The sequence below is a fragment of the Nakamurella lactea DSM 19367 genome (assembly GCF_000426645.1).
GTDB classification, from domain to species: Bacteria; Actinomycetota; Actinomycetes; order Mycobacteriales; family Nakamurellaceae; genus Nakamurella; species Nakamurella lactea.
Genome location: NZ_KE384550.1, coordinates 22,733 through 138,075, shown reverse-complemented (window position 1 = coordinate 138,075; position 115,343 = coordinate 22,733). Strand labels below are relative to the sequence as shown.

General features: G+C 69.3%; 98 protein-coding genes, 1 pseudogene and 1 riboswitch (1 of these 100 cut by a window edge). Of the genes and pseudogenes, 57 read left to right on the top strand and 42 right to left on the bottom strand.

The annotated features are described in order from the left end of the window. The 6 genes from K340_RS0124250 to K340_RS0124225 form a co-directional block, all read left to right on the top strand. Window positions 1-222 carry the 3' end of a UbiX family flavin prenyltransferase gene (locus K340_RS0124250; RefSeq protein ID WP_245599712.1) on the top strand. Its footprint begins 345 nt before the window's first position, so only the last 222 of its 567 coding nucleotides appear in the window; the start codon falls outside the window, past its left edge; the stop codon is at window positions 220-222. After that, on the top strand, window positions 219-1,748 hold the full coding sequence (locus K340_RS33030; RefSeq protein ID WP_051267518.1) for a UbiD family decarboxylase: 1,530 nt from the start codon (window positions 219-221) through the stop codon (window positions 1,746-1,748). Before K340_RS0124250 ends, K340_RS33030 begins: the two co-directional genes overlap by 4 nt. Before the next feature lie 47 nt (window positions 1,749-1,795). Next, a complete protein-coding gene (gene mshB / locus K340_RS0124240; protein ID WP_211229628.1) occupies window positions 1,796-2,761 on the top strand; it encodes an N-acetyl-1-D-myo-inositol-2-amino-2-deoxy-alpha-D-glucopyranoside deacetylase in 966 nt (321 codons plus the stop codon). Between the two features lie 87 nt (window positions 2,762-2,848). Next, a complete protein-coding gene (locus K340_RS0124235) occupies window positions 2,849-5,815 on the top strand; it encodes a helix-turn-helix transcriptional regulator (protein ID WP_051267516.1) in 2,967 nt (988 codons plus the stop codon). Between the two features lie 101 nt (window positions 5,816-5,916). Beyond that, a complete protein-coding gene (locus K340_RS0124230; RefSeq protein WP_029138588.1) occupies window positions 5,917-6,099 on the top strand; it encodes a hypothetical protein in 183 nt (60 codons plus the stop codon). Window positions 6,100-6,170: 71 nt separating this feature from the next. Beyond that, window positions 6,171-10,262 (top strand): S8 family serine peptidase, encoded by a 4,092-nt coding sequence (locus K340_RS0124225; RefSeq protein ID WP_051267513.1) that lies wholly within the window; start codon window positions 6,171-6,173, stop codon window positions 10,260-10,262. Between the two features lie 172 nt (window positions 10,263-10,434). Here K340_RS0124225 and K340_RS36480 read toward each other — a convergent pair whose 3' ends face one another. Beyond that, complete coding sequence (locus tag K340_RS36480) at window positions 10,435-10,656, bottom strand: hypothetical protein (protein WP_037366609.1); 222 nt, start codon at window positions 10,654-10,656, stop codon at window positions 10,435-10,437. A 440-nt stretch (window positions 10,657-11,096) separates the two neighbouring features. On the opposite strand from K340_RS36480, the gene dnaK reads away from it, so the two are divergent. The 7 genes from dnaK to K340_RS33015 all read left to right on the top strand — a co-directional run bounded on the left by dnaK (window position 11,097) and on the right by K340_RS33015 (window position 18,371). After that, entirely contained in the window at window positions 11,097-12,983 is a 1,887-nt protein-coding gene (gene dnaK / locus K340_RS0124215; protein ID WP_029138586.1) for a molecular chaperone DnaK, read from the top strand. After that, the gene (gene grpE / locus K340_RS34780) at window positions 12,980-13,729 is read left to right on the top strand and encodes a nucleotide exchange factor GrpE (RefSeq protein WP_051267509.1); all 750 of its coding nucleotides are present in this window, start codon (window positions 12,980-12,982) and stop codon (window positions 13,727-13,729) included. Before dnaK ends, grpE begins: the two co-directional genes overlap by 4 nt. A gap of 24 nt (window positions 13,730-13,753) precedes the next feature. Further along, a complete protein-coding gene (gene dnaJ, locus K340_RS0124205) occupies window positions 13,754-14,938 on the top strand; it encodes a molecular chaperone DnaJ (RefSeq protein ID WP_029138585.1) in 1,185 nt (394 codons plus the stop codon). Between the two features lie 88 nt (window positions 14,939-15,026). Continuing rightward, window positions 15,027-15,467: a heat shock protein transcriptional repressor HspR gene (locus K340_RS0124200; protein WP_051267507.1), complete on the top strand. Its 441-nt coding sequence runs from the start codon at window positions 15,027-15,029 to the stop codon at window positions 15,465-15,467. A 110-nt stretch (window positions 15,468-15,577) separates the two neighbouring features. Further along, window positions 15,578-16,324 (top strand): DUF998 domain-containing protein, encoded by a 747-nt coding sequence (locus tag K340_RS0124195; protein ID WP_029138583.1) that lies wholly within the window; start codon window positions 15,578-15,580, stop codon window positions 16,322-16,324. A 46-nt stretch (window positions 16,325-16,370) separates the two neighbouring features. Beyond that, window positions 16,371-16,742, top strand: coding sequence for a YciI family protein (locus K340_RS0124190; RefSeq protein WP_029138582.1), 372 nt, complete (start codon window positions 16,371-16,373; stop codon window positions 16,740-16,742). A gap of 324 nt (window positions 16,743-17,066) precedes the next feature. Continuing rightward, window positions 17,067-18,371 carry an RNA polymerase sigma factor gene (locus tag K340_RS33015; RefSeq protein WP_211229627.1) on the top strand — a complete coding sequence of 435 codons (1,305 nt, stop codon included), beginning with the start codon at window positions 17,067-17,069 and terminating at the stop codon, window positions 18,369-18,371. A gap of 13 nt (window positions 18,372-18,384) precedes the next feature. On the opposite strand, the gene K340_RS33010 is transcribed toward K340_RS33015, so the two are convergent. The 7 genes from K340_RS33010 to K340_RS33000 form a co-directional block, all read right to left on the bottom strand. Then, window positions 18,385-19,488: an intradiol ring-cleavage dioxygenase gene (locus K340_RS33010; protein WP_037366606.1), complete on the bottom strand. Its 1,104-nt coding sequence runs from the start codon at window positions 19,486-19,488 to the stop codon at window positions 18,385-18,387. A gap of 182 nt (window positions 19,489-19,670) precedes the next feature. Further along, window positions 19,671-20,867, bottom strand: a complete 1,197-nt coding sequence (locus K340_RS0124175) for an ROK family protein (RefSeq protein WP_051267504.1) — start codon at window positions 20,865-20,867, stop codon at window positions 19,671-19,673. Window positions 20,868-20,892: 25 nt separating this feature from the next. Next, entirely contained in the window at window positions 20,893-22,341 is a 1,449-nt protein-coding gene (locus K340_RS0124170) for a sugar ABC transporter permease (protein WP_029138580.1), read from the bottom strand. Continuing rightward, a complete protein-coding gene (locus tag K340_RS0124165; RefSeq protein ID WP_037366605.1) occupies window positions 22,341-23,141 on the bottom strand; it encodes an ATP-binding cassette domain-containing protein in 801 nt (266 codons plus the stop codon). Before K340_RS0124165 ends, K340_RS0124170 begins: the two co-directional genes overlap by 1 nt. Beyond that, window positions 23,117-24,424, bottom strand: a complete 1,308-nt coding sequence (locus tag K340_RS0124160) for a sugar ABC transporter substrate-binding protein (protein WP_245599711.1) — start codon at window positions 24,422-24,424, stop codon at window positions 23,117-23,119. The genes K340_RS0124165 and K340_RS0124160 overlap by 25 nt, the downstream gene beginning before the upstream one ends. A gap of 349 nt (window positions 24,425-24,773) precedes the next feature. Continuing rightward, window positions 24,774-26,303 carry a CYTH and CHAD domain-containing protein gene (locus K340_RS33005; protein ID WP_051267502.1) on the bottom strand — a complete coding sequence of 510 codons (1,530 nt, stop codon included), beginning with the start codon at window positions 26,301-26,303 and terminating at the stop codon, window positions 24,774-24,776. A 1-nt stretch (window position 26,304) separates the two neighbouring features. Then, a complete protein-coding gene (locus K340_RS33000; protein WP_051267500.1) occupies window positions 26,305-27,525 on the bottom strand; it encodes an AI-2E family transporter in 1,221 nt (406 codons plus the stop codon). A 507-nt stretch (window positions 27,526-28,032) separates the two neighbouring features. Between K340_RS33000 and K340_RS0124145 the strand changes: the two genes are divergently transcribed. The 3 genes from K340_RS0124145 to epsC all read left to right on the top strand — a co-directional run bounded on the left by K340_RS0124145 (window position 28,033) and on the right by epsC (window position 32,368). Further along, window positions 28,033-30,687 carry a M14 family zinc carboxypeptidase gene (locus K340_RS0124145; protein WP_029138577.1) on the top strand — a complete coding sequence of 885 codons (2,655 nt, stop codon included), beginning with the start codon at window positions 28,033-28,035 and terminating at the stop codon, window positions 30,685-30,687. Window positions 30,688-30,828: 141 nt separating this feature from the next. Continuing rightward, window positions 30,829-31,764, top strand: a complete 936-nt coding sequence (gene cysK / locus K340_RS0124140) for a cysteine synthase A (RefSeq protein ID WP_029138576.1) — start codon at window positions 30,829-30,831, stop codon at window positions 31,762-31,764. 1 nt (window position 31,765) lies between these two features. Next, a complete protein-coding gene (gene epsC / locus K340_RS0124135) occupies window positions 31,766-32,368 on the top strand; it encodes a serine O-acetyltransferase EpsC (protein WP_051267498.1) in 603 nt (200 codons plus the stop codon). A gap of 98 nt (window positions 32,369-32,466) precedes the next feature. Here epsC and K340_RS32995 read toward each other — a convergent pair whose 3' ends face one another. The 4 genes from K340_RS32995 to K340_RS0124115 form a co-directional block, all read right to left on the bottom strand. Then, window positions 32,467-33,273: an IclR family transcriptional regulator gene (locus K340_RS32995; RefSeq protein WP_051267496.1), complete on the bottom strand. Its 807-nt coding sequence runs from the start codon at window positions 33,271-33,273 to the stop codon at window positions 32,467-32,469. 60 nt (window positions 33,274-33,333) lie between these two features. Beyond that, a complete protein-coding gene (locus K340_RS0124125; protein ID WP_029138574.1) occupies window positions 33,334-34,377 on the bottom strand; it encodes a zinc-dependent alcohol dehydrogenase in 1,044 nt (347 codons plus the stop codon). A gap of 178 nt (window positions 34,378-34,555) precedes the next feature. Beyond that, entirely contained in the window at window positions 34,556-35,806 is a 1,251-nt protein-coding gene (locus K340_RS35475) for an alkylhydroperoxidase domain protein (RefSeq protein ID WP_029138573.1), read from the bottom strand. Between the two features lie 283 nt (window positions 35,807-36,089). Then, window positions 36,090-36,926: a lysozyme gene (locus K340_RS0124115; RefSeq protein ID WP_029138572.1), complete on the bottom strand. Its 837-nt coding sequence runs from the start codon at window positions 36,924-36,926 to the stop codon at window positions 36,090-36,092. 446 nt (window positions 36,927-37,372) lie between these two features. Between K340_RS0124115 and K340_RS34770 the strand changes: the two genes are divergently transcribed. Continuing rightward, window positions 37,373-38,119 carry a hypothetical protein gene (locus K340_RS34770; RefSeq protein WP_029138571.1) on the top strand — a complete coding sequence of 249 codons (747 nt, stop codon included), beginning with the start codon at window positions 37,373-37,375 and terminating at the stop codon, window positions 38,117-38,119. A gap of 206 nt (window positions 38,120-38,325) precedes the next feature. Next, window positions 38,326-40,980, top strand: coding sequence for an ATP-dependent chaperone ClpB (gene clpB, locus K340_RS32985; RefSeq protein WP_051267494.1), 2,655 nt, complete (start codon window positions 38,326-38,328; stop codon window positions 40,978-40,980). On the opposite strand, the gene aqpZ is transcribed toward clpB, so the two are convergent. After that, complete coding sequence (gene aqpZ, locus K340_RS0124100) at window positions 40,920-41,684, bottom strand: aquaporin Z (protein ID WP_029138570.1); 765 nt, start codon at window positions 41,682-41,684, stop codon at window positions 40,920-40,922. The two genes, clpB and aqpZ, sit on opposite strands and share 61 nt — an antisense overlap. 127 nt (window positions 41,685-41,811) lie before the next feature. Here aqpZ and K340_RS0124095 point away from each other — a divergent pair, with 127 nt between their 5' ends. From K340_RS0124095 to K340_RS0124085, 3 genes are all read left to right on the top strand, one after another. Continuing rightward, window positions 41,812-42,588 carry an SDR family NAD(P)-dependent oxidoreductase gene (locus K340_RS0124095; protein WP_029138569.1) on the top strand — a complete coding sequence of 259 codons (777 nt, stop codon included), beginning with the start codon at window positions 41,812-41,814 and terminating at the stop codon, window positions 42,586-42,588. Between the two features lie 143 nt (window positions 42,589-42,731). Further along, complete coding sequence (pyrE, locus tag K340_RS32980) at window positions 42,732-43,238, top strand: orotate phosphoribosyltransferase (protein WP_051267634.1); 507 nt, start codon at window positions 42,732-42,734, stop codon at window positions 43,236-43,238. A gap of 7 nt (window positions 43,239-43,245) precedes the next feature. Then, window positions 43,246-43,932 carry a TrmH family RNA methyltransferase gene (locus K340_RS0124085; protein ID WP_029138568.1) on the top strand — a complete coding sequence of 229 codons (687 nt, stop codon included), beginning with the start codon at window positions 43,246-43,248 and terminating at the stop codon, window positions 43,930-43,932. Between the two features lie 24 nt (window positions 43,933-43,956). On the opposite strand, the gene K340_RS36475 is transcribed toward K340_RS0124085, so the two are convergent. Then, entirely contained in the window at window positions 43,957-44,229 is a 273-nt protein-coding gene (locus K340_RS36475; protein ID WP_037366604.1) for a hypothetical protein, read from the bottom strand. Between the two features lie 239 nt (window positions 44,230-44,468). Here K340_RS36475 and K340_RS0124075 point away from each other — a divergent pair, with 239 nt between their 5' ends. Both K340_RS0124075 and K340_RS32970 read left to right on the top strand, forming a co-directional pair. Next, entirely contained in the window at window positions 44,469-44,735 is a 267-nt protein-coding gene (locus tag K340_RS0124075) for a hypothetical protein (RefSeq protein WP_029138567.1), read from the top strand. Between the two features lie 31 nt (window positions 44,736-44,766). After that, window positions 44,767-47,046, top strand: a complete 2,280-nt coding sequence (locus tag K340_RS32970; protein WP_245599710.1) for an MMPL family transporter — start codon at window positions 44,767-44,769, stop codon at window positions 47,044-47,046. Here K340_RS32970 and K340_RS32965 read toward each other — a convergent pair. Then, a complete protein-coding gene (locus tag K340_RS32965; protein WP_037366603.1) occupies window positions 46,990-47,832 on the bottom strand; it encodes an alpha/beta fold hydrolase in 843 nt (280 codons plus the stop codon). The two genes, K340_RS32970 and K340_RS32965, sit on opposite strands and share 57 nt — an antisense overlap. A gap of 123 nt (window positions 47,833-47,955) precedes the next feature. Between K340_RS32965 and K340_RS0124060 the strand changes: the two genes are divergently transcribed. After that, window positions 47,956-49,290 (top strand): TIGR01777 family oxidoreductase, encoded by a 1,335-nt coding sequence (locus K340_RS0124060; RefSeq protein WP_029138566.1) that lies wholly within the window; start codon window positions 47,956-47,958, stop codon window positions 49,288-49,290. A 217-nt stretch (window positions 49,291-49,507) separates the two neighbouring features. After that, window positions 49,508-50,044 carry a phosphoribosyltransferase family protein gene (locus tag K340_RS35470; RefSeq protein ID WP_211229626.1) on the top strand — a complete coding sequence of 179 codons (537 nt, stop codon included), beginning with the start codon at window positions 49,508-49,510 and terminating at the stop codon, window positions 50,042-50,044. Between the two features lie 31 nt (window positions 50,045-50,075). On the opposite strand, the gene K340_RS32960 is transcribed toward K340_RS35470, so the two are convergent. The 7 genes from K340_RS32960 to K340_RS0124025 form a co-directional block, all read right to left on the bottom strand. After that, window positions 50,076-52,214: an RHS repeat-associated core domain-containing protein gene (locus tag K340_RS32960; protein WP_029138565.1), complete on the bottom strand. Its 2,139-nt coding sequence runs from the start codon at window positions 52,212-52,214 to the stop codon at window positions 50,076-50,078. Further along, window positions 52,211-53,470, bottom strand: coding sequence for a hypothetical protein (locus tag K340_RS37365; RefSeq protein ID WP_154674464.1), 1,260 nt, complete (start codon window positions 53,468-53,470; stop codon window positions 52,211-52,213). The genes K340_RS32960 and K340_RS37365 overlap by 4 nt, the downstream gene beginning before the upstream one ends. A gap of 33 nt (window positions 53,471-53,503) precedes the next feature. Further along, window positions 53,504-54,847: an IS256 family transposase gene (locus K340_RS0124045; protein WP_029138563.1), complete on the bottom strand. Its 1,344-nt coding sequence runs from the start codon at window positions 54,845-54,847 to the stop codon at window positions 53,504-53,506. Further along, on the bottom strand, window positions 54,813-56,831 hold the full coding sequence (locus K340_RS0124040; RefSeq protein ID WP_154674463.1) for a hypothetical protein: 2,019 nt from the start codon (window positions 56,829-56,831) through the stop codon (window positions 54,813-54,815). The genes K340_RS0124045 and K340_RS0124040 overlap by 35 nt, the downstream gene beginning before the upstream one ends. 323 nt (window positions 56,832-57,154) lie before the next feature. Continuing rightward, entirely contained in the window at window positions 57,155-57,823 is a 669-nt protein-coding gene (locus K340_RS0124035; protein WP_245599709.1) for a DedA family protein, read from the bottom strand. A gap of 27 nt (window positions 57,824-57,850) precedes the next feature. Further along, a complete protein-coding gene (locus K340_RS0124030; protein WP_037366600.1) occupies window positions 57,851-58,099 on the bottom strand; it encodes a hypothetical protein in 249 nt (82 codons plus the stop codon). Window position 58,100: 1 nt separating this feature from the next. Further along, window positions 58,101-58,697: a SigE family RNA polymerase sigma factor gene (locus K340_RS0124025; RefSeq protein ID WP_029138559.1), complete on the bottom strand. Its 597-nt coding sequence runs from the start codon at window positions 58,695-58,697 to the stop codon at window positions 58,101-58,103. A 136-nt stretch (window positions 58,698-58,833) separates the two neighbouring features. Between K340_RS0124025 and fbaA the strand changes: the two genes are divergently transcribed. The 6 genes from fbaA (at window position 58,834) to K340_RS32955 (ending at window position 64,524) form a co-directional block, all read left to right on the top strand. Beyond that, window positions 58,834-59,862 (top strand): class II fructose-bisphosphate aldolase, encoded by a 1,029-nt coding sequence (fbaA, locus tag K340_RS0124020; RefSeq protein ID WP_029138558.1) that lies wholly within the window; start codon window positions 58,834-58,836, stop codon window positions 59,860-59,862. An 831-nt stretch (window positions 59,863-60,693) separates the two neighbouring features. Then, window positions 60,694-61,146 (top strand): hypothetical protein, encoded by a 453-nt coding sequence (locus K340_RS36155; RefSeq protein ID WP_154674462.1) that lies wholly within the window; start codon window positions 60,694-60,696, stop codon window positions 61,144-61,146. Window positions 61,147-61,255: 109 nt separating this feature from the next. Then, complete coding sequence (locus K340_RS37660; protein WP_084614900.1) at window positions 61,256-61,888, top strand: matrixin family metalloprotease; 633 nt, start codon at window positions 61,256-61,258, stop codon at window positions 61,886-61,888. 84 nt (window positions 61,889-61,972) lie between these two features. Further along, window positions 61,973-62,845 carry an LLM class F420-dependent oxidoreductase gene (locus K340_RS0124015; protein WP_029138557.1) on the top strand — a complete coding sequence of 291 codons (873 nt, stop codon included), beginning with the start codon at window positions 61,973-61,975 and terminating at the stop codon, window positions 62,843-62,845. Between the two features lie 60 nt (window positions 62,846-62,905). Continuing rightward, complete coding sequence (locus K340_RS37655) at window positions 62,906-63,154, top strand: helix-turn-helix domain-containing protein (RefSeq protein WP_211229625.1); 249 nt, start codon at window positions 62,906-62,908, stop codon at window positions 63,152-63,154. Next, the gene (locus tag K340_RS32955) at window positions 63,151-64,524 is read left to right on the top strand and encodes a type II toxin-antitoxin system HipA family toxin (protein ID WP_051267490.1); all 1,374 of its coding nucleotides are present in this window, start codon (window positions 63,151-63,153) and stop codon (window positions 64,522-64,524) included. Before K340_RS37655 ends, K340_RS32955 begins: the two co-directional genes overlap by 4 nt. A gap of 33 nt (window positions 64,525-64,557) precedes the next feature. Here the strand turns inward: K340_RS32955 and K340_RS37650 are convergent, their stop codons facing one another. Further along, window positions 64,558-65,007 carry a VOC family protein gene (locus K340_RS37650; protein ID WP_029138556.1) on the bottom strand — a complete coding sequence of 150 codons (450 nt, stop codon included), beginning with the start codon at window positions 65,005-65,007 and terminating at the stop codon, window positions 64,558-64,560. 81 nt (window positions 65,008-65,088) lie between these two features. Beyond that, window positions 65,089-65,496 (bottom strand): annotated as a pseudogene (locus tag K340_RS37645) (GNAT family N-acetyltransferase); the annotation flags it as partial. Between the two features lie 231 nt (window positions 65,497-65,727). On the opposite strand from K340_RS37645, the gene K340_RS0123995 reads away from it, so the two are divergent. Next, window positions 65,728-66,603, top strand: coding sequence for an LLM class F420-dependent oxidoreductase (locus tag K340_RS0123995; RefSeq protein ID WP_029138555.1), 876 nt, complete (start codon window positions 65,728-65,730; stop codon window positions 66,601-66,603). Between the two features lie 126 nt (window positions 66,604-66,729). Beyond that, window positions 66,730-68,067, top strand: a complete 1,338-nt coding sequence (locus K340_RS32950) for an APC family permease (protein WP_051267488.1) — start codon at window positions 66,730-66,732, stop codon at window positions 68,065-68,067. Here K340_RS32950 and pdxR read toward each other — a convergent pair. Beyond that, window positions 67,983-69,470, bottom strand: coding sequence for a MocR-like pyridoxine biosynthesis transcription factor PdxR (pdxR, locus tag K340_RS0123985; RefSeq protein WP_029138554.1), 1,488 nt, complete (start codon window positions 69,468-69,470; stop codon window positions 67,983-67,985). The two genes, K340_RS32950 and pdxR, sit on opposite strands and share 85 nt — an antisense overlap. Window positions 69,471-69,475: 5 nt before the next feature. Next, the gene (locus tag K340_RS32945; protein ID WP_154674461.1) at window positions 69,476-70,360 is read right to left on the bottom strand and encodes an AraC family transcriptional regulator; all 885 of its coding nucleotides are present in this window, start codon (window positions 70,358-70,360) and stop codon (window positions 69,476-69,478) included. A gap of 27 nt (window positions 70,361-70,387) precedes the next feature. On the opposite strand from K340_RS32945, the gene K340_RS0123975 reads away from it, so the two are divergent. Further along, a complete protein-coding gene (locus K340_RS0123975; protein WP_029138553.1) occupies window positions 70,388-70,909 on the top strand; it encodes a VOC family protein in 522 nt (173 codons plus the stop codon). Between the two features lie 77 nt (window positions 70,910-70,986). Here the strand turns inward: K340_RS0123975 and K340_RS0123970 are convergent, their stop codons facing one another. Next, window positions 70,987-71,895 (bottom strand): DMT family transporter, encoded by a 909-nt coding sequence (locus tag K340_RS0123970; RefSeq protein ID WP_051267631.1) that lies wholly within the window; start codon window positions 71,893-71,895, stop codon window positions 70,987-70,989. Between the two features lie 412 nt (window positions 71,896-72,307). Between K340_RS0123970 and K340_RS35450 the strand changes: the two genes are divergently transcribed. From K340_RS35450 to K340_RS0123945, 5 genes are all read left to right on the top strand, one after another. Then, complete coding sequence (locus K340_RS35450) at window positions 72,308-73,531, top strand: peptidoglycan-binding protein (RefSeq protein ID WP_084614892.1); 1,224 nt, start codon at window positions 72,308-72,310, stop codon at window positions 73,529-73,531. Window positions 73,532-73,705: 174 nt separating this feature from the next. Then, window positions 73,706-74,059: a hypothetical protein gene (locus K340_RS32930; protein WP_051267484.1), complete on the top strand. Its 354-nt coding sequence runs from the start codon at window positions 73,706-73,708 to the stop codon at window positions 74,057-74,059. A gap of 11 nt (window positions 74,060-74,070) precedes the next feature. Further along, on the top strand, window positions 74,071-74,775 hold the full coding sequence (locus tag K340_RS0123955; protein WP_211229624.1) for a GNAT family N-acetyltransferase: 705 nt from the start codon (window positions 74,071-74,073) through the stop codon (window positions 74,773-74,775). 202 nt (window positions 74,776-74,977) lie between these two features. After that, complete coding sequence (locus K340_RS0123950; protein WP_029138550.1) at window positions 74,978-76,942, top strand: N-acetylmuramoyl-L-alanine amidase; 1,965 nt, start codon at window positions 74,978-74,980, stop codon at window positions 76,940-76,942. A 121-nt stretch (window positions 76,943-77,063) separates the two neighbouring features. After that, entirely contained in the window at window positions 77,064-77,468 is a 405-nt protein-coding gene (locus K340_RS0123945) for a DUF5655 domain-containing protein (protein ID WP_051267482.1), read from the top strand. A gap of 57 nt (window positions 77,469-77,525) precedes the next feature. Here K340_RS0123945 and K340_RS32925 read toward each other — a convergent pair whose 3' ends face one another. The 3 genes from K340_RS32925 to K340_RS0123930 are packed head-to-tail and all read right to left on the bottom strand — an operon-like array spanning window position 77,526 to window position 78,686. Continuing rightward, window positions 77,526-77,915, bottom strand: a complete 390-nt coding sequence (locus K340_RS32925; protein ID WP_037366594.1) for a VOC family protein — start codon at window positions 77,913-77,915, stop codon at window positions 77,526-77,528. Beyond that, window positions 77,912-78,265, bottom strand: coding sequence for a metalloregulator ArsR/SmtB family transcription factor (locus K340_RS32920; RefSeq protein WP_051267480.1), 354 nt, complete (start codon window positions 78,263-78,265; stop codon window positions 77,912-77,914). The genes K340_RS32925 and K340_RS32920 overlap by 4 nt, the downstream gene beginning before the upstream one ends. After that, window positions 78,258-78,686: an SRPBCC family protein gene (locus K340_RS0123930; RefSeq protein ID WP_029138548.1), complete on the bottom strand. Its 429-nt coding sequence runs from the start codon at window positions 78,684-78,686 to the stop codon at window positions 78,258-78,260. The genes K340_RS32920 and K340_RS0123930 overlap by 8 nt, the downstream gene beginning before the upstream one ends. A gap of 150 nt (window positions 78,687-78,836) precedes the next feature. Here K340_RS0123930 and K340_RS0123925 point away from each other — a divergent pair, with 150 nt between their 5' ends. After that, window positions 78,837-80,255 carry a M18 family aminopeptidase gene (locus K340_RS0123925; protein WP_037366680.1) on the top strand — a complete coding sequence of 473 codons (1,419 nt, stop codon included), beginning with the start codon at window positions 78,837-78,839 and terminating at the stop codon, window positions 80,253-80,255. Window positions 80,256-80,348: 93 nt separating this feature from the next. On the opposite strand, the gene K340_RS0123920 is transcribed toward K340_RS0123925, so the two are convergent. Then, the gene (locus K340_RS0123920) at window positions 80,349-80,996 is read right to left on the bottom strand and encodes a hypothetical protein (protein ID WP_029138546.1); all 648 of its coding nucleotides are present in this window, start codon (window positions 80,994-80,996) and stop codon (window positions 80,349-80,351) included. Continuing rightward, window positions 80,990-81,829 carry an ATP-binding cassette domain-containing protein gene (locus K340_RS0123915; RefSeq protein WP_029138545.1) on the bottom strand — a complete coding sequence of 280 codons (840 nt, stop codon included), beginning with the start codon at window positions 81,827-81,829 and terminating at the stop codon, window positions 80,990-80,992. Before K340_RS0123915 ends, K340_RS0123920 begins: the two co-directional genes overlap by 7 nt. Before the next feature lie 198 nt (window positions 81,830-82,027). On the opposite strand from K340_RS0123915, the gene K340_RS36150 reads away from it, so the two are divergent. The 3 genes from K340_RS36150 to K340_RS0123900 are packed head-to-tail and all read left to right on the top strand — an operon-like array spanning window position 82,028 to window position 83,042. Further along, entirely contained in the window at window positions 82,028-82,327 is a 300-nt protein-coding gene (locus K340_RS36150; protein ID WP_029138544.1) for a WXG100 family type VII secretion target, read from the top strand. Then, window positions 82,327-82,611, top strand: a complete 285-nt coding sequence (locus tag K340_RS36145; protein ID WP_029138543.1) for a WXG100 family type VII secretion target — start codon at window positions 82,327-82,329, stop codon at window positions 82,609-82,611. Before K340_RS36150 ends, K340_RS36145 begins: the two co-directional genes overlap by 1 nt. Before the next feature lie 26 nt (window positions 82,612-82,637). After that, complete coding sequence (locus K340_RS0123900; protein ID WP_029138542.1) at window positions 82,638-83,042, top strand: DUF3151 domain-containing protein; 405 nt, start codon at window positions 82,638-82,640, stop codon at window positions 83,040-83,042. Window positions 83,043-83,155: 113 nt separating this feature from the next. Here K340_RS0123900 and K340_RS0123895 read toward each other — a convergent pair whose 3' ends face one another. Beyond that, the gene (locus K340_RS0123895; protein ID WP_051267478.1) at window positions 83,156-83,854 is read right to left on the bottom strand and encodes a hypothetical protein; all 699 of its coding nucleotides are present in this window, start codon (window positions 83,852-83,854) and stop codon (window positions 83,156-83,158) included. 63 nt (window positions 83,855-83,917) lie between these two features. Between K340_RS0123895 and K340_RS0123890 the strand changes: the two genes are divergently transcribed. From K340_RS0123890 to K340_RS0123875, 4 genes are all read left to right on the top strand, one after another. After that, window positions 83,918-85,216 (top strand): adenylosuccinate synthase, encoded by a 1,299-nt coding sequence (locus tag K340_RS0123890; protein ID WP_029138540.1) that lies wholly within the window; start codon window positions 83,918-83,920, stop codon window positions 85,214-85,216. Between the two features lie 20 nt (window positions 85,217-85,236). Further along, window positions 85,237-85,731, top strand: a complete 495-nt coding sequence (locus K340_RS37640) for a helix-turn-helix domain-containing protein (RefSeq protein ID WP_407662256.1) — start codon at window positions 85,237-85,239, stop codon at window positions 85,729-85,731. Next, window positions 85,622-86,155, top strand: a complete 534-nt coding sequence (locus K340_RS0123880) for a DinB family protein (protein ID WP_029138539.1) — start codon at window positions 85,622-85,624, stop codon at window positions 86,153-86,155. Before K340_RS37640 ends, K340_RS0123880 begins: the two co-directional genes overlap by 110 nt. A 125-nt stretch (window positions 86,156-86,280) precedes the next feature. Next, window positions 86,281-86,562 (top strand): DUF2277 domain-containing protein, encoded by a 282-nt coding sequence (locus K340_RS0123875; protein ID WP_029138538.1) that lies wholly within the window; start codon window positions 86,281-86,283, stop codon window positions 86,560-86,562. A gap of 97 nt (window positions 86,563-86,659) precedes the next feature. Here the strand turns inward: K340_RS0123875 and K340_RS0123870 are convergent, their stop codons facing one another. The 3 genes from K340_RS0123870 to K340_RS0123860 form a co-directional block, all read right to left on the bottom strand. Further along, entirely contained in the window at window positions 86,660-87,982 is a 1,323-nt protein-coding gene (locus tag K340_RS0123870) for an MATE family efflux transporter (RefSeq protein WP_245599708.1), read from the bottom strand. A 320-nt stretch (window positions 87,983-88,302) separates the two neighbouring features. After that, window positions 88,303-90,801, bottom strand: coding sequence for an ABC transporter permease (locus K340_RS0123865; protein ID WP_084614881.1), 2,499 nt, complete (start codon window positions 90,799-90,801; stop codon window positions 88,303-88,305). After that, entirely contained in the window at window positions 90,798-91,586 is a 789-nt protein-coding gene (locus K340_RS0123860; protein WP_029138535.1) for an ABC transporter ATP-binding protein, read from the bottom strand. The genes K340_RS0123865 and K340_RS0123860 overlap by 4 nt, the downstream gene beginning before the upstream one ends. 216 nt (window positions 91,587-91,802) lie before the next feature. Here K340_RS0123860 and K340_RS0123855 point away from each other — a divergent pair, with 216 nt between their 5' ends. After that, window positions 91,803-93,212 carry a GH1 family beta-glucosidase gene (locus K340_RS0123855; RefSeq protein WP_029138534.1) on the top strand — a complete coding sequence of 470 codons (1,410 nt, stop codon included), beginning with the start codon at window positions 91,803-91,805 and terminating at the stop codon, window positions 93,210-93,212. A 44-nt stretch (window positions 93,213-93,256) separates the two neighbouring features. On the opposite strand, the gene K340_RS0123850 is transcribed toward K340_RS0123855, so the two are convergent. Then, window positions 93,257-93,973: a response regulator gene (locus tag K340_RS0123850; RefSeq protein ID WP_029138533.1), complete on the bottom strand. Its 717-nt coding sequence runs from the start codon at window positions 93,971-93,973 to the stop codon at window positions 93,257-93,259. Next, the gene (locus K340_RS32910) at window positions 93,970-95,178 is read right to left on the bottom strand and encodes a sensor histidine kinase (RefSeq protein ID WP_051267476.1); all 1,209 of its coding nucleotides are present in this window, start codon (window positions 95,176-95,178) and stop codon (window positions 93,970-93,972) included. Before K340_RS32910 ends, K340_RS0123850 begins: the two co-directional genes overlap by 4 nt. A 156-nt stretch (window positions 95,179-95,334) precedes the next feature. After that, window positions 95,335-95,445, top strand: a riboswitch (SAM riboswitch). Window positions 95,446-95,683: 238 nt separating this feature from the next. Between K340_RS32910 and K340_RS0123840 the strand changes: the two genes are divergently transcribed. The 6 genes from K340_RS0123840 (at window position 95,684) to K340_RS0123815 (ending at window position 102,479) form a co-directional block, all read left to right on the top strand. Beyond that, window positions 95,684-96,829, top strand: a complete 1,146-nt coding sequence (locus tag K340_RS0123840) for an ABC transporter substrate-binding protein (protein WP_051267474.1) — start codon at window positions 95,684-95,686, stop codon at window positions 96,827-96,829. Continuing rightward, window positions 96,829-98,763: an ABC transporter permease gene (locus tag K340_RS32905; protein WP_084614877.1), complete on the top strand. Its 1,935-nt coding sequence runs from the start codon at window positions 96,829-96,831 to the stop codon at window positions 98,761-98,763. The genes K340_RS0123840 and K340_RS32905 overlap by 1 nt, the downstream gene beginning before the upstream one ends. Continuing rightward, a complete protein-coding gene (locus K340_RS32900) occupies window positions 98,760-99,668 on the top strand; it encodes an ABC transporter ATP-binding protein (protein WP_051267473.1) in 909 nt (302 codons plus the stop codon). The genes K340_RS32905 and K340_RS32900 overlap by 4 nt, the downstream gene beginning before the upstream one ends. Continuing rightward, window positions 99,665-100,396, top strand: coding sequence for an ABC transporter ATP-binding protein (locus K340_RS0123825; protein ID WP_029138531.1), 732 nt, complete (start codon window positions 99,665-99,667; stop codon window positions 100,394-100,396). The genes K340_RS32900 and K340_RS0123825 overlap by 4 nt, the downstream gene beginning before the upstream one ends. Window positions 100,397-100,704: 308 nt before the next feature. Then, a complete protein-coding gene (locus K340_RS32895) occupies window positions 100,705-101,823 on the top strand; it encodes a putative FMN-dependent luciferase-like monooxygenase (protein ID WP_084614875.1) in 1,119 nt (372 codons plus the stop codon). Then, window positions 101,820-102,479 (top strand): VOC family protein, encoded by a 660-nt coding sequence (locus tag K340_RS0123815; protein ID WP_037366592.1) that lies wholly within the window; start codon window positions 101,820-101,822, stop codon window positions 102,477-102,479. The genes K340_RS32895 and K340_RS0123815 overlap by 4 nt, the downstream gene beginning before the upstream one ends. A gap of 88 nt (window positions 102,480-102,567) precedes the next feature. Here K340_RS0123815 and K340_RS34765 read toward each other — a convergent pair whose 3' ends face one another. After that, the gene (locus K340_RS34765) at window positions 102,568-103,512 is read right to left on the bottom strand and encodes an alpha/beta fold hydrolase (RefSeq protein WP_084614873.1); all 945 of its coding nucleotides are present in this window, start codon (window positions 103,510-103,512) and stop codon (window positions 102,568-102,570) included. A gap of 413 nt (window positions 103,513-103,925) precedes the next feature. Here K340_RS34765 and K340_RS32885 point away from each other — a divergent pair, with 413 nt between their 5' ends. Then, complete coding sequence (locus tag K340_RS32885) at window positions 103,926-106,715, top strand: AfsR/SARP family transcriptional regulator (RefSeq protein WP_051267470.1); 2,790 nt, start codon at window positions 103,926-103,928, stop codon at window positions 106,713-106,715. Window positions 106,716-106,719: 4 nt separating this feature from the next. Here the strand turns inward: K340_RS32885 and K340_RS0123800 are convergent, their stop codons facing one another. After that, complete coding sequence (locus K340_RS0123800; protein WP_029138528.1) at window positions 106,720-107,241, bottom strand: nuclear transport factor 2 family protein; 522 nt, start codon at window positions 107,239-107,241, stop codon at window positions 106,720-106,722. 411 nt (window positions 107,242-107,652) lie between these two features. Between K340_RS0123800 and K340_RS32880 the strand changes: the two genes are divergently transcribed. Continuing rightward, window positions 107,653-111,669 carry a family 78 glycoside hydrolase catalytic domain gene (locus tag K340_RS32880; protein ID WP_211229623.1) on the top strand — a complete coding sequence of 1,339 codons (4,017 nt, stop codon included), beginning with the start codon at window positions 107,653-107,655 and terminating at the stop codon, window positions 111,667-111,669. Between the two features lie 30 nt (window positions 111,670-111,699). On the opposite strand, the gene K340_RS0123790 is transcribed toward K340_RS32880, so the two are convergent. Further along, window positions 111,700-113,400 (bottom strand): FAD-binding dehydrogenase, encoded by a 1,701-nt coding sequence (locus K340_RS0123790; RefSeq protein ID WP_029138526.1) that lies wholly within the window; start codon window positions 113,398-113,400, stop codon window positions 111,700-111,702. A gap of 164 nt (window positions 113,401-113,564) precedes the next feature. On the opposite strand from K340_RS0123790, the gene K340_RS0123785 reads away from it, so the two are divergent. After that, window positions 113,565-114,665 (top strand): FAD-dependent oxidoreductase, encoded by a 1,101-nt coding sequence (locus tag K340_RS0123785; protein WP_029138525.1) that lies wholly within the window; start codon window positions 113,565-113,567, stop codon window positions 114,663-114,665. A 136-nt stretch (window positions 114,666-114,801) separates the two neighbouring features. Here the strand turns inward: K340_RS0123785 and K340_RS0123780 are convergent, their stop codons facing one another. Beyond that, complete coding sequence (locus K340_RS0123780) at window positions 114,802-115,176, bottom strand: VOC family protein (protein WP_029138524.1); 375 nt, start codon at window positions 115,174-115,176, stop codon at window positions 114,802-114,804. Window positions 115,177-115,343 lie beyond the last annotated feature (167 nt).

The following is a 115,343-nucleotide window of genomic DNA, read 5'->3' as shown; positions in this document are numbered from 1 at the left end:
GTGCGCGAGACCCCGTTGACTCTCGGCCACCTGCGGGCGATGGCCGCGGCGACCGAGTCGGGCGCGATCGTCATGCCGCCGGTCCCGGCCTGGTACCTGCGCCCGGCCGGCGTCCAGGACATCGTCGAACATTCAGCGGCCAGGGCCTTGGACCTGCTCGGCGTTGACGTTCCGAATCTGCCCCGCTGGGGCGAAACCACTGCAGAAGAAGGAGAATCATGAGACACCTGCGCGATCTACGCGCCTTCATCGACGAGCTCGACGCGATCGGCGAGATCCAGCACATCGGCAAGGAGGTGGATTGGAATCTCGAGCTCGGCGCAGTGGCCCGCCGCTCCTACGAGTTGCGCGCGCCGGCGCCGCTGTTCGAGAACATCCGCGGGACGGGTGACGGCTTCCGCGTCCTCGCGGCACCGGGTGGCCTGTCGGCGCAGACCGGACTCACCTACGCCCGGATCGCGGTCGCGCTCGGTCTGCCGCCGCACGCGAGCGGTGCGGACATCGTCACGGCGCTGGCCGACGCCCGTGACCGTGAGCCGATCCCGCCAACGATCCTCACCACCGGGCCGTGCAAGCAGAACCTGATGCGCGGCGATGACATCGATCTGCTGCGATTCCCGACGCCGCTCATCCACGACGGCGACGGCGGACGATATCTGCAGACGTACGGGCTCAATGTCGTGAAGACCCCGGACGGCTCGTGGACGAACTGGTCGATCAACCGGATGATGCTGTTGGACCGGAACCGGCTCGCCTGTCTCATTCCGCCCCCACAGCACCTGGGGATCATCAAGGCGCAGTGGGAACAGCGCGGCGAGCCGATGCCGATCGCGGTGGCCCTCGGTGTCGAGCCCGCTTTGCCGTACGTCGGGGGGATGCCGCTGCCCGCGGGCGCCGACGAGTCGCACTATCTCGGCGCCTACTTCGGCCAACCGCTCGACCTTGTGCCCGCTGAGACCGTCGATCTGCTGGTGCCGGCGACCGCGGAGATCGTGATCGAGGGATATGTCTCCCACACCGAGTTCGCCGACGAGGGCCCGATGGGCGAGTATCCCGGCTACCTCGACCGCAGCACCGCGCTGCCGCGCCCGGTGCTGCAGGTGACCGCGGTGACCTACCGCGACCAGGCGATCCTGCCCGTGGCGGTGGCCGGTGCGCCGGTCGAAGAGGACCACACCGGCTGGGGCCTGCCGCACGCCGCAGAAATGACTCACGTGCTGCGGCAGGCGAAGCTCCCGGTCGCCGCGTGCTGGGGTGTGCTCGAGTCGGCGAACCACTGGTGGGTGGTCGCCGTGCGACCGGACTGGCACGAACGGACCGGCCTGTCCTCGCAACAGCTCGCCCGACAGGTCGGCCAGACCGTGTTCGGCGCAGGCAAGCTGGCCTTCGGTGTACCCAAGCTGTTGCTCATCGAGAACGACATCGATATCGCAGACCCGAAGCAGGTCATCTGGGCCTTTGCCAGCCGTGCCCACCCCGAGCACGGCGAGATCCACTTCGCCAACGAGCCGCAGAACATCCTGCCGATCTATCTCGATGCCCACGAACGACTCAGCTACCACGCCACCAAGATCGTCTACAACTGCCTGGTTGCCGACCGATTCGACAAGGACGAACGTCCGACCCCCTCGGACCTGGCACATGCCTGGCCTGCCGAGGTCCGCCAACACGTCATCGACAACTGGCAGAACTACGGCTACCGGGACTCTCACGGCAGTACTCCGGACGATCTGGAGGCGGCCGGGTAGCAACAAAAGAAGCGCAGGGCGTCGGTGGCGATGGTTACCGTTGTGGGGTGACGAACACAGCACCTACGACCTCACCAGAGACCGACAGCGCGACCTCGCCGCCGGCGATCCCGAAGCGCCGGTTGATGCTGGTGCACGCCCACCCGGACGACGAGACCACTTCCACCGGCACCACGATGGCCCGCTATGCCGCCGAGGGAGCCGGCGTCACGCTGGTCACCTGCACACTGGGGGAGCTGGGCGAGGTGGTGATCCCCGAGCTCGAGCACCTGCGGCACGACAACGACGACAATCTCGCCCCGCGCCGGCTGGAGGAGCTGACGAAGGCGATGCAGGAGCTGGGCGTCACCGATTTCGTCCGGCTCGGCGGCGACGGCCGCTGGCGCGATTCCGGGATGGCCTACGACGAACGGGGCGGTGCCATCGCCCCGGACGAGGTGCACGACGGGAGCTTCTGGCGGGCGGACCTGCTGGAGGCGGCGAACGAACTGGTGAGCCTGATCCGCGACCGGCGTCCGCAGGTACTGATCACCTACGACGAGAAGGGCCACTACGGCCATCCCGACCACGTCCAGGCCCACCGGGTGGCGACGTACGCGGCCGCGCTGGCCGGCGTTGCCTCCTACCGGCCCGAACTGGGCGAACCCTGGCAGATCCAGCGGGTGCTGTGGACCGCGATGTCGGCCGAGACGTTCCGCGAGATGATCCGCGCCGGGCGGGAGGCCGGCGAGAGCAACGAGTGGTTCGACAGCATCGATCTCGACTCCGACGAGCCGCCGATGATGACGGTCCGCGACCGTGACATCGACGTCCGGATCGACGGCTATGCCTACGGTGCGCAGCGTTTCGCCGCCATGCGCGCTCATGCCACCCAGATCCGCAACGACGAGTTCTTCTTCAAGCTCCAGGACGCGCCACCCGGCCGGTTGTGGGAGGAATGCTTCCGGCTGGCGTCCGGGGTGCCGCTGCCGGACGGGGCTGACGACCTGTTCGCGGGACTGACCCTGGACTGACGCCGGGCTGACGAACCGCGCCACTTCGGTAGGTTCTCGGCCACCTCGTTACGATCCGTAGTCGGACGTGATACGAGGGAGCTCTCGATGGTCGGGCATGGGGCAGCGGCGGTGGCGCATCCGATGATGCTGGCCCGGCCTCGGTTCGTCGGACGCGGACCGGAACTGGCACAGATCCTCCGCGCGCTGCAGGCGCCGCCGGCCGTGGTCCTGATCGAGGGCGAGGCCGGGATCGGCAAGAGCCGGCTGGTGCAGGAGGTCCTGGAACATCGACAAGCCGCTGCCGGCGGGCATCGGACGACGGCGGCGAAGGTGCTGGTCGCGACCTGCCCGCCGTTCCGGGAGCCGTTCACCCTCGGGCCGGTGGTCGACGCACTGCGGGAAACCACGGACAGCGTCGGCGATCTCGGGCTGACGGCGCTGGCCGGCGCGCTGCGGCCGATGTTTCCCGAATGGGCAGACGGGCTACCGCCGTTGCCCGAGCAGTTGGACGATCCGTCAGCCGCCCGACACCGGCTGTTCCGGGCATTGGCCGAACTGCTCGATCGGCTGTCGGTCGAACTGCTGGTGGTCGAAGACGTGCACTGGTCCGATCAAGCGACCATCGAGTTCCTGATCTTCCTGATGTCGCGTCGGCCGGCACACGGATCACCGGCCGCGCGGAGCCTGCTGTGCACCTATCGGCCCGAGGATCTGCCGGCCGATTCGCTGTTGCTACGACTGACGTCGCGTTTCACCGGCACGAACCAACTGACGGTGACTCTGGGGCCGCTGGGCATGGCCGCGACCGCCGAGATGCTGTCGTCGATGCTGGCCGGCGAGCCGATGTCCACCGAGTTCGTGACGTTCATGCATGACGGGACCGACGGTGTTCCACTGGCCGTGGAGGAGTCGCTGCGCCTGCTGCAGGATCGGAGCGACCTGACCCACCGGGACGGCGAGTGGGTGCGCCGACGGCTGGACCAGATCGCGGTGCCGCCCAGGGTGCGCGACTCGGTGCTGGAACGCGTTGGCCGGATGAGCGATGCGGCCCGGGCTGTCGTGGAGGCTGCCGCGGTGCTCACCGACCCCTCCGCCGAGCCGACGATCGCGGAGGTCGCCGGTCTGGAACCGAGCGTGTTCAGGGAGGGCATGGGTGAGGCATTGGATGCCGGGGTGTTGGGCAGTAACGCGCGCCGGCTGATCGCCTTCCGGCATGTGCTCGCCTGCCGCGCCGTCTACGACGACCTACCGTCACCTCGACGCGGCGAACTGCACCGGCGAGCAGGGGTGGCGCTGGAGCACTCGCCGATCGCCCAGAATGCTGCGCTGGCCAGGCACTTCCGCGAGGCCGGTGAGACCGACGGTTGGGTCCGTTACGCAGAGCAGGCTGCGGCCCTCGCCCGCTCGTCCGGGGACGTGGCGACGTCGGACGGCCTGCTGTACGACGTCGTCGTCCATGCAGAGCTGCCGGGCGCGGCCCGTGCCGAACTCGCCGACAAGATCAGCCTCAGTCTGGTCGGTCCGGACCGTTACCTGGCGCTGGCAGAGGTGCTCGGGCAGGCGTTGGGCAATGAGATGACCGACGCGGCGACCGAGGGTGAGATCCGTTACCAGCGAGGAAGATTCCTCACCAGCGTCGACGAATACGCGGCCGCGAACGATGAGCTGCGGCGATCGGTGCCGCTGCTGGATCATCGACCGGACTGGGGTGCACGCGCCTTGCTGTTGCTCGGCCACCCGCGGGGAACGGATCTCCCGGCGACGGAACACCTGGGCTGGCTGTTACGCGCGGCGGCCGCCATCGAGACCCTGCCTGCTCTGCAACAACTCCGGCACCGGGTGGACCTGGCGACCAGTCTGCTCGCACTCGGTGAGAACCGGGGATGGGAAGAGGCTGCCCGGATACCCGAACATCCGGAGTCGGAGCGTGGACTCGAGTCGATCAGCCGCGCGCAGATCAACTTCAGTCATTTTGCGACAGCCTGGGGTCGTTATGCGCAGGCGGCGCATCACCTTCAGCTCGCTGGCGAACTGACCGCGGAAGGCAGACACGCACGGTTCCGAGACATCGTCATGGTCAACCGAGCCCGACTGGACTGGTTTGCCGGGCGATGGCAAGGACTGGTGAGCCGGGCGGAGCGCTTGGCGGGCAACGAGGATCTACAGCCGGTGAGCCGTATCGAGTCGTCGTTGATCGTCGCGCAACTGCACATCGCCGACGGCAATGTGGCGGCTGCCGAGCCTCGTCTGTCCGAGTGCCTCCGGCAGGCCTGGCGGCACGGCGCTCTGGCCGAGTCGATGGAGATCGCTGGTGCTCTCGGTGCCCTTCACCTGGAGATCGGGCGACCGGCTGAGGCGCTGTCCGTTACCGAGGAGCCGATGAAAGGGTTGACGCTGAAGGGCATCTGGCTCTGGGCCACCGAGCTGCTGCCCGTTCGGGTACAGGCGCTGGTCGACGTCGGGGAGCTGGGGGCGGCCGCGGCTTTGTGTGACCTGTTCGAGGGTGGCGCTGCTGGCCTGCAGGCGCCGGGGCCGTTGGCGGCACTTGCGGACTGCCGGGCAGTGTTGCTCGAGGGTCAGGGAGACGCGGCCGGCGCGATCGACGCTTTCGATGCCGCCGCCACGCGCTGGCAGGCCATGTCCAGGCCGTACGACAGCTGGCGGGCCAAGGAGCGTCGGGCGAGCACGCTGCTGGCTGTCGGCCGCAAAGATGCTGCCGCGGCTGGGTTTTCGGAGGTGTTCGACGGGTTTGCGGGCCTGGACGCCCGCGGTCCGGCCACCCGAGTGCTGGCGGCCCTGCGCGAGCTGGGGGTTGACGTCAAGCGGCCCTGGTGGGGTGGCAGCAAGGGTTACGGAAGCCGGCTGTCTCCCCGGGAACTCGAGGTGGCCGGGCTGGTGGTCGACGGTCGCACCACCAAGGAGATCGCGCGGCTGTTGTCCCGGTCGCCGCACACTGTTGCGTCCCAACTGAACTCCGCCATGCGCAAGCTGGAGGTGTCCAGCAGAACCGCGCTCGCCGTAGCCGTTGTCGATGCCGGGCTGCTGCCGGCACCGGCCGATCCGGTCGACTGATCGCTCGGGAATCTTCACTTTGGTTCATCTGAGCGATCGCGGTCACCCGTCGATCGGCCGATAGTCGCCGGGAGGACGAAAACCCCGGGAGAGCCCCACCGATGAACGATCCGAACAATGTCACCTCAGCACTGCCGCTCGCTGCGACCGCCCGCCGCGATCCGCGCACCGAGCGCACCGACGGCCCTCCGAGTGAGGAGGCAGCCCCGGTACCGGAAGTCGAAAGACCCGCCGGGCCAGCCGGCACCGAGGAGGCCGGCGTCGACGCCTACGAGCCGCTCTGATCCCGATCAGCAGAGCCGTGCCCCGATCGAACCCTCCAAACCGACCGACCTGACAGGAAGAGCCATAACCCATGAGACGACAACCCGTCACCGCATCGTCGTTACTTGCCGGCCCACCGGCCGCCGGGCGCCCCAGAAGAGAACTGAGCCGACGTAGATCCCTCGGCGCCGTCACCGCTGCCGCGCTGATCGCGGCGGGGCTGTATGCGGCCCCGAGCACCGCGGCCGAGCCGGACGGATCGGTCACCCCTGACGCTGCCGCCGGATCCCTCACGGGCACTGGCGGTTCGGCGGCGCCGCTCACGGTGATCCACGATCAGCCCGTTTCGGCCGCGGCCGCCAGCACTGGCGCCGGCGCGACGACCGCGGACAACGGCCGGACCATCACCCTGATCACCGGCGATCACGTCCGGGTGACGCCGACCGCCGACGGCGGCTACGACGCGATACCGATGCCCGCCGAGCGGCCGGACGGCAGTACGCCGATGTTCAACGTCGACGCCGGCCCCGACGGCATCTTCGTGGTTCCGTCCGACGCCGGGCCGGCAGTCGACGCCGGGGTGCTCGATCGCTCGCTCTTCGATGTGAAATACCTGGCGGACAACGGATTCACCGATGATCAGACCGCCAAGATGCCGGTGATCGTGCAGTACCCGGATACCCGCAGGGCCGCTTCGGCGATGGCCACCGCCAAGGCACTGCCGGCCAGCACGGCCACCCGCGAGCTGGACAGCATCGGCGGCGCGGCGGTCGACGTGACCAAGGCCAAGGCCTCCGACTTCTGGTCGACGGTGCACCAGGCCCAGGCGCCGAAATTCGGCACCAGGGCCGCGCAATCCGGCGAGCTGCAGGCCGGCATCGAGAAGATCTGGCTCGACCGGAAGGTGTCGGTCACCCTGGACCAGAGCGTGCCGCTGATCGGTGCGCCGACCGCCTGGGAGGCCGGGTTCGACGGAACCGGGGTCCGGGTCGCCGTCCTGGACACCGGGATCGACGAGACGCATCCCGACGTGGCCGGGAAGGTCAAGGCCAGCAAGGGATTCATCGCCGGAGAGGGGATTGTCGACGGCCACGGCCACGGCACCCACGTCGCCGCGACGGTGGCCGGCACCGGGAACGCCTCCAACGGCCTGAGGAAGGGTGTCGCGCCCGGCGCCGACCTGCTGATCGGCAAGGTGCTGGACAACGCCGGCAGCGGCCCGTCCTCGACCATCATCGACGGGATGGAGTGGGCGACCGAACAGGAGCACGCGGACGTCGTCTCGATGAGCCTGGGCGGCGATCCCACCGACGGCAGCGACCCGATGAGCCAGGCGGTGAACAACCTGACCGACAGCACCGGCGCGCTGTTCGTCATCGCCGCCGGCAATGCCGGACCGGTCGCCGGGACCGTCGGAACGCCGGGCGCCGCCGCAGAGGCACTCACCGTCGCCGCCACCGACAAGAGCGACAAGCTGGCGAACTTCTCCAGCCGCGGCCCGCGCACCGACGGCGCGCTGAAGCCCGACATCGCCGCGCCCGGGGTGAACATCGTCGCCGCCAGGGCGGCCGGCACCAGCCTCGGCTCGCCGGTCGACGCGCTGTACACCTCGCTGAACGGCACCTCGATGGCCACCCCGCACGTCGCGGGTTCGGCGGCCATTCTGGCGCAGGTGCATCCGGACTGGACACCGGCGCAGCTCAAGGCCGGGCTGATGAGCACCGCCAAAGAGGTTGGCTACACCGCCTTTGAGGTCGGCGCCGGCCGGGTCGATATCGGCCGTGCGGCCACCCAACGGGTGGTGTCCCGGACGGTCAACCTGGACTTCGGCACTGTGCCGTTCGAAGAAACCCCGGCCCCGATCGAGCAGCAGATCGAATACGCCAACGCCGGTAACGCCGACCTCACCCTCACCCTGACCCCGACCATCCGCACCCTGTCCGGCGACCCGGTCGACGGCTCGCTGACCGCCGACCAGACCGTCACGGTGCCGGCCGGCGGCACCGCAACAGCCACCGTCACCCTGGATGTCACCAACCTCGCCGCCGGGCGCTACGCCGGCAGCGTGACCGCCGTCGACGCCGCGGGTGAGGTCCGGCTGACCACCCCTGCCGCAGTGCTCCGCGAACCCAGGAAGTACGACCTGACGGTGCACACCCTCGACCACCACGGCAATCCGGCCCCCGAGGCCTGGGTGACCGGGCTGACCAGCTCCGTGCTGGCCATCGACGTGCCCGGCGTGGCCGGGGTCAAGGGCGGCGTTCAGGTCGCGCCGGGCGTGCTGCGCTATCGGGTCGCCGCCGGCACCTACCAGATCACCCAGTGGCTGAACCAGCAGAACGACGAGGGCCGGTTCGGACAGACCCTGCTGCTCAACCCGGAGCTCACCGTCACCGGCGACACCGACATCACTCTGGACGCAAGGTCCGCGGTGCCGATCGAATTCGATACCCCGAAGCCGCACCAGCAGGAGGCGCCGCAGATCCAGACGACAATCGCCCGCACCTTGGTCGACGGCCGTCGGGTGTCCTCGATGGAAATCGGTCGCAGTCAATGGACGATGGCGACACCGACCGCGCGGGTGACCAAGGGCGAGTTCTCGCTGGCCCTGCAGCGGGCGTTCATCAATCCGCAGCTGGATCTGACGGTGATCAGCCCGCGCAAGGAGAAGTTAGCGAACTGGATCGACGGGTATTTCGACGAGGGTATGTCGCTGTCCGCCTTTGGATACCAGCCGTTCCCCGAGGGCAAGCAACGACTCAAGGTGGCCTACGTCAACCTCGCCAAGCCGGACGACCTCAAGGGCCTCGATCTGCGGGGCAAACTGGCGCTGGAGGTACTCGACCCGGACGAGGAGCAGGTGCCTGACGAGGCGTTCGGCTGCGTCGTGGTCAACGAACGGTTGGCCGCCCTGAAGGCTGCCGGCGCGGTCGGCGTGGTGACGTTCCCAGCCAAGCTCGACTCTCGCTGCTCGGCCCCCGCCCCGTCCTACAACGGTGGCGATCCGCATCCGCTGCCGGTCACCGAGATCTCGCCGGCCGCCGGGGCGAAGCTGCGAGCCCAAGTCGGTCGCGGCCCGGTGACCATCGACGTGACCAGCAACCCGGACATCGACTACACCTACAACCTGAAGAAGTACCTGCACGACCGGATCCCCGGTTCGCTGCGCTTCCGGGTCACCGCCCGGGACCTGGTCACGATGCGGTCGCACTTCTCGGCCGCCGCTCAGGGGGTGGCGTTCAAGGCCTGGCACGAAAAGACCGCGACGGACGGGGTCAGCATCATCACGGCGATGGCGGTCGCCGGGCAGGGCGAGCACACCGAGTACTACGGCCCGCTCTATCCCGACGTGATGGCCAACCTCCAGGTCCAGAACCCGAGCGGGACCTGGACGAACAACCACCGGGCGCTCAATGCCCCGGCATCGACGGTGGAGCAGTGGGCCACGGTCGCGGTGACCCCGGGAGCCGAACTGGTGTCGCCGATCGAGAACAGCTACGCCGTGCAACAGTGCGTGATGTGCCGGCAGGGCGAGGTGTTCTATCCGAACTACCTGAGGATGAACGACAGCGGCAAGGTGGTCGGAGGTGCCGTGGTCAACGCGAACGTGTCGATGACCGCCAACGGGGCCGAGGTGCCACGCGCACCATGGGGGCTGCCGGTTCCGGGGTTCAAGCTGGCTGCGGAACCGACCCGTTACCGACTCACCCAGAGCGGTGCCGGCACCAGCAACGTCTGGAACTTCACCTCGACCGCTCCGGCCGATGGTGAACTTGCACCCGGATATGCCTGCGTCGGAACCATCTTCGCCGGCAAGACCGAGCCCTGCCATCCGGATCCACTGGTGTTCGCCGGCTACGACCTGGGCAACACCCTCCGGGCGGACAACACCGTGCTCACCGGCAAGCACGTCTTCACCGTCCGGGCGTATCACCAGCCCGGCGCGCTGGCGGCGCCGAAGATCACCGGCGCCACGGTCTCCTACAGCACCGATGACGGCGAGACCTGGACGTCGGCGAAGCTGCGCAAGGGCAAGGACGGGACCTTCCGGGTCACCGCCCGCTATCCGAAGCTGGTCAGGACCTCGGGCGCCGTCAGCCTGAAGGTGACGGCCAGGGACGCCGCCGGCAACACGGTCGAACAGACCAGCCTGCGGGCCTTCGCCCTGCACGATCGAGGCTGACCCTCACCCGGCCTCGCAGGGGCGACGGGCCACCGCCTTCGGGCGGTGGCCCGTTTCCCTTTCGCCCGGCCGGTTCCGGGACGAGTGCTTCCGGCCGGCATCCGGGGCGCCGCTGCCGGACGGGGCTGACGACCTGTTCGCCGGATTGGACCTGGGCTGACGACGAACGTCGTCAGTCGGTGGCCTCGGCATCGGCCGGATCGGCGTCGGCCGGATCGGACTCTGCCGGATCGGACTCTGCCGGGCCGGGTTCAGCACGGGGCGGGGCCGGCGCGATCCGAACGACGCCGGACTCCAGGTCGATGTCGACCAGCGGATGCTGCTGGCCGTCGCCGCTCTCCCCGCCGTCGTGGCGCAGCTTGCCTCGGTCGAACGGGTTCGCCAGCATTCCCATGAACCCAATGTAGACGCGCGCCGGAGTCCCGTGCGGCCCTGAGCCGGTGCGGCTGCCCTGGGCTTCGCAAGGCCACCAGTGGTTCGCAGGGCGAATTTGCCCTGCGAACCACGATTTGCGTTGCGAGGCTCCCGCCGCGCGCCCCCGAGACGCCGGTGGAGCGGCCCGACGAGCGGCGGACGAGCAGGCACCCCGCCGCCCGCACCCCCCGCTGACACGCCGGCCGGGAACAATCCGCGGTCACTGCCCGTTGGAACATTTAGTGAAGTTGAGTCGGAGCGGCTCAAGTCGCCTTGCGGATCGACCGCCATCGGTTGCATGCTGGGGCAGGCATTGAGTCGTTTCGTAGCAACACTGCCAAGAGCCAGTCGGGCGCCGTCGGCGCACAGAGCCGGCCAACCCGTGCCGGCGATCAGTGCCGGCCAACAAGGAGGAATCGCATGTCTCGAGCTGTAGGAATCGACCTCGGTACCACCAACTCGGTGGTGTCGGTGCTGGAGGGCGGCGAGCCCACGGTCATCGCGAACGCCGAGGGTTCCCGTACCACCCCGTCCATCGTCGCCTTCGCCAAGAACGGTGAGGTGCTGGTCGGTGAAGTCGCGAAGCGGCAGGCGGTGACGAACGTCGACCGCACCATCCGGTCGGTCAAGCGCCACATGGGCACCGACTGGACCACCGCCGACATCGACGGCAAGAAGTACACCGCGCAGGAGATCAGCGCGCGGGTGCTCGGCAAGCTCAAGCGGGACGCCGAGGCGTACCTGGGCGAGCCCGTCACCGACGCCGTCATCACCGTCCCCGCCTACTTCAACGACGCGCAGCGGCAGGCCACCAAGGAAGCCGGCGACATCGCCGGCCTGAACGTGCTGCGGATCGTCAACGAGCCGACCGCGGCCGCGCTGGCCTACGGCCTGGACAAGGGCGAGAAGGAACAGACCATCCTGGTCTTCGACCTCGGCGGCGGCACCTTCGACGTGTCCCTGCTGGAGATCGGCGACGGCGTCGTCGAGGTGCGCGCCACCGCCGGCGACAACAAGCTGGGCGGCGACGACTGGGACGAGCGCGTGGTGACCTGGTTGGTCGACAAGTTCAAGAGCGCCAACGGCATCGACCTGACCAAGGACAAGATGGCCATGCAGCGCATCCGCGAGGCGGCCGAGAAGGCCAAGATCGAGCTGTCCAGCTCGCAGCAGACCTCGATCAACCTGCCGTACATCACCGTCGACTCCGAGAAGAACCCGCTGTTCCTGGACGAGTCGCTGTCCCGCGCCGAGTTCCAGCGAATCACCTCCGATCTGCTGGACCGCACCCGTGAGCCGTTCCACCAGGTGATCAAGGACGCCGGTGTCAAGGTCTCCGACATCGATCACGTCGTGCTGGTCGGCGGTTCCACCCGGATGCCGGCCGTCACCGAACTGGTCAAGGAGCTGACCGGCGGTCAGGAGCCGAACAAGGGCGTCAACCCGGATGAGGTTGTTGCGGTCGGTGCTGCCCTGCAGGCCGGCGTGCTACGCGGCGAGGTGAAGGACGTGCTGCTGCTGGACGTCACCCCGTTGTCCCTGGGCATCGAGACCAAGGGCGGCATCATGACCAAGCTGATCGAGCGCAACACCACCATCCCGACCAAGCGCAGCGAGATCTTCACCACCGCAGAGGCCAACCAGCCCAGCGTGCAGATCCAGGTGTTCCAGGGCGAGCGCGACATCGCCGCCTACAACAAGAAGCTCGGCATGTTCGAGCTGACCGGCCTGCCGCCGGCACCGCAGGGTGTCCCGCAGATCGAGGTCACCTTCGACATCGACGCCAACGGCATCGTGCACGTGACGGCGACCGACAAGGGCACCGGCAAGGAACAGTCGATGACGATCACCGGCGGCTCCGCGCTGCCCAAGGACGACATCGACCGGATGATCAAGGACGCCGAGGCACACGCCGAGGAGGACAAGGCCCGCCGCGAGGAGGCCGAGGTCCGCAACTCCGCCGAGCAACTGGTGAACCAGACCGAGAAGTTCCTGGCCGAGAACGGTGAGAAGCTGCCGGATGAGCCGAAGGAGCGGGTGAACACCGCCATCGGCAAGGTGAACGAGGCGCTCAAGGGCACCGACATCGCCGTGCTGAAGTCGGCCGTTGAGGAGCTGGCGAACGAGTCGCAGCAGCTGGGCAGTGCGCTGTACGCCCAGTCCCAGGCGGCTGACGCGGCCGCTGCCGCGGACGGCACCGCGGGTGCCGCCGGCGCCGCCGGTGGCGACGACGACATCGTCGACGCCGAGATCGTCGATGAACCGACCGCGGACGACTCGGCAGAGAAGAAGGACGCGAGCCAGTGAGCTCACCGAATAGCGGCGGGCCGGAGAACAACAGCGGCGACAAGCCGTTCCAGTTCACCGATCGGCGGCGCTTCGATCCGACCACCGGCGCCCGCCGGGACGTTCCCGGCGAGCAGCAGTCGCCCGGCGCCGGGGGTTTCCCCGGGCCGGTCGGCCCATCCGATCCCGGTGATCCGAACAACGCGGGGCAACCGCTGTCGGTGGACACCACCGGGCCCGAGCTGGAGGCCGCGAAGAAGGAGGCGGCCGAGCGCACGGCCGATCTGCAGCGGGTGACGGCGGAGTACGCCAACTACCGCAAGCGGGTCGACCGCGATCGAGAACTGGTGGTGCAGACGGCGAAGGCCTCGGTCCTCACCGAGCTGTTCGGTGTGCTGGACGATCTGGACCGGGCGGAGGCGCACGGCGATCTGACCGGCGCGTTCAAGGCGGTCAGTGACAAGCTGATCGGTGTGATGAGCAAGCTCGGCCTGGAGCGGGTCGGAGCACCGGGAGACCCGTTCGACCCGGCGCTGCACGAGGCGGTGCAGTTCACCACCTCGTCCGACGTCAGCGAACCGACGGTGGCCGAGGTGCTCCGGCACGGCTACACGCTGTCCGATCGGCTGGCCAGGCCGGCCGTGGTGGTGGTGGTCGGTCCCGAGCACGATACCGAGGCGCAGGCTCCGGCGGACGCGGATACTGCAAGCAGCGGCGCCGACGACGTCATCGACACACCAGAGACCGAAGCGACAGACCAGCAGTAACAGAGCAACAGAGAGGAGGCCGGGGTGTCCGTCCAGGACTACTACGAGAAGGACTACTACGCCGAACTCGGTGTACCCAAGACGGCCACCTCGGCCGAGATCAAGAAGACCTACCGCAAGCTGGCCCGCGAGCTGCATCCGGACAAGAACCCGGGCAACAAGCAGGCGGAGGAGAAGTTCAAGGCCGCGTCCGAGGCCTATGACGTGCTGTCCGACAACGACAAGCGCAAAGAGTATGACGAGGCCCGCGACCTGATCGCCTCCGGCGCGTTCCGCGGTTTCCAGGGGAACGCCCCGGGCGGCGGAACCGCCGGTGGCGCAGGCGGATTCGACCTCGGCGACCTGTTCCGCAATGCGGGCGGGGCGGACGGTGGTGCCGGCGGGATCGGCGATCTGTTCGGTGGCCTGTTCAACCGGGGGACCGCAGGCGGTTCCCGGGTCAGGGCCCGGCGCGGTGCCGACCTGGAGACCGCGGTGACGCTGACCTTCGAGGAATCGATGAACGGCACGCTGGTGCCGCTGCGGATCACCGAACGCGGGACCTGCGACACCTGCCACGGCACCGGCGCCCGCCCGGGGACCAGCCCGCACACCTGCCCGGTCTGTCACGGATCCGGGCTGATCACTCGCAACCAAGGCTCTTTCGCCTTCAGCGAGCCATGCCAGAACTGCTCGGGCACCGGCAGCATCATCGACGACCCGTGCCCGACCTGTCACGGCGAGCGCACCGTCGAGAAGACCCGAACGCTCAAGACCCGGATCCCGGCCGGGGTGTCCGACGGGACCAGGATCAAGCTGGCCGGCCGGGGTGAGCCGGGCCTCGGCGGTGGGCCCGCCGGCGACCTGTACGTGGTGGTGCATGTCCGCAAGCACCGGCTGTTCGGCCGGTCCGGCGACAACCTGACGCTCACCGTCCCGGTGACCTTCCCGGAGCTGGTGCAGGGCACAACGTTGACCGTGCCGACCCTGACCGATGCGGTGTCGTTGCGGGTGCCGGCCGGCACCGCATCCGGTCGCAAGTTCCGGGTGAAGGGTGCCGGGGTGGTCCGCAAGAACCACACCGGCGACCTGATCGTGACGGTCGAAGTGTCCATCCCGCAAAAGCTTTCCAGCGAAGCGACGAAGGCGCTGACGGAGTTCGCCGCCGCCACTCCGGACGATCCGCGCGAGGCGATCACCAGCGCGATCGCCGCCAAGGCCGGTGCGTGAACGATGACGGGCGTATCGAGCGGGCGGGTGCGTTCAGCCGAGCGGCGCATTCAGCTGACCGGTGTGTTCAGATGACCGGTGAATTCAGATGACACGGGGCGGCAACGTCGGCTGGGATTCCACCGGAATCTCGGCCGACGAGCCGGTCTATGTGATCTCGGTGGCCGCCGAGCTCGCCGGCATGCACGCGCAGACCCTGCGCACCTACGACCGGGAGGGCCTGGTGTCGCCGGGCCGGGCAGCCGGCGGTGGCCGCCGCTACTCCCGACGCGACATCGAACTGCTCCGCGAGATGCAACGACTGTCCCAGCAGGACGGGGTGAACCGGTCCGGCATCCGCCGGATCGTCGACCTGGAGGCGCGGGCGAACGCACTGCGTCGGCGACTGGCCGAAATGCAACGGGAGAACATCGCGCTGCAACGGGAAGTCGCCGCCCTTCGCCGGGTGATCGCCACCGGTTCGTCGCCGGGAGGCGACGTCGTGTTGCACTCCGAGTCCGGCCGCAGCGTGGTGCGCTGGCAGCGCTGACCGATCTTCGTCCTCACCGATCTTCGTCGTGCGCAAAATCGGCGCCGGTCGTTCGTGGAGTAGGTGACAGGGCCGCAACCGGGCAGCCCACCGATCACCTGGAGCATTTGATGTCCGCGACCGCCCATCCCAGTTCCAACCCCAGCACTATCGGCCACGGCAGCAGGCAACTCGACGCCGACTGCTCACCCGGGCAACGAATCACCAGGTCGTTGCTCGGCTACGGCGTCATCGCCGGGCCGCTGTACCTGATCGTCGCCGTCGTCCAGATCCTGACCAGGGCGGGCTTCGATCCGACCAGGCACTCCTGGAGCCTGCTGGCCAACGGCGGGCCGGGCTGGGTGCAGACCGCGAACTTCGCCGTCACCGGAGCGATGACGATCGCGTTCGCCGTCGGCCTGCGACGCGCGCTGCGATCCGGGGTGGCGGCGACCTGGGCGCCGCGGTTGATCGGCGGCTACGGTGCCGCGCTGCTGGCGGCGGCGATCTTCCGGGCCGATCCCGGCCAGGGCTTCCCGGCCGGCACGCCCGATGGCCCCGGCGTCATCAGCTGGCACGGAGTGGCGCACCTGGGCGCCGGAGCCATCGGCTTCGGCTGCCTGACCATCGCCTTCTTCGTGCTCGCCCGGCGATACGCGGACGAGGGCAACCGTCGCTGGACAACGGCATTGCGGGTGGTCGGCGCCGCGGTCGGCATCGGCTTCGCCGCCGTGGCGGTGGGCGGTGGCAGCCGGGCCTCGATCCTGGCGTTCACCGTCGCGGTGGTGCTGGCCTGCGCCGGAACCTGCGCCGTAGCCATCGATCGCTACCGTGTCCGAACGGTCGGTGCGTCCGACGCACATCGAACCTCGAGTTGAACATCGACAACAACAGCCGCATCCATCACCAGAGAAGGGAAATGTCATGCGCTACATCATTTTGCTGGAAGGCACGAACCCTGCCGGGCCGCCGCCGGAGGGGCTGATGGCCGGGATCATGCAACTCGGCGATGAGGCCACCAGGTCGGGCGCGCTGCTGGACAACGGTGGTCTGGCGCCGAGCGCGCTCGGCGCGAAGGTCGCGGTCGCCGGTGGCGAGCTGAGCGTGGTCGACGGCCCGTTCGCCGAGTCGAAGGAAATGATCAGCTACGCGATCTACGACGTCCGCAGCAAGGAGGAGGCGGTCGAGTGGGCGACCCGGTTCGTCCGGCTGCACCACGAGTCGTGGCCGGGCTGGGAGGGCGAGGCGACGGTGCTGAAGGTTTTCGGGCCGGAGGATTTCCCGCCCCAGAGCTGACCTGAGGCCATCTGCAGGAAGGCCGGAGCATCCGCTCCGGCCTTCCTGCTGTCCTGCCCCGCCTCCCTTGCCGACGGCGTCCGGGTGGGGGAGACTGGAGGTGCTGTGGAGGCGATCAGAATGAGCACAGGTTCAACAGTCTCGACGCCCACACTCCCGCATCAGGGCGGGCGCGAAACGACTACCGCGACGGTGATCAGGGGCCACGCCCCGAAACCGGAGCCGAAGGCCGGCCGGCCGGTCGAGAGACGCTTCGCCAATGCCGGCCCGGACTGCTATTGGGAACTGCCGACGCCCCGTCGCGCCGATTCCCGCTGATCGCGCTTGTCCGGACCATCGACGACGGCGGACCGGGTTCCCCCGTCCGCCGGGCAGCGCGCGATCGAGGCGGTGTGGCGGATCGAATCCGCCCGGCTGATCGCCGGCCTTGCCCGGATCACCGGCGACGTCGGGGCGGCGGAGGAACTGGCCCAGGACGCCCTGGTGGCCGCGTTGGAACAGTGGCCGCGGCGCGGGATCCCGCCGAACCCGGCCGGCTGGCTGATGACGACGGCGAAGAACCGTGCGGTGGACGGATTCCGGCGTCAGGCCGTGCACAACAGGGCGGTCTCGAGGTTGGCCCGGGAGCTGCCGTCGGCGGTCGACGACCGGGACCGGATCGACGACGCCATCGACGATCACATCGGTGACGACGTGCTGCGGTTGCTGTTCACGGCCTGCCATCCGGTGCTGCCGATGTCGTCGCGGGTGGCGCTCACCCTGCGCTGCCTGGCCGGGCTGCGCACCGACGAGATCGGGCGGGCCTTCCTGATCGGCGAAGCGCTGGCCGGGCAGCGCATCTCCCGGGCGAAGAAGGCATTGCGGGACAACGACGTCCGGTTCGAGCTGCCACCTCGCGAGCAGCTCGCGGAGCGGCTGGGCGGGGTGCTCGAGGTGATCTACCTGGTGTTCAACGAGGGCTACAGCGCCACCGCCGGTGACGACTGGATCCGCCCGGAACTGACCGGGGAGGCGTTGCGGCTCGGGCGGCTGACGGCCGACCTGCTGCCCGGCCGGGCCGAGGCGCACGGACTGGTGGCCCTGATGGAGCTGACGGCTGCCAGGCAGCCGGCCAGGCTCGGACCGGACGGAACCCCTGTGCTGCTGCAGGATCAGGACCGCGGCCGCTGGGATCGGTTGTTGATCCGCCGCGGCCTGGCCGCGCTCGACCGGGCGGGCGCCACCGGCGAACCCGTCGGTCCGTACACCGTGCAGGCGGCGATCGCCGCCTGCCACGCGACCGCGGGGGACTATCGGGGCACCGACTGGACACGGATCGCCGACCTGTACGAGGTGCTGGCGGGTGTGTGGCCGTCACCCGTGGTGGAGCTCAACCGAGCGATGGCGATCGGGCTGGCCGAGGGGCCCGAGGCCGGACTGCAGGCCCTGGCGGCCAACGTCGATGCGCCGGCGCTGGCCGATTACCCGCAGCTGCCGGCGGTCCGCGGCGACCTGCTGGCCAGGGCCGGCCGGAACGCGGAAGCCGCCGAGCAGTTCGAGGCCGCGGCCGCGCTGACCCGCAACGAACAGGAACGTGTCCTGCTGCGCGGCCGGGCGGCCGCGATCGGCGCCGGCGCCGATCCGCAGTGAGCCCCGGAAGCAGTCAGCTGCTCGTTGCCGACGAAGTCCCCGCGGCTCCGCCGTCTCCACCGGGCCCGCCACCGCCGCCGGCCGGCCCGCCACCGCCGCCGGCCGGGGCGCTTCCGCCGGTCGGTTCGGTGGTGGTGTCCACCGGCGCGGTCAGCGCGACGGCGAAGCCCGATGCGACATCGCCGGTGACGGTGGCGATCTGGTGGACTCCCGAGTCGTCACCGAAGACATTGTCGGACGAAAGCGTCACCTGCTTCAGGTTGGTCACCGACTGCTCGTACCCGGATGTGGCGTACACCTGATCGCAGATGTTCTGGGGCAACGCGACCTGGGACGTGGCAATCGCTTTCGTGCTGTCGATGATGCTCGCCCGGTCCGGGTACACCTCGAAATGGATGTGCGGCCACCGCCCGGAATAGCAGGCCGGGACGATGCTGCTGAACGTCACCTGCCCTGCGTCGTCGGCGATCTGCACTCCCCGCAGGTAGTTCTCGTCCTCGAGCCCCGTTCCGTACAGCGAGTACGCGCCGTCGCGGTTGCAGTGCCAGACGTAGACCGCGACACCCGCGAACGGTGCGCCGCCGTTGGCGATGTCGAGGATGGTGAGGGTCAGCGTCATCGGTATCCCCTCGGCCGTAGCCGAGCCGGTGCCGAAGCTGCTGCGGAGGTCGGTGCGCACCACGCCGCTGGTCTCGAGGACGTCCGGCCCGTTCGAACCGTCACCCGGGTAGGGACCGGCCGTTTCGTCCGGGATCTCGGTGAGGTCACCTGCCGCCGTCGATCCTGCCGCCGTCGATCCGGTTGTCGTCGATCCGGTTGCCGTCGATCCGGTAGCCGCCGATCCGGCAGACCCGGCCGCCGACGCGCCGTCCGACCCGGCGGCCGCTGGCGATCCCTGACTCGATGCCGGGAGGGTCGTCGACGAGTCGGCAGCCGGCGACGAACAGGCGGCCAGACCCACCGCCGCTGCGCCCAGCCCCAACAGCTGCAGGGCACGTCGCCGGCCGATCAGCGTGCCGACGTCGAAGGCCAGCCCCTGATCCACCAGCTCCTCCTCCGGGCGGGGAAGTCGGCGTCCCTGATATTCGGCCGGTTGCTGGGGGTACTGGCTCGACATGTGCGTCTCCCTGGCTGGACTCGTCGAAACGGTGGTGCCGGTCGAACGGCCGAGGACCGGGCCGCTCGGCGACTGAGGCACGCCCCATCCTGAAGCACGGAACTGGTTGCCACCCGGGTGTCTGCTGTGTGTCCGTTGTGCGTCCGGGGACCGAAGGCGCGCCAGGGGCCGTTCGTTGATGGCTACCGGTGCGCGATGCCCCGGACTGCCAGCGGATCGTTGAGCAGGTGCTCGAAAGCGATTTCGGCCGCGCCGATCAGCGCCGAGTCGGCGCCCAGACCGGGCCCCTGCAGCTCCACCGACGTGTCCAACGATCTGGCCTGCAGGGAATGCTCGATCCGGGAGCGTTGATCGGCCAGCAGCCGGTCGAAGATCCCGCCGACCAGCACCCGCTGCGGATCCAGCAGGTTCGCCAGCACCGCCACCGCCTCGCCGAGCGAAGCGGCGGCCTGCTGCACCGCGGCCAGCGACCGCCGCTCGCCGTTGCGCGCCCGGTTGAACACGATGGCAACATCACCGCCGCTGCCGCTGGCCGGCAGGCCGGCGGCGGCCAGCAGGGCGTCCTGGCCGACGAAGGTCTCCAGGCAGCCGCGCTGTCCACAGTGGCACGGTGGGCCGGCCGGATCGATCACGTTGTGGCCGATCTCGCCGGCCCGGCCGGCCGTGCCCAGCAGCGACAGCCCGCCGGCGATGATGCCGGCCCCCACGCCGGACCGCCCGATCAGGAAGACCAGGTCGTCGCAGTGCCGGCCGTTGCCGCGGATGTGTTCGGCCAGCACGGCCAGGTCCGCATCGTTGCCGACCGACACCGGCACGTCGGGCGGCAACAGCGCCCGGAGGTCGACGTCGTGCCAGCCGAGGTTCGGGGCGACCCCGATCCGGCCGGTGTGCCGGTCGACGGTGCCCGGCACGCTGAGCCCGATGCCCACCGGCCGCACCGCCGGGTGCTGCCGGCCGAGCGACTCGAGGATGGCGCCGATCCGGGCGGCGACCAGGCCAGGGGTCAGCGGATCCGCGGCACCCGGCGACGTCCAACGCCGCCGGATGCTGCCGCCGATGCCGACGGTGGCGATGCTGGTGTTGTCGACCGTGAGGTCGACGGCGAGCACGCACGGCCCGTCCGGATGCGGGCCGACGACGTGTGACGGCCGCCCGGTCTGCGAGCCGCCGCTGGGCACCGACACCCGGACCAGCCCTTGCGCATCGAGTTCGCCGACCAGCGCGCCGATGGTCGACCGGCCGAGGCCCAGCCGACCGGTGAGCTCCGCACGGCTCAGCGGGCCCTCGTGGTGCACCAGGGTGAGCAGCGATGTCAGATTCCGGCCGCGGATCTCGTCCGGTCGGGCCACCGCCGGTCGGGTGATCGATTCTCTTCGCATGGGCCTGAGTATCTCGACGGTCGAATCACCGGCGTGACGACGACCTCCGGGACAGCGCATCGACGGTGGCGGCGATCAGCAGGACCGCTCCGGTGATCACCGTCTGCCATTGAGCCGGCAGGCTGGGCTTCAGGCCGATCCCGTTGGGAATGATGGCGATGACCAGCGCGCCGATGATCGCGTCCCGCGGTTTCCCTCGCCCGCCGAACAGCGAGGTGCCGCCGATCACCGCAGCGGCCACCGCGAACAGCAGGATGTTGCCGGCACCCAGGTCCAGTTGCGCGCCGCCGGTGCTGGACGACAGGAAAATGCCGCCGAGCGCCGCGAACGAACTGCAGACGGTGAACGCGGTCACCCGGATGTGCACCACGTCAATGCCGGCCCGGCGGGCGGCCTCGGCGTTGCCACCGGTGGCGAAGAGGTGCCGGCCCCACGGGGTCTTGGTCAGCGCAATGGTGGCGGCGATCATCAGCACGATCGGAATGCTCATCGCCCACGGGATGCCGGAGATCGGGAAACCGACGTTGGGGTTGCGGTCCTGGCAGGCCAGGATGGTGATGACGACGCCGACCGCGGCGAGCAGCCCGCCGCGGACCAGTACCAGCGCCATCGACTCGGCGATCAGCCCCTTGGCCCGGGCCCGGATGGCGCGCAGCAGCGTGTAACCGAGGTAGCCGCCGACCAGCACGATGGTGAACACCCAACTCCAGGTGTTCGACATGTTGTTGTTCGCCAACCCGTACCAGTACGGGTAGCTCTGGATGCCGACCGGCTGCGAGTTGAGGGCGAACAGCAGCACGCCCTGCCAGGCCAGGAACAGCGCCAGCGTCACCACGAAGCTCGGGATGCCGACCTTGGCGACCAGCCATCCGGTGAAGATCCCGATGGCCGTTCCCAGGGTGACGGCGAAGAACATCGCGCCGAGCACGTGCTTCTCCAGCCCGAAGGTGAGGATCAGCAACCCGATCAGCACCACGGCTGCGCCGGTCCAGGCCTTCAGCCAGACGCCCAGCAGCAGCGACAGCACCATGAAGCAGGCCAGGGTCCAGAACAACGCGCCGGACACGCCGTTCTTCAGGCCGCCGGAGAACAGCGCCTGCGCGGCGAATCCCGCGCAGACGCCACCGGCGGTGCCGGCCGACAGATCGATCTCGCCGAGCAACAGCACGAAGATCAGGCCGAGGGCGATCACCGCGATGTACGCGCTCTGCCCTGGCAGGTTGCCGATGTTGTTCAGGCTCAGGAACTGGTCGCTGACCCTGGAGAAGATGAAACCGAGCACCAGCAGTCCGAGGATGGACGGCAGTGCCCCGGGATCGCCCGTGCGCAACCGGTTGACATAGCTGCGGATCGCGTGCCCGATGGACAGTGGCTCGTCGTCAAGGGCGAACGCGGAGTCCTTGCCCAGGAAGGAGTCCGGACCCGCAGCCGGCCCGGCCACCGGCCTCTTGCCGAGCTTCGGTTCGTCGGTCATCAGATGCTCTCGCTCGCGGTGGCCCGGCTCAGCCCGATGTCGCCGCTGCGCCCGGTGGTGATCAACTCGACGATCTGGGTCACGCTGGTGTCCGACCTGCTCACTTCCGCGGCCACCCGCCCCAGGTACAGCGCCACCACCCGGTCGGCCACCTCCATCACATCGTTCATGTTGTGCGAGATCAGCACGACGCCGAGCCCGTTGTCGGCCAGCCGGCGCACCAGGTCGAGCACCTGGCGGGTCTGCGCGACGCCGAGCGCGGCCGTCGGCTCGTCCAGGAAGACCACCTTGCTGTTCCACAGCACGGCTTTCGCGATCGCCACCGTCTGCCGCTGCCCGCCCGACAGGCTGGCGACCAGCTGCCGGACCGAGCTGACGGTCCGCACCGACAGCCCGGTCAGCACCTCTCTGGCCTTGCGTTCCATCTCGCCGTTCACCAGGAACCCGCCGCGCCGGATCTCCCGGCCCAGATACATGTTCTGGGTGATGGTCAGGTTGTCGGCCAGCGCAAGATCCTGGTAGACGAACTCGATACCCAGCGCGGCCGCCTCCCGCGGATCGTGAACGGTGACAGGCTTTCCCTGCCACCGCACCTCGCCGGAATCGATGCTGTTGATGCCGGCGATGCACTTGACGAAGGTGGACTTGCCGGCGCCGTTGTCGCCGACCAACGCCGTCACCTGGCCCGGATAGACCGAGATGCTGACGTCGTGCAGCACCTGGACGGCGCCGAAACTCTTGTTCAGGTCACGTGTTTCGAGAATGGGGTCGGCCACTACTTGACGCCCGCCGCCGTGCATTTGGCCTCGATGCCCTTGCAGATCTGGGCCGCCGTCAGCGCGCCGGCCGTCACCACGTCCTGCACGTTCTTGATGGTGATCACCTGCGGCGTCAGCAGAACCGCCTTCATCGTGCGCTTGCCCTTGGGATCATCGAAGCTGGCAACCTTGATCCCGGCAGCTGCCGGATCCTCGCCCTTGATCAGGGCGATCGCCAACTTCGAAGCCGCCTCGGCCTCCAGCTTCACGTTCTTGAAGACCGTCATGCACTGGTTGCCGTTCAGGATGTTCTGCAGGCCGACGACGCCGGAGTCCTGGCCGGTGACCTGGACCTTGCCGGCCAGACCCTTGGCCTTCAGCACGCCGATCACCGCGTTGGCGATGTCGTCGTTCGCCGCGAGCACTCCGTCAACCTTGTTGCCGTTGGCGGTCAGCGCCTGGGTGAACGTCGGGGCGGCCTCGTTCACGTTCCAGCCCTTGACCACCGAGTCGGAGACGATCTTGAGCTTTCCCTGGTCCTGCAACGGCTTCAGCACCGACTGGGCCCCGGACTTGAACAGCACCGCGTTGTTGTCGACGTCGGTGCCGCCGTCCATCTCGATGATCTGCGGGTCGGTGATCTTGGCGTCGGCCAGACACGTCACCAGGGTCTGGCCCTGAAGCTTGCCGACCAGCTCGTTGTCGAAAGAGACGTAGTAGTCGGCGCTGCCACCCAGGTTCACCCGGTCGTAGTCGATCACCTGGATGCCGGCCTTCTTCGCCATCGCCTCCACCGCCGCGCCCGACGTCGGGTCGATCGAATCCATGATCAGCACCTTGACGCCCGCGCCGATCATGCTCTGCGCGATGGTGGTGTACTTCGCGGTGCTACCGCCGGCATTCTGCACGTCGGCTTCGACGCCGGCGTCCTTGAAGGCCGCCGTCAGCAGCGGGGCGTCGTACAGCGTGTACCGGGTGGAACTGGTGGTGTCCGGCAGGATCACCCCGACCTTGCCCGTCACGCCCGCGCCCGAGGACTCGGATCCGGCGCTCGATGCCGACGTCTCGGATCCGGCGCTGGAGGCCGACGACTCGGCACCGGTGGAGGTTTCGCCGGTGGCTGTCTCCGACGCGGTGGTGGCGCCGGCCGCGGGGGAGTTCGCCGCAGCGCTGGTGGTGTTCCCGGTGCCCGCATCGGAACCGCAGCCGGTGAGCACCAGGGTCGCTGCAGCGACCAGGGCCGAGATGGAAATGGTGGCTTTGCGCATCGGAGTACTTGCCTTCCCGTCGTTGGGTGGCACGGCTGACGGCTCTCGCCGCGTCATGCAGGGGATTGTTCCCGGCACGAACATAGGCCCACAAAATGGGAACTCCCCCGAGCTCACATGAAGCTGTTACCGAATCGTGTCGCAGGAAATCGATTCGCCGCACGCGTCCCGGACGGCGGGATCAGTTCTGGTCGAGGACGGCGGGATCAGTTCTGGTCCAGGACGGCGGGATCAGTCCTGGCCGAGGACGGCGGGATCAGTCCTGGCCGAGGACGGCGGGATCAGTTCTGGTCCAGGACGGCGGGATCAGTCCTGGCCGAGGACTGCGGGATCAGTCCTGGCCGAGGACGGCGGGATCAGTTCTGGTCCAGGACGGCGGGATCAGTTCTGGCCGAGGACCGCGGGATCAGTCCTGGCCGAGCGCGATGGCCAGATCGGCATCGTCGACCCGGTCCCAGGCGTCGGCGAAGTCCTCGATCGCGCCGGCCGCGATCGCCTGCTCCATGGCGTGCAGTCGGCCGAAGGTGAAGCCGGCGATGCCGTCGGTGTCCGGACCGGCCGCCACCTCGACCAGCATTCTGGCGGTGATCTGGGCATCCTGGTACTCGCCGAGCACCTCCTGGACCTCTTCCAGCGCCGCGGCGAACAGCACCGCGTCGTCGCCGAGCACCCCGATCGTCGACTCCGCGGCGTACCGCACGGTCTTGGCCGCCTTGCGGACGGCGTGCACGGCGTGGCTGTTGTCCGGATCGGCCAGCGCGGCGTCGGCCAGCGCCCGGAGCCGACGCCAGGCCCGGCCCAGCTGCAACGGCAACTCGGCGGCGGCCGCCCGGTTGCCGCGCCTGGTGAGCGGCGGGTGCACCAGGAACTCGTCCAGGTCCCGGAGCAACTGCAGGTACTCGGGGCTGTCGATGTGGACCTGCAGCAGCTCAAGGGCCGCCGCCGAGCGGCGCTCCAGCTCGGCCCGGATGAGGGCGCCCGAGGCCCGGCCGAACTCCTCGGGCTCCTCCGTCAGCCCGGCGGCGACCCTGGTCCCGACCACGTCGAGATCCCGTGCCACGCCCAGCGCCTGCCCGAGCTCGCGGAGCCGATCCCGCACCGAATCCACCGACTCGCCGGTGAACAGCGCCTCGTACACCCGCAGCACCGACCTGATCCGGCGGGCGGCCGCTCTGGCGTCGTGCACCGCGTCGGTGGTGCGTTGCCGCAGCGCCCGATCGGTGGTGATCAGCTTGTCCCGGTGCCGGGTCAGCGCGCCGACGATGGCGGCCGCGGCGGACTTCGGTTTCGGGCCGGCGACCGCCGGCAACGGCAGCGCTCTGGCCAGCTTGGAAGCCCGGCCGGCCGGCCGGGCGCCGGCATCGGTCAACGCCGTCACCGTCGCGGCGAGCTGGTCGGCATCGCCGTTGATCAGCTCGACCTCTACCTCCCGCCAGCGATCGACCCGGTCGTCGCCAGGCCGGGTGGCGGTCACCAGGTCGTCGGCGATCTCGACGGCCTCGGCGCCGTCGGAGTCCAGCAGCCGGATCACGGTGCGGGTGTTCTGCAAGCGGGCAACCGGCTTCAGTTCGCGGCCCCGGGCGGTGCCGCGGACCAGCTCGGCCAGCTCGGCCGGGACACCGCCGCTTCGCCCCAGCGGCAGCTGGACCTCGGTTCTGGCGCCGGCCGCCGCCGCACCGCCCGGCAGCTTCAGGTGCCAGCCGGCGTCGTCACCGCCGGTCCGTCGGCGCAGCGTGACCTTCGAGCGCAGCAGATCGAGTCGCTCGGTGTCGTAGTAGGTGGCGTCCAGCGTGTGCGTTACCGGCGGCGCCGCCGTCACCAGGCCGGACTTGCGAACTGCCTTGGACCGCAACGGGTCCGGCAGCACCGCGTCGGCGTCCACCTCGAGCTTGGTCTCGATCTCCAGGTGGAACGTCGGCTGCGTCGGACCGGTCACGTCATTCCTCTACCGCGTCGTCGGGATCGGCCGGCACCCGCAATCGGCGTGCCCTGGCCGACTCGGGCATCGGCTCGCTCCCGAGTTCCGGGAACGGGTCGTAGCCGTGGTAATAGCGGATCACAGTGTTCGCGACGGCCAGCAACGGCACCGCGAACAATGCCCCGACGATACCCAGCAGTGACGAACCGATCACCACCGCTAGCAGTACCGCGAGCGGATGCAGCGCCACCGCCCTGCCCATCAGGAACGGCTGCAGCACATGCGATTCCAGCTGCTGCACCAGCAGCACCACACCCAGCATCACCAGCGCCGACACCGGCCCGTGGGTGACCAGCGCGACCAGCACGGCCACCGCGCCCGAGGCGATCGCACCGACGATCGGGATGAACGAGGTGAGGAACACCAGCAACGCCAACGCGATCACGAACGGCAGTCGGAGGATGGCTGCCCCGATGCCGATGCCCACCGCGTCGACGGCGGCCACCAACACCTGCACCCGGATGTACGACGACAGGCTGACCCAGCCGCGGCGCCCGGCCTGGAAGGTGGGCTCCTGGGCCGCCGTGGGCATCAGGCTCACCAGGAAGCCCCAGATCTGCTTGCCCTGGGAAAGGAAGAAGAAGGTGGCGAACAGCGCGATCAGGATGCCGGCCAGGAAGTGTCCGGCCGAGCCCGCCCACTCGGTGCCCCGGCTGACCCAGCTCGACGCACCGTCCCCGCTGAAGGCGGCCTTGGCCTTGTCGATGTAGTCCTGCACTTGTTCCTGCGACAGCTGCAACGGGCCGGTGTGCAGCCAATCGACGATCTTGGCCAGCCCTGCCTTCGCCTGCTCCAGCATGCCCGACATGCCGCTGACGATCTGGGTACCCGCGAACGTCAACAGCCCGGCCACCAGCGCGATGAAGCCGAACACCGTGCAGAAGGTGGCCAGCGCGCCGCGGAAGTGCCACTTCTCCCGAAGGAATCGGGCGACCGGCGCCAGCAGCGCCGTCATCAGCATGGCGACGGCCAGCGGCACCACCACCATGCTGACCGTCCGCAGCGCCACCACGAGTACCGCGACGGCGGCCGCCACCAGCAGGAACCGCCATGACCAGCCGGCAGCCACCGTCAGTGGGTAGGCGACGTGCCGGGGTTCGGGCGTGAGCCGTTCCGGACGGGGCTTGCGGGCGGGGACCGGGCCGGGTGGCGGCTGTCCCTCGTCGTGGCGCTCGCTCATGATCCTCCGGTCGTCGTCGCCGGCGGGTGGGCCGGCTACCTGCAGTGGAGGTTAGCGAACCGACCGTTCGAAGCGGGCGTTTCGCGCCGGTCCGGCCGACCTTTCCGGGCGACGGGGCCCGGTGCCGCCGCCGGTCCGTCTGACCGGCGATCCGGACCGGTGGGTGATCCCAGGTGCTGCCTCAACCACCCGGTCGGCGCAGGGTGTTGACTCGCTGTTCGCTCGAGGGCGAAATGCGGGCCTCTCAGCGGTGGGTCCGCGCTGAATTCCTCGCCGGTTCATCTCGACCATGACGCACCGTATTCAACCTCCGGACCTCAGTTAAACCTCAGAGAATGCACCGGATGGCCGTGAGCCATTGTTCAACGCGGCGGCGATGGTTGACGATCAACCTTCGACGATGCTCGTCGCCTGTCAAAGCTGTTGCTGCGGCGGCGTTTACCACTGCCTTCCCGATCCTGGTCGTTCGCCCTACCCGCCGAACGTTTCCCGAAGGAGAGAACAGCAATGCGTTCGTTCCGAATCCGCACCGCCGCGGTGGCCATTGCCGCCGCAGCGACCCTCGGCCTCGGGTCCTCATGGTTTGTCAACGCGCAACCTGAGCCCGCCGTCGAGAGTGTCGCCGTTTCGCCGGCGGCCGCCGCCCCGGCGGCCGCTGCCACCACGAAGAAGATCCCGAATCCCCAGCAGTACTTCGGGTTCACCATCGGCGACGAGGGCAAACTCGCCGGGCACGACAAGATGATGAGCTACCTCAAGCTCAACGCCGACCGGTCGAACCGGGTCGACTACCACGTCGCCGGCAAGACCACCATGGGCAACGACTACGTCTACCTGACGATCAGTTCGCCGAAGAACCTTGCCAAGCTCGACAAGTACGTGGACATCAGCCAGCGGCTGGCCGACCCCACCGGGCTGACGGATGCCAAGGCTCGTGCCCTCGCCAAGCAGGGCGTGCCGATCCTGTTGCTGCAGGCAGGGATCCACTCCACCGAGGTCGGCAACGTGCAGGCGATGGTGGATATGGTTTACCGGTTGGCCACCGAGAATTCAGACTTCACCGAGCAGGTGCTCGACAATTCCATCATCGTCGTGGTGCCTTCGCAGAATCCGGATGGCGACAAGCTGGTCACCGACTACTTCAACAAGACGGCCGGCACCGATCTCGCCCGGGTCTATCCCGATCTCTACCACAAGTACACCGGCCACGACGACAACCGCGATTGGTTCACCTTCACGCAGGTCGAACCCCATTACTACGTGGAACTGATGAGCAAGTTCCGGCCGTCATCGGTGCACATCATGCACCAGATGGGGGCAACCGGCGACCGGATCTTCACTCCGCCGTACAAGGACCCGTTCGATCCGAGCATCGATCCGAAGGTGGTCCAGCAGACCAGCGCGCTCGGCATGGAGATGGCCAACGCGCTGACCGCGTCCGGCAAGAAGGGCGTCAGCTGGAACTCCACCTACGACTGGTGGATCCCGTCCGTCTGGTACGAGCCGTACCACGGCGTGCCGAACGTCCTCACCGAGATCGCTGCGGCCAAGGACCTGGCGTACACCTACACCTCGGCCGACGGCAAGCCCCTCGGGTCGCAGCAGCAGCTGACCCGATTCGTCGAACCGTACGACAAGGCCACCTGGAGCCTGCGGCAGATCGTCGACTACGCGAAGACGGCGGCGTACGCCAACATGGAGAACGTGTCCCTGCGCGGCGAGCAGTTGTTGTACAACCAGTACCAGGCGGCCAGGGACAGCGTGCAGCGCACCGACGGTGCCTTCGCCTACGTGATCCCGGCCGAGCAGCGCGACCCGTACGCGACCTACGACCTGTTGAAGATCATGCAGACCGGTGAGGTGCAGATCGATCGCGCTGACAAGCCGTTCACCGCCGGTGGCAAGGAGTACGCGGCCGGCAGCTACGTCATCCGGCTCAACCAGCGGTTCGGCCGCTGGGCCGACATGCTGCTGAAGGTCTGGGACTACCCGGAGATCCGATCCTGTGCCACCTGCCCGATCATCAAGCCGTACGACGTGGCCGGCCAGACGCTGTGGATGCTGTTCGGGGTCACCGTCGACACCGTCGATCAACCGTTCCGGGCCGCCCTGAGCCAGGTGAAGAAGGTCGCGCCCGACAAGGTCTCGGTGCCGGCGCCACCGAAGGGCGCGTACCTCGTGCCGACCACTTCGTACGGCGTCGGGCAGTATCTGGGAAGTCTGCAGGACGCCGGGGTGCCGACGTTCCGCGCGTCGGAATCGTTCACCGCAGCCGGGACGACGTTCGCCGCCGGAACCCTGGTGGTGCCGCCGACCCGGGAGGCGAAGGTGGCGCTCGCGAAGGCGGCGAAGGCGACCGGAATCCCGGTGTACGCGGTGGCCAAGGCGCCGAAGGTGGCCGGCTTCGAGCTCAAGGCCGGCACCCGGATCGGCATGGTCCGCGGTATCAACAACATGCCGGGCGGCTGGCTGTGGTGGCTGTTCGACCAGTACGGGATCAACTTCACCCAGATCGGCGCCGACGACTTCAAGGGCGACCTGAACGACAAGTTCGACACGATCCTGTTGCCGGCCGGCATCACGAAGTCGAAGCTGGTCAACGGGATCGACACCACCAAGTATCCCGAGGAGTTCGCCTGGGCGGCCGGGGTCGGCGACGCCGGCTGGAACGAGTTGCGGAACTTCGTCCAGGACGGCGGCAACCTGGTGGCGCTGGGCAACGCCTCCGAGACTGCCCGGGAGCTGCTGGACCTGCCGATCAAGAATGTGGTGCCCAAGGATCAGGACGCGTTCTTCGTCCCCGGTTCGCTGATGGACGCCACCTTCGACACCAGCGATCCGGTTGCCTGGGGCATGCCGCAGGAGTGGCCGATCTGGTTCAACCAGGACGCGGCGTTCCAGGTGCTGGACGACAGCAAGGCGCACATCGCCTCCGGGTATCCGAAGGGAAAGTCACTGCTGCGCAGCGGGTACGCCAGTGGTGACGAAGTGTTGCAGGGTGCCTCCGATGTGGTCACCTTCGATATCGGAGCGGGCCACGTGGTGGTGGCCGGAAGCCAGCTGAGCTTCCGCACCTGGTCCCGAGCGACGATCACGATGGTGTTCAACGCCCTCTACCAGGGCCCGTCGAAGGAGGTCGGGGCGGTGCTGTCCGGTTCCTGACCCACTTGTGGGAATGCACACCCCGGCGTCGTCCGTGTCGGTCACGGGCGACGCCGAGGTGGTGTCCGGCTGACGGTGATGCCAGTATCGGTGGGTAGCAGGGCAATCCACCGATGCAAATTGGATCAGGAGAGTGTTCCGATGGCTCAGATCTACGACGATGTCACCGCGCTGGTGGGTCGCACCCCGCTGGTCAGGTTGAACCGGATCACCGACGGCGCCGCGGCGACCGTACTGGCGAAGCTGGAGTTCTACAACCCGGCCAACTCGGTCAAGGACCGGATCGGGGTGTCGATCATCGATGCCGCCGCGGCCTCGGGAGAGCTCGCGGACGGCGGCACCATCGTCGAGGCCACCAGCGGCAACACCGGTATCGCGCTGGCCATGGTCGGCGCCGCCCGCGGCTACCGGGTGGTGCTCACCATGCCCGACTCGATGAGCAGGGAACGGCGGGCACTGCTGCGCGCCTTCGGCGCCGAGCTGGTGCTGACGCCGGCCGCCGGCGGGATGTCCGGGGCGGTGCAGAAGGCCGAGGAGATCGCCGCGGAGCGCCCGGGCTCGATCCTGGCCCGGCAGTTCGCGAACGAGGCGAACCCGAGGGTGCACCGGGAGACCACCGCGGAGGAGATCTGGAACGACACCGACGGCGCGGTCGACGCGGTGGTCGCCGGCATCGGCACCGGAGGCACCATCACCGGGGTGGGCCAGGTGCTCAAGGCACGCAAGCCAACCGTGAAGATGTTCGCGGTGGAACCCGCCGAATCGCCGATCCTCAACGGCGGCAAGGCTGCCGGACACAAGATCCAGGGCCTCGGCGCGAACTTCGTCCCGGAGATCCTCGACACCGGCATCTACGACGAGGTGCTGGACATCACCGCCGAGGAATCGGTGCGCTGGGCGCGGCGGGCGGCGACCGAGGAAGGGCTGCTGGTCGGCATCTCGTCCGGCGCAGCGCTGGCCGCGGCCAACGACATCGCCCACCGGGACGAGTTCGCCGGCAAGACCATTGTGGTGATCATCCCGTCGTTCGGCGAGCGCTACCTGTCCACCATCCTGTTCGAGGGTCTGGTCGACTGACATGACGGTCCCCGAGGCCGCTGCCGGCCCCGGGCGGCTCACCGTGCGGCGGCTGGTGTTCGAGGATCTTCGGACCGCCAGGGAACGGGATCCGGCGGCCCGGTCGCTGCTCGAGATCGCCCTGTGCTACCCCGGCGTTCATGCGTTGTGGGCCCACCGGATCGCGCACCGGGTATGGAATGCCGGCAGCGTGCTGAAGCTGCCGGCCCGACTTCTGGCGCATTTCTCCCGCGCGCTGACCGGCATCGAGATTCACCCCGGCGCCGTGATCGGCCGACGGTTCTTCATCGATCACGGCATGGGGGTGGTGATCGGTGAGACGGCCGAGGTCGGTAACGACGTGGTGATGTTCCACGGCAGCACCCTCGGCGGGATCTCGATGAGCAAGGGCAAACGTCACCCCACCGTCGGCGACCGGGTGCTGATCGGTGCCGGCGCCAAGATTCTCGGCCCGGTGACCATCGGGGACGACGTGAAGATCGGCGCCAACGCCGTGGTGGTCAAGGACGTGGCCGCCGGCAAGGTGGCGGTCGGCGTCGCGGCCCGGATCCTGCCCGGCGACCACGAGCACGATCCATGGGCCGACCCGGCCCTGTTCATCTGACGGCAGCGGGCCGGCCGATGGCGGACGACGACGGGAGGTTGTCCGGCCCCGACCGCGACCTCCTGATGCTGCTGGGCGCCGGGCCCGGGGTCGCCACCCTAGGATTCGGTCGCTCGGTGCGGCCGGCCGGTGATCAACTCGATCCGTTGCCGGATGGTGGCCGCGGCCCCGTTCAGCGCGGCCAGCGGACCGGTCGGCCAGTCCGGGCCGACCCGGGAGGTCGGGGCCGTCACCGACAACGCGACGATCAGGCCGGCGGCGTCGTTGTAGACCGGCACCGCCACGCAGCGGCAGCCGGGCAGGAACTCTTCGGTGTCCTGCGCCCAACCCCGTTCCCGGACCAGGTCCAGCTCGGCTGCCAGCAGGTCGGGATCGACGATGGTCCGGTCGGTGAGCCGAGCTAGCGGACCGGACCCGAGTCGCCGGGTCGCTTCGGCCGGATCGAGTTGGGCCAGCAGGGCTTTGCCGATCCCGGTCGCATGCGAATCCAGCCGCATGCCGACCGAGGAGGCCAGCCGCATCGGGCGCCGGGCCTCGCTGATCGCGATGTAGACGTTCTCGGTGCCCTGCAGCCTGGCCAGCTGGATGGTCTCCTCCAGCCGGTCCCGCAGCTCGTCCATCACCGGTTCGGCCACTCGGGCCACATCGACGTGGCCGGTATAGGTCTGGCCCACCGACCAGGCCCGCAGGCCGAGCCGGTAGCGGTGGGTCTGGCCGTCGTGCTCCAACCAGCCCCGGCCGACCAGGGTCGCCAGCAGACCATGGGCGCTGGACCGTGGCAGCGCCAGGTCACGCAGCACCTCGGCGAGGGAGAAGTCGCCGCGCTCGCCGACATAGTCGATGATCGCCAGGGCCCGATCGGCGGACTTCACCGAGTCGGTGCGCGGCCGGCCGGGCTCACTCATCGGCCGGATACGGTCGGCGCAGAGGGGATGTCTGGCGTGCCTCGCATCCGGCGGCTCTCATCAGGCCGTGGCGGAGCCGTCGAGGAAGACCAGGACCTTGCTGGCCGGGCTGGTTCCCCTGGCCAACTCGGTGAAGGCGTCCTGCGCGCCGTCGATGCCGACCCGGCCGTCGATCAGGCCGGCCAGCACCTGCGGAGCGGTGCCGACCCACTCGGCGGTCTCGGCGAATTCCGCTGCGGTGTAACAGAAGCTGCCGATCAGCGAGCGCTCCTTGGTGGACACCTCGAAGGCGGGCAGGGGCAGCTCGGGGCTGCCCATGCCGACCAGGACGATGCCGCAACCCAATGGGGCGCAGGCGAAAGCGGCAGCGATCGTCGGTTGGGTTCCGACCGCATCAACGATCAGGGTGGGCGGCCCGCCGAGTGCTTCGGCCACGGCGGCGGGCAGGTCGGCGGCGGCGGCCGGATCGATCGGCACCGCGCCGAGCCCGGATACCAGATCCCGTCGGGATGCGGACATCTCCGAGACCGCAACGGCTTTCGCGCCGAGTCGTTGGGCGGCCAGCACGCACGCCTGTCCGATCGGGCCGCCGCCGATCACCTGTACCCGGTCACCCGGCCGGCACCGGCCGCGGTTCAGGGCGTGGTAGCCGACGGACAGCGGCTCGATCAGCGCGCCGTACTCGACCGGCATCGACTCCGGCAGCACGATCACGTTCGCGGCCGGCGCCACCATCCGCTCGGCGAACGCGGAGCTGATGCTCGGGTCGACGCCGATCACCCGCTTGTCCGGGCACCAGGGCTGCTGCCCGGCGGCGCAGCTGGCGCAGTGCCCGCAGCCGATCACCGGGTTGACGGTGGCCGGCGCGCCGATCGGAAAGCCTTCGGCCACAGCGGATCCGACCGCGACGATCCGGCCGACCGTCTCGTGTCCCATGATTTGGCCGGGCTGTCGCCGACCGTTCTCGCCGCTGAACCCGTGGAAGTCCGAGCCGCAGATGCCGGTTGCGACGATGTCCAGCAGTACCTCGTCAGCCCCGGGCTCGGGGTCGCTGACGGTCTCGACCGTCAGCTGCCAGTCGTTCCGCAGGACCAGAGCCCGCATGTGGGTAACCTTTCCGATCCGGATCGTCAGATCCGATGTACCTGGAAGCACCATCCGAGCCGGAGCAGTTCACATACATGAACAAAGACTCACGTTCCTGAGCAAAGGCTAGATCACTCGGCGGGTGTCAGCAAGCCCGGCCGACGATCCTGCTCGGGTGGACGATCGGACAAGTGCGTCAGCCGGTAGGGCGAGTCGGGTGGCCAAGGCTCAGCATCAACCTGTTGGCCCAGTTGAAGAATGCTGCACCGTTGATCACGTCGACGATCTCGGCGTCGTCCAGACCGGCGGCCCGCAGTGCGTCCAGTTGCCCGTCGCCGAACGCGACCGGCGTGCGCGCCATGGCGACCGATGCCGCGACGATCGCGTTCCAGCGCTCGCCGAGATCGGCCGTCACTCCATCGTCCAGCAGCCGCTGCACATCGGCCTCGCGACGCGAATGGTGGCTGGCGAACCGGGAATGCACCGAGGCGCAGAAGATGCAGCCGTTGAACCGGCTGGTGGCCGCGGCCGCGAGCTCCCGGTCCGCGCGCGGCAGGCCGTCGGCCGTGTTGTAGAAGATGTCCTTGTCGGTCCTGGTCCTGGCGCCCAGGATGTCCGGGTCGCGGGCGAGCAGCATGAAGTACGGGCTGTTCGCCCGCGACCGGTCGACCAGGCCGGCCCAGTGCCGCTCGGTGAGCCGGCCGGCCGGCAGGGGCGGTAGCCAAGGACTCCACCCGAGTTCGTCCTGGGTGAATCGATCGGGGATCTCGTCGTCGGTCGACGAGCCGGCGTCGGCAGCGCCGGGGGTGACGGGAGCGAGCCCCGCGGAATCGGTGTCCGGCCGGTCCGCGGAACCGAGGATACGCAGGCCGTGCACCACCCGGAGCTGGAAGGTCAGGAACGAAACCAGCTGCGAGAGGGTGACGATCGCGTCGGTGGACCAGCCCGCGTCGGCCAAGGCTCGTAACCGGTCTTCGCCGGCCTCCCTGGGGCGGAAGACCAGCAGGTGGGCGTGCTCCAGGGCGGCCGCCAGCTGATCGCCGACGGCTGCCCGTCCGGTCGCAGACACGCTGAACCGCACCCCGTCGGTGTTCTCGGCCTGCAGCGGTGACGCCTGATAGTGGCCGAACGGGCCGGTGGCAGCGCCCTGCGCGGCGGCATCGACGACCGCCGTCAGCAGTGCTGTCGCATCCGCCGGTGCGGCTGCGGTGAACGCGCTGCGATAGTGCTCCGCGGCCACCGCGTCGCGATGCAGCAGCGCCACGAAAACGGCGACCGACCAGCGCTCGGCAATCGTCATCCCGGTTGTCGGTGCGGCGTCGAACAACGCCAGATAACTGGCCTGCGCATTGGCCCTGGCCTCCGGCCGGTGGCTGCGGATCTCGTCCAACTTCTGGCCGGCGGAGATCCTGGCCAGCGCATCGATCACATCGGGAGTCGTCGTCATCCGATGAAGTCTAGGGAGCGGGGCAGCGGCGAGGCGGACCGCAGGTCGGCTACGCCCGCACCGACGGTGAAAGTGACCGCCCGACAAAGGGTTCGACGCACCGGTCGAGCCGCCTCGCCAGGCGATCACCTTCTTCCGGCGTGCCGGTGAGGGGTCGGCGCGCCAGCTCTGTGTTCACTTGTTCGCCGCTGTTCGGCCGGTGCTCGCTGCGATCCGAACCCGCGGTGATCGTGCCTACGTTCGATTGTCGTCCGCTTGGTCAACCGGTCAACCGGTCAACCGGTCAGCCGAGGGCGAGCGCCTTCAGTCGAGCGGAGCTGCCATTGAACTTGTCCTTGTCCAGCGGCGACGAGGTGTACTGGTGGAACGTGTAGTAGCCCCAGCCGGCGGGCAGCGGCGGCGTCGAGGTCGCGTAGTTCGCCACCCACAGCGGGTTGGTGGAACCGAATGCGCCGGAGTTACCAGTGCAGGACTTCCACCAGCTGGTGTTGGTGTAGATGACGGCATCCCGTCCGGTGCGTGACTTGTAGCGCGAGGTGAAGCTGGAGATCCAGGACCGCATCGACGCCTGACTCAGGCCGTAGCAGGTGGCGCCGTAGGGGTTGAACTCGATGTCCAGCACACCCGGCAGGGTCTTGCCGTCCCTCGACCAGCCGCCGCCGTGGTTCACGAAGTAGTCGGCCTGGGTCGCTCCGGAGGACTTGTTCGGCAAGGCGAAATGGTACGAACCGCGAATGAATCCCTGGTTGTACGAACCGTTGTACTGCTGGGTGAAGTAGGTGTTGGTGTAGCCGGTGCCTTCGGTGGCCTTGACGTAGGCGAACCGGAATCCGGCGTTCCACCAGCTGGCCCAGTTCACGTTCCCCTGCCAGCCGGAAACATCGATGCCGTACACGACCGACGCCGCCGGCGCCACGACCGACGACCGCGGATCCGCGGTCGCTGCCGCGGTGGGCCGGCTGTCCCAGCCCAGGTACGCCTGTCCGGGTTCGAGCTGCCGGGCCGCCGGATCAGGCGCCGGCGGCGCCGCCACCGGTGCGGCCTGCACCGGGCTCACGGCCACGGTCACGGTGATAGCGGCTGCGAGCAGAGCCCGTGCCGTCCAACGCATGTTCCTCATTCCGCTGGGTATCCCTTCGGTTGCAGAACCGTAGGATCGCGGCCCCGACCGAGGCCTGCTGCGACCCGGCCGGGCGGACTGCTCGGCCGTCGCAGCGGACGCTAAGGGCGCGCGGACGGTGGCGCGACCGCAGATCGGTGCGCGATGGTGACGCTGTGTGGATGTCGATCGACGCCGGTCCGGCCGTCGCGGAGTCTGGCCGGAGGTTGGGCCGAGTGTCCTCCACTCAGGGCCAACTACCCATCCGGCTACCCCCACCATCTGGTCGCACTCCTAGCCAGAACGAGTGATTCGGGGACCGGTGGCCCGGTCGACCACCGACGGGTGAACTTGCCGACAATTCCCGGTGTTTCGGGCAGTGTCGCTGCCACCGCGCTGCCCCGCACGTAAGGTCCCGACCGGATGAGCGACACGACACCGACAAGAATCCGCAGGAAGGACTGCTCATGAATTCTCCGAATATCCGCCGCTTGTTGACCGCCGCCACGGCCGCCGCCGCGCTGGCCCTTGCCGGCTGCTCCGCTGACGACAGCGGAGGCTCGACCTCGGCCGGCGCATCGGCCCCGGCCGTGACCAGCGACGCCGCGGGCGGAACTTCGGACATGTCGTCGGCCGGCTCGGACAGCGCGGACGCCAGTGGTGGCACCGACGCATCCGGGTCCGATTCGGCCGGATCCGGTGACGCGTCGTCGGATTCCGACGGGTCGGAATCCTCGGACGCCGGTCAATCGTCCGACGGTACTTCGGAATCGGACTCGGCAGCGGCGTCGGCCGCGTCGTCGGACGCGGAATCCTCAGGTCCGGAGGGGTCCTCGGACACCGCGGCTGCCACCGACCCGGCGGCCGCCGGTGCCGTCGCCGGTCTGCTCACCCTGGCCAAGCAACTCGGCTGCACCGATCCGGAAGCGAGGGCGGCCAAGCCGGGTACGCCGGGGGCGAAGGCCGGCGCAATCGCCGTCGCCCAGTGCAAGGTCGACGGAGTCGAGTACCTGCTGGCCTCGACCAAGGACCCCAGCGGAGTGTCGACGCTGGTCCAGGCGTTCGGCGACTCGTTGGACCGCACCGGCGCGCTCTACTACGTCGAGGGCGATGGTTGGTTCGCCCTGGGGTCGAAGTCCGGTGAGGACGCTCCCGAGGACATCGCGAAGGGGATCCAGGCCAAGATCGGTGGCGAGGTCAAGAGCGTGAAGTAACGGTCAGACCCGGCCGGGCTCGACCGCCCGGATGACGTTGGGCGGGTGACGTTGGTCGGCTGACGTTGGCCGGCTGGCGTTGGCCGGCACCGGTGCCACAGAGTTGAGTGGAACAGACTCAACTCTGTGGCGTTGTACAGAGTGGAGCCGCGATTCCGCGGGCTCCGTTCGGCAACACGGACCAACATTGGGGAACACTGAGCACTATGAACACCGAGCGATTGACCACCCGCAGCCGCGAGGCGCTGGCGGCCGCCATCCAGGCCGCCACCAGCGCCGGAAACGCGACCGTCGAGCCCGCGCATTTGCTGCTCGGCCTGTTGTCCACCGAAGGATCGACCGCGCCGGGCCTGCTGCGGGCGGTCGGTGCCGACCCGATCGCCGTGTCCAACCAGCTGAAGACGATCCTGTCCCGGCTGCCGTCGGTGCAGGGATCGACCATTGCGCAGCCGCAGGTCAGCCGGGAGCTGGCCAACGTGCTGACCGGGGCCGAGCAGATCATGGGCAGCAGTGGCGACGAATACATCTCGACCGAGCACCTGCTGGCCGCACTGGCCCGCAAGGGGACCGATGTCGGGGATCTGCTGATCACCCACGGTGCCTCGTCCGATGCGCTGGTCGAGGCGTTCCCGGTGGTCCGCGGCGGCGATCGCAAGGTGACGACACCCGACCCCGAGGGCAGCTACCAGGCGCTGGAGAAGTACGGCGTCGACCTGACCGATCGGGCACGGGACGGCAAGATCGATCCGGTGATCGGCCGGGACTCGGAGATCCGGCGAGTGGTCCAGGTGTTGTCCCGACGCACCAAGAACAACCCGGTGCTGATCGGTGAACCCGGCGTCGGCAAGACCGCCGTCGTGGAGGGTCTGGCCCAGCGGATCGTTGACGGCGACGTGCCGGAGTCGTTGCGCGGTAAGCGGTTGATCGCGCTCGACCTGGGTGCCATGGTGGCCGGGGCGAAATACCGCGGCGAGTTCGAGGAACGGCTGAAGGCCGTGTTGGAGGAGATCAAGAACTCCGACGGCCAGGTCGTCACCTTCATCGACGAGCTGCACACGGTGGTCGGCGCCGGCGCCACCGGCGAGGGCGCGATGGACGCCAGCAACATGCTCAAGCCGATGCTGGCCCGCGGCGAACTGCGGATGGTCGGTGCGACCACCCTTGACGAGTACCGCGAACACATCGAGAAGGATCCAGCGCTGGAGCGGCGGTTCCAACAGGTCTACGTCGGCGAGCCCTCGGTGGAGGACACCGTCGCGATCCTGCGCGGCATCAAGGAGCGCTACGAGGCCCACCACGGCGTGCGAATCGCCGACTCGGCCCTGGTGGCCGCCGCCACCCTGTCGGATCGGTACATCACCAACCGGTTCCTGCCGGACAAGGCGATCGACCTGGTCGACGAGGCGGCGTCCAGGCTGCGGATGGAGATCGACTCCAAGCCGGTCGAGGTGGACGAACTGAGCCGGGCCGTCGACCGACTGAAGATGGAAGAGCTCGCGCTGGCCAAGGAATCCGACGCCGCGTCGGTTGACCGGCTGCGCCGGCTCAAGAGCGACCTGGCCGACAAGTCTGAACAGCTGGCGGCGATGACCGCGCGCTGGGAACAGGAGAAGTCCGGGCTGAACCGGGTCGGCGAGCTCAAGAAGAAGCTCGACGAGCTGCGGTCGCAGGCCGAGCGGGCCCAGCGGGACGGTGATCTGGGCCGTGCGTCAGAACTGCTGTACGGCGAGATTCCTGCCGCCGAAAGGGAACTGACCGAGGCGTCCAAGGTCGAGCAGAAGCTGACCGCCGAGGCGCCGATGGTCAGCGAGGAGGTCACGCCCGACGACATCGCCACTGTTGTCTCCGCCTGGACCGGGATTCCGGCCGGTCGGATGATGGAGGGCGAGACCGCGAAGCTGCTGCGGATGGAGGAGGAGCTCGGCAAGCGGGTGGTCGGACAGCGGGAGGCGGTGACCGCGGTTTCGGACGCGGTGCGGCGCTCGCGGGCCGGCATTGCCGACCCGGATCGGCCGATCGGCTCGTTCCTGTTCCTCGGACCGACCGGCGTCGGCAAGACGGAGCTGGCAAAGGCATTGGCCGACTTCATGTTCGACGATCCGCGGGCGATGGTCCGGATCGACATGAGCGAGTACGGCGAGAAGCACTCGGTGGCCCGGCTGGTCGGTGCCCCTCCCGGCTACGTCGGATACGAGGAGGGCGGGCAGCTCACCGAGGCGGTCCGCCGCCGGCCCTACAGCGTGATTCTGCTGGACGAGGTGGAGAAGGCGCATCCCGACGCCTTCGACATCCTGCTGCAGGTGCTCGACGACGGTCGGCTGACCGACGGTCAGGGCCGCACCGTCGACTTCCGCAATACCTTGCTGATCCTCACCAGCAACCTGGGATCGATCGCCCTCACCGATCAGGCGTTGACCGAGGAGCAGCGCAAGGACGCGGTGATGACGGTGGTACGCAGCGCATTCAAGCCGGAGTTCCTGAACCGGCTGGACGACGTCGTGTTCTTCCATTCGCTCGGGGTGGACGAGCTGGGTTCGATCGTCGACATCCAGATCAAGGCGCTTGACCGGCGGCTGGCCGGTCGCCGGCTCACCCTGGAGGTGACCGACGGCGCCCGGGAATGGCTGGCGCTCGGTGGGTTCGACCCGCTGTACGGAGCCAGGCCGCTGCGCCGGCTGATCCAGTCCGCGATCGGTGACCGGTTGGCGAAGGCGTTGCTGGCCGGCGAGATCACCGACGGCGACACCGTGCTGGTGGACGTGAACGAGGCGACCGATTCGCTGACGGTCGTCCCGGCCCGTCAGATCGTGTCGGCTGCCTCGAACGAGTTCACCGGGCCTTCGCCGAGCAGCGCTCGGTAGGTGAACCCGGCGATCAGTGCGCCGGCGATCGGCGCCAGGATGAACAGCCAGATCTGAGCGAGGCTGGTCCCGCCGACGAACACGGCGGGACCGATCGACCGCGCCGGGTTCACCGAGGTGTTCGTCACCGGGATGGCGACCAGATGGATCAGCGTCAGCGACAGGCCGATAGCCAGCGGCGCGAAGCCCTTCGGGGCTCGACTGTCGGTGGTGCCCAGGATGACGAACAGGAAGATCGCGGTCAGCACCACCTCGACCAGTAGCGCCGACAGTAGCGGGTAGCCGCCGGGGGAGTTGTCGCCGAAGCCGTTGGTGGCGAACGCGTTCGGCCCGTCGGTGTTGAACCCATCGCGTCCGGAGGCGATCGCGTACAACACCCCGGCGGCGGCGATCGCCGCCACCACCTGGGTGATGATGTAGCCGATGGTGTCCTTCCATGGCAGCCGGCCGGCGGCGGCGGCGCCCAGCGTCACCGCCGGATTGAAATGACCGCCGGAGATGTGGCCGACCGCGTAGGCCATCACCAACACGGTGAGGCCGAAAGCCAGTGCCACGCCGAGGAAACCGATGCCGAGGGGGTTGGTCTTGTCGTCACCCCCGGGGAAGTTGGCGGCCAGCACGGCGGCGCCGCAGCCGCCGAAGACCAGCACGAAGGTGCCGAGGGCTTCGGCGGCCAGCCGCTGGGCGGTGGTGGGCGAGTTCATTCGGGTGACCTCCGCGTCGTCGGACAGCAATCTTGTCGTTGCGAACTTCGAACCTGGCAAAACGGTAACGCGTCAACGAAGTACGCGCGCGGCGGCGACACCCGCTACCAGCGGGTAGTTTTTGTTCATGCCCACCGCACTCGTCACCGGCGCCACCTCTGGGATCGGTGCGGCCTTCGGCCGCCGGCTGGCCGCCGACGGATATCACCTGGTGCTGGTCGCCAGGGACGCCGAGCGGTTGGGGCAGCAACGGGCGTTGTTGATCACCCGTGGTGCGCCTGATGTCGAAGTGATCCCGGCGGATCTCACCCGGCCCGCCGAGCTGGACCAGGTGGCCGATCGCCTGCGGGACAGCGCGTCGCCGGTCGATCTGCTGGTGAACAACGCCGGCAAGGCGGTCGGAAAGGGGTTCCTGCAGACCACTCGCGAGGAGATCATCGACCAGCTGGAGCTCAACGTCACCGCGGTACTGCTGCTGACGCACGCCGCGCTGCCCGGGATGACGCAGCGCCGCCGCGGGGGCGTCATCAACGTCGCCTCGATCGCCGGGATGCTGCCCGGCCGCGGTTCGACCTACTCGGCGTCCAAGGCCTGGGTGATCGCCTTCAGCGAGGGGCTCGCGGTGGCCTGCAAGGGGTCCGGCGTCCGGGTCCAGGCGCTGTGCCCCGGTTTCGTCCGGACCGAATTCCACCAGCGGGCCGGGATCGACATGAGCACCAAGAAGAACTGGATGTACGTCGACGCCGACGAACTGGTCGCCACCTCGCTGGCCGACCTGCGGGCCAACCGGCCGCTGTCCATTCCGGGCTCGCTGTACCGGACCATCGCGGCCGCAGCCAAGCTCGCCCCTCGGTCGCTGGTGCGCGCGTTGGCCAACAGGGTCGATCGCGATCCTCGGACCTGACCGGGTCGAGCCGACGGCATAGGCTTGAGCCTGTGACCAACCAGCAGCAGAGCCACCGCGCCGCCGCCGATGTCGTCGGCGGCCCGTCCGCCCCCGGGCAGCCACCGCAGCCGGACGCGGCCGCCAAGGCGCAACTCGCGGCCCTGGTCGCCGAGCTTGCCGTGGTGCACGGCCGGGTGGTGCTGTCGTCCGGGCTGGAGGCCGACTACTACGTCGACGGGCGGCTGCCGATGCTGCACCATGCCGCGGCCCCGCTGATCGGCACCTTGATGCGTCAGTTGACCGCCGACTGGGACTACGAGGCGATCGGCGGGCTGACCCTGGGTGCCGACCCGGTGGCGATGGCGGTGATGCATGCGCCCGGCCGGCCGATCGACGCCTTCGTCGTCCGCAAAGAGGCGAAGGCACACGGGATGGGCAAGCGGATCGAGGGCCCGGAGGTGGCCGGCCGGCGGGTGCTGGCGGTGGAGGACACCTCGACCACCGGCGGTTCGGTGCTCACCGCCGTCGATGCGCTGCAGGAGGCGGGCGCCGAGGTGGTCGGGGTGGCAACGGTGATCGACCGGGCCACCGGCGCGGCCGAGGCGATCAGGGCAAGGGGTCTGCAATACCGCTACCTGCTGGAGCTGGCGGACCTCGGGCTGGCCTGAGCCGGCCGTGGACGAACCGAAACCCCCGGCGCCGGTGGAACCCGGCCCGACCGAGTGGGTGCACGGGGCGCCGGTCGGGGTCGGACCGTGGGCGGCCGAACATGACGGGCCGCCGCCGGCCGATCCGCGCTACGACCCGGAGCTGCTGGCCGACGGCGATCGGCGCAACGTGGTCGACCGCTATCGCTACTGGCGGCGGGAGGCGATCGTCGCCGACCTGGATCTGCGGAGGCATCCGCTGCACGTCGGCATCGAGAACCTGGGCTACGACTACAACATCGGCACCATCGTGCGCACCGCCAACGCGTTCGCGGTGGCGGCCGTGCACATCATCGGCCGGCGCCGTTGGAATCGCCGGGGCGCCATGGTCACCGACCGGTACCAGCACCTGCACCACCACGACACGATCGACTCGCTGGCAGAGTTCGCCCGGCACCGCCAGTTGGTGATCGTCGGCGTCGACAACATCGACGGATCGGTGCCCCTGGAGACGGCCGAGCTGCCACGGAACTGTTTGCTGCTCTTCGGGTCCGAGTCCGACGGGCTGTCTCCGGCGGCGCAGCGGGCGGCAGCCGCCACGGTCTCGATCGCCCAGTTCGGTTCGACCCGCTCGATCAATGCCGGCGTGGCTGCCGGCATCGCCATGCACGCCTGGATCCGCCAGTATGCGGATCCGCATTCGGTCGACGGCTGAGCGGCCGCCGACCGAATCCGCAGATCAGCCGTTCCAGTCCTTCGCCTTGTCCGCGACGTTGTCGACGACCGAGTCGACCTGGTCGGGGGTCTTGTCCTTGATGGCTTCTGCCGCGCTGTCGATCTTGTCGTCGGTGAGAAACTCCTTGGCCTTGTCGACCAGTCCACCCCCCTGGTCGGCAGCGGTGTCGGCTGCCGCCGTGGTGCCAGCCTCGGCGCCGGCCGCAGCATCCGCAGCCTTGTCGTCGCCCATACCGAGGGCGTCCTTGGCCTTGTCGATCATGTCTCCGAGTCCCATCACAACCTCCAGATCGTCCCAAATGCCCAGGCCAGGCACCTACGATCGACGCTACTCGCGGCGAACGGGTCCCGCTCGACGAACGGGGCGGTGCCGGCCGACGGCCGGTCAGCAGCGACGTCGGCCGGCCCGCGTCGGCGACGGTTGGTGACGTGCCATCCGGATGTTCCGGCCCGTTCAGGGTCCGTTCAGGGTCGAATCAGGGCCGTGCGCCCGCTGGTCGCCGGTACGGTGACCGGGTGGATCTGGACACCGTCAAAACCGTGGCTACCTGGGTGATCGTCGCCTTCGTGGTGATCGGCGTGCTCTGCGCCATCATCATCAAGAAAATCATCGGGAAGGTCATCTCGCTGGTGCTGGCGGCGGTGGTGGTCTTCTTCGTGTGGCAGCAGCGCGGCAAGGTGGTCGACTACGCCAACGAGGTCAAGGGTGACGTGTGCTCGGCGCAGCCGTCGTTCTTCGGCATCGACGTGAGCCTGCCGGACAGCTGGTGCAGCAATTCCTGATAAGCGGCAGGCTCGATCCGCCGCGCGCCCGGTGCGGCGCAGCGTCGTGCGTGCGGTGCTGCTGGTCGCGGTGATCGGCGGCTGGCTGGCGGTGGCCGGCGTCGGCGGGCAGAAGATCGGCGAGCTCGCTTCGGTGCAGTCCAACGATTCGACCTCGTTCCTGCCGGCCAGCGCCGAATCGGTGCGGGCCGCGGAAGCTGCGGCCGCCTTCGAACCGGTGAAGTCGTTGCCCGCCTTCGTGGTCTTCACCACGGCCGGCGCCGGCACGGCGAGTCCGGCCCAACAGGAGTCCTGGAATGCGTTCGCCGCCGGGGTGGCCCGGATCCCGGTCGCCGACGGAACCACCATCGGCGACTATCTGGCCGCCGGGGCCGTTGGGCCGTCCGGGACCGCCGCGGTCCCGTCGGCGGACGGCCGGGCCGCGCTGGTGGTGCTGCCGCTGGACGAGGCGAAGGTGAGCACCGCCGGCGCCGACGGGCAGCCGCCGCTGGACGAGGTGGTGGCCGCGCTGCGGCAGGCCGCCACCGCGGCGGCGGCGGGCGGGACCGCCCACGTGACCGGACCGGCCGGCCTGATCTCGGATCTGGGGGCGGCATTCAGCGGCATCGACGGGTTGTTGCTGCTGGTCGCGGTCGGTGTGGTGCTACTGATCCTGCTGATCGTCTACCGGGCGCTGGCCCTGCCGTTGCTGGTGCTGCTGTCTTCGTTGTGCGGCCTGGCCCTGGCCGGCTGGGTGGTCTACCTGCTGGCCGACTCCGGCACGGTCACGCTGAACGGCCAGAGCCAGGGGATCCTGTTCATCCTGGTGATCGGCGCCGCCACCGACTACGGCCTGCTGCTGACCGCGCGTTACCGGGAGGAGCTCAACCGCACCGCCGGCCCGGTGGCGGCGATGAGGACGGCCTGGCGGGCCTGCGTCGAGCCGATCGTGGCCAGCGCCGGCACGGTGATCATCGGGCTGCTGTGCCTGCTGCTGTCCGACCTGAACTCGAACCGCGGGCTCGGGCCGATCGGCGCGATCGGCATCGGCGGGGCGCTGCTCGCATCGTTGACCTTCTTGCCCGCCGTGCTGATGACCGGCCGGTGGATGTTCTGGCCCCGGATCCCGCGCCTGGACACCACTTCGACGGCGCCGGGTGCTGACCAGTCGGGTGAGCGGCACCGCGGGTGGCGCCGGTTGGCGGCGGTGATCGACCGTCATCCCCGCCGGATCTGGTCCGTCACCGCGGTGGTGCTGCTGGCGTTGTGCGCGTTCCTGCCGAGCTTTCGGGCCTCCGGAACCCAACAGTCCGAGGTGTTCCTCGGCAACCCGGACTCGGTGGTCGGCCAGCAGGTGCTGGAGGAGCATTTCTCCGGCGGCACCGGCAATCCGGTGCAACTGGTGGTCGCCCAGGGCGACGCGGACCGGGTGGCCGCCGCCGTTGCCGCGGTGCCGGGGATCGCCGGTCCGCCGCTGCCCTTCACCGAGACCGGCGGCCCGCAGGGGCCGGCGATGACGGTTGACGGCCGGGTGCTGTTGGAGGCGACGCTGCAGGCGGGCGCCGACACCGACGCGGCCAAGGACACGGTGCGGGCGGTGCGGGCGGCGGTGGCCGATCTCGGGTTGGGCGGCACCGTGCTGGTCGGCGGGCAGACCGCGCTGCAGTTGGACACCCAGGACACCTCCGACCGCGACCTGCGGGTGATCATCCCGACGATCCTGTTGGCCGTGCTGCTGGTGCTGATGTTGTTGTTGCGGTCGCTGATCGCGCCGCTGGTCCTGGTTCTCGCGACGGTGCTGTCGTTCGGCAGCGCGCTCGGGGTGTCCGCGCTGGTCTTCAACCACGTCTTCGACTTCCCCGGCGCGGATCCGGCGGTGCCGTTGTTCGGGTTCGTCTTCCTGGTGGCGCTCGGGGTCGATTACTCGATCTTCCTGATGTCCCGCGCTCGGGAGGAGTCGAAGCGGTTCGGCGCCAGGGTCGGAGTGCTGCACGCGCTGGTGACCACCGGTGGGGTGATCACCAGCGCGGGTGTGGTGCTGGCCGCGACGTTCGCCGCGCTCGGGGTGATCCCGATCCTGTTCCTGGCCCAGATCGCGTTCATCGTCGGTTTCGGCGTGCTGCTGGACACCCTGGTGGTGCGCAGCCTGCTGGTGTCGTCGCTGTCGGTCGATCTGGGCCGCTGGATCTGGTGGCCGAGCAGGCTGTGGCGGAACGATGTGTCGGCAGCGGGGTCGGCGGCGGCGGGGTCGCCGGCAGCGGAGTCGTCTGCAGGGTCAGGTCGCGGCGCTCACCGGCGCGTCGAGGAAGTCGAGGGCGACCGCGGCCAGTAGCGGTGAATCGACGATGTTGTAGTGCGTCAGCCCGGGCAGGATGGCCAGCGCGTGTCCGCCGGCCGGCCGGCCCTCGCCCATCCAGCCGCCGTCCCGGAGACCACCGTCGAGTAGCGCGAACAGCTCGACGAAGTGGCTCGGTGGGGCCATGTCGGCGTCGCCGGCGACGAGCAGCGTCGGCACCTGCAACCCGCGGATGCCCTCGGTGAAGTCGAATTCGACCGCCATCGACGCGCCGATCTTGTCCAGCAGCCGAGGGAAGTCCTCCGGTCGCGGCGCCACCCGCTGGTACAGCTCGTACATCGGCGTGTCCTTCATGAACTCGGCCGCGGCGGCGTTGACCTGGCCCTGTTGCGCGCGGATCGCCGGGTCCACCGCGTCGGAGCGGGCGAAGGTGGAGACGGCGACCAGCCGGCGAATCTTTTCCGGGTACTTGATCGCCACCTGCAGTGCGACGCCGCCACCCAGCGAGAAGCCCATCACGTCGGGCCGGTCCAGCTCGAGTCGGTCGATGAGCGCGGCGATGTCGTCGGCCATCAGGGTGACGTCCAGCGGACGGTCGATGTCCGCGGTCCGGCCGTGACCCTGCAGGTCGACCAGGATCACCCGATGATGATCGGCGACGGCCGGCAGGATCGGGCCGAACATCTCCCCGGAGCCGAGCCCGCCGTGCAGCAGGATCAACGGGTCGCCGGTGCCATGGGTCTCGACGTAGAGGTTGACGCCATTGGCCTCGACGAGTTCGCCGGTGCCGCTGGTCGTGCTGGTCCATCGGGTGCTGGTCACGGTAGTGCTCCTTGCGCTCGGTGTCTGGTGGCGAATCAGACCACGCCGGCCCCGGCAACTCATCGGGCGGCGGCCACCTTCGGCGTTGCTCCGCATAGCGGAGCAGTGCCATAGCCTGGCGCGATGGGCATCGAATACACCGCGGAGCTCGACGCATCGGCCGGCGAGGTGTGGCGCTGGTTGGCCCGGCCGGGTGCGATTCACCGGCTGATCCCGCCCTGGCAACCGATGACGGTCGTCCGCGAGGCGCAGTCGCTGCGGGACGGCGCCGCCGAGCTGCGGATCGCCGGTGCGCCCTGGACTTCGCAGCACCTGGCCGCCGAGTACGTCGAGGGCAGCAGGTTCGTCGACGAGCTCACCTCGTTCCCGCTGCGGGTGGTCAACCCGTGGCGGCACGAGCACCTGGTGGAGCCACACGGTGAGCACACGCTGATCACCGACCGGGTGACGAGCGGGGTGCCGGCGGCGCTGCTGCGCAGCACCTTCTCCTATCGGGAACGTCAGCTCGCCGGCGATCTCGCGGCGCACGCCGCGCACAGCAGGACGCCGCTGACGATCGCCGTCACCGGGGCGTCCGGGCTGATCGGCACCCAGTTGGGTGCGCTGCTGAGCACCGGCGGGCATCGGGTGATCCGGCTGGTCCGGCGCCCGGTGGCGGGCACCAACGAGCGGACCTGGGATCCGGCGGCGCCTGCCGCCGACCTGCTCGACGGAGTCGACGCGGTGGTGCACCTGGCCGGGGCGAGCATCGCCGGCCGGTTCACCGAGGCGCACAAGCGGGCGATCCGGGATTCCCGGATCGGGCCGACCCGGCGGTTGGCCGAGCTGGCCGCGGCGGCCGGGGCGGGCACGTTCGTCAGCGCGTCGGCGATCGGGATCTACGGCGCCGACCGGGCTGACGAACCCCTCGACGAGCGGTCGGCGCCCGGCACGGACTTCCTGGCCGGGGTGGTGGCCGGCTGGGAGGCCGACGCCGTCGCCGGTGTGTCCGGCTCGGCTACCCGCGCGGTCCAGGTGCGCACCGGATTGGTGTTGACGCCCCGTGGGGGTTACCTGCGGCCGATGCGTCCGCTGTTCTCGCTCGGTGTCGGCGGTCGCCTCGGATCCGGCGACGAGTGGCTCAGCTGGATCGGCATCGACGACCTGCTGGACGTCTACCTGCGGGCGCTCACCGATCCGTCGCTCATCGGCCCGGTGAACGCGGTGGCGCCGAACCCGGTGCAGAGCAGGGACTTCGCCAAGGTCTTCGGGCATGTGCTACGCCGGCCGGCAGTGGTTCCGGTGCCGTCTTTCGGGCCGAAACTCCTGCTCGGTGCCGAGGGGGCGGCCGAGATCGTCGAGGCATCCCAGCTGGTGCGGCCCGCTCGGCTGACGGCTGCCGGGCACACCTTCCGACATCCGGATCTGGCGGACGCACTGCGGCACCTGATGGGCCAGGTGGTCCATCCCGCCGGCTGACACCTGGGCACCGGTCTCACGTCAGCACCGACGCGTACGAGCAGGCCGACAGTGTTGCCCTCCACCGAGAGTCGCAATCCGTATGAGAGAGGCGAACGACCGAGGGCGGTTCACCGAGAGTCGAACAGCGACTAGTACAGCGACGATCACTGCGCCGATCGGGGTTCCCGCCAAATATGAGTTCGACTAATATAGCAATATGGATGAGTCTAGGTATGTGCGCGACCGCATGAAGCGAAGCTTCGAGTGGCTGACCGACCGAGGAATCAAGTACAGCTTCGCGAACATGGACAACTGGTGGGATGACCCGAGCATCATAGCGGGTGTGGGCAGGATGCTCGCAAGCCTGTTCCGCGACGTCGCTAATCCCACTGCAATCATTGCCCCTGCCGCGAGCGGCTACATGCTTGGTCCGCTTGTAGCGCTCGAATTCCGAGCCCGGTTCGTCGGCGCAACCAAGGAGGTCGGGACGTCGATGACTTCCGACCGATGGTTGTCAACTACAACGCCGCCAGACTACCGAGACCGGCACCTGAGCATTGGCTGGCGTCGAGGTCGAATCTCCTCCGGAGATCGGGTGCTTGCCGTCGACGACATCATCGACACCGGAGGTCAGCTACTTGCGATCAAATCGGGAGTCGAACGGTCCGGAGCCGAATGGCTCGGCGCAGCAGTCCTAATCGACGCCCTGGAAAATGGCGGGCGACGTCGAGATCTTGGAGTACGCAGCATTTTCAATAGCCGCGAGCTGTGAGCTGCCCGAGCGATTCCCGCATCGCCGGTCGCTACGCATATCCGAGACCACCTAGCCGACCATTTTTCTTGTTCGGATTGCCCCGTCGTCTAGCGTCGCCCTTTTCGCCCCCCTTGGCTTGCTTCGCCCGGGCCTTGCTTTTGTCGTGCTTATCCCCCGTGGAAGGTCTCGCATTCTTCTTATGTTCGGCATATGAGGGGCTGCGAAATAGATCCCAGACAGACTTTACTCTGGAACGACTGATCCAGCCCCAACCTATCCCAGCGCAATAGCACGGCTGGACAGGATTGGATCTGCGGCTCCGGTGGCCGTCGAGGTCAGAGTTGTTGATGGGGTCAGTGGGATACACGTACGGGTTGGTGTTGCCGCCGTAGATCGGATCCACAGTGAGGAATCTGCCGGTGGTGGGGTTGTAGAGGCGGACGCCCATGAGGGTGAGGCCGGCGAGGGTGTCGGTGGATCGTTGGTGGGTGCCGAGCCAGCCGTAGGTGCCGGCTCTGGCGGGGTCGCGGGGGGTGCCGTATTCGGTCCAGGTGGTGCCTGCTGTGGGGGTGGTGCCCCCGGCGGGGGTCGTGGCGATGATGTTGCCCTGGGAGTCGGTGATGTTCCAGGTGGTGGTGCCGTCGCTGGTTTGGGTGCCGGCGAGTGCGCCGTCGGGTCCTGCGAGGTGTCGTTCCCAGGAAGTGTTGGTGGGAATTCGGGCAGGCGCGGCGAGGGGTTGGGTTGTTGTCCAGGAGGGGCTATCGCTGGGATCGGTGTAGGTGTTCAGGTGTTGGGTGGTGCCGTCATCGACGGCCAGGATGCGGTCCTGGTTGGGGTCGAGGGTGTAGCTGCGGGTGTGCCCGCCTTGGTCGAGGGTTGCGGCCATGTCGTTGTCGTAGTAGCCGACGGTGAGGTTCCCGGTGACGCCTGTGCTGGCGCCGGACCCGACGGCGTCAGTTGCGGGGATGGTGAGGGTGCGTCCGAGGTTGTCGTAGCTGTAGCCCGTGGTGGTGATTCGGTCCGCGTCATCGAATGTGCCGGTGGTTGATGCGGGTGTGGTGTTCGTGCTGCACGACCCGGTGCTGCTGGTGCCGCCGGCGGCGTCGGGGTAGGCGGCGAGCTGGGTGCGGTTCGATGTCTTGCTGAACGTGTAGCGGCGGGTGGTGCAGGCGGCGGTGCTGCCGCCGGCACCGGGTTGGGTGTCGGCGACTTGGGTGAGGCGGCCTGCGTTGTCGTAGCCGTAGCGCTGGTCCCCACCGGCGGTGCTGTGAGAATGGGCGGTCCGCCCGGCGGTGTCGTAGGTCTGGGTGAAGGCATAGTCGGATGCGGCGCCCCAGTCCAGGTACGCGGGTTGGCCGGTGTTGTCGTACCGCTGGTTGCGGACCGTCCCGTTGGGGTAGGTGGTTCCGCGCGGTCGGCCGTCGGCGTCGTAGGCGACGGTGAACAGGCCGCCGCCGGGGGTGCCGGGGTCCTGGGTGGTGACCAGGCCGCGGTGTTCGCTGGACGTGTCGTAGGTGTAGGTGGTGGTGGCTTTGCCGTCGTTCGCAGAGGTGATCCGGCCGGAGGTGTCGTAGCTGGTGGTGGCGGTGTTCCCGGTCGCATCGGTGTAACTAACGACTTGGCCGAGGGTGTCGTAGCCGGTCGTCAGGGTCTGGCCACCGGATGTCGTGGTGGTGGGCAGCCCGGTGGACGTTGCGTAGGTGATGGTGCTGGCCGGTACCGGGGTGGATCCGGTCAGTCCGGTGGTGGCGATCGCGGTGCCGGTGACCCGGCCGGCGGTGTCGTAGCTGCTGGTGGTTGTGCGGGTGGTGCTACCCGAGGTTTCGGTCGCCGTCAGGGGTTGGCCGAGTTGGTTGTAGCTGTAGCTGGTGGTCGGCAGCGGGTTCCCGGCGGCTGGTTGGGCGGCCGGCCCGACCCGGCAGGGCAGACCGGCGTTGGCCGGGTTCACACAGGTGCCGGTGCCAGTCGCCGTGTAGTAGGAGGTGACGCGGGTGCGGGCGTCCGTGCCGGTGGAGCCCGGGAGGGACTGGGCGATGACCCGGCCGGCGGTGTCGTAGCGGGTGGTGGTGGTCAGATCATCGCTGGACGGCGTGTCGTTCATTTGCACGGTCGAGGTGGTGGCCTGCCGCAGCGTCCATCCTGAGGAGTCGCCGGGGACGATCGGCTCGTATCCGAGCCTGGTCGTCACCGAGCCATGGTCGTCACCGTCGGCCGTTTGCGCGGCACTGGTCGTGGTGGTGGGCAGGTTGTACGGGTGTCGGCGGTCGGGGCGCCCTCGTCGTAGACCGTGACGGTGTGGGTGCGAGCATCGACCGTGCTCCCATCTTCTAGCTGGACGGGGTGGGTCGGCCCGAATGTTTCGATCGGGTTCGCCGGCTGCAGCGGGTCGTAGTTGGTGGTCGAGGCGAGCAGGGCGGCCCGGTCTGTGGATCCTGCCGTGCCGGCGACTGACGGTGCGGTGTCGGCGGTAGGGGCGAGGGCTTGGGCGCGATTCGCCGGGGTGAGCGACCACACGATGTTGCCGGTCTGGTCGTAGCGGGTGGCGTCGTATTGCCAGGCGTCGGCGCCGTAGGCGGCGGTGTTGACGGTGCGGCCGTTCACGTCCAGGTAGTCGATCCCGGCCCATGGCCAGTCCGCCGCGGTCACGCTTGTCGCGATCGTTGCGGTGGGGGTGTGGTTGGGTCCGAAGACGGCGGTGCCGGTCGCGGGCAGGCTGTCGCTCTGCCCCCACGATGCGGCCGCGGTGGCACCCAACTCGACCGGCGCGGTGGCGCCGGTGACGGGCACGTCGTAGACCACGGTGGAGGTTGCGGTCGTGCCGGACGGGTCCGGACGCGACACCGTCGACAACCGGCCGGACGGGTCGTAGCCGAAGGACCAGGTGGCGAGCCCGGGTGGGGTCAGCGTCTGAAGGCGGCCCTGCGCGGTGTAGGTGTAGGTGGTTTTCAGGTTCGGGGTGATCCGCGGGTCCCACGCCGCCGATAACCGGCCGGCAGCATCGTAGGTGTAGGCGGCGACCGGTGTGGATGACATGACCTGGGTGGCCGGGTCGGCCGCAACCAGGTTGACCCCGGCGAGGCGGGTCCGCGCGACTCCGGCGACGGTGACGGTGGTGTAGGAGAACGTCAACGACCGGCACCCCGGGGTGGTCGCCGGAGTCGCGCAGGACAGCCCCGCCGGTACCGATCCGACCATGGTGGCGGGTAGCCCGGCGCTGTCATAGGTGTAGGTGGCGGCTGAGGCGGAACCGGTCTGGGCCACCGACGTGACCTTCCAGACCCCACCGGTCTTGGTCCAGGTTGTCGTGGTGCCATCCAGATCCGTTGATCTGATGGTGGTGGCTGTGGGCATCGCGACGGTGTCGCCGTCTGCGGCGGCGTCCCCGACACCGGCGAACGCCGCGGGGTAGCTGCCGGCGGTGCCGGTGGCCTGAGAGCTTGTCAAGTTGTCTGTGTAAGTGATCTGGGTCACTGGGGGCTAGAGGTTGCGGTTGATGCGGTCGGGGTAGATGAGAGCGAGTTCGCCGAGGGCGGCTTTCCAGCCGGTGACGGTGGCGCCTTCGACGAGGCGTGGGATGGATTGGCGGTCTTTGCCTTTGCCGGCTTGTTTGGCGCGTTCTCGGGCGCGTTTGTCCTCGATGTTGCGGATGGCCAGCCAGAGCAGTTTGACGGCGGCGGCGTCGTTGGGGAAGTGGCCGCGGTTCTTGATGATCTTGCGGAGCTGGTAGTTCAGCGACTCGATCGAGTTGGTGGTGTAGATGACCTTCCGCAGGGCCGGGCCGAAGGCCAGGAACGGGGTGAACCGGTCCCAGGCGTTGGTCCAGGAGGCGACCGCCGCCGGGTACTTGCGTCCGAGGTTCGAGTCCGCGAACGTGGTCAGCGCCATCAGGGCGGCGTCCTCGGTGGCGGCGGTGTAGATCGGCCGGAGCATCGCGGCCACGGCCTTGCGGTCTTGGTAGGCCACGAACCGCATCGAGGCGCGGATCAGGTGCACCACACAGGTTTGCACCGTCGCGGCCGGCCAGGTCGCCTCGATCGCCTCGGGGAACCCGGTGAGCCCGTCGCAGCAGACGATCAGCACGTCCTTCACGCCGCGGTTGGCCAGCTCGGCGCACACGCCGGCCCAGAACTTGGCGCCCTCGGATGCCTGGACCCAGATCCCCAGGACGTGTTTCACCCCGTCCAGGTCGACACCGACCGCGACGTGCGCGGCCCGGTTGCTCACGTGCGCGCCGTCGCGGATCTTCACCACCAGCGCGTCCAGGTAGATCACCGGGTAGAACGCCTCCAGCGGGCGGGCCTGCCAGGCGGTGACCTCCTCGGCGACCGCGTCGGTGACATTGCTGATCGTCTCGTGGGACAACTCGGTGCCCAGCGTGGCGGCCAGGTGGTGCTGGATGTCCCGGATCGTCATCCCACCGGCGTACAGACTGATGATCATGTCCTCGAGGCCGCCCAGGCGGCGGGATCCCTTGGGCACCAACGCCGACGCGAACGTGGAATTACGGTCCCGCGGCTGGTCCAGGGCGATGTCGCCGACCTCGCTGCCCACGGTCTTCGGCGTCGTCCCGTTCCGGGAGTTCCCGCTGCCGTTCCCGGCCGGGTCGCCTCGCTCGTAGCCCAGATGGCCGGTCAGTTCGGTTTCCATCCCACGTTCCAGCACGGCCTTGATCATTTCCGGGAGGAAGCCGCCCTCACCGGTCAACGCGACGCCACGCTCATCGGTGGCCGCCATCAACTTGTCCAGCATCGCGTCATCGAACAGCTCCCGACGCAACCGGCGAGCCTCAGACTCCTGCCCATCCTTCTTCTGCTCGGTCATGCTCACAGTCAATCTCCTTCAGATCGGAGACCCCTTCGCTTACACAGAACAGTTGACACCCCCTGGCCTGATACATCGATGCCGAACCGTCGGCTCCCTGCAACACCAGGTAGCCGTCCACGAGATGGTCGGCCACGGTCAGATCGGCCGCGCCGACCCCGCCGGCGTCGGCCAGGTCCGCCGTCCAGCCCGGCCCGAAAACGCCGACCGCACCCGACCGCTCGGCGGTCGGGGCCAGGGTCGTCAACGTCCGGGACACACTCAACGCCGACAGTGCAGCAGCCTCGTCCACATCACCGACGCCGATTTGATAGTCGCCGGTCAGCTCGGCGACACTGCCCGGGCCGACATCCGTGGTGGCGTAGGCGTTCTGGAACCCGGACACCCCCAACTGCACCGTGGAGGGCATCGCGCACACCGGATCCGGATCGCTCGCGGTGGTGCGGTAGCAGGCCTGGACCTGGACCAGCTGATCGGCCAGCCCGACCGTGGCCGGCACATCCCACCGGTACGCGTCGAACACACCGGCGCTGTTGCGGGTGACCGGCCACGCCGCCGGGTGGGTCGCGGTCCCCGGGACGGTGACATGCGCGAGGGGAACGTTGGCGAACGCGCCGACCGTGCCGACCCGATACTGGTAGGTGACCCACGGGCCGCCCGCCTTGCCGGCCTGCAACGTGGCGAATCGGCCAGTCACGGACTGCCCACCAGCGATCGCCGGAGTCACGTTCGAATACCAGCCGAACACGTCCAACACGACGTTGATCGGGTCGGTGCCATTGTTACGGAGCTTCACCTTCCCGTCCGGTGAGGTCGCCAGCACAGTCAGGTTGGTCCGAATCGTGGTGACGGTCGAGGCCGGATATTCCACCACCGCCGACGGCGGCTGCGGCCGGTCCGCCGCCCACAACTGGACATTCCCGGCGTGGCTGCCGAGGTGGATCGCCGACATGTTCACCGCGATCGCACTGATGCCAGACCCCGCAGCCGGTACCCCCTTCACTCCGGCCAACGGCACCGTGACGATCGCGCCGCCCGGAATCTGCACGTTCGGGGAGACCCGGGTGTCAAGGACACGGCGCACCGCCGGAGTGAACGCCCCGGACTCGCCGGTGGCCGCCGAGTAGTAACCCAACACGTGCACCATCAGGTGGATCGGATCACCGGTGGAGCGGTACCGGAGATCAAAGGTCCCCTCTGGTGACAGTGGCACCGCGGCCGAAATTGCCGTGTTCACGTTCCCAGGGAAGTTCAACGACACCCCGGTGGCCGGATCACCGGTGGCCCACGGCGTCAGATAGCCGCCCGCCGTCGAGTACGACATCGTCGTGAACGTGACGAACACCGCCGACGCGCCCGCCGGCACCTTTGAACCCGTCGACACCGTGTACACCGTGTCCGCCAACAGCTTTCCGTCCGGCAGACCACCGGTTCCGATCCGCGAGTCGGCGACCCGCCGCGGATCCAATGGCACATAGCCGCCCGCGGCGACCTCGTCACCCGCGGTGTAGTAGCCCTGAACGTCGATCACCACGGTCACCGCGGACCCGGTCATCACCTGCAGTTTGCCGTCCGTGCCGACCGCGACGATCGTGGCGCCCGAGACCGAACCGGTCACCCCCGCGCCGTAGATCACCGCCGGGGCCACCGTCGACGGAGCCGACGACGGAGACACCCACAAGTTCCCCGCCGACGCCGGAGACACCACCGTCACCGTGGCCTGCACCGCCGATACTCCGGAAGCCGGGATATCGCCGACGCCGGTCACCTGAAACGAGCGCCACGCGTTCACCGGCATCGGCGTCGAATACCCACCCAGTCCGCTGCGGGTGTCCAACACCCGAGTCACTGCAGGAACGAACAACCCCGCCGACGGCGCCGTTGCACCGGCCACCACGGCCGCCCGCGCCTGGGTCGGCGTCGATGCTGCCCCCGCGGTCGCCGGCCGCACGCCGATCACGGCCAGCGCCAACAACAATGACAATCCGATCGACCACGCCCGCGGCAGCCGACCCAGCCGAACAGGAGAAGGTGAGCGCACAAGACCGCGAAGCTGGGACACAGGTACCCCTACAGAGACTCGACCGGATCATGGAAACGACAACGAAGCGTCGGCCAACAGGTCAAGACAATGTGCTTCACGGGGGTTTCGTATGCCATCAGGTGCCGACAACGGTCACCCTGAGGCACCAGGGTGTCGCTGCGCAAGACCATTCACCCGAAAGTGAGATCGTTAGTTAGGTGAACTATGTAAGTCCTTGCGCTGCAAGGGCATCGCGTGACGCTGCCGCCGCTCGAACAGACCGATCAGGACGTCTGCTCCGGCACCGCGGTGCCGCTGGCCCGGCGGCGCGCCCGCCAGTGCAGCAGCGCGGGCACCGCCGAGGCGAGCACGACCGCGATCACCGCAAGAATCACCAGCAGATCGACGTTGTCCCGGACGAAGTCGATCTTGCCGAGGTAGAAGCCGGCGACGGTGACGATGGTGACCCAGGCGACGCCGCCGATGAACGAGTACAGCGTGTAGATCTTCGCGTTCATCTTCGACGCGCCGGCCATCACAGTGGCCACCGTGCGGACCACCGGCACGAACCTGGCCAGCACCACGGTGATCTTCCCGTACTTCTCGAAGAAGTGGGTCGAGCGTTCGATGTACTCGGGCTTGAGGAATTTCGCGTCCGGCCGATGGAACACCGCCGGCCCCACCTTGTAGCCGATGCCGTAGCCGACCATATTGCCGACGAACGCCGCCACGATCAGCAGCGGGATCAGCAGCCACAAGCTGATGTCCAGTGCCCCGGTCGAGACGAACAGCCCGGCCATGAACAGCAGGGTGTCGCCGGGCAGGAAGAACCCGATCAGCAGTCCGCATTCGGCGAACAGGATCAGCATGATGCCGACGACGGCCCACGATCCGAGGCCGGTGATGATGTTCGAGGGGTCCAGCCAGCCGGGCAGGAGCGCGAGGTTGGTCACGACTCCCCACAGTACCGGGGCCGCGGGTCAGGACACCGCCACCAGCACGAAGGCGACGCCCATCCCGATCACCAGCCCGAGGATCGCGGCGATCAACAGGACCTGGGCGACGGTGAGCCGGCCGCGGCGGCGGCCCGGGTGGTCGGCTGCGCCGGCAGACCCGGGGGTACCGGCGGAGTGCGGGGCAGGCCGGCCGCCGGCCATCGCCCGCAATGCCTGCGAGAGCACGCGTTCGGGGTCGGGTCGCTCGGCAGCGCCGTCTGGGGTTCGGGCCACGTCAGCCCTCCGACTGCGCCCGCATGATGCCGCCGAGCTTGGCCACCGCGCGGCTGGCCGTCGACTTCACCGTGCCCTTGGACAGGCCGGTCGCCTCGGCGATTTCCGCCTCGGACAGCCCGCCGTAGTAGCGCAGCACCAGCACCTCGCGCTGCCGCGGTGCCAGTTCGCCCATCGCATCCACCACGGCCCGGTGCTCGGACGACATGATGGCCAGCGACTCGGCCGACCGCGCGGTCCCCGGATCCGGCGGCACGTACGCCCTGGCCGTCCGGCGCCGGCGCAGCATCGACCGGGACCCGTTCACCACGGCGGTCCGCAGGTAGCCGATCGCGGCGCCGGTGTCCCGCAGGGTTCCCCACTGCTTGTACAGGCCGGCGAACGCCTCCTGCACCACGTCCTCGGCGCTGGCGATGTCGTCGACCAGCAGGATGGCCAGCCGCACCATGCTCATCCGGTGCGAGCGGTACAGATCGTCGATGGTCAGCGGCTGGTCCCGCGGGGGTGGGGGCGGCGCCTGCCGCACCGGATTCAGCGTGCGCAGGGCGCCGAGGGTCCGCTCCACCTCGGACTCGCCGACCGCCCCGTTCTGCTGCATGCCCAACTCCCTGCTGCCCCGACGTGCACCCTGTGCGCTCCGGACCATCCTGCCAGGGTGGCTCTGCTGGCAGTGCCGAATGCCGGTGAGGGATACTGGAGGTAAGCCCAGCTTGATCGATTCGGAAGGAAACACCATGCCTCTCGCCACTCCGGAGACCTACGCCGCGATGCTCAGCAAGGCGCGGGACGGCGGCTTCGCCTACCCGGCCATCAACGTCACCTCGTCGGAGACGATCAACGGCGCCATCAAGGGCTTCGCGGACGCCGGCAGCGACGGCATCCTGCAGGTGTCGACCGGCGGCGCCGAATTCGCCTCCGGCACCTCGGTCAAGGACATGGTGGTCGGCGCGGTGGCGCTGGCCGAGTTCGCCAAGGTGGTGGCCGACAAGTACGACGTGACCATCGCCCTGCACACCGACCACTGCCCGAAGGACAAGCTCGAGGGCTACGTCAAGCCGCTGCTGGCGCTGTCGACCGAGCGCGTCAAGGCCGGCGGGCAGCCGCTGTTCCACTCGCACATGTGGGACGGCTCGGCCATCCCGCTGGCGGAGAACCTGGAGATCGCCAAGGAACTGCTGCCGCTGTGCCAGGCGGCCAACGTGATCCTGGAGATCGAGATCGGCGTGGTCGGCGGTGAGGAGGACGGCGTGGTCGGCGAGGCCAGCGACAAGATGTACACCTCGCCGGAAGACTTCGTCGCCACCGTCGAGGCACTCGGCGCCCCGGACGGGAACTACATCGTGGCGGCCACCTTCGGCAACGTGCACGGCGTCTACAAGCCGGGCAACGTCAAGCTCAAGCCCGCGGTGCTCAAGGCCGGTCAGGACGCGCTGGCCGAGAAGTTGGGTCGGCCGGGCGGGTCCAAGCCGTTCGAGCTGGTCTTCCACGGCGGGTCGGGCTCCACCGCCGACGAGATCGCCGAGGCGGTCTCCTACGGCGTGGTGAAGATGAACATCGACACCGACACCCAGTACGCGTTCACCCGGCCGCTGGCCGGGCACTTCTTCAGCAACTACGACGGTGTCCTGAAGGTGGACGGCGAGGTCGGCAACAAGAAGGCCTACGACCCGCGCGCCTACCTCAAGCTGGGCGAGGCCGGGATGGCCGCCCGGATCGTCGAGGCCTGCCAGCAGCTCGGCTCGGCCGGCACCTCCGGGAAGTAGTTCCCGGCTGGCGTAGCGGGGTTGTCCCGGGCCGGGTGGAATGGGTGCCGTCCCGGGGCAACTCCCGCGCGTCGGTCCCGCGTTGACCCTGGCTGGAGTTGGCCAGGCTGACGGCGTCTACCTATTCCCGATTCGCGGCACGGCGGTCTGGCTGGCTGCGCACCGCCCAGCCGGCGCTGTGCTCGTTCGACAGTCTCGACAGTGCCACGAGGTGGGCGCGGAGCGCCGTCGGCGCAGCGGTCTACGTTGATCGACTCGGAGATCGTCGATTCACGCTGCCGGGGGACAGCGGGTGAAACGTCAGCGCAACGCAGCGGGCGTTCTCATCGCACGGGGCCCTCGTGGGTGGCATCTGGTGTGGTGCGGCCATAGGTGGTGCCGGCGCTGCGATGCTGAGAGTGCTGCCGGCAGGATGTACGAACCCGGCAAGCGAACAGCGGAGCGCGACAACTTTGATGCCTTGCATCGGCTCTGAGGTCGGCATACTGTCTGGTCATCACCCGTGAGCGGCTGGGGAGGATGCCAATGCGAGCGAACCGGTTGTTGGCCAACATCTCGGTCACCGTTGGTGTCATGTTGACCGCGATGTCGTGCGCCCAGCCCACACAAGTATTGGAGTCGGCCACCACGTCAGATCCCTCGTTGGCACTCCCGATGAGGCAGTTGTCCACTGGCCAGGTATCTTCGGGTACTGCGTCAGAGTCAACAACAAGTTCGCTGGACGCGCTATTTCATAGCATGCATTACATTAGTTGCCCGGCAAAGGTTGCGCTGGCCACGCGGATCGCAAATATAGATTCGACGGAGACGAGCACGTGGATTACTGGGTCAGTGTCGCTCACCGGGCAGACAGCCGTCCTATCGAACGGCAGCTCCGATCGCGGCGACCAAACAGTCTATTCACAGATTGCGGTCAATGTTGATCACGTGGTCGTTGGGCCGGTCGTCCCGGCCGCAGTCGAAGCTTGGGTGGTCGGCGGGACAACAGTGGGCGGATCAAGCACTGATGCCCCCGGTGCCGGGATACCATTGAGTAGCGACAGGCGATTTTTCGGAAACCTGAGCCAATTGCCGGGTTACCCTGAAGGTTCTTATGTACTGAATGCATTGCCGCTCGTCGACGGTTCGATATTGTCTGTCGACGAAGGGTGCCTGGCCTTTCCTGAAACAGTTGACCACGTGACCGCATCCATCACATTGGTCGAGAACGGCAGAATGAAAGAGTTGCCGGAAGCTAAGTACCCAGCCGTATCATTGGAATCTATCCAGAGAGTCGCTTCTTGAAAGCCTGTGCACACGGAAATTGAGTTCGCCTGCTCTACCGCTTCAATGGCGTGGAGGAGTAGCCGACGTCAGAGAGGGTAGTGCTTTGAGGCGAGGTCACAGAAAGACGATGACGTGGGCATGTGTCGGCGCCGTACTTGTCTGCTGCCTGCTAGTAACGAGCACTGCATCTGCGGAACCTGATCGCGGCAATCCGGCGACTGTGTCAACGAAATGGTATACAGGAGGCGTGTTCTGGCCGCGAGCAACCAACAGCTTCTACTGTACGACAAGCGCTGTAAATGCACACTCCAGCTGGCCGGCAACGATAGCTAACGCTGTTGACTTGTATAGTAACTATGCCAACGGAGGGACCCAGCATCCACAGTGGTCTGCCGGTTGCCCGCATGCCAATCACCCGATTGACGTATTAAACATTCCGCTGGGAACACTCAGCAGCGGTGGTCCATGTGGTAATTCCGACCATACCCCTGCCACCACCGGCTACTTGACACATGCGTACGTAAGGTTCAACAGCCAAGTCGCGTACGACCATCCGGGAATATATTATTGCCACTTCTACCATACCGCCATCCATGAATTCGGGCACTCACAAGGCCTTCCCCACTCCTGCAATTCAGCCGCGATAATGTACAAATACGACAACCCTGTCGACTACTTGACGACTGACGACAAGAGCGCTTACCAATGGTTGTATAACAGGCCACCCTTCACCGGGACCCCTGACGCTGGGTGCCCCTAAGGACTTTCTTCTCGGCCTAATGCTAAGCTCTGGCACAGTTGTCCGTAGAGGTCAATCTCGACGGGGGATGACGGGAGGCGCCGGATGAAGATCGGCTTGCACATCTCCGACTTCACCTACCCGGCCGGCCCGGCCGGGCTGCGGGACGACCTGATCCGGATCGTGGAAGCGGCCGAGGCCAACGGGTTCGGCCGGGTCAGCGTCATGGATCACCTGTGGCAGATCGGTGTCCACGGGCCGCCGGAACAGGAGATGCTCGAGGCCTACACCACGCTCGGCTTCCTGGCCGCCCGGACCTCCGAGGTGGAACTGCTGGCCTGGGTGACCGCCGTCGTCTACCGGGAGCCAGGCCTGCTGGCCAAGGCCGTCAGCACCCTGGACGTGCTCTCCGGTGGTCGTGCCTGGCTGGGCATCGGCGCCGCGTGGAACAACCACGAGGCCGACGGACTGGGGCTGCCGTTCCCGTCGACCGCGGAACGGTTCGAGCGGCTCGAGGAGGCACTGCAGATCTGCCTGCAGATGTGGAGTGACGACGAGGGGCCGTATCGCGGGGTGCACTATCAACTTGGGCGCACGCTGGACAGCCCGCATCCGCTGCGCCGGCCGCACCCGCCGATCCTGATCGGCGGCGGAGGCGAACGAAAGACACTCCGGCTGGTGGCTCGATATGCCCAGGCCTGCAACCTGTTCCACAGTGATGAGCTGGCCCACAAGCTCGATGTGCTGCGCGCCCACTGCGAGCGGGAAGGCCGCGACTACGACGACATCGAGAAAACGGTCATGCTGCGCCTGGATCCCGGAGAGAACGGTGAGCACGTCGACGAGCTGATCCACACCGCCGGCGAACTGGCGGCGCTCGGCGTTTCCGAGATCCATGGCACGGTGCCTCGGGTGTCGGAGATCCGGCCGCTGGAAATCCTGGGAGCGCAGTTGGTGCCCGCGATCGCCGACCTCTGACGCTCTGCACGACCCCACCTGCTTGCGTCTGCATGTCCACGTTCGTGGACTGCGATTCGCTTGCGCATCGGACCGGCTATTCGTGACGCTCGCATTGAGGCCGCACTGAGTCAGCAGGCTCTGGCGGACAAGGCCGGCGTCTCTCGTGCGTGGCTGGCGCGGCTCGAAGCCGGACATCGAAGGGCCGAAGCCGAGCAAGTGTTCAAGGTGTTGTCGGCGCTCGGGCTATCGATGACCTTGACGCCCCGTCGGACCAGCACCACTGAGCAAACGCTCTTGACGGCACTCCGGGCAGCCGGTCGGGCGTGAGTGCCCTGAAGCTGTTGGTTTTGCTGTCCGGAGACCTCGTCGGGTCGGTGACGCGGACGGAGTCGTCCGCGAAGACGGAGTTCCAGTACGACCCGGACTACCTGACCGGCGGTGCCACGGTTCCGCTGTCGACGCGACTGCCGCTGGCCCGAACGCGGTTCGGCGAACGCGCCATCAAGCCGTACCTGGAGGGCCTGGTTCCCGAGGATCCGCAGGTGCGCAGACGATGGGCGGATCGTTGGGGCACCGGGCAGACCGATGCCATCTCGTTGTTGGCCGCGATGGGCTGGGACTGCCCTGGCGCGGTGCAGTTCACCGAGCCCGACCGGCTGGCCGAAATGAGGGAGCGTGCCCACGAGCGAATTCCTTGCAGCGAGGCCGAGATAGGCGGCCGGCTGCGAGCGTTGCACAGCGAACCGAGCTCGTGGGAGTTGCCCGACGGACACTGGTCCCTCGCCGGCCAGCAGAGCAAGTTCGCCATCATCCGCGCGGATGAGCAGTGGTTCGAGGCGAAAGGTGCCGCTGCTACGACGCACATCGTCAAGCCCGGCATCGGAAGACTGCACCATCAGGCGCTCGTCGAGCATGCCACGATGAGGGCGGCGTCGATGGTCGGTGTGAAAACGGCCGGCAGCCAATACCGGGAGTTCGGCGGTGAGCCGGCCGCTGTCGTTGAGCGGTTCGACCGCGTTGCCGCCGGACCGACCGTACTACGGCTGCATCAGGAGGACTTGTGCCAAGCAGCCGGCAGGCTTCCCGAAGACAAATATGAAGTGCCGCACGGCCCATCGCTGAAGGACATGATGCGGGTGGTGGCGAACACCAGCGACGACCCTGCGCGGGACGCACGGAGGCTCTTCGACTTTCTCGCCATCAATTACGTCGCGGGGGCGCCGGACGGTCACTCGAAGAACATCAGCTTGCTGTTGTTGCCGGGCCGAGTGGAGATCGCCCCGCTGTACGATCTGGCGTCGGCCTTCTCGTTTCAATACCGGAAGGGGCTGCGCGACGTTGCCCTGAGCATCGGAGGCGGAAGGAAAATCGGCGAGGTGATGCCGCGGCACTGGGTGGAAGCCGGAAAGACTCTGGGATTGAGCGATGAATACGTGTTCAACCGCGTTCGGCAGCTGGCGAGCGAGTTCCCGGATGCCTTTGCCTCGGTGCTGGATGACATCAGCTCGGATGCCTCGGACGAGATCAAGCGCAACACGATGACACGGTTGTCCAGATCGAACGCCGATCTATCGGCACAGATGCGGAAGGCACTCAGTTCCGACGACCGACCCAAGAACACTCGGGGCGCCCCCCGAACCGATCGCCCGCTCAAGACGTCCCGAGGCACGACGACCCCGGCATCCAACGGAGGTTGACCGAGCCATTACTGCTCCGTCCTGGCCTTCTCGTCAATCCAGACAGAACTCGTTCCCCTCGATGTCCTGCATCACCAGGCAGGATTCGTTGTCCTCGTCGGCCGCCAGCAGCCGCACCCTGGTCGCGCCGAGCGCGAGCAGCCTGGTGCACTCGGCCTCCAGCGCGGCGAGCCGCTCGGCGCCGACCAGTCCGGTGCCGACCCGGACGTCCAGGTGCACCCGATTCTTCACCACCTTGCCCTCTGGCACCCGTTGGAAGTACAGCCGCGGCCCGGCGCCGGTGGGGTCGATGCAGGCGGCCCACGCACCCCGCTGCTCTGGCTGTAGCGCGCGTTCGCTGGCCTCCCAGCTGGCAAAGCCGTCCGGCGCCGACGGCATGACGTAGCCGAGCACCTCGCACCAGAACCGGGCGAGCGGCCACGCAGCGGCGCAGTCGAAGGTGATCTGCACCTGCCGGACCGCCCGGCCCCCGACCGGCCGCACCGGTGGCGGGGCGAGCACCCGGTGGTAGAGAACACCGGGACCGGTGCTGAGCAGGGTGTGGGCGGTCGGGGTGAATCCGTTGCGGGCCAGTACGGTCCGGGAGGCCACGTTGGTCTCGGCGGTGCGGGCGCGTAGGCCCGTCAGACCGTATTCGGCGGCCGCCCGCACGCACAGCTCGGCGACCGTCCTGGTGGCCAGCCCGCGGCCGGTGGCGTGTTCGGCCATCCGGTAACCGAGTTCGGCCTCGCCGTCGGCGATGTCCACCAGGTTGAATCGGCCGAGCACCGCGCCGTCGTTATCGACCAGCAGGTGGAACAGGCAGCTGCCGGCGGCCTGCTCGGCCAACCGGTCGGCGAGCATGCCGTCGAACTCGGTGAAGTAGTCGTCTCCACGGTCCGGAATCGAGCCGGCGAAGAAGGCCCGGTTCGCTCGTTCGAAGGCGAGCAGCGCCGCCGCATGATCTGCTCGGAGCAGCTCCAGATTCGGCATCCGGTGACGGTAGCCGAGCAGTGGGCGGCCGCGCGGCCGGATTTATCCGGCCAGAATTGGCAGGTTTCACACGGCTGATTCGGTCACTTCCGGCCCGGCCGCGTCCGTTGGAGGATCGATCACAGCCGAGTCTGTCGTTACCCGATCCTGGGATCGGCAGGCCCTGTCTGGCGTGCCGGCCGGCACCTACCGTTGCCCGGGGAAGACGCCGAAGCTCGGGAACGGATCGCCATGAAGGTCGGACTGAACTACTGGAACTACTCCACTCCGGGGGCACCGGAGCAGATCGGGCCGGCGCTGCTGAAAACCGCGCGGGTCGCCGAGCAGGGCGGCATCGACGCCTTTACCGTGATGGACCATTACTTCCAGATCGAGGCATACGGCCAGGCCGATGAGCCGATGCTGGAGGGCTACACCACGCTGGGCTTCCTGGCGGCGGCAACCGAGAAGATGTCCCTCGGGCTGCTGGTAACCGGGGTGACCTACCGGCATCCGGGGCTGTTGGCGAAGATCGTCACCACCCTGGACGTGCTCTCCGGCGGCCGCGCTGTGCTGGGCATCGGTGCGTCCTGGTACGAGCGCGAGCAGCGGGCTCTCGGCGTGCCGGTGGTGCCGATGGCCGAACGCTTCGAACGGCTCGAGGAGACCCTGCAGATCTGCCTGCAGATGTGGAGCGACAACGACGGCGGGTATGGCGGCACCCATTACCAGCTGGCCGAAACCCTTTGCGTGCCAACGGCTCTGAGTCGCCCGCACCCGCCGATCATGATCGGCGGCGGCGGCGAGCGGAAGACCCTGCTGCTGGTCGCCCGGTATGCCGACGCGTGCAACATTTTCGCCACCACCCCGGAGGACGTCGCACACAAACTCGAGGTGCTGCGCCGGCACTGCGACGCCGAGGGCCGCGACTACGACGCGATCACCAAGACCGCCCTGCTCACCAGGCAGATCCTGGTCGAGACCGACCCGGTGCTGGCCGAGGTCGAGCAGTACGCCGCCCTGGGCATCAGCGAGGTGCAGGTGATGCCCGACCCCGGTCGCCCCGTCGCCGAGTTCACCGACGAATTGGTGACGAAGGCGCTGCCCCGGCTGCAGGCGATCGGCTGACGGGCCGCGGCTGAGGGGCTGCTCGGCGGTGCCGAGCCGGGGCGGCTGATCCGGACCGATTGGCCCGTTCGGAATGGGCGGACTTGTCACTTCCGACCGGCCAATGGCGCTCCTAACGTCGGGCAGATGACCCACTCCGTCGCGTCGGCACCGGCCGCACCACCGGACCGACCGTCCGGCCTGTCCAGCTTGCAGGGCGCCGCCCTGACCATCGGCGCCGTGCTCGGCACCGGGGTGATCGCGCTGCCGGCGGTCGCCGCGGGGGTGGCCGGGCCGGCCTCGTTGCTGGCCTGGCTGCTGCTGGTGCTGTTGTCGATCCCGTTGGCCTGCACCTTCGGCGCCCTCGGTGCGCGATTCCCGGATTCGGGCGGGGTGTCGACGTTCGCCACCCGGGCGTTCGGGCGGCGGGTCGGCGCGATGGTCGGCTGGGTCTTCTACTTCGCGATCCCGATCGGCGCCCCGCCGGCGGCCGGGTTCGCCGGCGGTTACGTCGCCGACACCTTCGGCGGTGGACGCGCCACTCAGCTGGGCACGGTGCTGGTACTGGTACTGCTGGTCGGCGCCATGAACTGGTTCGGCATTCGGATCTCCAGCCGGGTGCAGCTCGCGATGACCGGTCTGCTGGCGCTGCTGCTGCTGGTCACCGTGCTGGTCACGCTCCCGCATGCCGACCTGGACAATCTGACCCCCTTTGCGCCGCACGGGGTTTCGGGCATCGGTGCGGCAGCGGCATTGCTGATCTGGGCCTTCGCCGGCTGGGAGGCGGTCAGTTCGCTCTCGTCGGAGTACCGCAACCCGGGCCGGGACATCCCGCGCGCCACCACCATCGCGATCGTCGCGGTCGGCGTGCTGTATTTGGGGGTGGCGGCCGCGGCCGTCCTGGTGCTCGGCCCGGCCGCCGGCAGCAGCGCCGCCCCGTTGGGTGACCTGTTGGCGATCGCGTTCGGCGGCCCGGCCAGGGGCATCACCACCGTGGTTGCCGTGTTGCTGACGGTCGGTGCGATCAACGCCTACCTGGCCGGCGGGTCCAAGCTCGGTGCGGCGCTCGGCCGGGACGGGGCGTTCCCGGCCTGGTTCGCCCGCGGCAGCGTGGTCGGTGAGGTGCCGCGACGCTCCCTGCTGGTGCTGGTCGGGCTGAGTGTGCTGTCCATCCTGGCCGCCGCGGTGATCCAGCTGGACCTTGCCGGATCGGTGCTGCTGGCGACCGGCTCGTTCACCCTGGTCTACGCGATCGGTACGGCGGCGGCGGTGCGGCTGCTCCCGCGCCGGAGCTGGGCGCGCCGGGCGGCCGCGTTCTCGTTCGTCTGCGTGACGGGGGTGTTGGCGCTGACCGGCATCCAGATCTTCTGGGCGCTCGGTGTCGCCGCGCTCGCCCTCGGTTACGGCGAGCTGGCGAAGCGCCGGACCAGGCGGGCGATGCCGGCCAATCCGCCGTCGATCGAGTCCAGCTGCGCCGTGCCGTAACCCAGAACCAGACCGTCGACGGTGGCCGGCCCGGCGAAGTGGGCGGCCAATCCTTCGAACCCGATTCCTGCCGCCCTGGCCGGGCCGACGATGTCCGCCGAGCGCAGCGAGACGCCCGGCCGGAGCCGGGCGGTCAGGTGCAGACCCGCGGCTGACGGCACCGCCTCGAGCCATTCGCCCAGATGCTCGTCGATGCCCGACAGCATCGCCTCCCGTCGCCGCCGGTACACCGCGCTGGCCCGCCGGAGGTGGCCGGCCAGCAGACCTTCGGTGATGAACGCGGCCAGCGCCGACTGCAGCGCCGTGACCCCGTGCCAGTCGGCGAGCTGCCGGGCCGCCCGCAGCGCGGGAACCAGCGACGGGGGCGCCACCAGATACCCCATCCGCAGCGTCGGCAGCAGCGACTTGGAGAAGGTCCCGGCGTAGATCACCCGGCCCGACCGGTCCAGCGCATGCAGCGGCTCCAAAGGCCTTGCCGCGAACCGGAACTCGCTGTCGTAGTCGTCCTCGACGATCACCGCGTCGCGCTCGGCGGCCCACTGCAGCAGCTCCCGCCGGCGCTGCAGCGACATCGGGATGCCGAGCGGGAACTGGTGCGACGGCGTGCTGAAGACCAGCCGGGCCTGCGGCGGGATCCGTTGGACCACAATCCCTTCCGCATCCACCGGCACTGCGGTGACGGTGGCGCCGTGCGACCGGAACAATTCGCGGGCCCGGTCGTAGCCCGGGTCCTCCAGCGCGACCACGTCGCCGGGTTCCAGCAGCACCCGGGCGAGCAGGTCCAGCCCCTGTTGGGTGCCGTTGGTGATCAGGATGTCGTCCGGCATCGCCCGCATCGAGCGCGACCGGCCGAGGTGGCCGGCGACGGCTTCCCGCAGGGCTGGGTCGCCGGCCGGCTCGTCATAGGTACCGGGGGACCGTGACCGGAGACGGAGTTCGTTGCTGATCAGCCGTCGCCAGGCGTCGAACGGGAACAGCGTCGGGTCGGGCAGGCCGACCCGGAAATCGGCCCACAGCGGGCCGTCCCGTGAACTGGTGGCATCGGGCAGGAAGTCCCAGGATGTCTTGGGGCGCAGGGCGATCGGTGCGGTTGCGGCAGGCGCGACGTCGCCGCCGGGTGCCGTGTCGGTAGCCGCCGGGCCGGCCGGCGCCGGAACCGTCGCAGCCGCTGCGGTGACGAAGCTACCGGCGCCGACCCGACCGGCCAGGTAGCCCTCGGCCGTCAGCCGCTCGTAGGCGGTGGCGACCGTGGTGCGCGAGACGCCGAGGTCGGCGGCCAGCGCTCGCATCGGCGGCAGCCGGTCGCCCGCCCGCAGCCGGCCGTCGCCGATCGCCTGCACCAGGGCGCGGTAGATGGCCGCGGTGCGATTCCCGCGCGCGCTCAGGTCGACCCACAGATCCACGGTACTCAGGGCTCCGGCGGTCCCGGATCCACCCGCGCGTCGCGGGCGTACCGGCCGGGGGTGACGCCCAGGAACCGCCGGAAATCGCGAACGAAGTGCGACTGGTCGTACCAGCCCAGCCGGACGGCCAGGTCTGCCAGATCGGCGTCCGGATCGGAGTCCAGTGCGGCGGCCGCGTCCTTTAGCCGGGCGCGCATCAGTACCCACTTCGGGTTCACCCCGACGAACTGCCGGAACAGCCGCTGAACGGCGCGGACCGACAGCCCGGCCCGGTCGGCGATCTGCTCCACCCGCACCACCGAGCTGTCGGCGACCGACCACTCGACCAGGTCCCTGGCGGTCACGAACGCTCTGTCTGGCTCGGGAAGCTGTGGCACCAGCCAGGTCTCGATGAGGTCGCGGCGTCGCAGGTCGTCCGGCTCGGCGAGTACGGCAGGCAGCATCCCGGCGCTGCCGGGCAGCAGGTCGTCGGCCGGCAGCGTCCGGTCCGACGGCAGCTCACGGCCGAGCAGTGCGGCCAGCCCGCCGGCCCGGAACCGCAGCCCGATCACCCGGCCCTCGCCGGCGAGCTGTACCCGGAACCGGCCGGTCCAGGCGGTGGTCACCACGGCCGCCGGCATGGTGATGCCGTACCGCACCGACCGCCGCCCGTCGGCGCGCCGGCCGTCCTCGAAGGTCAGGTGACAGACCGGGCTGGTGATCACCTCGCTGGAGCGCAGCGGGGCGCCGTATCGCGACCAGGCGACGGTCCAGAACCATTCCGCGTACTCGGCAAGCACGCCGGCGGTGACCGGCAGCTGGGCGCGGCGCAGGATCAGGTCGGTCTGCCGGGGGTGCACCAGGTCGCCGAGCCCATCCCGGTGCCCCGTCGCATTCGTCCAAGACCGCACGGCCCCAGCGTAGGCAGCATGTCCGACATGACCACCAGCGCTGATCCACAGCAGAACACCCAGCAACCCGCGGGCGAGGCGAACGTCCCGTACCGCCCGGCCGGCTACAGCACCATCACCCCGTTCCTGTGCGTGAACGGGGCGGCCGCCGCCATCGATTTCTACGTCAGCGTGTTCGGCGCCCGCGAGGTCGCCCGGCTGGCGGGACCCGGCGGCACCATCGCCCACGCCGAACTGCAACTGGAATCGGGCCGGTTGCAGCTCGCCGACCCGACGGACGGCTACGGCCTGGTCGCGCACGATCCGGCGGCAGCCGCGACCACCCATTCGCTGGCCGTCTATGTCAGCGACTGCGACGCCGTCGTCGCCGCCGCCGAACGGGCCGGCGCCACCGTTCGCGAGCCGCCGGCGACGTTCGTCACCGGAGATCGTTTCGGATCCATCCTGGATCCGTTCGGCGTCCGCTGGTCGGTGATGACCCGGGTCGAGCAGGTTTCGGACGCCGAGGCCGAGCGCCGGGTCAAGGACTGGCTGGCCTCCCAGGGCTGACGCAAACCCCAGCTGACCTGCGCAAATGTCCCACCTTTGGCAATGCTCCGCTATGCGGAGCATTGCCAAAGGGGAGATCAGTCGGGTCCGCCCGGGGGCGTCCGGGCGGCCGGTTCCTCCGACGCCGATGTGTCCGGCGTCCGGGCCCGGCCGGTGGCCAGGATCGCGCCGATGACGACGAGCGGGAAACCGGCGGCGATCCCGAGGGTGAAGGGCTCGTTCAGCAGCAGCACACCGAGCAGGATCGCCACCGCGGGATTGATGTAGGTGATCACCGTCGCCCTGGCCGCTCCGACCTCGCCGACCAACGCGAACAGCACCAGGAACGCTCCCGCCGTGCAGACCAACCCGAGCGCGACCACCGACCAACCGGCCTGGGCCGTCACCGTTTCCGGGCGGAACAGCACCACGAACGGCGCGTAGATCACCGTCGACAGGATCAGCGAGCCGGTGATCACCCCGAGCACCGGGATCTCCCGCAGGTAGCGCCCGATGATCATCGCGCCGAAGGCGTAGCCGATGGCTGTCCCGACGGCGGCGGCGACCGCGAGCAGGTTCCCGAAGTCGATGTCCAGCCCGACCAGCGCGGCGACGCCGGCAAAGCCGATGGCCAGTCCGAGTTTTCGCCGACGGTCCAGCCGGTCGTGACCCAGCCGGGTCACCAGGATCGCGGTGAACAGCGGCACCAGCGCGATCAGCAGGCCGGCGGTGGAACTCGTCAGCCTGGTCTCGGACCAGCCCAACAGCCACCAGGGACCGACGATCTCGACCAGGGTGTAGATCAGGACGATCCGCCAATGGGCGAGCACCGGTCGCAGCGCCTTGCGGCGCAGCGTGATCGGCAGCAGCACCAGCGCGCCGATAGCGGTCCGGCCGCCGGCCACCACCACCGGGTCCAGGTCCCGGACGGCGACCCGGATCAGCAGGTACGGCACACCCCAGATCACGCAGAGGCTGACGAACAACAGCCATCCGCGCTTGCTCACCAGCAGCAATTTACTGCCACCCGGGACGGGGCCGGGCACCGCCCGAACTACACGTGTGTCATTTTATTTCGGGCCGCGCCCGGCGTGTCGCGCCTGGGTTGCAAGGGACGAACGAGCAGAATGAGTTTGCTGGGACACTTGTGACTTGTGTGACGGATGATCTACGGTAACCGACGGGTCCCGCAGAACGGATCCGTCGGTGGTCGTGGCTCCTCCGCTGCGCGCCCGCCGACACCGTGGGTTCGGCCGACCGCACCGCGGTCGGCAAACAGCAAGGCCGAGCGGGGGCGAACGGACACGGCGCCTGGCACGGGGAAGGGGCGCTGCGTCGGGCGGGGCGACCCGGGCGGTGCCGACCGGCACCGTCGGGGCGGCCCGCGGGTGTCGACGTGCGGCCGGGAGAGGAACGGCCGTGCGCCGTCTGACAACCCTGCTGGCCGCCGGTGCGCTGGCCGCCGGGACCGTCGTTCTCGGATCGGTGGGCAGCGCCTACGCAGATCCCTCGTCATCGGCCTGGAACGCCTTGCGCCAGTGCGAATCCAGCAACAACTACGCCATGAACAGCGGCAACTCGTACTACGGCGCGTACCAGTTCGACCTGGCCACCTGGAAGTCCGTGGGTGGCACCGGTCGCCCGGATCAGGCCAGCAAGGCCGAGCAGGACTTCCGGGCGCTCTACCTGTACCGGATGCGCGGCTGGGGTCCATGGATCTGCGCCGACCTGGTCGGCCTGAGTGAGGACGCCGACGGCGGTAGCGGCAAGAAGCCGACCCGTGGCGCTTCGAACCCGCCGAGCACACCGGCCCCGAGCACCCCGAAGCCCGGTACCCCGAAACCGGGCACGAAGGCGCCCGCCTATCCCGGCCACCAGCTCAAGGCCGGCAGCAATTCCGCTGCCCTCAAGACCTTCCAGAAACAGCTCGGCGCCATGGGTTACGGCCTGGAGGGCACCGGCTACTTCGGACCGAGCACCGAGCAGGCGGTGCTCAAGCTGCAGACCAAGGCCGGCCTGAACGTCGTCGGCTTCGTCGGCCCGAGCACCTGGAAGGCCGCCTGGGACATCCGGAACAAGATTTCCGGCACCCCGCTGGCTGCCGCCCCGGCCTACCCGGGCAGCGTCCTGCGCAAGGGTGCCGAATCCGGTGCGCTGCAGAAGTTCCAGAAGCAGCTCGGCAGCTTCGGCTACGGGCTCAAGGGCACCGGATACTTCGGTCCCAGCACGCTCGCCGCGGTGAAGAAGCTGCAGGCCAAGGCGCACCTGCACGCGGTCGGCTTCGTCGGCCCGGAGACCTGGTACTCGGCCTGGAACCCGGCCAACAACCTGCATCCGGCGAAGGCGGCGAAACCGCCGACCCAGAGCGACGTCAAGCCCTATGTCCCGGCCACCAACGCCTCCTGCAAGGTGGGTTCGAGGACGCCATTGGCCTGGGGCGGAACGGTGATGGTCGCCGGCAAGACGTACCGGAACCTGCAGTGCTTCCAGCGTCAGCTCGGGGCGCAGTACGGGCTCACCGGCACCGGCTACTTCGGCTCGGCGACGAAGTCCGCGGTGCTGATCCTGCAGAAGAAGAACCACCTGCCGAAGACCGGCAAGGTCGACGCCGCGACCTGGAAGGCCGCCTGGACCGGCAAGTAGACCGTCGCCCGGGCCTGCCGACCACTCACGTACCGAGGCGCCTTCCGCAGAGCTGCCCCGTCACCCACTCTGGTGGCGGGGCAGCCCCGTCCCGCCGGGGTGACCTGCGTTCGCGACCTACCATGTAGTGCCCGGAGCGCCCGGGCGATTGCGCCATCCGCACCCGGGAGCAGCATGGTCGTCGTCAGCCTGGTCGCCCTGGTCGCGCTGCTCGGCGCCGCCGGTTGGACGCTGACCGCGCGCCGGGCCGCGCCCGGCTACCTGCTACTGGCGCTTGCGGTGCTCTGGCTGTTCGCCAACGCCGGCCTTGAGGGGCCGGTGCTGTGGTCCCTGGATCCCCGCCACGGGCTGGTGCTCGCCGATCTGCTGACGCCCGTCTGCGTACTGCTGGCGCTCTGGCGGCTCCGGACCGTGCGCAGGGACCGCCGTCGTGACCTGCGTGGGGCCGGACAGGTCGCCGGAAACGGTGCCGGAAACGGTGCCGGAAGCGGTGCTGCAAACCGGGTGCGCGTCGATCGTCAGCGCTGAATACTGCACCGGTGACGACCGCGAAAGACCGTTCCACTGCCCGAACGCTGGCCGACATCTTCCCGATGCTCGGCCTGATCATCACGGCCGGACCGCTGACGCTGCGCGCCATCACCGACGACGACCTCGCGGCCCTGTGCGATCTGGCCGAGGAGGGCATCCACCCGGCCGAGCAGATGCCGTTCGCTTTCCCGTGGACCGACGCCCCGGCCGGGGAGCTGGCCCGCAACACCGTGCAGTACCACTGGCGGGTCCGGGCCGGGTTCACTCCTGCCGCCTGGTCGTTGCAGCTGGGCGTCTGGCGCGACGGTGAGCTGGTCGGTACCCAGGGCATCGAGACCAGCAACTTCCTGGTGACCAGGACCGGCGAGACCGGGTCATGGCTCGGTCGGCGTTTCCAGGGCCGGGGCATCGGAACCGCTATGCGGCAGGCGATCTGCGCCTTCGCCTTCGACCACCTGGAGGCCACCGAGCTGACCTCGGGTGCGTTCCTGGACAACCCGGCATCGCTGGCGGTCAGCCGCAAGGTCGGGTACACCGAGAACGGCGTCGTTCGGATGCAGCGCCGCCCCGGTGAGTTGGCGCTCAACCGACACCTGGTGTTGCGCCCGCCGCAGCTGGTTCGCGGGCCGGATCCGATCGAGGTCGACGGGCTGCCCGCGTTCCGGGCCGCGATCGGGCTGGATCCCGCATCGGGTCCGGACAGCGCTCGCTGACCATCTCGGTGTCCGCGATCGCCCGACGATCGTCGCTGCGTCACTCCGGTCGTTGACGGACAGTGACCGGGACGGCCCGGCTACGTCCGGATGGCGGAAATTTCTTCCGCAGGTATGTTCGCCGCCGGAAAAATATGCCACGCTCGATCTCTTCTCAGTGTCACACCGTGTCTCGCGTATCTCTGTTCAGAGAGGCTCGTCCATGACCGTCCGATCTCGTGCCACCGCCACCCTCGCCGTCGTCGCGACGGCCGGCCTGATCACCGCCTTCACCCAGTCCGCGCCGGCGAGCGCGGCGCCACCGTCGGGCTCGCCCGGAGCCGCCGTCGACTGCGGGTGGACCGCCGACCCGGGCGTCGGCCTCGATGCCGCCTTCGACCGGGCGGCGACCGCCGCCGGGGTGCCGGTGACGGTGCTGAAGGCGTTGTCCTACAGCGAATCCCGCTGGGACAGTCACGACGGGCAGGCTAGCGCCGACGGCGGCTACGGCCCGATGAACCTGATCGACCTGCCGGCTCCGGACGGGGCCGGCAAGGGTGACGGCACCGAGCGGATCGCGCAGTCGACGCAGACCGCGCGGGTCGGTGCCAAGCTGACCGGGCTGAGCCTGGCGACGATCAAGAGCGACCCGGCGGCCAACGTCTGTGCCGGCGCGGCAGTGCTCGCCTCGTACCGGGACGCATCGGCCGGTCCGGCCGCCGATGTGAACAGCTGGACGGCGGCCGTCGGCCGCTACGGCGCCGTCGGCGCCGAGGACGCCGCCTCCGGCCAGGAGTTCGCCGCGCAGGTCTTCAGCAACCTGCAGGCCGGCCAGAGCCGCGTCACGGCTGACGGCGAGCGCGTCACGCTGAGCGCGCAGCCCGACGTGACGATCCCGTCCGTCGCCTCGGACCAGTCCAGGGTCGACTGCCCGGGGGTGCTGCACTGCGAATGGCTGCCCTCGCCCTACCAAAAGATTGATCCGAACGACCCGGACGGCACCGGGAATTACGGCAACCACGACATCGCCGATCGGACCGGCAGCGGCGGACCGGCGCTGAAGTACATCGTCATCCACGACACCGAGGGCGGCTACCAGGGTTCAGTGAACCTGGCGCAGGATCCGACCTATCTCGCCTGGAACTACACGATCCGGTCCAGCGACGGGCACATCGCCCAGCACCTGAACGCCAAGGACGTCGGCTGGCACGCGGGCAACTGGTACATCAACATGCACTCGATCGGCGTCGAACACGAGGGCAAGGCCGGCAACGGCGGCTGGTTCACCGAGGTGATGTATCAGAAGTCGGCGAAGCTGGTGAAGTACCTGGCCCACAAGTACGACATCCCGCTGGATCCGCAGCACATCATCGGTCACGACCAGGTTCCCGGCATCCTGCCCGGCTACACCCAGAGCGTGCACTGGGATCCGGGCCCGTACTGGGACTGGGAGCACTACTTCGACCTGCTCGGCGCCCCGATCGGCGGGCACGGTGCCCATGCTCGGGCTACCACCGATGTGGCAGCCGGTGACGTGGTGACCGTCCGGCCCGGCTACGCCGGCAATACGCACACCATCACCCAGTGCGAGCAGCAATCGCCGGGTTCCGGCGACTGCCAGGCCGACGCGCCGACCAACTTCGTCGCGCTGCACCAGGCGCCGAGCGATGACTCGCCGTTGGCCACCGACATCGGCACCCATCCGAGCGGCGACCATGCCGGGACGGTCAGGGTCAATGACGTGAGCGCGAGGGCCCAGGCCGGCAACCTGCTGGTGGTCGCCGGGGTGCAAGGCGACTGGGTGAAGGTCTCGTGGGCCGGCGAGTTCGCCTGGCTGCACAACCCGAGTTCGCGTCCGGTGCTGGTCAAGACCCGGTCGGCCACCGTCACCGTGAAGCCGGGCGCCGCCGGCGCCGCGGTCTACGGGCGGGCCTACCCGGAGGCGAGCGCCTATCCGTCGACCATCACCCCGCAGGCGGTGGTCCCGATCGAGTACACGATCAAGCCCGGCCAGTCGTATGCGCTCACCGATGCCCATGTGGTGACGGACTACTACCGGGCGGTGAGCTTCGACGGCAGCGCGCCGGGCGACCGGACCGACGTTCGCGGCCATGACATCTACCTGCAGATCGCGCTCGCCCATCGGGTGATGTTCGTCAGGGCCGCCGACGTCAAGGTGTCGCGCTGACCTACCAGGAGTGACCCGATCGGGCCTCAACTTTTCCGAACCCGCAGGTCGACCTGCACGGATCGGAAAGTTGGGGCCCGATCGGGTCACCAGTGTCGGACCCCGAGTCGATACTTCGGGAATGACGAACAACTCCATCCCCGCCGACGGACCCGCCGCCGACGTCTGGACTGTGCCGAGGCACCTGGCTGCTGGGAGCGAGAACGGGGTCGCGCTCTACCGGCGATTCATCGAGCTCATCGAGCGCAACGGCCCGATCCGCTACGCGGTGTCGAAGACGACCATCACGCTGAAGGGTGACCGGCGCGGCTTCGCCGGGGCCAAGCCGAAAGGCGATGTGCTGAGCGGCTATTTCGATGTGCAGCGGCAGATCAGTGACCCGAGAATCAGCAATGTCTCCGCGTACACCCACCGATTGTTCGTGCACCATTTCCGCGTCGAGTCCCTCGATCAGCTGGACGACACCTTCGCCGGCTGGCTGGCGGAGGCCTACGCGGTCGGCGCCGGAGCGCATCTGACTCGCTGAGCTGACCACCGGCAGGCGTAGCAGGGTTGTCCCGTTGGGGTCGGCGGGACAACCCCGCTACGCCACCTGCTGGACCAGCTGGATCGGATGGCCGTCGAGGTCCTCGACGACCGCGACTCGCAGTCGACCGTCGAGAAACGGGTGTGGGCCGAGGATGTCCGCGGCGCCGGCGGTATCGAGCGCCATTCGGTACGCCGCGTCGACGTCGTCGGTCCACAGCGTGATGCAGGCGCGGTGTCCGGCGGCGACCGGGCTGATCCCGTGGCTGGCAGCGGCCGGTCCGGGCAGCGCCAACCCGAGACCGAACCCGCCCAGCACGAGTTCGATCTTGACCGGCGAATCGGCCGACGTCCGGAACGTCTCGCGGAAGCCGAAGCCCTGGTAGAGGCGGGCCGCCCGCTCGCAGTCGGCGACGAAGAGGATCACCTGCGGGTCCGTGAAGATCATTCTGCTTCGTTCCCTTCGAGTGGTGTGGGCAAGGTGGTTTCGGCGAGCGCTTTCAGTCGCCCGAGTGCGTCGGTCCAATAGGCCTCGTAGCGCGTGACCCACGGGCCGAATGCCTGCCTGATCCCGCTCGCGTTGATCATGTACAGCTGATGTCGCCCACTCCGGTCGGCCACCACAAGGTCAGCGGCCCGCAGCACCATCAGGTGTTTGGAAATGCCCGAGGAGACGAGGTCGGGAAATTCGTCGGCCAGCCGGCCGACCGAGAGGGTGCCGTGCTCGGCGAGCAGGTCGAGGATGCGGCGGCGGGTCGGGTCGGCGATCGCCCTGAACGGATCCTCCTGGCTAGCCATGTCGGCCGGCGACCGAGGCCAGCTTGCCCAGTAGGTCGTGTGCATCGACGCCATGCTCGTACGCCTGCACAATCCTTTCCCAGCCGGACTTTCCGATGCCGGCGAAACCGTCATGGGTCAACGACACCTCGGTGCCGGCCGGCACCGGTTTCAGGGTGATCGTCAGCCGGGCCGGATGAATCCAGCCGGCATCCTCCTCCATCCAGGACAACGCCAGCAGCTGTTCCGGGACCATCTCCAGGACGGCCCCGACGATCCAGCCCGCGTCCTCGGCGGCCCGCATCCGGTAGCGGCCGCCGACGCGCACGTCGATCTCGAGGTCTGGGGCCAACCAACGCCGCAGCCTCTCGGCGCTGCTGAACCAGTCCCAGACGGCGGCGGGCCGAGCGGCGATCTCGATCGTTCGGGTGACCTGTGGCATCCGAACACCTTACCAACTGGTAATGCGTTTGCCGGGGCCGGTGACCCGATCCGGCCTCAATCCTGATGAAAGCGCAGGTCGACCTGGATGAATCCGAAGATCGAGGCCCGATCGGGTCACCGCTGCCGGAAGATGGAAAGGTGGGTGGTCATGGCCACCCCGGAGAGCACTGCCAGCATCGTCAGCCCCGACGCCGAAGCCACCACCGACCAGACCGTCGATGCACTCTGCAGCTACCTCGATGCGTCACCCACGCCGTTCCATGCCTGCCGGCAGGCGGCCGCACTGCTCGCCGACGCCGGCTATACCGAGGTGGCCGACTCGGCGCGATTCCCGGCCGAACCGGGCCGGTACTACCTGATCCGCGGCGGCTCGTTGATCGCCTGGAACTCGACCGCCGTGGAATCCGGCTCGTCGACATCCGCCTCGTCGGCATCCCGCTCCGGGATGACGAACTTCCGCATCGTCGGCGCGCACACCGACAGCCCGAACCTGCGGATCAAGCCGCAGCCGGACCTGTCCCGGGCCGGCTGGCAGCTGCTCGGGGTGGAGACCTACGGCGGCCCGCTGGTGAACTCCTGGCTGGACCGCGACCTCGGCTTGGCCGGCCGGGTGACCCTGCGTGATGCGGCAGGTCGCGATCCGGCCGGCCGCGTCCGTTCCGAGCTGCTGCACGTCACCGACCCGATCCTGCGGGTCTCCCAGTTGGCCATTCACCTGGATCGCGACGTCAACAGTGAGGGGCTCCGGCTCAACCACCAGTCGCACCTGGCTCCGCACTGGGGGATCGGCACCGAGCCGGGCGACTTCCGCGGCTACCTCGCCGAAAAGCTCGGCGCCGATGCCGCGGACATCCTGGGCTGGGACCTGATGACCGTCGAGCTCACCCCGGCCCGCCGGATCGGCCGGGCCGGCGAGCTGATCGCGTCCGGCCGGCTGGACAATCTGGCCACCTCGTTCGCGGCCGTCCGGGCGCTGCTCGCCGCTGACGATATTGCCGCGTCTACCGGAAGCGGTTCCGCGGCAGGCGATTCCGGCGTGACCAGAGTGATAGCGCTGTTCGACCACGAGGAGGTCGGCAGCGTCTCCGAGCGCGGCGCCGCCTCCACCCTGCTGCCGACCGTACTCGAGCGGATCGTGCTGGCCGCCGGCGGCGACCGGGAGGACTTCCTGCGCGTGATGGCGAGCTCGATCGTGGCCTCCGGCGATATGGCGCACGCCGTCCACCCGAACTACCCGGAACGGCATGAGCCGCAGCACCAGATCGCGATCAACGGCGGTCCCGTGCTCAAGATCAACAACAAGCTGCGCTACGCCACCGATTCGGTCGGTGCGGCCGCGTTCGTGTTGGCCTGCGAGCAGGCGGGAGTGCCGATGCAGCAGTTCGTCGTGCGCTCGGACATGCCGTGCGGGTCCACCGTCGGGCCGGTCACCGCGTCCTTGACCGGCGCCACCACGGTCGATTTCGGTGCCCCGATGCTGTCCATGCACTCCGCCCGGGAGGTGGCCGGCGCGCACGACCAGCCGATGTATTCGGCGGCGCTGGCCGCCTTCCTTGCGCCGGCCTGATCCGGCGAGCGGCCGGGCAGGCGAGCGGCCGGGCAGGCGAGCGGCCGGGCAGGCGAGCGGCCGGGCAGGCGAGCGGCCGGGCAGGCGAGCGGCTCAGCGGCGTCGCTGCTCCAGGACCAGGACGGCCACCCAGCTGAGCCCGAAGAGCACGAGGGCGCCGGCCAGGCTCAGCACCGCGATGCCCGGACCGGGCGCGGTGATACCCGACAGCGCCCGCAGGACCGGGTTCAGTACCGGCACCCAGGGCACCATGATCAGCACCAGCAGACCCGCCACCGCCGCGATGACGGTCCAGCCCAGCCGGTCGATCAGCAGCGCCGAACAGGGCAGTCCGATCGCGATCCCGGCCAGCGCAGCCGCCAGGTGTACCAAGGCGCCGATCGTCACATCCGTTGCCGCGCCGCCGGAATGGACGACCAGGGACCAGCAGAGCGAGACCGCGGTGAGCGCCAGGCAACACAGCAGCACGGCGACGACGATGCCGGCCGGAACCCGCGCCGGCCGGCGGGCATGGCTGAGGGTGATCAGCCGCTGGGCGGGGCTCTCGACGGCCACCGTGGTGATCGTCAGCCAGCAGGCCAGCACGGTCATCGTGCCGGCGCTGATCGCGTACTCCGGCGGTAGCGGCGACAGCGGCTCGGTGTACTGGGTGGCCAAGACGGCGAGGTACAGCAACACCGGCGGCAGGTAGCGCTGCGAGTGCCCGAGCAGCGCGAGCCGATAGCGGATCATCGCTACCATTGCCGCACTCCCCGGACCGAACAGCCGCGGTCGAGCGCGATTGCCAGCACCGCATCGGAATGCGCCGGCGCGACGGCCAGCACGGTGACGCCGCCGTCGCGCTCGACCCGGATCACACCGGCCACCGACGCCAGCCCGGCGACATCGCCGCCTGCCAGCTCGATCCGGATCGGGCCGGTGGCGACCCGGCCGGCCTCGTCGACACCCGGCGTCCGACCCGGGAGCTCGACTTCCCGGAGCGTCCCGTCGGCCGCCTCGACCACCCGATCAGCCACCCGTGCGACGAGATCCCGGCGGTGGTCGGCGAACACCACGGCGGCGCCGCGAGCCCGGGTCTGGGTGATCAGCTCGTCCAGCACCCCGTGTGCCGCCACGTCCAGGCCCGACCAAGGCTCGTCGAGCACCAGCAACTGCGGATCACCGAGAACTGCCTGCGCCAGGCCGATCTTCTGCGCGTTGCCCTTCGACAGCCGCCGCATCGGCGTGTCCGGACCGCCGACGAGATCCAACCGTTCGACCAGCCGTTCCACGCCCGACAGGTCCGTCAGCCCACCGATCCTGGCCATGTGCCGCAGGTAGGCCCGGCCGCTCAGCCGCTGCGCTGCCGGGAACCTATCGGGCAGGTAACCGACGGTGGGAGACCCGATCACCCGGCCGTCGGACGGTCGGCTCAGCCCGGCCAGGAGACGGAGCAGGGTGGACTTTCCCGAGCCGTTCGCGCCGACGATGCCCAGGATCTGGCCGGGAGCGGCCGCCAGATCGATCGACCGGAGTACCGGCGGCTGCCGGCCGTACCGCTTGGTCACGCCCGCCAACCGGACAACGCTGCTCACAGGGAACGACGCTACCCAGTGCTCCGCCCCGATCAGGGGCACCCGCCCGCAGCTCCAGCGCAGCAGTTGTCCACACGGCACAAGTTGTCCACAGCTTCGCCGCCGGCGCCGACGTCGGCCGCGCTGCTGCTCCAGCATGGGGGCGGATGCCGACTGGCATCCGAACCGAACGAGAAGTCCAACAACCGAGGGGAAACCATGGAAGGGTTCTCGATTTCGTCGGAGCGCATCACCGCCGCCGGCGGCGGGGTGAGCGGCGTTGCCGACTCGCTGGCCACAGAGATCACCGCGATGACGGAGATGCTCGATCAGATCCGGGCCGGCTGGCAGTCCACCCAGGCGGCGCCGCGGTTCGCGGCGGCGATGCAAGGACATCTGGACCAGGCGACGTTGATCAAGAACGCGCTGGTCAGCCACGGTGCTTCGCTGACCAATACCGGCCGCCAGTTCGACCAGGCGGAGTCCACCCTCGCCGCCGGCATCCCGGCAGGTGCCTGATGGCCACCATCTCGGTGGACTACGGCGCGCTCGCCGCCGGCCACGACGGTTTGGTCGCCACCTGGAGCCGGATCGAGGGTCATCTGGCCGAACTCGAGACGGTGGTCGGCGGCACATCCGACATGAGCGCCGAGGCGCTGCGGGCGTTCCTGGCGCTCAAGCAGCGTTGGTCCGCAGCTGCCCAGGACCGGCAGGTGGCGCTGCAGGGTTTGGCCGCACTGGTCAAGGAGGCGGGGGAGCACTACCGCTCGGTGGACGCGGCGCTGGCGGCCCAGTTCACCTGACGGCCGGGGCCGGGCAGGATAGGGGGATGACGCACAACCTGCTCGGCCCCGATCCCGTTCTGCTGCCCGAAGACCCGGTTGCCGCTGCGCTGGCCGCCGGCGAATCGGCCGAGTCGCTGGCCCGCCGCAACCCCACGTCCAGCCTTGCCTGGGCCGTGCTCGCCGAGACGGCGCTGGACGCCGGCGATGACGTGGCCGGCTACGCGTACGCCCGGGTCGGCTATCACCGCGGACTGGATCTGTTGCGGCGCAACGGGTGGAAGGGCGCCGGGCCGGTGCCGTACGCACACGAGCCGAACCGCGGGTTCCTTCGATCGCTGGCCGCACTGGGCCAGGCCGCCAGCGAGTTCGGAGAGTCCGACGAGGTCGCCAGGGTCAGGGCGTTCCTGCTGGACGCCGACCCGCAGATCCCGGCCGAATTGCTGCCGTAGCCACGGCCCGCTGCTCCACCCTGCTGCTGCTCCACCGTGCTGCTGCTCCACCGTGCTGCTGCTCCACCGTGCTGCTGCTCCACCGTGTCGCTACACCACTACACCGCGACACGCTATTCAACGACGCCGCGCACCAGCCGCAGCGGCTGCGGGTGCCGCGAGTAGGAACAACGCTCGACCTGCTCGGGGTGCTCGTAGCCGTCGGTGACCAGGGTGGCCGCCGCGGTCTCGACCCGCACCTGCGCGCCGAGCCTGGACGTCGGCCGTCGGCCGAACATCCCGATCCGCCGGGGCACCACCGTGACGCTGACGCCTTCGTCCCGGTCCGGTTGGATCACCACGCCCCTGGCGGCCCCGTTGAGCATTCGGAAACCGTCGAGCACCACCGGGCCACGGACCGGCCCGATGGTGGCCTCGCCGACCAACACCTCGCCGGTGTCCGACCGCAACAGCGGCACCAGATCCGGGTCACCGAAGCGGGCCAGCCGGACGGACAAAGCGCCGATCGGCAGCGACCACAGTTCGGCCAGCGGTGTCCGGCCCAGCGGCGCGTACGCCACGATCACCGATCCGAGCAGGTGCCGAAGGTCCAGCCTGGCCACCACGGCGGCCAGGTCTTCGTCAGTCCCGATCACCAGCAGCCGGCCCGACAGCAATGGATCGATCTCCGCGCCGGGATGCGGCCCGACCGGATGGATCCGCTCGTCGGACAGCGCATCGAGGACCGCCCGCAGGACCGGGTCGGCGTCCGCTGCGGCGGGTGGCCTGGCGCACAACACGGTCAACTGGGCGGCCGAGTCGATCAAGGACATGGCTGCACGGCTACCCTTCTAGCGCGAACGACGCGTCTGCGACACCTAGGAAGGGAGTCTGCCATGGCGGTCATGGTGCTGATCGGAGCCCAGTGGGGCGACGAGGGCAAGGGCAAGGCCACCGATCTGTACGGCGAGCGGGTGCAGTGGGTGGTCCGCTACCAGGGCGGCAACAACGCCGGGCACACCGTGGTGCTCCCGGACGGGCAGAAGTTCGCCATCCGGCTGATCCCGTCCGGCATCCTGACTCCGGGCATCACCAACGTGATCGGCAACGGCGTGGTCGTCAATCCAGGCGCGCTGCTGGAGGAGCTCGGCGAACTGGAGAAGCGTGAGGTGGACACCAGCGGCCTGCTGATCTCCGCCGACGCGCACCTGGTGATGCCCTACCACGTGGCGATCGACCGGGTCACCGAGCGCTATCTCGGCAAGGCGAAGATCGGCACCACCGGCCGTGGGATCGGTCCCGCCTACCAGGACAAGGTGGCCCGGATGGGCGTGCGGGCCCAGGATCTGCTCGATGAGTCGATCCTGCGGCAGAAGATCGAGTCGGCGCTGGAGCTGAAGAACCAGATCCTGGTCAAGGTCTACAACCGCAAGGCACTCGACCCGGGGAAGATCTTCGACGATGTGCTGGAACAGGCCGCCCAGTTCTCCCACCGGATCGCCGACACCCGATTGCTGTTGGACCAGGCCATCTCCCGTGGCGAGCACGTGCTGATGGAGGGCTCGCAGGGCACCCTGCTGGACGTGGACCACGGCACCTATCCGTTCGTCACCTCGTCCAACCCGACCTCCGGCGGCGCCGCGGTCGGCGCCGGTATCGGCGCCACCCGGCTGACGGCGGTGATGGGCATCCTCAAGGCCTACACCACCCGGGTCGGTTCCGGGCCGTTCCCGACCGAGCTGCACGACGAGTGGGGCGAGTACCTGCGCAAGACCGGCGGCGAGGTCGGGGTGAACACCGGTCGCGACCGGCGCTGCGGCTGGTTCGACGCGGTGATCGCCCGCTATGCCACCAGGGTCAACGGGATCACCGACTATTTCCTGACCAAGCTCGACGTGCTGAGCTCGCTGGAGCAGGTGCCGATCTGTGTCGGCTACCGGGTCGACGGCGAGCAGCTGGACGAGATGCCGTTGACCCAAACCGATTTCCACCACGCCGAGCCGGTCTACGAATACCTGCCGGGTTGGTTCGAGGACATCACCGGTTGCCGCGACTTCGACGAGCTGCCGGCCAACGCCCAGGCCTACGTCCGCCGGGTCGAGGAGCTGTCCGGCTCCCGGATCTCGGCGATCGGTGTCGGACCCGGCCGGGAGCAGACCATCGTGCTGCACGACATCCTGGAAGAACAAGGCTGACCACTCGCGACAGGAGTGCGATGCTGACGGTAAGAGAGGCGGCCGCTGCAGTTCGCGAACTGCGCGAGGGCCACGGGTGGAGCCAATCCGAGCTCGCCGGACATGCCGGGGTGTCGCGCTCGTTCGTCGCCGACCTCGAGGCGGGCAAACCCACGGTGGAGGCTGCCGTCGAGCGGTACGGAGAAGCTGCGCGCGGGATCGCCGACGACCTGCTCAGCGGGCTCCGCAGACTGCCGCTCGTGCGCGCGACTGACGACCCTCCGCTGAAGAGTCACGCCTGCGTGGCTCGGCCGAGCAGTCCATCGCGCGGGCGCGTGTCGATCCGGCCCCTGCAGTGCGACCACGGTGTCGGACCGCCTGGTTACCGTTGTCCTCGTCAGTTCAACCGACCGGATGGAGCCTCGAATGAGTACCGAACAGACTGCCGGTCTCAGCCGCGAACGTGCCGATCTGCTGGAGGCCTTGGCCGTACACCGACACTTCCTGAAATTCACCACCAACGGGCTGACGGATGAGCAGGCCCGGCAGCGGACCACCGTCAGCGAGCTGACCCTCGGTGGTCTGGTCAAGCACGTCGCCGAGGTGGAGGCGAGCTGGAGGGACTTCATCGTGAACGGCCCTGGCTCCACGCAGAAGGATTTCTCCGAGATGACGGCAGAGGACTTCGCCGACCGGGAGGCAGGGTTCCGGCTGCTGCCGGAGGAGACGCTGTCCGGCGTACTTGCCGACTACGACCGGGTCGCGGCCGCCACCGACGAGCTGGTCACTACGGTCGATCTCGACCTGTCGCACCCATTGCCGCAGGCACCCTGGTACGAGCCGGGCGCCCGTCGCTCGGCCCGCCGGTCACTGCTGCACATCATCGCCGAGACGGCGCAGCACGCCGGGCATGCGGACATCATCCGGGAGGCCCTCGACGGTGCGAAGACCATGGGCTGACGAGTGGCCCGCCGGTGCCGGCTTCCGCCGGCCCCGGGAGTTCCGGCGCCCCCGGGAGTTCCGGCGGCCCCGGGAGTTCCGGCGACGGGGGTGACGCGGTCGCCGGACCGTGCCACAGTAGAGACATGTGTCGGAACATTCGCCCACTGCACAACTTCGAGCCGCACGCCACCAACGACGAGGTGCAGGCGGCCGCCCTGCAGTTCGTCCGCAAGGTGAGCGGGATGAACAAGCCGTCGGCGGCCAACGCCGAGGCCTTCGATCACGCCGTCGCCGAGATCGCCCACATCACCGGGCATCTGCTGGAAGACCTGGTCACCACCGCGCCGCCGAAGGACCGTGAGGTCGAGGCGGCGAAGGCGAAGGCGCGCAGCGCCAAGCGCTTCCCGGCCACCGCCGCCAGCTGACGCACACTTCTCCCTGGCCCCTTCGACTTCGTCACCGCCGGTGCTGGGTGGAAGAGGTATCCGATGTCCCGAGGAGGGTCGGCTCGCCGCGCAGCCGTCAGCCGCCGGTGACCAGCCAGCGGTCGCCGCGGTACCGCAGCCCCTGGAACACCGCCCTGGCCACCAGGTACACGCCGGTATAGGCGATCCACAGCCAGAGCAGGCCGATCGCACCGTCCGGTGCGGCGACGCCGACGATCAGCGCGAACGGCAGGTACACCAGCACCGCGGCCATCCCGGTCCAGGCCAGGTACTTGCCGTCACCCGCGCCGATCAGCACGCCGTCCAACAGGAACACGTAGCCGGCCACCGGCTGGGCGATGGCCACCACGATCAGGCCGAGTCCGATCGCGTGCTGCACCGCCGGATCCGGGGTGAACATTCGGCCGACGAACGGGTGCACCAGCAGGATCAGCACCCCGACCACCGCCCCGGCGACCAGTGACCAGCGCACCATCGCGTCGGTGATCCGCCGGGCGGCCCGCGCGTCACCCTCGCCCAGCGCCTTGCCGGTCAGCGCCTGAGCGGCGATCGCCAGCGCGTCCAGCCCGAGCGCCAGGAAATTCCAGACGGTGCTGACCACCTGGTGCCCGGCCAGCGCCTGCTGGCCCTTGCCCGCGGCGACGTAGGTGGTGACCAGGATGCCGATCCGGAGCGCGAGGGTCCGGATCAGCAGCGGCACGCCGGCCGTGCCCGCGCCGCCGATGCCCCGCGGATCGGGCCGCAGGCTCGCCCGATGAAGGCGGGCGTGCCGAACGACCACCACCACCAAGGCCACCGCCATCGCATTCTGGGTGATCGCGGTGCCGATCGCGCTGCCCGCGACCCCCCAGTGAAAGCCCAACACCAGCAACAGGTTCAGCCCGACGTTGAGCACCGCGCCGATCACCGCGACGACCAGCGGCGTGCTGGTGTCCTGCAACCCACGCAGCACCCCGGTGGTGGCCAGCACCACCAGCATTGCGGGCAGCCCGGCCAGCGACCAGAGCAGGTAGCTGGTGCCGTACTGCGCCGCGGCCGGGTCGGCGCCCAATGCCCTGACCAGCAGCCCGGCGGTCGGCAGGCCGAGCAATCCGAGCACCAGCCCGATGCCGACCGCCAGGTAGATGCCGTCCATACCCAGGGTCAGCGCCCGGCGCAGGTCGCCGGCGCCGAGCAGCCGGGCGACCTGGGAAGTGGTGCCGTAGGCCAGGAATACTGACAAGCCGACCGCGGTGGTCAAGATGATGGCGCCGACCCCGACCCCGGCCAGTTGCGCCACTCCCAGGTGTCCGACGATCGCGGTGTCCACCAACAGGAACAGCGGCTCCGCCAGCAGTGCACCCAGCGCGGGGACGGCCAGCCGGGCGATCTCGCGGTTCAGGTTCGACGGGCCGGTCACTCCGGTGATGTTCCCAGACCGGCCCGCACCCCGGCCTCGCGGGACGGCGCCCGCGGCGGAGCAGGCGGCGCCGGACGGAGCGAGCGGCGCCGGACGGGGCGAGCGGCGCCGGACGGGGCGAGCGGCGCCGGACGGGGAGAGCGGCAAATGTGCGCGGTCCTGATCTCCCCGACGAAGATCAGGACCGCGCACGGTCCCCATTACTGATCCGGACACCCGGGCCAACCCACTGCACAGAGTCGGTGACGGCGGGTCCCGGATACACCCGGCGGCAAACCGCGAGCCGGATCACACCGGTGTCCGGCGACCGGTCCGCCGGCTCAGGCCTCGGCGAGCGCGACCGCCGGCTGCACCCTGGCAGCCCGGGCCGCCGGCACCACCGATGCCAGCAGCCCGGCGACCAGCGCCACCACCAGCACGATGCCGAGCTGTCCCCAGGGCAGCGCGATCACCGTCGCCCGGCCGGCGGATCCGACCGTGGCCAGCGCGCCGGCGATGCCGTACCCGACGCCGAGGACGATGCCGGCCACCGCGCCGACCGCCGCCAGCAGCACCGCCTCGACGGCGACCATGCCGTGCAGTTGCCGCCGCTGCAGCCCCAGGGCGCGCAACAGCGCCGACTCCCTGCTCCGCTCCAGCACCGACAGCCCCAGGGTGTTGCCGATCCCGACGATCGCGATCAGCACTGCCACCGCCAACAGGGCGGTGGCCAGGGTCAGCAGCGAGCCCAGCGTGCTTTCGGTGGACGCTCGTTCCAGCGCGCTGCCGGTCACCTCGATGTCGGCATGGCTCGCGGTCGCCCGCTGCAGCGCGGCCGTCACCTCGCCGGCGTTCGCCGCCGCCGGCAGCGCGGCCCACAGGGCGACCGTCGGCGCCCGCGGCGTGAGCTGCTGCAGCGATCGCTGCGAGATCACCACCGCTGCTCCGCCGCCGGCGTCGGCCAGGTGGCCGGCGGCGACGGTGAAGGTGGCCGAGCGGCCGGAGATGGTCACCGTGAGCGTCGATCCCGGCATCATCGCGCTGTCGTGCTCGCTCCACCAGGACGGAACGATCACCGTCTCGTCGGTCAGCGACACCGGCGTGTTGGACACCGCCAGCGCACCCGCCGACGGCGCCAGCACCAGCACGTCGCGCGAGCCCATCGGGGTTTCCCGATCGAGCGTCGCCGCCGCGCCGGACACCGGCGCCGGGTCGACCCCGGAGGCGGCAACATCGTCGATCACGTTGGGTGGCAACGGTTTACCGGTACTGTCGGCGATCGCGACGTCCACCGGGTAGCGTCCGGACAATTCATTGTCGAGGGTGGCGGACGCCGAGGCGGCACCGACCTGAAGGGTGACGATGAGCGCCACCCCGATGAGCAGCGCCGTACTGGTGGCGGCCGACCGTCCCGGGTTGCGTCGCGAGTTCGCTGCCGCCATCCGACCCGGCGCACCGGCAACGCCGGCCAGCGGCGACAACAGGCCCAGCACCGCGGGCAGCACCGACCTGGTCAGCAGCAGGATCCCGAGTGCCGAGACGGTCGCGCCGAGGATGGCGATCGACACCGTCCTGGCCCCGGCGCCGTAGACCAGGGCGAACACGCCGCAGGCCGTCAGCAGCGCACCGAAGATCCAGCGCATCCGGCTGACGGCGCGCACGTCGCTCTCTTCCGGTGCGCCGGTGGCCGGCCGCAACGCCGCCAGCGGCGGCACCCGGACCGCCCTGGCCGCTGGCCAGGCGGCGGCCAGCAGGGTCACCAGCACCCCGATCCCGAAGGCCGCCGTCAGCAGCGGTGGGTCGATGCTCAACCCGCCCACATCGGTGCCGGCGATGCCGGCTGCCAGCGCGCCGATACCGATGCCCACCGCAACGCCGATCGCCGATCCGCCGATGCCGAGCAGCAGCCCTTCCAGCAGCACCTGTCGCCGGACCTGGCGGGTGGAGGCGCCGACGCAGCGCAGCAGTGCCAGTTCGCGGCGTCGCTGGGTGAGCAGGATGCTGAAGGTGGTGGCGATGACCATCGCTGCCACCACCATCGCGATCGCCGCGAATCCCAACAGCAGCAGGCCGAACACGTCCGCATGGCCGGTCATCGCCAGCACCTGCTGGTGCGCCAGCGCGGCGCCGGTGACGAGCTGTCCGGATCCCAGCGCCGCGGCCGATGCCGGGTCGGCCAGGGCTGCGGCCAACCGGTCCCGCAGCACCCCGGCCGACGTTCCGGGGTCGGCCAGCACCGCGATCGAGCCGAAGTCGGTCAGCTGCAGGGCCCGGAACAGCGCGGCGGTGCCGAAGAACTGCTCGTTGCCGGCCGTCAGCGGCGCGCTGGCGACATCGGCGATGCCGCTGACCGTCACCGGTGTCCCCGGCCCGGCTCCCCAGCCGGACAGGGTCAGGGTGCTGCCGACCTTCAGATTCGCCTGCTCCGCGGTGCCGGCGTCGATGACGATCTGGTCGGCCCCGGCCGGCCAGCTCCCGGTGGACAGGCCGAACCAGCGCAACGCCGGCTCGGCCGGTAGCGAGGCGAGCGACGCGCTGCCCTTCGCCTGCGCGGAGGTGTAGCGAGCACTGTTGTCGTACAGCGGCTCGGCGAGCCGGACCCCTTCGACCTTCCGGGTGGCGGCGAGCACCGGCCCGATCGAGTCGGGACCGGAGATCATCACGTCGACCCGCAGCGCCTTGCCGCTGATGGTGGCGGCCAGACCCGCCGAGGTGGTGCTGCTGAACACCACGGCGGCGGCGGTGAATCCGACACCGAGCACGATGGCCAGCACGACGGCGACCACTCGCCTTGGATAGCAACGGATCTGCGCCCAGGCACGACTCAGCACGGCCGTCACGCCCCGAGCGGACGGATCGCGGCGAGCACGTCGTCCGGGGTGGGCTCGACGAGATCGCCGGCCACCCGGCCATCGGCCAGCAGTACCACCCGGTCCGCGTAGCCGGCGGCGATCGGGTCGTGCGTCACCATCACGATCGTCTGGCCGAGTTCGCGGGCGCCGGCCCGCAGGAACTCCAGCAACCGGACGCCGCTGTGCGAGTCGAGTGCCCCGGTCGGCTCGTCGGCGAACACCACGTCCGGCCGGGTGATCAACGCCCTGGCCACCGCCACCCGTTGCTGTTGGCCGCCGGACAATTCGGCCGGCCGGTGGTCGAGCCGATCGCTGATCCGCAGTGCATCGCACAGGGCGGAGAAGTGTTCGGCGGTCGGCGCGCTGCCGGCCAGATCCAGTGGCAGCAGGATGTTCTGCCGCGCGGTCAGGGTCGGCAACAGGTTGAACGACTGGAAGACGAAGCCGACCCGGTCGCGCCTGATGGTCGTCAGCTGCCGGTCGTTCAGGCTGGTGAGGTCGGTGCCGCCGAGCAGTACCCGGCCGCTGGTCGGGGCGTCCAGACCGGCGGCGCAGTGCATCAACGTCGACTTGCCGGATCCGGACGGGCCCATGATCGCGGTGAACGTGCCCCGGTCGAACCGCACGTCGACGCCGTCCAGCGCACGCACCGCGGTGTCGCCGCTGCCGTAGACCTTGACCAGTGATTCGGTGCGCAGCACCGGGTCTGCGGTCCCTGCTGACGTCGCCGGCCCGGACGAGCGGGATGCGGTGCTGGGTGGTGACGCTGGCATGAAGGGTCCTTCCGGTGGCCGGTGAAGCGGTTCGTCGACAACGCTAGGAACTGTGGGTCGGCGCCGGATCGGAGCGCGGGCTGGTGTTGTCGGCCGGCCGTCTGCGCCGTCCGTCGCACGGCTGTCGGCGGGCCTGCGACCGTGGTCGTAGCCCGTCGGTGGCGCCGCCGCGCTCCCGAACTGGGCATCCGCGGCGTGACCTGCAAAGCTGAGGAGATGACACGGACATTTCCTGCAGACTTCCGCTGGGGTTCGGCGACCGCCAGCTACCAGATCGAGGGCGCAGTCGCCGAGGACGGTCGCGGGCCGTCGATCTGGGACACGTTCAGCCACACCCCCGGCAAGGTGCTCGGCGGCGACACCGGTGACGTGGCCGACGATCACTACCACCGGGTGTCCGAGGACATTGCACTGATGCGCGACCTCGGCCTGCAGTCGTACCGGTTCTCCATCGCCTGGCCGCGGATCCAGCCCGCCGGGAGCGGCCCGGTGAACCAGCCCGGTCTCGATTTCTACTCGCGGCTGACCGATGAGTTGCTCGCTGCCGGCATCGCGCCGGTCGCCACCCTGTACCACTGGGATCTGCCGCAGCCGTTGCAGGATGCCGGCGGCTGGCCGGCCCGGGAGACCGCGCTGCGGTTCGGCGACTACGCCGGGATCATGGCCGAGGCGCTGGGTGATCGGATCAGCGTCTGGACCACGCTGAACGAGCCGTGGTGCGCCGCCTACCTGGGTTACGCCAGCGGCGTGCACGCGCCCGGTATCACCGATCCGGCGGCGGCGCTGGCCGCCGCCCACCACCTGAACCTCGCGCACGGCCTGGCCGGCCGCGCCGTGCGGTCGGTGCTCGGCGAGCGTGCCGAGCTTTCGGTGACCTTGAACCTGCACGTCGCCCGGCCCGAGAACCCCGACAGCGCAGACGATCTGGATGCGGTGCGGCAGATCGACGCGGTGGGTAACCGGGTGTTCCTCGGGCCGATGCTCGAGGGTCGCTACCCGGACGACCTGATCGCCGACACCGCCGCCGTCACCGACTGGGGGTTCGTGCAGGACGGCGACACCGCGACCGCACAGGTTCCGCTGTCGGTGCTCGGGGTGAATTTCTACTCGACCATGCTGGTGGCCAGGCGGGCAGCGGACGCGCCGGCGGTCCGGGCCGACGGGCACGGGGTCGCCGAGGCCTCGCCGTGGGTGGGTGCCGAGACGGTGAACTTCCTGCAGCAGCCAGGCCCTTACACCGCGATGGGCTGGAACATCGACCCGCAGGGGCTGACGAACCTGCTCACCGGCCTGGCCCGGCGGTACCCGGATCTGCCGCTGATGATCACCGAGAACGGTGCAGCGTTCGACGACGTGGTCGACGACGACGGCGGCGTGCACGATGCCGACCGGGTGAGTTACCTGCACCGGCACCTGGAGGCGGTGCTGGATGCCCGCGACGCCGGGGCGAACGTCACCGGGTACTTCGTCTGGTCGCTGCTGGACAACTTCGAGTGGTCGTACGGCTATTCCAAGCGGTTCGGCATCACCTACGTCGATTACCGGACGCTGCAACGCATTCCGAAGGATTCCTCGAAGTGGTACGCCGAGCTGATCCGGACCAGGCAGCTGCCCGCCCTCGACTGACCTCCCCCAGGGTTCGCGGGTCCCGGGGCCGTTCTGGGCCGAGGTCAGGCAGTGACCAGGCCGGTCTCGTAGGCCAGCACCACCAGGCCGACCCGGTCGCGGATCTGCAGCTTCGCCAGCAGGTGTCCGATGTGCGTCTTGACGGTTGCCTCGGCCATGAACAGCGTCTCGGCGATCTCGGAGTTGCTGGCCCCGCCGGCGATCTCCCGCAGCACCTCCAGTTCCCTGGCGGTGAGCACATCGAGGCGATCGGCCGACCGCTGTGCGCCGGGCAGTGCGTGCACGACGGTGGCGATCAGCCGGCGGGTGGCGCTCGGCGCCACCACGGCGTCGCCGGCCGCCACCGCCCGGATCGCGCCGAGCAGCTCCTCAGGCCGGGCATCTTTCAGCAGGAATCCGCTGGCGCCGGCCCGCAACGCCGAGAAGACGTACTCGTCGATGTCGAAGGTGGTCAGTACCAATACCTTCGGACCGGCCGGCAGGCCGTCGTCCTGAGTGCCGGTGCTGGCCGCGATGATCCGTCGGGTGGCCTCTACGCCGTCCAACACCGGCATCCGGATGTCCATCAGCACCACGTCGGTGTCGGCCGTCGGCCGGCCAGGGGTGAGTGCCGCCACCGCCTGGGCGCCGTCCGGCGCCTCCCCGGACACCGTCATGTCCGGCTGCGCCTCGATGAGCATCCGGAAGCCGGTGCGGACCAACATCTGGTCGTCGACCAGGAACACCCGGATCGGGGGTGTGCCCGGCTGGGTCTGGTTCATCGGCGGTCGGGGCCCTTTCCTGGGCGGTGCCCTGGCTCGGCGGTCGGTAGGGAGGCAGTCACCAGGAAACCACCTCCGGGCCGCGGGTGGGCGGCCACGGTGCCGCCGAGCAGCCCGACCCGTTCCCGCATTCCGGTCAGCCCGTTGCCGAGCCCGTCACCGAAGGCGGCGGCACCGCGGCCGTCGTCCAGCACCGTCAGCTGGATCTCGTTGTCGCCGTAGACCAACGCGACCTCCGCCTTGGCGCCGGGTCCGGCGTGCTTGATCACATTGGTCAACGACTCCTGCACCACCCGGTAGACGGTCAGCCCCACCCCGGGCGGCAGCTCGCGTTCGGTGCCGACCACCATCAGCTCCGCCGGCAGGCCGGCCCGGCGCAGCTGGTCGACCAGCTCCGGCACGTCGGCGGCGGTGGGGGCCGGCGCGTAGTCCGGATGGTCGGACTCGGGGCCGGCGCCGGCCCGCAGTACCCCGACCAGCCGGCGCATGTCGGCCAGCGCGGCCCTGGCTGTTTCGGCGATCGTGCCCAGTACCTGCTGGGCCACTTCGGGTTTGGCCTTCGCCGCCGCGTAGCCGCCGTCGGCCTGGACCACCACCACCGATAGTGAGTGCGCCACGATGTCGTGCAGCTCCCTGGCGATCCGGGTGCGTTCGGCGGCGGCGGCCATCTCCGCCCGCTGGTCCCGTTCGACGGCCAGCAACCTGTCCCGCTCGGCGCTGGCCACCTTGGTCTCGCGGTCGTGCGAGACCTCCCGGCGCCCGATCAGGAAGCTGATCACCACGGTGGCCATCGCCACCGCGATGATCACGGCGATCTGCGAGTAGCCATCCATCCCGTAGTACCCGCGCCCGCCGAACCAGAACACCGGCCCGAGCACCGACCCGAGCAGCCCGGCGCCCAGCGCCGCCCACCCCCAGGCCCGGTCCCTGGCGTACGCGGCGGTCGAATGGACCACCAGCGGGATCGCCAGATCCCCGACCACCGGGTCCCGGTTGACCACCAGTTGCAGAAGGGCCAGCAGAACGGTGATCCCGAAGACGATCTCCGGTTCCGAGCGGCGCCAGTACAGGGGAACCACCAGCGCGATCGACAGGATGGTGAATCCGCCGTAGCGACCGCTGACCAGGGACAGCATGATGAGGGCAGTGGGTACCAGCGCATCGCGCGCCCAGCGGTTCTCCCGCCAGAACTGTCCGGACTCCATGTGCCCCACGCTAGGCGCTCCGAGGGCTTCGCGAATCAGACCGTGGTCGGATCTTGGCCGAGAGCGATTCCGCGTGCCAGCCGATGTCCACCAATGTGATGTGCACATCTTGTCGGTTGACCGGCCGCGGCGCCATCACCTACGCTCGGCGGCATCGGTCACGAGTTCCAGCATCGAGCCCCGGCTTGCTGGACGGCAACCCTCCACGGCGGTGGGGTGCTCCGGGTGACGACCGGGCGGGACGCATGGGCGCCCGCAAACCGAACCGTAGGAGCAACAATGGCAGCCAGCATCACTCGGCCGCGCACTCCCTTGTCCAGCCGGCGTCACATCGACCTGATGCGCGGCTGCACCTCCACCCGCTGTCGCTGAACGACGTGACCGCCGCCTGAGCGGCGCTCTCGCCTCGCCGGACCTGGCGTCCGGCGGCCCATCCCGGACCGTTCCGGACCACCACCGACAGCTGCCGACCCTTCGTCGGACCACATCGCAGGAGACCCTTCGCATGCGTTATCGCCGCGCCATCCCCGTCGTTCTCGCCGTCGCCACCGCGCTGGTCGCCTCGGCCTGCAGCAAGTCCGACTCCGCCGGCGCCGCCGGCGACACCATTACCTTCGGCGTATCCGGGCCGGTCACCGGCCCGAACGCCGAGTACGGCCGGCTCTGGAAGCAGGGCTTCGACCTCGCCCTTGACAAGCTGAACGCCGGTGACGGAGTCGCTGGCAAGCAGGTCGTGCTCAAGTGGGAGGACTCGCAATCCGACCCGAAGCAGACCGTGCCGATCGCCCAGAAGTTCGCCGACGACGACTCGGTGATCGCCGAGCTGGGCGACTTCTCGTCACCGGCCTCGATGGCAGCCTCGCCGGTGTATCAGCGAGCCGGCCTGGTGCAGTTCGGCTTCACCAACTCGCACCCGGACTTCACCAAGGGGGGCGATCACATGTGGTCGACCTCGCTCACCCAGGACACCTTGCAGCGGGCCAACGCCGGGTTCGTGGCGCAGAAGGCGAAGAACATCGCCGTGCTCTATCAGCAGACCGACTGGGGCAAGGCAGCTTTCGACATCTTCTCCGACGAGGCGAAGAACCTGGGGCTGACCATCGATTACTCGGCGCAGTTCCTGCCGGACTCCACGGACTTCCGGCCGTTGCTGATCAAGGCCCGTGATGCCAAGCCGGATGCGGTGGTGCACCTGGGATACGGGCCGGACGGCGCCGCCATCGTCAAACAACTGCGGGACGTCGGCTACGAAGGACAGTTCTACGGCGGGCAGAACACGCCGGAGTTCGTCGACCTGGCGGGTGCTGCGGGTGAGGGTGACATCATCACCGGTGCGTTCTCCGTCGACGACCCACGGCCGGCGGTACAGGAATTCGTGAAGGCGTTCAAGGCCAAGTACAACGAAGAACCGGGCGACTTCAACCTGTACGCCTACGACGCGCTGATCACCCTGGCGACCGCGGTCCAGAAGGGCGGCGCCACCAGGGACGGCGTGCAGAAGGGCCTGCAGGAGACCGCCGAGTTCCCGTCGGTGCAGTTCGGCACCCTGAAGTTCGACGACCAGCGGCGACCGGAGAACCCGGAGGTCAAGGAGCTGGTGCTGACCAACGGCAAGTTCACCATCGCCGACGGCGAATCCGCCGCGGGCTGATGTTCGACACCCTGGTCGCCGGACTGATCCACGGCAATGCCTATGCCCTGGTGGCGGTCGGCATCTCGCTGATCTTCGGCGTTACCCACGTCGCGAACTTCGCCCACGGCTCGGTCTTCGCCATCGGCTCGATGACCGGCTGGTGGCTGATCGCCGAGCGTGGCTGGCCGTTGTGGTTGGCCATCGTCGGAGTGCTGGTGGTGACCGGGGTGATCGGTCTGGTGCTGAACGTAGTGGCAGTCCGACCTTTGTCGAAGGCGCCACCGATCGCCGCACTGCTCGCGACCGTCGCGGCTGCGCTGATCCTGGACAACGTGGCGCAGTTGGTGTTCGGTGCCAGGGTCAGGGCCTTCCCGCCGGCGCTGCCGACCAACAACCTGCAGCTCGGCGGCGTCCGGTTCGGCACCTCGGATCTGGTGATGTTCGGCGTCACCATCGCGGTGATGGGCGCCCTGGCGGCCTTCCTGAAGTTCGGCCGGGCCGGGCAGGCGATCAGGGCCACCGCCCAGGATCCGGAGGCAGCTCTGCAGATGGGGATTCCGGTGCCGCGGATCCAGAACCTGGCGTTCGTGATCGCCTCCGCGCTCGGCGGGCTGGCCGGTGTCTTCGTCGGCATGTACACCTCGAACATCTCGCCCAGCTCGGGCGCCGCGGCCGGCCTGACCGCCTTCGTAGCAGCAACTCTCGGCGGCCTCGGCTCGATGGTCGGCGCGGTACTCGGCGGATTCGTGCTCGGTATCGCGGAGGCGTTCGGCATTTCGTTCTGGGGTGACGGCGTCCGCGACCTGATCACCTTCGGCGTGCTGATCATCGTGCTGGTGCTCCGGCCAGGTGGCCTGCTCGGCCGGTCCCCGACCATCACCACGGAGCCGCTGACCGGCACCTTCAACGCGGTCGGCCGGGCCATCCGGCTCAAACGGTGGCAGGTCTGGCTGGCGGTAGCCGTTGCGGCGGTGGTGATCCCGTTGCTGGCCGACAACTACACGCTGACCGTCGGCAGCCAGGTGGCGATCTACGCGATCGTCGCCGTGTCGATGACGCTGATCTCCGGCAGCGCCGGGCAGATCACCCTCGGGCAGGCCGGCCCGATCGCGGTCGGTGCGTACACGGCGGCCATCCTCACCGCCATCAACGGCTGGTCGTTCTGGCCGGCGCTGTTGCTGGCCGGGGTGGTCAGCGCCGTGGTGGCCACCGTGCTGACCGCTCCGGCCTGGCGGTTGCGCGGGCACTACGTGGCGATCGCGACCCTCGGCATCGGAACCGTCTGTGTCGCCGTCATCCGGAACTGGGACTCGTTGACCCGCGGGGCCTATGGCATCTCCGGGATTCCCGCGCCGTCGCTGTTCGGCTTCCAGATCGACGATGCGGTCGGGCTGTACCTGCTCGCCCTGGTGGTGCTGTTGATAACCATCGCGGTGATCTCCCGGATCCGCTCCTCGCACTTGGGTACCGTGCTCTCGGCGGTCGGCTCCGACGAGATTGCCGCCAGGTCTGCGGGAGTGCGCGCCCGCGACTACAAGGCGCTCGCCTTCTCGGTCTCGGCGTTCTTCGCCGGTATCGCCGGGGCGCTGCTGGCCCAGCAGTACACCTATATCGATCCGACGGTCTTCAATCTGCCGATGTCGTTGCTGGCGTTGACCATCATCGTGCTCGGCGGGATGAGTTCGCCGGTCGGTGCGGTGCTCGGCTCGATCGTCCTGGTGGGTCTGCCGGAACTGCTCCGGATCACCCCGGACGTGCGGATCATCGCCTACGGCGTCCTGCTGCTGCTGATCCTGCGATTCCGGCCGCAGGGCCTGTGGGTGCGCTCGGCGGCGAAGCGAACCGATCCTGAGAACCTGTCGCCAGATGGGCAAGAACCGCCGTCGGAGGGCGATTCCAGTCGACTGGCGACGACTCTTCAGGATGACCGACCGGTAGGAGCCAGCTCATGACGTCAGTTCTGCAGGTCCGCGAGCTGCGCCGCTCGTTCGGCGCGGTGACCGCCGTCGACGGAGTGACGTTCGACATCCAGCCCGGCGAGGTGGTCTCGATCATCGGCCCGAACGGGTCCGGCAAGACCAGCACACTCAACCTGGTCTCCGGCGTGCTCTCGCCGGACTCGGGCAGCATCGCCCTGGCCGGCCGCCGGATCGAGAATGCCACGGTCGAACAGATCGCCGAGGCGGGGTTGGCCAGGACGTTCCAGAACGGCCGGGTGTTCGGCACGCTCACCGTCGCGGAGAACGTCGAGGTCGGTGCGCACAGCACGCTCACCGCGCTGCGGCCACTGCGCGGGCTGGCGAATGTGCCGGTGCTGCGGTGGATCTCGCTGCTCGCCGAGCTCGCGGTGGCGCTGCTGCCGACCCGGGCGGCCCGGAGCGAGCAGCGGCGGCTGCGGGCCGACGTCGACCAGCAGATCGAGCGGTTCTCCGCCCGGCTCGGCCCGCGGAAGTCGGATCCCGCCTACACCCTCTCGTACGCCAACCGGCGCCGGACCGAGATCGCCAGGGCCCTGGCCCCGCAGCCGCTGCTGTTGCTGTTGGACGAGCCCACCGCCGGAATGAACCAGACCGAGACGGCCGAGGTGCAACGACAATTGGCCGCGCTGAAGGCCGCCGGGCAGACGATGCTGCTGGTTGAACACAAGCTGGACCTGGTGATGGCGCTGTCCGACCGGGTGCTGGTGATGGACGACGGCGCGGTGATCGCCGACGGCGACCCGGCCACCGTGCGCCGCGACCCGGCGGTGATCGAGGCCTATCTGGGCCGGCGCCGCGAGCGGCCGGCCCGAGCGGATCGATCGGATCAGTCGGATCGGTTGGAGGAGACGGAGTCCAGGGTGGGGGAGACGGTATGACGAACACCGCGCCGTTGCTCGAACTGTCCGGCATCGAGGTGCGCTACGGCGCCGCGCTGGCGTTGCAGGACGTCTCGCTGACGATCCGCCCGGGGGAGATCGTCTCGCTGCTCGGCGGTAACGCCTCCGGCAAGTCGACGACGATGAAGACCATCCTCGGGCTGGTCACTCCGAAGGCGGGCACCGTCGCCCTGGACGGGGCCGACATCACCCGGCTGTCGACGCCGAAGCGGATCGCCGCCGGCATCGCCTCCGTGCCCGAGGCGCGGCGGGTTTTCCCCCAGATGACGGTCGCCGAGAACCTGCTGACCGGCGCGTACACCCGCCGGGACCGTCAGCAGATCGCCGGCGACGTCGAGCGGATGTACACCCACTTCCCGCGTTTGGCCCAGCGCCGGCGGCAGGACGCCGGCACGTTGTCCGGCGGCGAGCAGCAGATGCTGGCCTTCGCCCGGGCGCTGATGAGCAAGCCGCGACTGATCTGCATGGACGAGCCGACGATGGGACTGTCCCCGCTGTTCGTCGACAAGGTGCTGGACGAGATCGCCCGGCTGAACGCCGAGTTCGGCATCGCGGTGCTGATGGTGGAACAGCAGGCCGAACTGGCCCTGTCCATCGCCCACCGCGGCTACGTCCTGGCCACCGGCCGACTGGTGCTCTCCGGCGACGCCGCCGAGCTACTGGCCAACCCGGCAGTCCAAGAGGCTTACCTAGGACGGGCGGGTTGATGCAACTGAAGGCGTAGCGGGGTTGTCCCGCCCGCAGGGACGGCGGGACAACCCCGCTACGCGTAGGGCGGGACAACCCCGCTACGCCACCCGTGAGCCGGCACAGCGAAGCGAGGACACAAGACCGGCGACGAAGGAGCTGGTTTTGTGACCGCAGTCGAGCGCGGCCGGCGAACCACAACAACACAGCGAGGACACAAGACCGGCGACGAAGGAGCTGGTTTTGTGACCGCAGTCGAGCGCGGCCGGCGAACCAAGACAACACAGCGCGGCCGGCGAACCACAACAACACAGGAGACGGACTTCAGATGACCAAGCGACTCGGATTCTTCACCCGACTGCTGCCGGCAGCACCGGACTTCGACCGCGACGCGGGCGTTGTCTACCGCACTGCCCTCGAGCAGTTCGCGGCGGCCGAACGACTCGGCTATGACGTGGGTTGGGTGGCGCAGCACCACTTCGACCCGGACGAGGGTGGGCTGCCCTCGCCGTTCGTCTTCCTGGCCGCGGTCGCCGCCGGCACCCGACGAATCCGGTTGGGCACCGGCATCATCACGCTGCCGCTGGAGGATCCGGTCCGGGTGGCCGAGGATGCGGTGGTGGCCGACCTGTTGTCCGGTGGCCGGATCGAGCTCGGCCTTGGGTCCGGCGGCAGCCCGTCGTCGTTCACCGCCTTCGGCAAGGACTCCGCGGCCCGCAGCTCGCTCTACGCGACCGGACTGCAGGAGCTGCTCGACGTGCTGGCCGGTCGGCCGATCCGCGGCACCGGTGCGGTGCTGCACCCCACCGGATCGGCGGTCCGCCAACATATCTGGCAGGCCACCTTCTCCGCCTCCGGCGGCACCAGGGCCGGGGTGTTCGGCTCCGGCCTGCTGCTGTCCCGAACCCAACCGCGCACCGAGGACGCCCCGCACGCCACCCTGACACAACTCCAGCAGCCGATCGTCGATGCCTACCTGGCCGCGCTGCCGGCCGGCGCCGAACCCCGGATCGGCGCTTCCCGATCGGTGCTGGTCGGCCGGAATGCCGAGCGGGTGCTCGAGCTGGCCCGCGTCGGTGTGCGCCGGCATGCCAGCTATCTGGCGGCAAAGGGCCAGTCGATACCGGTGCCGGACAACGGATCCGTCGAGGACGCCGACGCGCTGCTGGCGGCGAACGATCTGATCGTCGGCACTCCGGAACAGGTGATCGAGGCGCTGTCGGCCGACCCGGTGGTGACCGGTGCATCCGACCTGATGTTCCAGGTCCACCCAGCCGATCCCGACCCGGACACTGTGCTCGAGTCATTGGAGCTGTTGGCCACCGAGGTGGCGCCGGCGCTCGGTTGGCGACCCGGCGGCGCCGGCGACGCGGCGGGCGAGGCTGCGGCCGGCGAGGCTGCGGCCGCCGCAGCGGTGAGGGCGGCTTCCGGGGCGAGCAGCCGATGAGCATCGCCGTCAGCCCCGACGCCGAAGCCTCGCCGATCGAACCGAGCCTGGATCACCTGGTTTACGCCACCGTCGACCTGGAACGCACCGTTGCCGAGTTCACCGAGATCACCGGTGTGCCACCGGTTCCGGGCGGCCGGCATCTCGGCCGCGGCAGCCGGAACTACCTGGTCGGCTTCGGCGCCACCAGTTACCTGGAGATCATCGGTCCGGATCCGGAGAACCCGGCGGACGAGGGCCGGTCGGTGCCCTTCGGCATCGATGCGCTCACCGCGCCGAAGCTGACCGGCTGGGCCGTCCACCCCGCCGACATCGACCGGGCGGCTGCGGCGTCGGCGGCGGCGGGCGCCGACCTCGGCGAGGTCGGCTCGATGAGCAGACGTACCCCGGACGGCGCGCTGCTGCAGTGGCGGATCGCGGCGGCCGACCCGGCACCGCTGGGTGGCATCACCCCGTTCCTCATCGACTGGGGCGAGACCCCGCACCCGGCTGCCGAATCGGGACTGACGCTGCTCGGCCTGCGTGCCACCCACCCCGACCCGGGGGCGGTCGGCGCCGTGCTCGACGCCCTCGGGGTTCGGCTCCCTGTCGCGTCGGGTGATCCGAGGCTGACTGCGGTGCTCGAAACACCGAACGGTCGGGTGCGGCTCGGCTGACGACGCCTGAAAACCCGTCCCCAGATGACGGTTTCGGCGTCTTTCGGACCGATTCACGCCGTCTGGAGACGGGTTCTCAGGATCTGAGTCAGCGCACCAGGGTCCGCAGATAACTCGTGCGCGCGTCGCGCAGGATCTCCGGCCAGGCGCCCAGTAGCGCGCCGGCGCCGGGCACCGGGGTCACCCGCCAGTTCGGCCGGTTCTCGGCGATCGCCCGGACCGACGAGACATGGGTGGCGGACTCCTCCCGACCGTGCCAGCAGTGCACCGGGGTCCGGCTGGACCAGTTGTGTACCCACTCCGGTTCGGAGTAGGTCTCGGTGTGCACCCAGTGCGCAGGGGTCTGGGCGAGGTCGGCGGCCACCGCGGACCGGAAGTCCGAGTGCCGCCACCGGTCGCCGATCACCCTGGCGGCCAAAGGTTCCATCCGTTGGGTGGCCCGCTCCCACACCCGGGACTCGTGCAGGTCGCCGCGGCCGGCGGCCCGGGCCCAGGCATCCAGCGGCCCGGTCCACGGGGCGATGTGTCGCCGGGAGAACGGGTTAAGCAGGCCGCGGGTCTCCGGCGCGTCCACCGCGGTACGCACCGAGATCGCCATGGCGGCCGCGACCATCCCGGGGCGGCGGTCGGCGAAGGTCAGGGCCGCGTCAGCGCCGTAACCGACGCCGATCATCACCACGCTGCCGACCGCCAGGGTCTCGACCACCCGGGCGAGGTCGTCCGCGAGGTCCTCGATGCCGCCGAAGCCGATGGGGTCGGAGTAGCCGGTACCGGGTCGGTCGACGGCGATCAACCGGATGCCGTCGGGGAGCGCGGTGTCGTGCAGCATCCAGGTCGGTGCCAGCCGGGACGAGCGGGCGTCCGGGATCAACAGGCAGGGAACTCCGCGTGGGTTGCCGTACTCCCGCCAGGCCAACGTCCGGCCATCGGGCAGCCGGATCCCGGCGTAGCTGGCGATCTCCGGGCCAGGGATGAACGGCTCGTCGTCATCCTGGAACCCCGTGCCCCTGGAGGCATCCACTGCTAGCGACATGTCACCCTCGTTGCCTCGTCTCGATGGGGTCGAAACCGCGTCCGGAGACGTCCAGCGCCCGACACGCCGGAATCATCGAGTCCCTGTAGGTATAGAGCGAATGGGCCGATCGGGATCACGGTGGTTTACCGATCTGTGACCTGGCGCTGGGCCTGGTGCCCCGGCGGAGGAGTTCGTAGTGACGATTCGCGCCATCTCCGGTGCTCGGTCAGGTGACGGTGCGGGCCATGCGGCCGGCTTCGTCACGCATCGGTGGGGTGCTTCCGCCATCTGTCGCGCCTGGTCGGGCAGAAGCATGAATCGCACACTGAGACGGGTGAACTTTTGCCGTCGGGTGGGTTCGATCCGCCGATCGGCCATCTCCGGTCGACCTGGCGGTGTCGTCGGGGCGCGCTCCGACATAGGTTCGTCCGGTGGAGTTTCGCATCCTGGGCCCGCTGCAGGTGGTGGTCGACCATCGGCGGGTCGAACTCGGCGGGCCGCAGGCGGAACGACTGCTGGCAGCCCTGTTGCTGGCCGAGGGCGCCGTGGTGTCGATGGACGCGCTGATCGACCAGTTGTGGGACGACCCGCCGGCGTCGGCGCGGCATCAGGTGCACAAGTTGATCGGCGCGCTCCGTCGCCGGCTGCCCGCCGTGATCGGGACCGACGGTCCCGGCTACCGGATCCGGCTCGGAGCGGGCGGGCGATTCGACGACGATGACGAACGTGATGACGGTGACGACACCGACAACGACGGAACACGGCCGACCCTCGACGCCATCGCGTTCCGGGAGTTGGTCGCGACGCCGAGTGTCGCGGGGCTGACGGCGGCGCTCGCGTTCTGGCGCGGGCCCGCGCTGGACGGCCTCGACGGCCGGGCGATCAGGGCGGGCGCCGCCGCCTGGGACGAACGCAGGATCGCCGCCACCGAGACGTTGCTCGATCTGCGCATGGCGGCCGGAGAGCTCCGTCAGGTGCTGGCCGAGCTACCCAGGCACATCGCCGACCACCCGTTGCGCGAATCGCTGCACGGCCTGCTGATGACGGCGCTCTACCGCAGCGGCCGGCGGGCGGACGCGCTGGCGGCCTACGCGGCTGCCAGGGCGACCTTCGCCGAGGAACTCGGCCTCGATCCCGGCCCGGTATTGACCAGGCTGCACGAACAGATCCTGCGGGCCGATCCGGCACTGGACCCGGATGCCGTGCCGCGATCGGCCCCGGAAGTGTTGCGGCCGACCGTCTCCGCTCCCTGCACCCTGCCCTACGACCTGCCGGATTTCATCGGCCGTGCAGCCCATCTCGATCTGCTGTCGACGGACAGTGGGGTAGTGGGCATCCACCCGATCGAGGGCATGGCCGGGGTCGGCAAGACCGCGCTGGCCGTGCACATCGCGCACGCCAACGCCGACCGGTTCCCGGACGGGCAGCTGTTCTGTGCGCTGCACGGTCACACCCCCGGTAGTCCGCCGGTGACCGTCGAGGCCGCTCTGGATCAGCTGCTGCGGATGATCGGCGTCCCGCCCGAGACCATCCCGGACGGGGTCGACCGGCGAGTGGCCCGCTGGCGGGCGGAACTGGCCGGCCGTCGGGTGCTGGTGGTGCTGGACGACGCCGCCTCGGCGGCCCAGGTCGGGCCGTTGTTGCCGGGGACGGCAGGCTGCGCGGTGCTGATCACCAGCCGGCGCCGACTCAGCGCGCTCGACGGAGCGACGGCGGTACCGCTGGAGGTTCTCCCGGAGCCAGAGGCGCTCGCCCTGTTCGACCGGGTGGCCGGCGATGGCCGGGCGGCGGCCGAACCGGCGGCCGCGGCCGCCGTGGTGAGCAGCTGCGGCCGGCTGCCGCTGGCGATCCGGATCGCCGCGTCCCGGCTGGCCGACCGGCCGCTGTGGACCGTCAGCTCGTTGGCCGACCGGTTGCGGACGCAGACCGGCAGCTTGGCTCAGCTGACGACCGGCGGTCGCGGCCTGGCCGGTGCGTTCACCCTGTCGTACCGGCTGCTGGAACCCGGGCAGCAACGGATGTTCCGGCTGCTCGGTCTGCATCCTGGAGCCGACTTCGATGTGTATTCGGCGGCCGCGCTGGCAGACCTGTCGCCGGCCGAGGCGGAGGCGCAGTTGGAGGCTCTCCTCGATGTGCACCTGCTGACCCAGCAGAGGGTCGGTCGCTACACCTTTCACGACCTGCTCCGTCAGTACGCCCGCGAACTCGCCGGTTCCGCCGCAGGTCTGGATGTCGATGCCGATGCCCGTTCCGGACCTGCCGGGTTGCCGCAGCGGAGGCTGCACGACTACTTCCTGCTGGCGGCGACGGTGGCCTGCGACCTGATCGGCCGGGAAGCCCGCCGGTTCGAACCCGTCGTCGAACACCGGCCTCGTAGCCTGCCGGACCTGCCCGATCTGGATGCTGCCGTCCGGTGGCTGACGACCGAGCGCCCGACCTTGCTGGCGGTGGCCGCCGACAGCGGCGACTGGCAACTCGCCTGCGCGCTGAGGGCGTACTTCGAGAACGGCGGCCACTTCGCGGATTGGCGCGCGACGCACGAAGCGGCCTTGCACGGCAACGGATCCGACCGCGGTCGCGCCCTGATCCAGTTCAACCTCGGTGCCCTGGCAATGTGGACCGACCGGCCGGCGGAGGGTCTGGACCACTTCCGCTCGGCGCTGGCGTACAGCGCGGACGACCACCAGTTGCGGGCCGCGATCCTGACCAGCCAGGGAATGCTGGCGCACCAGCTCTTCCACGACGAGGAAGCCGCCGGCTACCTGCGCGAGGCGCTGTCCATCGACCACGACTATCCGCGGATCACCGCGTTGGGCTGGAACAATCTGGGCCTGGTCGAGGGCCGACTGGGCTTGCGGACACAGGCGCTGGAACACCATCGACGGGCGCTGGCACTGGCCAGGCAGATCGACAGCCCGGCGGCCGAGCGCGGCATCTTGCTCGGGCTGGGCGAGACATCGCTGCGACTGGGTGTGGATGCCGAAGCGCCGTTCCGGCTCGCGCTCGAACTGGCCCGGTCGGCGCGGTTCCGGATGCAGGAGGCGCTCGCCCTTGACGGGCTGGCGCACGCCACCGGCGATCCGCAGTTCTGGCAGCAGGCGCTGGAGATCTTCACCGAACTGGCTGCGCCGCGCAGTGCGCTGACCCGGGCACATCTGGACAGCCCCGGCACCGAGTGTTGCGATCTGTGTCGCCCGGTGCCGGGGCTGGTGCGGACCTGAGCGATCAGGACGAGAGCTTGTGCACGCCGTCCATCGCGACGGTCCACTTCCCGTGTTCGCGAACCATCGTCATGGTCACCGCGAAGTGCAGATCGGTGCCGGCCGCGGCGTTGATGCTGTGCGTTTCCAGCACGGCGATGCCGGAGTCGCAACCGTGCATCGTCTCGGACAGGATCTCGTAGGTCCAGACCCAGCCGGGAATCGCGAATCCCGCCCTGGCATCGGCCATGATGGCGTCGCGACCGTAGGTGTAGTTGCCGTCGTAGGCGAAGATCATGTCCGGATTCAGGATCGCCTGGTAACGCTGCTCGTCGCGCGCGTTGTAGGCCTCGTTGTCCTCGACCACTGCGGCATGCATCTGGCGGGCGCAGCCGGACGGATGGTGATGCTCGGGCGACCCGGGGTTCGTGCTCGAGACCGCAGGAGCGGCCGCGGCGGCCGATGTCCCGGCCGATGCCGCGGCCGGTGTGCCGAAACCGGCGATCAGGGCCAGCGCGGCGAGCGCGGCGAACTTCTTGTGACGCATGGGATCCTCCCGGTGGTGGGTGTTCTGTGGCCACCGGTGATGGTGCCGCCGGCCGGTCCCCGTTCGGTCCCTGACCGCTCCCCGCGGCCGTTCGTCACCGGCTGTGACGAACCGGCAGCAAATGGAGACTTTCGAAATCCGCCCTGTTTCGTACTCACCCCCAGTCGCTTCCGAAAGCGTTGGACCGTAACCCTTCCGACGCTGCGATCAACCGTTCGGCGGGACTTTCCGTCGGACCGGCCGTGATGACTTAGGGTGCAAGTCTCAGCTGGTCCGGGGATCGATGACCGTGAAAGGTCGGCAATGGTGCCACATTCGAACGGTGTTGCGGGCTCGCATTCGAGGCGGTCGGTTGCCTCGAGAACGACGACACCGAGCAGAACCGTTCGCGCCCTGGGGATAGTGGCCGGCGTGCTGCTGCTCGGCCTGACCGCCGCCGGACCGGCCGCCGCCGGACCGGCCGCCACCGACCCGGTGTGGTCGGCAAACGCACAGTCGGTCGGCCATGGTTCCGGTGCGCTCGAGGTCGGGACGCTGAGCACCAACCACCTCGACCGGCCGCTGGGCACCACGACGGCAGCGCCGACGTTCGGCTGGCAGTTGGACAGCAACAAACGCGGAACGATCCAGCAGAGCTACCGGATCCAGGTGGCCACCTCCGAACAGGCCCTGCATCGCGGCGCCCCGGACGTCTGGGACAGCGGCGCAGTGGCGTCCGCCGATTCGGTGGCGGTGCGCTACTCCGGGCCCGAGCTGCAGCCGCAGACCCGGTACTACTGGCGGGTGCGGGTCACCGCCACCTCAGGTGCCACCTCGCCCTGGAGCGCGGCCACCTGGTGGGAGACGGCCCTGCCGGCCGGCGACGATTGGGGCGCTTCCTGGGTCGCCTCGCCGCAGGCGCAGATTCCCGGTATCGACTGGACCGACTACACGGCGACCTTCGTCACCAGCGACATCAGCAACGGTTTCGGCATCCTGCTGCACTCGGACGCATCCGCCGCCAACACCTACATGTGGCAGCTGTCCAACAAGGACGGAATCGAGCGGTTGCGGCCGCACGTCAGGGTCAACGGCGGCTGGCAGCTGCTCGCCGAGGTACCCATCCCGGCCGCCGACCTGCCCGGCGGGTTCGCCGCCCGGCACAGCGTGTCCATCGGCATCTCCGGCGCCACGGTCAGGACCACCATCGACGGCACCGTGGTGGACACCCGCACGGTGCCGGCGCCGATCGCGGCCGGCACCATCGGCTTCCGGACCTGCGACTGCGAGGACGAGAGCGGGCAGCTGCACGAGGTGACCGTCACCGCCGGCGACACCACCCTGCTGCACAGCGACTTCGCCGACGGCAAGAATCCGTTCGGGGTCGGTGTGCTGACGGCGCCGGGGACCATCGCCTTCGGCCATCAGGGGAACGAGGCCATCGGCCTGCTGGTCCCGAAGACCGGTCTCCCGTTGCTGCGCAAGGACTTCACTGTCACGAAGAAGGTGGCCGGCGCCCGGCTGTACGCCACCGCGCTCGGTCTGTACCAGGCGCAGATCAACGGCCACCGGGTGGGCGATCACGAGCTCGCCCCGGGCTGGACCGACTACGACACCAGGGTGCAGTACCAGACCTACGACGTCACCCGGCTGCTGACGGCCGGTCCGGCCACCATCGGCGTCGAGCTGGCTCCGGGTTGGTACGCGGGCCAGATCGCCTCCTTCGGCACCGACAAGTACGGCCACTGGCCGGCTTTCCGCGGCAAGCTGGTGATCGACTACACCGACGGCAGCAGCGAGACGGTGGTCAGCGGATCGGACTGGAGCTGGCACGACGGGCCGTTCCGGGTCGCCGACCTGATCAACGGCGAGACCTACGACGCCAACTACCAGGTCGCCGGCTGGTCGTCACCCGGAATCGCGCGCACCGGTTGGCAGCCGGTCGAGGTGGTCGACGGCGTGCCCGCGGCGAACGTGCAGCCACAGACCGATCAGCCGGCCAGGGTCACCGGCACCCAGCCAACCCAGAAGGTCAGCACCCCGACGCCGGGCGTCACCATCTACGACGTCGGCCAGAACATGGTCGGCCGGATCAAGGTCACGCTCAGCGGAACCGCGGGATCAACCGTGCGGCTGCGCTACGGCGAGATGCTCAACCCGGACGGCACGCTGTACACCGCGAATCTGCGGAGCGCCAAGGTCACCGACTACTACACGTTCGGCAAGACCGGCAGTGCGACCTACCAGCCGACCTTCACCTCGCACGGCTTCCGCTACGTCGAGGTGACCGGCGCGGCAACGCCGCCCACCGCGCAGCAGCTGACCGGGATCGTCGTCACCTCCGACACCCCGCTCACCTCGGAGTTCGACACCTCCGATCCGATGCTGAACCAGTTGCAGCGCAACATCGTCTGGGGGCAGCGGGACAACTTCCTGTCCGTGCCCACCGACACCCCGGCCCGGGACGAGCGGCTCGGCTGGACCGGCGACATCGACATGTTCTCGCCGACCGCGTCGTTCAACGCCGACACCTACGCGTTCCTGTCCAAGTGGCTCACCGACCTGCGCGACGCCCAGCGCACCGACGGCTCGATCCCCGGTGTCGCGCCCGACCCGACGCATTGTTGCGCCGGTGGTCCCGGCTGGTCGGACGCGATGGTCGGTGTCCCGTACACCCTGTGGCAACACTTCGGCGACACCGGTGTGATCGACGAGAACTACTCCGCCATGGCGCGTTTCGTCGATTTCCTGACCCGCACCTCCAGCGGCGACCTGCGCACCGAGCAGGTGTACGGCGACTGGCTCAACCTGGACGACCCGACACCGGCCGGGGTGATCGCCAGTGCGTTCTACGCGCGCAGTGTCGGCCAACTCGCGGAGATGGCCGCCGCCACCGGGCATGCCGCCGACGCGGCGAGGTACCAGCAGCTGGCGGCGAGGATCAGGTCGGCGTTCGCCGCCGCCTTCGTCGGCCCGGACGGCACGGTGGCCGGCAACAGCCAGGCCGGCTACGCGATCGCGCTCGGCATGGGCCTGGTACCGGCCGATCTGCAGCAGGCCGCCGGCAACCAACTGGTGGCGGCAGTCGCGGCCCGCGGCTACCACCTGTCCACCGGATTCCTCGGCACCCCGTTCCTGCTGCCGGCGCTCACCGCCACCGGACACCTGGACGTCGCCTACCGGCTGATGATGACCAAGGACTACCCGTCCTGGCTGTACGAGGTGAGCAAGGGCGCGACCACCATGTGGGAGCGCTGGGACTCGCTGAAACCGGACGGCACCTTCGGCGATGTCAGCATGAACTCGTTCAACCACTATGCATATGGCGCGGTCGGCGAGTGGATGTACGCGACGATCGGGGGTATCCGGCAGACCTCCGCCGGCTACCGGACGTCGACCATCGCCCCGCAGCTGGGTGGCGGGCTGACCTCCGCCCGCGTCGCCCATGATTCGCCGTACGGCACCATCAGCAGCAGCTGGCAGACCGGCAAGGGGTCGCTCGAGCTGACCGTCACGGTGCCGGCGAACACCACCACTACCGTGCTGGTCCCGGCGCCGGATGCTGCCGCGGTCACCGAAGGGCATCGCCGGATCACCGGCCGCGCCGACCTGAAGATCGGCCAGGTGGCCGATGGCGTGGTTCCGGTGCAGGTCGGATCCGGCAGCTACCGGTTCGTCGTCGCCACCCCGGTGGCCCTGACCGAACTCTCTGCACCGCAGGACATTCAGCCTGGCGACGCGGTCGAGGTGACCGCCTCACTGGCCAACTCGGGACGTCGGTCGGCCGCGGTGACGATACGGCTGGGCGGGCCTGACGGCTGGGTCGCGGCGGCCCCGATCGAGGTGACCGTCCCGGCCCGCGGCACGGTGTCGGTACCGCTCACCATCACCGCTCCGGTGACGATCGCCGATGGTGACGTGCCGTTCACCGCGACGGTGACCGGCGCCGACGGCGGTCGGATCGCCGCGGTCGATGCGACGGGCGCGGTAGCGATCGACACCCCGCCGGCCGCTGCCATGGACACGGTGTCCTTCGGCGTCCCCGATTCGGAGACCGCGCACCAGGTCACCGGCTCGCCCAGCTCCGGCACCAACACCGAAGCCGGTGTGCCGCGCAGGTATTCGCACAACGGCTATCCCGGCTCGTGGTTCGAGACCACGATGAAGGTGACCCCGGACAAGCCCTTCGTCATCGCCGTGCTGGAAACCTTCAGCGGCGACGGCTCGGCGGCGACCAAGGACTACGACGTCATTGTCGACGGCAGCATCGTGCAGCACTTCGTGCTCACCAGGTTCGGCACCGACCCCGGCACCCTTGTACATCAGGTGCTGGTCCCGGCGAGCCGAGCAGCCGCGTCCGGGACGGTCCGGATCCGGTTCCAGTACAACAGTTCCGGGCGCGGCTACGACCCGTCGCTGTCGAAAGCGTGGACCGTGCCGGTGGGTTGACTCCCGGTGGTTTGACCCTGGTGGTTCGGGTCAGCGATCGCCGCCAGGAGTCCGGCCGCCGGCGGCGCGGCCGGCGGTCCGCCCGGAGAACAGGCAGCCGCCGAGGAACGTTCCTTCCAGCGCGCGGTACCCGTGCACCCCGCCGCCGCCGAAGCCCGCCGCCTCCCCGGCGGCGAACAGTCCGCCGATCGGTTCGCCGTCCGCGCCCAGTACCCGAGAGGACAGATCGGTCTCCAGCCCGCCCAACGTCTTGCGGGTCAGGATGTGCAGTCGCACCGCAATCAACGGGCCGTGTTGGGGATCCAGCAGTTCGCAGTCGTCGGCCAGCCGCATCCGCCGGTCGCCGAAGAATCGCCGGGCGGCGGCCACCGCGGCGATCTGCGGGTCCTTGCCCAGCCCGGACCTGACCTGCAGATCCCTGGCCCTGACCGTCTTTTCGACCTCGGCGGCGTCCAGCAACGGCTGTTCCGTCAGCGCGTTCATCTTCCCGACCAGGTCCGCCACGGTGTCCGCCTGCACGAAATCGACCCCGCGGTCCAGGAACGCCTGCACCGCCGGCGTCGGACCGGATCCGAGCCGGGAGCGGGCCAGCTGGAGGACCGACTTCTCCGTCAGATCCGGGTTCTGCTCCGATCCGGACAGCGCGAACTCCGGACCGATGATGCTGCGGTTCAACAGGAACCAGCTGTGGTCGTGCCCGGTCGAGGTGATGTGCCGGAGCGTGCCGAGAGCATCGAAGCCCGGGAACAACGGCGTCGGCAACCGCCGGCCGGTGGCGTCCAGCCAGAGCGACGACGGGCCGGCCAGGATGCGGATGCCGTGCCCGGTCCAGACCGGCGAGTGGTTGACGATGCCCTCTGGGTAGTGCCACATCCGGTCGGAATTGATCAGCCGGCCCCCGGCCGCCGCGGCGATGCCGAGCATCAGCCCGTCGGTGGAGTCCGGCACGCCAGAGATCATCGTCCTGGGCGGATCGCCGAAGCCGGCGGGCCATTGCGCCCTGACCAGTTCGTGGTTGGCGCCGATGCCGCCGGAGGTCACGATGGTGGCGCCGGCAGTGACGGCGAATTCGCCGACCGCGATGCGGCTGCTCGGCACCCCGCGTTCGGCGCCCGAGGGCTCCAGCACTTCTCCGGTCGCGCCCGTCACCCCCGCGGCGTCGGTGGACAATGCGGTGACGCGATGCCGGAACAGCAGGGTGATCCGTCCGTCCTGGACGTGGGTATTGACCCGGGCGACGAACGGGGTGACGACGCCGGGACCGGTGCCCCAGGTGACGTGGAAGCGAGGAACGGAGTTGCCGTGGCTGGTGCCGTCGGCGTGCGCTTGTGCCTGATAGCCACCGCGTTCGGCCCACTGCACGATCGGGAACAGCCCGATGCCCTGGTGTTTGATCCATGACCGCATCTCGCCGGCCGCGAAGTCGACGAACGCCCTGGCCCACTGCTCGCCCCAGTAGTCCTCGGGTCGGTCGAAGCCGGCCGAACCGAGCCAGTCGGACAACGCCAGCTCCGCTGAGTCCCTGATGCCCATCCGTCGCTGCTCGGGGGAGTCGACCAGGAACAGTCCGCCGAACGACCAGTAGGCCTGACCGCCGAGCGAGGCGCCCGGCTCCTGATCGAGGACCGCCACGTATTTGCCGGCATCGGCGGCCTCTGCCGCGGCCACCAGACCGGAGAGCCCGGCGCCGATCACCAGCACGTCGGTCGAGATGGCGGGGTCGGTATTCATCCGCGCACCTGCCGGCGCTTCGGCGTCCGGATGCTGGGTGTTGCCGGTTCGCCCACTGGGTGCCTCCTGCTGTTCGCCTGCGCTGGTGGTGACCATTAGACAGCCGTCGGCCACCGGTGGCGAGCGGCGGCCGGCGGTCCGATCGCGTTCCGTAGCCTGGCAGGGTGGATCAGGCGGACGTCCTGGTGATCGGGGCAGGGCAGGCCGGACTGTCGGCCGCCTATCACCTGCGGCGCACCGGGACCGACTCGATCGTGCTGGACGCCGAGCAGGGACCCGGCGGCGCCTGGCGGCACCGCTGGCGCACCCTCACCATGGCCACCGTCAACGGCATCACCGAACTACCCGACTCGCAGGTGCCAGAGCTGGCCGCGCAGACACCGGCCCGGCTGGCCCTGCCGGCCTACTTCGCCGACTACGAAGACGAGTTCGGCCTGCAGGTGCACCGGCCGGTGACGATCCATTCGGTGGTCGACGACGGACATTGGCTGCGGGCGATCGCCGCGGACGGGGCCGAGTACCGGATGCGGGCACTGATCAACGCCACCGGGACCTGGGGCCGGCCGTTCTGGCCGCACTACCCGGGCCGCGAGCGTTTTCGCGGCCGGCAGTGGCACACCAGGGACTACCCAGGGCCGGAGGCGTTCGCCGGCAAACGGGTGGTGGTGATCGGCGGCGGCATCTCCGCGGTCCAACTGCTGCAGGAGATCGCCCCGGTGGTCGCCGATCACCTGTGGGTGACCCGCCGCGAGCCGGTCTGGGTCGATCGCGAGTTCACCTCCGAGCTGGGTCGGGCCGCGGTGGCCATGGTGGAGGAGCGGGTGCGGCGCGGCCTGCCGCCGCGATCCGTGGTGTCGGTGACCGGCCTGCCGCTGACCCCGGCCATCCGGGCCGCCCGGGAATCCGGAGTGCTGCACCGGCTGCCGATGTTCAGCTCGATCGACGAGACCGGCGTGCTCTGGGCCGCTGACCCGGGCTCGGCCGACACCCGCTACGACGCCGACATCCTGTTGTGGTGCACAGGTTTTCGCGCCGCCCTGGAGCACCTGTCGCCCCTGCACCTGCGCGGTCACGGCGGCGGCATCGCGATGGACGGCACCCGGACGGTGGTCGATCCGCGGGTGCACCTGGTCGGCTACGGGCCGAGCGCCTCGACCATCGGCGCCAATCGGGCGGGCCGGGTGGCCGTCCGCGAGATCCGCGGCATGCTCGGCCTGGCCGATGGCCCAGGCCGCCCGCGCGGTCGGCACTCGGTCGTCGAGTAGCGGTCGGGTTCCGCCGCGGAAGTGCGCCGAGACGTCGCAAACGGGGCTGACGGGCGTAAGAGCGTGCGCCGCGGAAGTGCGCCGAGACGTCGCAAACGGGGCTGACGGACCGGCGCGCTCGCCCGCCCGCAGCGACCTACGGAGCAGGTAACGGGTCGGCCCATCCCGGCCGCTTGACCAGACAGAACGGGTGACCGGCGGGATCGGCAAATACGTCCTCGCCATCGAGCTTCGTCGCTCCGAGCTCGAGCACCCGCGGCGTGGCCTCGGCGACGTCCTCGACCATGATGTCGAAGTGGATCTGTTGCGGAACCGCGGCGTTCGGCCAGGTCGGACGTTGATGATCTGCGGCGAGCTGAAAGGCCAGTCCGGATGCCTGCGAGCTGGTCGAAACGACGACCCAGTCGTCACTGACGTAGGTGATCGGATCCCCGAGCAGATCCGAGTAGAAGCCGGCCAGGGCGTGTGGATCCGGGCAGTCGAGCACGATGTGATGGAGTCGACCGAGCATCACCCGATGTTGCCACCTTCGGCGGCCGACGGCGGGTCGCAGGACCCACTCCGGTGGGGAGACAACGGTTCGGCTGCGAAAGTGCGCCGAGACTTCGCAAACGGGGCTGACTGGGCGTAGGTTCCGCTGCGAAAGTGCGCCGAGACGTCGCAAACGGGGCTGACGGG

Coding starts and splice junctions, on each gene's coding strand:
- K340_RS33030 (WP_051267518.1), top strand. CDS start 219: ATGAGACACCTGCGCGATCTACGCGCCTTCATCGACGAGCTCGACGCG.
- K340_RS0124235 (WP_051267516.1), top strand. CDS start 2,849: ATGGTCGGGCATGGGGCAGCGGCGGTGGCGCATCCGATGATGCTGGCC.
- K340_RS0124230 (WP_029138588.1), top strand. CDS start 5,917: ATGAACGATCCGAACAATGTCACCTCAGCACTGCCGCTCGCTGCGACC.
- K340_RS0124225 (WP_051267513.1), top strand. CDS start 6,171: ATGAGACGACAACCCGTCACCGCATCGTCGTTACTTGCCGGCCCACCG.
- K340_RS36480 (WP_037366609.1), bottom strand. CDS start 10,656: ATGGGAATGCTGGCGAACCCGTTCGACCGAGGCAAGCTGCGCCACGAC.
- dnaK (WP_029138586.1), top strand. CDS start 11,097: ATGTCTCGAGCTGTAGGAATCGACCTCGGTACCACCAACTCGGTGGTG.
- K340_RS0124200 (WP_051267507.1), top strand. CDS start 15,027: ATGACACGGGGCGGCAACGTCGGCTGGGATTCCACCGGAATCTCGGCC.
- K340_RS0124195 (WP_029138583.1), top strand. CDS start 15,578: ATGTCCGCGACCGCCCATCCCAGTTCCAACCCCAGCACTATCGGCCAC.
- K340_RS0124190 (WP_029138582.1), top strand. CDS start 16,371: ATGCGCTACATCATTTTGCTGGAAGGCACGAACCCTGCCGGGCCGCCG.
- K340_RS33010 (WP_037366606.1), bottom strand. CDS start 19,488: ATGTCGAGCCAGTACCCCCAGCAACCGGCCGAATATCAGGGACGCCGA.
- K340_RS0124175 (WP_051267504.1), bottom strand. CDS start 20,867: ATGCGAAGAGAATCGATCACCCGACCGGCGGTGGCCCGACCGGACGAG.
- K340_RS0124170 (WP_029138580.1), bottom strand. CDS start 22,341: ATGACCGACGAACCGAAGCTCGGCAAGAGGCCGGTGGCCGGGCCGGCT.
- K340_RS0124165 (WP_037366605.1), bottom strand. CDS start 23,141: ATGCACGGCGGCGGGCGTCAAGTAGTGGCCGACCCCATTCTCGAAACA.
- K340_RS0124160 (WP_245599711.1), bottom strand. CDS start 24,424: ATGACGCGGCGAGAGCCGTCAGCCGTGCCACCCAACGACGGGAAGGCA.
- K340_RS33000 (WP_051267500.1), bottom strand. CDS start 27,525: ATGAGCGAGCGCCACGACGAGGGACAGCCGCCACCCGGCCCGGTCCCC.
- K340_RS0124145 (WP_029138577.1), top strand. CDS start 28,033: ATGCGTTCGTTCCGAATCCGCACCGCCGCGGTGGCCATTGCCGCCGCA.
- cysK (WP_029138576.1), top strand. CDS start 30,829: ATGGCTCAGATCTACGACGATGTCACCGCGCTGGTGGGTCGCACCCCG.
- epsC (WP_051267498.1), top strand. CDS start 31,766: ATGACGGTCCCCGAGGCCGCTGCCGGCCCCGGGCGGCTCACCGTGCGG.
- K340_RS32995 (WP_051267496.1), bottom strand. CDS start 33,273: ATGAGTGAGCCCGGCCGGCCGCGCACCGACTCGGTGAAGTCCGCCGAT.
- K340_RS0124125 (WP_029138574.1), bottom strand. CDS start 34,377: ATGCGGGCTCTGGTCCTGCGGAACGACTGGCAGCTGACGGTCGAGACC.
- K340_RS35475 (WP_029138573.1), bottom strand. CDS start 35,806: ATGACGACGACTCCCGATGTGATCGATGCGCTGGCCAGGATCTCCGCC.
- K340_RS0124115 (WP_029138572.1), bottom strand. CDS start 36,926: ATGAGGAACATGCGTTGGACGGCACGGGCTCTGCTCGCAGCCGCTATC.
- K340_RS34770 (WP_029138571.1), top strand. CDS start 37,373: ATGAATTCTCCGAATATCCGCCGCTTGTTGACCGCCGCCACGGCCGCC.
- clpB (WP_051267494.1), top strand. CDS start 38,326: ATGAACACCGAGCGATTGACCACCCGCAGCCGCGAGGCGCTGGCGGCC.
- aqpZ (WP_029138570.1), bottom strand. CDS start 41,684: ATGAACTCGCCCACCACCGCCCAGCGGCTGGCCGCCGAAGCCCTCGGC.
- K340_RS0124095 (WP_029138569.1), top strand. CDS start 41,812: ATGCCCACCGCACTCGTCACCGGCGCCACCTCTGGGATCGGTGCGGCC.
- K340_RS36475 (WP_037366604.1), bottom strand. CDS start 44,229: ATGGGACTCGGAGACATGATCGACAAGGCCAAGGACGCCCTCGGTATG.
- K340_RS0124060 (WP_029138566.1), top strand. CDS start 47,956: ATGGGCATCGAATACACCGCGGAGCTCGACGCATCGGCCGGCGAGGTG.
- K340_RS0124045 (WP_029138563.1), bottom strand. CDS start 54,847: ATGACCGAGCAGAAGAAGGATGGGCAGGAGTCTGAGGCTCGCCGGTTG.
- K340_RS0124025 (WP_029138559.1), bottom strand. CDS start 58,697: ATGCAGCAGAACGGGGCGGTCGGCGAGTCCGAGGTGGAGCGGACCCTC.
- fbaA (WP_029138558.1), top strand. CDS start 58,834: ATGCCTCTCGCCACTCCGGAGACCTACGCCGCGATGCTCAGCAAGGCG.
- K340_RS37660 (WP_084614900.1), top strand. CDS start 61,256: ATGACGTGGGCATGTGTCGGCGCCGTACTTGTCTGCTGCCTGCTAGTA.
- K340_RS0124015 (WP_029138557.1), top strand. CDS start 61,973: ATGAAGATCGGCTTGCACATCTCCGACTTCACCTACCCGGCCGGCCCG.
- K340_RS0123995 (WP_029138555.1), top strand. CDS start 65,728: ATGAAGGTCGGACTGAACTACTGGAACTACTCCACTCCGGGGGCACCG.
- K340_RS32950 (WP_051267488.1), top strand. CDS start 66,730: ATGACCCACTCCGTCGCGTCGGCACCGGCCGCACCACCGGACCGACCG.
- K340_RS0123975 (WP_029138553.1), top strand. CDS start 70,388: ATGACCACCAGCGCTGATCCACAGCAGAACACCCAGCAACCCGCGGGC.
- K340_RS32930 (WP_051267484.1), top strand. CDS start 73,706: ATGGTCGTCGTCAGCCTGGTCGCCCTGGTCGCGCTGCTCGGCGCCGCC.
- K340_RS0123950 (WP_029138550.1), top strand. CDS start 74,978: ATGACCGTCCGATCTCGTGCCACCGCCACCCTCGCCGTCGTCGCGACG.
- K340_RS0123945 (WP_051267482.1), top strand. CDS start 77,064: ATGACGAACAACTCCATCCCCGCCGACGGACCCGCCGCCGACGTCTGG.
- K340_RS32925 (WP_037366594.1), bottom strand. CDS start 77,915: ATGATCTTCACGGACCCGCAGGTGATCCTCTTCGTCGCCGACTGCGAG.
- K340_RS32920 (WP_051267480.1), bottom strand. CDS start 78,265: ATGGCTAGCCAGGAGGATCCGTTCAGGGCGATCGCCGACCCGACCCGC.
- K340_RS0123930 (WP_029138548.1), bottom strand. CDS start 78,686: ATGCCACAGGTCACCCGAACGATCGAGATCGCCGCTCGGCCCGCCGCC.
- K340_RS0123925 (WP_037366680.1), top strand. CDS start 78,837: ATGGCCACCCCGGAGAGCACTGCCAGCATCGTCAGCCCCGACGCCGAA.
- K340_RS0123920 (WP_029138546.1), bottom strand. CDS start 80,996: ATGGTAGCGATGATCCGCTATCGGCTCGCGCTGCTCGGGCACTCGCAG.
- K340_RS36150 (WP_029138544.1), top strand. CDS start 82,028: ATGGAAGGGTTCTCGATTTCGTCGGAGCGCATCACCGCCGCCGGCGGC.
- K340_RS36145 (WP_029138543.1), top strand. CDS start 82,327: ATGGCCACCATCTCGGTGGACTACGGCGCGCTCGCCGCCGGCCACGAC.
- K340_RS0123900 (WP_029138542.1), top strand. CDS start 82,638: ATGACGCACAACCTGCTCGGCCCCGATCCCGTTCTGCTGCCCGAAGAC.
- K340_RS0123895 (WP_051267478.1), bottom strand. CDS start 83,854: ATGTCCTTGATCGACTCGGCCGCCCAGTTGACCGTGTTGTGCGCCAGG.
- K340_RS0123890 (WP_029138540.1), top strand. CDS start 83,918: ATGGCGGTCATGGTGCTGATCGGAGCCCAGTGGGGCGACGAGGGCAAG.
- K340_RS37640 (WP_407662256.1), top strand. CDS start 85,237: ATGCTGACGGTAAGAGAGGCGGCCGCTGCAGTTCGCGAACTGCGCGAG.
- K340_RS0123880 (WP_029138539.1), top strand. CDS start 85,622: ATGAGTACCGAACAGACTGCCGGTCTCAGCCGCGAACGTGCCGATCTG.
- K340_RS0123875 (WP_029138538.1), top strand. CDS start 86,281: ATGTGTCGGAACATTCGCCCACTGCACAACTTCGAGCCGCACGCCACC.
- K340_RS0123860 (WP_029138535.1), bottom strand. CDS start 91,586: ATGCCAGCGTCACCACCCAGCACCGCATCCCGCTCGTCCGGGCCGGCG.
- K340_RS0123855 (WP_029138534.1), top strand. CDS start 91,803: ATGACACGGACATTTCCTGCAGACTTCCGCTGGGGTTCGGCGACCGCC.
- K340_RS0123850 (WP_029138533.1), bottom strand. CDS start 93,973: ATGAACCAGACCCAGCCGGGCACACCCCCGATCCGGGTGTTCCTGGTC.
- K340_RS32910 (WP_051267476.1), bottom strand. CDS start 95,178: ATGGAGTCCGGACAGTTCTGGCGGGAGAACCGCTGGGCGCGCGATGCG.
- K340_RS0123840 (WP_051267474.1), top strand. CDS start 95,684: ATGCGTTATCGCCGCGCCATCCCCGTCGTTCTCGCCGTCGCCACCGCG.
- K340_RS32905 (WP_084614877.1), top strand. CDS start 96,829: ATGTTCGACACCCTGGTCGCCGGACTGATCCACGGCAATGCCTATGCC.
- K340_RS32900 (WP_051267473.1), top strand. CDS start 98,760: ATGACGTCAGTTCTGCAGGTCCGCGAGCTGCGCCGCTCGTTCGGCGCG.
- K340_RS0123825 (WP_029138531.1), top strand. CDS start 99,665: ATGACGAACACCGCGCCGTTGCTCGAACTGTCCGGCATCGAGGTGCGC.
- K340_RS32895 (WP_084614875.1), top strand. CDS start 100,705: ATGACCAAGCGACTCGGATTCTTCACCCGACTGCTGCCGGCAGCACCG.
- K340_RS0123815 (WP_037366592.1), top strand. CDS start 101,820: ATGAGCATCGCCGTCAGCCCCGACGCCGAAGCCTCGCCGATCGAACCG.
- K340_RS34765 (WP_084614873.1), bottom strand. CDS start 103,512: ATGTCGCTAGCAGTGGATGCCTCCAGGGGCACGGGGTTCCAGGATGAC.
- K340_RS0123800 (WP_029138528.1), bottom strand. CDS start 107,241: ATGCGTCACAAGAAGTTCGCCGCGCTCGCCGCGCTGGCCCTGATCGCC.
- K340_RS0123790 (WP_029138526.1), bottom strand. CDS start 113,400: ATGAATACCGACCCCGCCATCTCGACCGACGTGCTGGTGATCGGCGCC.
- K340_RS0123780 (WP_029138524.1), bottom strand. CDS start 115,176: ATGCTCGGTCGACTCCATCACATCGTGCTCGACTGCCCGGATCCACAC.